This window comes from Phyllobacterium sp. 628, from assembly GCF_014189505.1.
GTDB lineage: Bacteria > Pseudomonadota > Alphaproteobacteria > Rhizobiales > Rhizobiaceae > Phyllobacterium.
In genome coordinates this window covers 120,311-231,823 of the sequence record NZ_CP050301.1, presented here as the reverse complement: position 1 = coordinate 231,823, position 111,513 = coordinate 120,311, and the positions used below count along the sequence as shown (strand labels likewise).

Genomic DNA, 111,513 nt, shown 5'->3' with positions numbered 1-111,513 from the left:
TCCGCTCGGTGCTATTTTCTTTGGCCATCTCGGTGACAAGCGCGGACGCAAGATCACACTCGTCGGCGCGCTTCTGACCATGGGCATCGCCACATTCCTGATCGGCGTGCTGCCGACATTTGCCATGGCTGGCTGGCTGGCACCGGCGCTGCTGGTGGTGCTGCGTCTGGCGCAGGGTTTTGCGCTCGGCGGCGAGTGGAGCGGCGCGGCGCTAGTGGCAACCGAGAATGCACCGCAGGGAAAGCGCGCGATTTATGGGACATTTCCGCAACTGGGCGCGCCCATTGGTTTCATCATCGCCAATGGCCTGTTCCTGATTATTGCTGCCATGCTGCCATCGGATGATCCATCGCGACCATCGCTCGCGTTTCTCGACTGGGGCTGGCGCATTCCGTTCCTGTTTTCCGCTGTCATGGTCGTTGTCGGCCTGTGGGTCCGGCTCAACCTTGTGGAAAGCACAGCCTTCGAAAAGACTGTGAATACCGGCCAGATCAAAAAAGTGCCGCTGGTTTCCGCATTCCAGACCCATTGGAAACAGCTGGTTCTCGGCACTTTCTACATGCTGGCAACCTATGTCCTGTTCTATCTGATGACCACATTTTCGCTGAGCTATGGCCGCGCTGCGACAGCAGGTCCTGTTGCCGGTCTTGGTTACGACTACACGACCTTTGTTCTGATGATGATCGTCGGCGTGGTGTTCTTTGGTATCTTCACCATGGCATCCGGCCCATGGGCTGACCGTTGGGGCCGCCGCAAGACATTGATCTGGGTCACCCTCGGTATCATCCTGTTCGGCTTGCTGTGGGTTCCGCTGCTGTCGCTCGGCACTGTCGGCGTCATGGCCTGGCTGATCCTCGGCTTTACCCTGATGGGCATGACATTCGGACCGATGGGTGCATTGCTGCCCGAACTGTTTCCGGTCAGTGTTCGGTATACGGGCTCAGGCATTTCCTACAATGTGTCATCGATCCTCGGGGCAGCTGTTGCGCCGTTCATCGCTATCGCATTGTGGCGCGCTGGCGCCGGTAGCCCGTTCTGGGTCGGTGTCTATCTCTCGGTCATGGGCGTTCTGACGTTGATTGCGCTGCTGATCGGCAAGGAAACCAAGGACGTCGATATCGAGGCGTGAGATCGTTTGGGTCTTCGAAATAAAAAGCACGGCCTGTTCAAGACGGGCCGTGCTTTTTTATTGTCTGGCTTTACTGCGCACCACAAAGATGCAGCCTGCGTTTAGTAGTTCGGATCGTAGATCAGGCGGTCATTATAGGCCGGACGGGAGTAGACCGGCGCAGACTGTCTGCGATTCTGGTTAGCCAGCGAGCCGACGATGACAGCACCAAGGGCAAGACCAGCAACGCCAGCAATAATGGCCGTATCACGGTTCTTGTGACGACGTTCCGAATAGTCAGACCGATAATCACGATCGCGATAATAATCCCGGTCACGATAGTAGTCACGATCACGGTAATAACCGTCATCATCATCGTATGAATAGTAGCCGCCAGCCTGGGCCGGAGCCGAGGAAACACTGATTGCGCTGACCGAAATGGCAGCAACCAGAAGAGCAGCGAGTGATTTCTTGATCATGGAAGTCGTCCTTAGCGTTTAAGCGTTGACGACAGTGATAAAGCTTCGCGGCTGAACCGGTGATGAATGCCTTCGTTAACTGCGGTTCACAGGGCGATGGTACGGGCAGTGACATGCTGGGCCCGTCCGGCGCCCCAGCCAAAAACAGCAACACCAAGTCCCAGCAGCACAAATAGAATGGCCGTCGCGGCATAGCTTTCCGTAACGCTGTGGATGAGACCGACAAGCAACGGACCGGTGGCGGCAAGGGTATAGCCGACACATTGCGCCATGCCGGAAAGGTGGGAGGCGACGTGCGAATCGGGGGAGCGCAGCACGATCATCGTCATGGCAATGGCAATGAGGCCACCCTGACCAATGCCCTGAATGATCGCCCATAACCAGACAGTTGAAAGCGGCGCGAATAGAAAGCCAAGCAGGCCAGTAACGGCAATGGCTGCAAGGCCGACATTGATCAGGCGCTGATCCTTGCAGCGAACAGCAATCGACGGCACCAGCAGACAGGTAATAACCTGAGCCATGACCGAGACGGATACAACTGCTCCGGCAGTGGTTCCATCCATGCCGCGATCCCGCAGGATGGGGGCGAGCCAGCCGAAGACGCAATAAGCAAGGGCGGATTGCAGGCCCATGAACAGGGTGACCTGCCATGCCAGACGGTCACGCCAGAGGCCCTGTACCTTGAAACCCGCATGTTTCGTGCGAACCTTGCGGGCAAAAGCCTGCGGCAGCCAGATGACAGCGACCACGATTGCTGGCAAAGCCCAGGCACTCAATGCCAGTGACCACGAGCCGCCGAGGAGACGCTGAACCGGCAAGGTAAATCCGGCGGCACTGGCCGCCCCAGCGCAGAGCGCCATGGTGTAAAGACCCGTCATCATGCCGGTGCGCGTGGCAAAATCGCGCTTGACGAGGCCCGGGAGCAGAACATTGCCGATAGCGATACAGCCACCAGCAAGCGCTGTTCCGATGAAAAGCAGCGGCAATGATTGCAGACCACGCAAGGCGGTGCCAAGGGCGAGTAAAATGAGGACGCCGAAGAGCGCGCGTTCCGCGCCGATACGCTGGGCAAGGCGTGGAGCCAGCGGTGCGAAAAGGCCGAGGCACAGCACGGGCAGGGTGGTCAGGACACCCGCACCAAAAGATGACAGACCCATCTGTGCAGTGATTTCCGGCAAAAGCGCCGATGCACTGGAGAAAACCGGGCGCAGATTAAAGGCAATGAGCACGAGACTGAGACCAAATATTATCTGGGCACCCCGGCTATGAAAATCGGGTACACGCGGCTGCGGAAGACTGTCGGCTTCCGCGTCGATCAGCTGTTCACTGGCGATATCAAGTTTGGTCGGGAGGGTTATTGGGTGTTCCGGGGCGGTATGCTGGTTCATGATGCAAGCAATCGATCGAGTTCGAGCAGAATGGGAGCCATAAAGGTGCGGGTGGTCGAGGCGGCCTTGTCGGCATCGCCGGAGGCGATGGCGTCGATGATAGCGGCGTGGGCGGCCATATCCGGTTCGGGAAGTTCTCCGGTTACTGTCGCGCGAATGATTTCCTGCGTGGAAACCGAGAAAAATTCATAGACTTCCATGAGGGCATGATTACGCGACGCTGCGACGACGGCCTTGTGAAAGGCGAGGTCACGGGCAACGTAATGTTCATGCGTGGCTGGGTTATACTCACCACGTTCGGTCAGTAATTGACGCAGTTCGGCGATGACTTCCGGCGTGTGACGCAAAGCGGCCAGCCGTGCGGCCTCCACTTCAAGGGCACAGCGCGTCTCAACCTGATCACGCAGGCCGGTGCGCCTGATGCGTAAGAGACTTTCATCCGGATTGACGAGCGAACGGACATAGGTTCCCGATCCCTGCTTTGTTTCGAGAAGACCTTGCGCAACGAGTACCCGAACCGCTTCACGCACGGTACCACGGCTGACCGCCAGCATATCGGCAAGTGCCGCCTCATTGGGAATACGATCACCCACCGGCCAGCGGTTGGTGGCGATTTCCGAGCGGATGTTTTCGACAGCGGTCTCGGCAAGATTGGTACGGGCGGCTGGCTGCATACGAAAAGTCCCATAGTCATCAGATGACTTGATAACTATGGGACTAAGGGGCGCCTGTCAAGGCGCCCCTTGTTGGCCGCACAATCGCCTCATCCGGGGGGCATGAGGCGTCTCAGTGTGCAGCCAAACACGCGCATTGCCGATGTCCGGTAGAAATCATCATGCCGGACAAACGACGATGCGGAGCTTAATCGCGATAAACGATCACTGGGCGACGATGGACGATAATCGGCGCAGGGCGTTCGATGATGACGGTCCTTGGCCCGAATGCTTCGAGCGGGAACCAGTAACCGTTATAAAAACGATAACCCGGACGGTAATAGCCGTAACCGCGATGGCCACCGTAGTAATAGCCGCCGTGCCAGCCGTAAAAGCCATGGCGCCAATAAACCGGCTCGGCCTGGGATTGCAGATGATCACCCTGGACCGGGAGAAGCGGCAGGGCGCTGGCGGTTTGTACGCCAGCCAAGGTTCCTGCCGCGACAAAGCCTGCGGTGATAATGCTCAGGATGGTTCTCATGATTACCTCTTCAATGTTGGTTGGTGGTTCAAGTTATGATCAGCCCGTGCAATGACCGATCAATGGGACGGCCGGGAAAGAGCGTCTTCATGGTATGCTCTGTATCCAGACCAAAGGTTTCAGCGGCGATGGCTGTAATCAGCGCATCGAGATCCATGGTGGGTTTGAGGTCGCGGTTTTCGTAAAGCGCATTGGGGCTGAGCCCCGGCCAATCCGTGAGAATGCGGCCGCCTTTGACCGCGCCGCCAAGAACAAGCGCTGTTGTTGCGGTGCCGTGGTCGGTTCCACCGGTGCCATTGGCTGCAGCGGTGCGGCCAAATTCAGTGGCGACCAGAACGGTGGTCTGCGCCCAGATATCGCCCAGACCATCGCGCAAGGCAGCGATCATGCTGTCGAGTGCCTTCAACTGATTGGCGAGGCGATTGTCCTGCCCGCTATGTGTATCCCAGCCGCTGGTTTCGATCATGGCGATGCGTGGTCCATCGGCGCGAACGAGGGCTTCTGCGGCGGTTTTACCGGCCGTTGCCGGGTTCTGGCGGGTTTCCAGATCCTTGAAAAAACCTCGTGCTTCCATCGCCGCGCTCCAGACGGGATGGAACTGCTGATCCTTGTCATAGAGCTGTGCCACGCGCAGCAGCAGATCATCCGGTGCTTCCGGCAGGTTCGACGGGGCGTAGGAGGTAACCTCCGCCGATCCGCGCAGGGCAGCAGGAATGGTCGGGGCAAAGGCGATGGCCTTATCAGCGGATTTCGGCAGCAAAGTCACCAGCCGGTTCAGCCAGCCATCCTTGATCTGGTATGGGCTGAGGCCGCCGGTTTCGAGTACGTTCTGCCCGTCGAAATGCGAACGCTCGCGATAGGGCGAGGCGACCGCGTGAACGAACAGCGCCTGCTGGCTCGTGTAAAGTGAGCCCATATTGGTGAGTGAAGGATGGAGCGCGAAGGTGCCGTCGAGCTTGATGGCATCCGCCGCATCAATCGCGAGCTTGCCGCGCAACTGCGCATAGGCAGGATCTGCATAGGGCACAACGATGTTGAGGCCATCGGCAGCGCCGCGCTGGATGATGAAGACGAAACGGCGGTCTGTAGCCACATTGGCAAACACGATGCGCGGCGCAACAAGCATCGATCCCGCACCGATGGCTGCCAGACGCAAAAAATCACGGCGATTGGTCATGGATTATCTCCGTTGAAAATCGGGTGAAACGAGTAGAAGGGCGATGCCGGTCTGGGCGGTTTCGGCGCGGCTGATTTCCATTGCCGTTGTGCCGGTGAGCGAGCCGGAAAGCAGATTGCTTGCCAATTCCCCCGGCTTCAGCGAACGGTCGGACCGCGCGGCCAGCCGCTGTGCAACTTCAACCCGCCGCACAAGTGCATCGGGGGCAAGCCAGCTGGCGGTAATGTCGTCATATCCTGCCGGGGAACGCGGCAGCCAGACCGGTTGTCCCAACTGATTGAGCAGATTGGAAAAGTTTGCCTTGCCCAGATCCTGATAATCCAGACCGCGCATGGCGGATGTCAGCCATTCCCACGGAGTCTTCATTTTTGCCGGCTCGGCCGACCATGCCTCAGGCGATTGGACGAGTGCTTTATAAACAGCTGGCAGATCGCCACCGGAAACAAGGAACGCTTTGGCAACCCGCTTGACTGCTGCCTGTGGCGGGACGTCGGCCATAAAATGGCGGCACAGTTTTGTCGCTATATGGCGGGCCGTGGCAGGATCGCTGGCAAGATCTTTCAGAACGGCGCCTGCCTGATCCTCCCCGGTCGCACCGTAAACCCTGTGGCGGATCAGCCGGTCCCCCGGCTGATGCAGGCCAGGACGATACTGAAACACCCCAGCCTGACTGGCATCGGCCTTGCCGCCCATGCGTCCTGCAGACCAGCCCGTCAAGGCATAAGCAAACTCCGTGACGTCTTTCTGGCTATAACCGGAGCCAACGCCAACCGTATGCAGTTCCATGATTTCGCGGGCGAGATTCTCATTGATTCCCGGCAGTTTGCCGGCGTTGCGCCTTTGGGCTCTTGTCGCGAGCGGACTGTCTGGACCGGCGGAGCGGACCTGATCGAGATAGATGAGCATGGCCGGATGCTGCTCGACCGCGAAGAGAAGATCGGTGAAGCGACCCATAATGTGCGGCCGGATGGCTTCGCGTTCAAACACACCGGCCAGACTGAGCATGGCCGGATTGTCGGCTGAGACAGCAAAATGATTTGACCAGAAATGCACCAGCGCTTCGGCAAAGGGTGTCGGGGTTTGCAGCGCTGTCAGGCCACGTGCTTCTATCTCGGAGCGGTAGAGAAGCCGCGCTGCCTTATTCAATTCCTTACGCAGCGCAATTTTCTCGTCGCCGTCGACTGCTTGCAGTTTTTCCCGGTCTGCGGCGTAGCTGGACGCTATGTCTCGGGTGGATTGCAGAGATGTGAAGGCTGGAGATTGCGGATTGTACTGCCCTATTTGCTCCAGCAGCCAGTTACGGGGATCAGAGGGGAGAGTTTCGCTTGCCCGCTTTCCCAATCCAAAGCGATTGACCGCAATGGCGGCTGTCGCATCTGTCGTACTGGATACCATTCTCTTCTCCGTTCGCAGCCTGTCTGGCGTTGACAGTCATTGAACGGGGGAGACCGCAAAATCCGTCGCGGTGTTTCATTCTTTTTTGCAGCATCCCGCCGCAGAATGAAATTGCGCTTCTTCAGGCCATCGACCAATGTCTTGCGATCTTCGCGAGAAAGGCCCTCGGCAAAGGCGACGATTGTCTGCTCGATACGGGTGCGCAGGGCAAAATCTGCATCGCGCGCCTTGGTCAATTCCGCGTCGATCGCGGCTTGATCGACCACATCCTGCGCCAACAGCCGGGCGATTTCGGTCCGGCTCGTTCGACCTGCCTCGACCAGTGGCACGCTGTCTTTGCGGACCGCAGAAAGATTTTGCCGCAAGGTCTTTTGCTGCTCAGGCGTCAGATATTCAGCGGCAAAGCGGATGCCGCGCCGGTTTTCGACGGCAGTGGAATGGCTGAATGTCTGCCAGACATAGCCGCCGCCAATAACAGCTCCGGCAATGAAGACATTGACGGCGAGCGATGCGACCAGAAGGATTTTGCGTGATTGTTCGCTCATCTATTCATCCAGTTCGTCAGAAATGTTGAAAGCCGTGACCGCATAAGCCTGATCCTCGTAGCCGCGTGATTCTGCCGATTGAATGACGCCGATAAGCAGGGCTCCGGTAATTGCACCGGCAAGACCGATACCCGCCAGACCCGTGCCCTGCCACCACAGCCGCGCGCGCTTCCAACCGGACGACGCCTTGGCCGAGGCGGCAATGATCCGTTCCCGCAACGCCGCCTCCGGCATGTCGACCTTATAGACCGACAACATGGCATCCAGCTTGGCAGCCTCTTCCAGGGCAGGCTGCGCTACTTCCGGGTGGTCCTTGATGAATGCCGCAGCGGCTGTTTGTGCGGGCGGGGGCCAGCGCCGCATGTCAGCACCATAAATCTCTGTCAGTTCACGAAAGCGTTCCGGTGTCATTTGGCCTTCTCCTGTTCATCCGCCTTTTCCAGGATTGTCCGCAAGTTGCGGCGGGCGCGGGATAACAGGCTTTCCAATGCCTCGATGCTGATATCCATGATTTCCGCCGCCTCGATATTGCTGAGTTCCTGATAATATTGAAGCACGATTGCCTCCCTTTGCCGGTCGGGCAGGGAGGCAAGAGCTTGTTGGACACGCGCACTTTCGTCCTGTGTTGAAAGCGATTGCTCCGGATCCGGTGCCGGATCTGGCCTGTCCGGTGCTTCTGCCACGGGTTGTTCGCGATGCAGCCGCAAACGGTCATAGCAGAGATTGAGCGTGACCCGGTGCAGCCATGTATCGAACGTGGCGCGTCCAGACTGCCATTTTCCGGCCTGGCGCCAGAGTTTTACAAAGGCTTCCTGCGCGACATCTTCGGCTTCATTGCGGTCGCCAAGCATCCGCGCCGCCAGAGCGAGCAGGCGCGGCAGCTTGCGCGTCACCATGGTTCGAACGGCCGCATTGTCATGCCGGCCGATCTCAACCAGCAGTTCTTCATCCGTCTTGCGATTGTCCAAGGCTTTGCACGCTTGCCATTACTCCTGCGAACTGTCTGTTGTGTTCTTCTTCTTGTGCACCGGACGTTCGTCCTTCGACAATTGTCCGTCGGAATTCTTGTCGAGACGATCAAAACGCTTCTTTGAGGCCGCATCCATTTCCGCAGCATCGACGAAACCATCATGATTGGTATCGAAGCGTTTGAACATATCCGTTGGATCGCGGGTGGCATTCTTGGATACCGGCCGTTTCAGCCATTCTTCCAATGACAGCTTGCCGTCGCCATTCGTATCAAATTTGAGCAGGCGTGTCCGCGCGGCAGTCTGATATTCGTCCAGCGAGATCATACCATCGCCGTTTGTATCGGCTTTGGGAGCGGCCATGGCGACGGGCGCAATGAGGGACAGCGGCAATACGGTGAGAACAATGGTTGCGAGTCTCGATTTCATGCGAATTTTCCTTTGCGAAGTCTGTCATCTGTGCACCGTTAAACGGCAGCAGCGAGACAATCCGTCGCTTGCGGGGAAAATAAATTGAAACTGGCAAAGGGGACGCCATTGTCCCCCTTCCAAGTCTGTTAAAACAGACCCGGTGACCGTCGCAATTGAAAGTCTTGAACCTACTGGAATCATTGGCCTTATCCAAATGAAGCCACACGACGCGAAATCCATAGGCGGTTAACTTGATGGTTTTAGAGGGAATTTTGATTCCGGGCCCGGCGCGGCTTATGCACCGGGCGCGCTACAGAAGTGTAACAATACTGTCATATGACTGTTATATTGGTTCTATAGACGGCAGACGACGTCGGAGGCGTCACACAGTTAATCCAACAGGAGCTGCTCCTATGAACAAGCTTATTTCCACCACTGCTCTGATTGCGATCTCGGTGATTGCAACGACAGTTGGCGCATCCGCTCGTGACCAGATTCAGGTCAGCGGTTCATCCACAGTGCTGCCATATGCCAAGATCGTTGCTGAATCCTTTGGCGAAACATTCCCCAAGTTCAAGACACCTGTCGTTGAATCCGGTGGTTCTGGCGCTGGCATCAAGGAATTCTGCAAGGGCGTTGGCGAAAACACCATCGATATTGCCAATTCTTCGCGTCCGATCAAGGACAGCGAGTTGAAGTCCTGCGTTGACGCTGGCGTCAAGGACGTTGAAGAAATCCGCATCGGCTATGATGGCATCGTATTCGCGACAGACATCAAGGGTCAGGATTGGGCCTTGGAGCCTAAGGACATCTATACAGCTCTTGCTGCACAGATCGTTGTTGACGGCAAGCTCGTTGCCAACCCGAACACCAAGTGGAACCAGGTTAACCCGAAGCTGCCAGATTGGGATATCGCTGCTTACATTCCTGGCGAAAAGCACGGCACCCGTGAAGTTTTCGAAGAAAAGTTGATGACCGGCGGCTGCAAGGCAACCGGTGCTGCTGATGCAATCAAGGCTTCGGGCCTTGACGAAAAGGCTGCTGCTGCTGCCTGTATCGCAATCCGCAAGGATGGCAAGGCAATCGACATCGACGGCGATTATCCAGAAACACTGGCACGTATTGATGCCAACAAGACTGGCGTTGGCGTATTCGGTCTCGCATTCTACGAAAACAATGCTGATAAGCTGAAGGTTGCAACCGTCAACGGCATCAAGCCAAGCACGGAAACCATTGCTTCGGGCAAATACCCAGTATCGCGTCCGCTGTTCTTCTACGTCAAGAAGGCACACCTGGGCGTCATTCCTGGCCTGAAAGAATATGTGGACTTCTTCCTTGCTGACCAGATGGTTGGTCCGGAAAGCCCGCTGGTAGAATATGGTCTGGTTGCTGCACCGGATGCAGAGCGCGAAGCTCAGCGCGCTGCATTCGCCGCTGGCAAGACAATGGCTGGCAAATAAGCCAAATAACTGGCGCGGTCAGGATACCCTGTCCGCGCCGGATATTTCTCGGGCCGTATGTTCATGAATTCTGTCTCCACGACTGCATTCGTGAGCCTACGACCTAGTTTGCAGGACAGATCGGGGAAGCGTTGATGTCCACCTTGTTGGTTGTATTGATTGTCATCGCCATTGGCATTGCCGGGTTCTTTCTAGGACGCCAGCGTGCCGTGCGCAGAGATGACAGAAGCATCAAGGCCCATTCCTTGCCGCATTATCACGGCTGGTGGGTTTTTCTGGTTTCCGTATTGCCTGCGGTCATCTTTATCGCCGTATGGGTGGTGGCTTCAGGTTTTTATATTGAGCACCAAGCGGTCGAAAGTTTGCCGGCTCATAACAATGAGAGCGTGATTGCCAGCCAAAGCCTTGAAATCGGCATGGTCGCCGGTATCGCTCGCGGCCTTGATAAGCTGACGGATCAGGAACGCGCAAACCTGCCGACCACGTTTGCTGAATTGCGGCCGATCCTGTCCGACAAGGGCGTTGCCCTTGCCACGGAAGGTCAGGACTTCATGATCCCGATCGCCGTGCAGTGGAACAAGAGTACGGCACGCGCCAAAAATATCGGGGCTGTTGTCGCCATTGCTCTTGCGCTTGCCGGTGCCGTTTTCGGCCTGTCCGGTGTGAATGTTCGTACCCGCGCCCGCAACAATGTCGAGCGGATCATCCTTTGGGGTCTGCTCGCCGCCTCGACAATCGCCATCCTGACAACGGTTGGTATCGTCCTGTCCATGCTTTTCCAGACGATTACCTTCTTCCAGTCGGTAACCCCGTCAACCTTCTTTTTCGGCACCGTGTGGGACCCGCGCTTTGCCGCAGCTGGCGGCGACGCCAGCCAGGGCCAGTTTGGCCTGATCCCCCTTCTTGCCGGAACGCTCTATATCGCGCTGGTCGCCATGCTCTTTGCCGTGCCAGTTGGCCTCTTCGCCGCGATCTACATGGCTGAGTATGCCAGCCGCACAGTGCGGTCCGTGGTCAAGCCGCTGCTGGAAGTGCTCGCGGGTATTCCAACGATTGTCTATGGCTTCTTTGCCCTTGTCACCGTCGGACCCTTCCTGCGTGATCTCAGTGCAGCCATTGCGGGTGGCTATCCGTTCATCATGGCGCAGAGCGTGCTGACAGCCGGCATCGTTATGGGTGTGATGCTCATTCCTTTCGTCTCCTCGCTGTCGGATGATATCATCACTGCCGTACCGGGCTCACTGCGCGATGGCTCGCTCGGTCTTGGATCAACGCGATCCGAAACTATCCGCCGCGTCGTGCTGCCTGCCGCCTTGCCGGGTATTGTCGGCGCGCTGCTGCTGACAGCCTCGCGCGCTATCGGCGAAACCATGATCGTGGTTCTGGCGGCGGGTGTTGCCGCCAACCTCAACATCAATCCGTTCGATGCGATGACGACCATTACCGTCAAGATCGTCAACCAGCTGACGGGCGATCTGGAATTCAACTCACCGCAGACGCTGGTGGCATTCGCCCTTGGCCTCACACTTTTCTTCATCACGTTGGCGATGAACATCTTCGCGCTTTACATCGTGCGTAAGTACCGGGAGCAGTACGAATGACCGACACAACACTCAATCCTGCTGCTATCGCTCCAACGAAAGTGGTCCGGCGCGATATTGGTCTCAAGCGCCGTTACGCAGCCGAGCGCCGGTTCAAGATTTATGGCATCACCGCCATCGCCATCGGTCTGTTCTTTCTGGTTGCATTGCTCTTCTCGGTCATTTCCAATGGCTACACCGCCTTCTGGCAGACCGAGCTTAATCTTGCGGTCAAGCTCGACGAGAAGGTCATTGATCCGACCAACAAGCGCGCGACTGATCCCAACGTGCTGCTCACCGCAAACTATCCGCTGCTGGTCCGCAATGCTCTGGCCGAAAAGCTTGGCATCAGCCTTGATGACAAGCCTGCCATTCGTGAGATGGGCAAGCTCGTCTCCGATGGATCGCGCAATCAGCTGCGTGAACTGGTCGCCGGCAATCCGGCATTGATCGGGACGACACAAAATCTCTGGGTGCTGACCGGCGGCGATATCGATTCAGCCTTCAAGGGTCAGATTGATCTGACTGTCGATCAGGCAAACCGCAAGGTATCCGACCGTCAGGTTGGCTGGATGAATACTCTGGCCAAGGAAGGCGCTATGGCTCAGCGCTTCAACACCGGTTTGTTCACCTACGGCGCATCAAGCCGTCCGGAAACGTCGGGTCTTGGTGTGGCGCTGATCGGTTCGCTCTACATGATGATGATCGTTCTCTGCCTCTCGCTGCCGATAGGCGTGGCCGCTTCGATCTATCTGGAGGAATATGCCAAGAAGAGCCGCCTGACCGATATTATCGAGGTCAACATCAACAACCTCGCAGCGGTTCCGTCGATCGTGTTCGGTCTGCTTGGCCTTGCGGTGTTCATCAATTTCTTTGGTCTGCCGCGCTCGGCCTCCCTGGTTGGCGGTCTCGTTCTGACCCTGATGACATTGCCTACCATTATTATCGCCACCCGCGCTGCCTTGCGCGCTGTGCCGCCATCCATTCGTTCAGCGGCGCTCGGTATCGGCGCTTCGAAGACGCAGATGGTATTTCATCACGTGCTGCCACTGGCTGCACCCGGCATCCTGACCGGTACGATCATCGGCCTTGCCCATGCACTGGGCGAAACTGCGCCGTTGCTGCTGATCGGCATGGTGGCCTTTGTCGCCAATTATCCGGTGACGCCGCTTGATCCATCAACTGCCCTGCCGGTGCAAATCTATATGTGGGCCAATGAAGCGGAACGCGCCTTTGTTGAACGCACATCAGGCGCTATCATCATGCTGCTTCTCTTTCTTGCGGTAATGAACATCACGGCCATCATTTTGCGTCGCCGCTTCGAGCGGCGCTGGTAAACGGGAGCGAATTATGAATCTGATGACAGAACGATCTCTCGAAAAAGCGGTAAATGACAAAATGAGTGCACAGGTCAATATGATCAAAATGCAGGGTAAAGATGTCACCGTTCATTATGGCGACAAGCAGGCCCTGTTCGGTGTCAGCCTCGACGTGCCGGAAAAGATGGTGACAGCGCTGATCGGTCCGTCCGGTTGCGGCAAGTCCACGTTCCTTCGCTCGCTTAACCGCATGAATGATACGATTGAAGGCTGCAAGATCGGCGGCAAGATCACGCTCGATGAAGAGGATATCTACAATCCAAAGATCGACGTGGTTGAACTGCGTGCCCGCGTCGGCATGGTTTTCCAGAAGCCCAATCCATTCCCGAAGTCGATTTTCGAGAACGTCGCCTATGGTCCGCGCATTCACGGCCTTGCCAAGAACCGGCACGAGCTGGAAGAAATCGTTGAGAAGAGCCTGCGCCGCGCCAGTCTGTTCGATGAAGTGAAAGATCGCCTGCACGAAGCTGGTACAGGTCTTTCCGGTGGTCAGCAGCAGCGTCTGTGCATAGCCCGCGCCATTGCGGTCAGTCCGGAAGTTATCCTGATGGATGAACCCTGCTCGGCGCTTGATCCGATTGCCACGGCAAAGGTGGAAGAGCTGATCGATGAATTGCGCCAGAACTACACCATCGTCATCGTGACCCACTCGATGCAGCAGGCTGCCCGCGTTTCCCAGCGCACGGCAATGTTCCACCTCGGCAATCTGGTTGAGGTTGGCGATACGGAACTGATGTTCACCAATCCGACGGAAAAGCGCACGCAGGACTACATTACCGGACGCTTCGGCTAATCACGGGAAACAAGGATAAAGATATGACCGAGTCGCAGCATACCGTCCGTTCCTATGACGACGAACTGAAGTTCCTGACACACAAGATCGCCGAAATGGGCGGTCATGCCGAGCGTATGGTTGAACAGGCCGTCACTGCCATGGTCAATTCCGACAATGCGCTGGCCCAGCGCGTTATTTCGGACGATCTGATCCTTGACGCCGGACAACGCGAAATTGATGAAAAGGCCATCACGATCATTGGCAAGCGCCAGCCAATGGCAATCGATCTGCGCGAAATCATCGGCGCGATCCGTATTTCTTCGGATCTCGAACGCGTCGGCGACCTGGGTAAGAATATCGCCAAGCGCGTCGTTGCCGTCACCGATACCCGTCAGACGCTTTCCGTCTATCGTGGCCTGCAGACGATTGCAGAACTGGCGCTGACCCAGCTGAAAGATGTGCTTGACGCCTATGCAACGCGTTCAGTTCAGCAGGTCAATATTGTGCGCGAGCGCGATGACGAAATCGACGCGCTCTACACCTCGCTGTTCCGGGAACTCCTGACCTACATGATGGAAGATCCGCGCAACATCTCTGCCTGCACACACCTTCTCTTTTGCGCCAAGAATATCGAGCGCATCGGGGATCACGCAACCAACATTGCTGAAACGGTCTATTACATCGTGACCGGTGCCCAGCTTCCGGCTGAACGGCCGAAAGAAGACCAGACGCACAGCATCATCGTTGATGAAGCCAGACAGCCTTAACTAGGAATCTGAGAATGGCGATAGCTCCCAAAATCACTGTTGTGGAGGACGAGGAAGCTCTGAGCGTCCTCCTCCGGTACAATCTTGAAGCCGAAGGCTATATCGTTGAAACAATTGCGCGCGGTGACGAAGCCGAAATCGCATTGCGTGAAAAAGTGCCGGATCTTCTCATCCTCGACTGGATGTTGCCCGGCCTTTCCGGCATCGAATTGTGCCGTCGTCTGCGGGCACGGCGCGAAACGGAAATCCTGCCGATCATCATGCTGACGGCACGCGGTGAAGAGAGCGAACGGGTGCGCGGCCTTGCGACCGGTGCTGACGATTACATGGTCAAGCCGTTCTCGACGCCGGAACTTCTGGCCCGCATCAAAGCCATGCTGCGCCGGGTCAATCCGAGCCTGCTGTCGCACGTGCTGAGTTTCGGTGATCTGAAACTGGACCGTGAACAGCACCGCGTGTTCCGCAAGGAGCGTGAGCTGAAACTTGGACCGACAGAATTTCGCCTGCTGGAATTCCTGATGCAGTCCCCGGGCCGCGTTTTCTCGCGCGGGCAGCTTCTCGACAATGTTTGGGGCGCTGACATTTATGTGGACGACCGCACTGTTGACGTGCATGTCGGACGTTTGCGCAAGGCAATCAATATTGGCCGGTCAATCGACCCAATCCGCACGGTGCGCGGTGCTGGTTACTCATTTGGGTAATGATTGAGATGCAGCAGACTTGGCTGCAGTAGTGGCGGTTCGTGGTTCGACAAGCTCACCATGAGGGAGAGGGATGACTTCAGGGAACCACGTTCTGAAAGACCGTTCAAACTGCAAGGTTTCCGATTGGCCTTGCAGCCGCCATCTCCCTCATGGTGAGCTTGTCGAACCACGCACCACCGCCCCTGCAGCTTGCAAATCAATGCCTGCGTGAGAGTTCGCGCGTCGCGCCTTCGATACCTGCGAGGGTCATCGGATACATGCGGTGCGCGAAAATCTTGCGGATCATCGCCGTCGAGGCGGTATAATCCCAATATTGTTCCTTCGAGGGATTGAGCCACGCGGCATTCTTCCAATGTTCCAGCACGCGGCCCAGCCAAACTGCACCTGCTTCTTCATTCCAGTGCTCGACCGAACCGCCGGGATGTGAGACTTCGTAGGGTGCCATGGCAGCGTCGCCGACGAAAATCACCTTGTAGTCTGACCCATATTTATGAAGCACGTCGAGTGTCGGGATTACTTCGGCATGGCGGCGGCGATTGTCCTTCCACACCCCTTCATAGAGGCAGTTGTGGAAGTAGAAATATTCCATGTGCTTGAATTCCGAGCGCACGGCCGAAAACAGTTCTTCGGCAATCTTGATATGCTCGTCCATGGAGCCGCCGACATCGAAGAACATCAGCAGTTTCACATGATTGCGCCGTTCCGGACGGGTCTGCACGTCGAGATAACCGTGTTCTGCGGTGGATTTGATCGTGCCTGAAAGATCGAGTTCGTCATCAGCGCCTTCGCGTACCCAGCGGCGCAAGCGTTTCAACGCTACTTTAATGTTGCGGGTACCAAGCTCGACGCTGTCATCAAAATTCTTGAACTCCCGCTTGTCCCACACCTTGACCGCACGGCCATGGCGGCCCTCATCCTGACCGATGCGCACGCCTTCGGGATTATAGCCATAGGCACCAAACGGGGACGTTCCGGCTGTGCCGATCCATTTCGACCCGCCCTGGTGCCGACCCTTTTGTTCTTCCAGCCGTTGGCGCAATGTTTCCATCAGTTTGTCAAAGCCGCCGAGCGCCTCGACCAGTTTCTTTTCTTCGTCCGTCAGGTGCTTTTCAGCGAGCCGCCGCAACCATTCCTCAGGAAGATTGGCGACGTCAATGCCGACATCGCCGCCAAGCAGTTCCAGCCCTTTGAACACGTGGCCAAAGACCTGATCAAACCGGTCCATATGCCGCTCGTCTTTCACCAGAGCCGCGCGGGCGAGATAATAAAAGCCTTCGACATCATAGGTCACCAATCCCGCATCGAGCCCCTCGAGCAGCGTCAAATATTCCCGCAGGGAAATCGGAATCTTTGCTGCTTTCAGTTCAAGAAAGAAGGGAAGGAACATCGCTAGACCCGCTTGTTATATTCAATGAAAGGGGTCAATTCCCCGATCCGGTCATAAAGTTTGCGGGCGTTCGTATTGTCGTGCGCCGTTGACCAATAGACATATTTCGATCCGGCTTTTGTGGCTTCGGCATGCACAGCTTCGATCAATGCCCGGCCGATGCCCTGACCGCGTACATCCGGATCAGCGAAGAGGTCCTGAAGATAACAGGTATCGGCGATGGTCCAGCAATGGCGATGAAACAGATAATGCGCCAGCCCGACCGGCTTGCCGTCCAGTTCGGCGATGAACCCGCGATATTCATGCTCGCTGCCAGACAGGAGCCGGGCAAACGTGGTCTGATAGACTTCTTCCGGCACTGTTGTTTCGTAAAAGGTCAGATATCCGGTCCATAGCCGGCGCCATTCGGGCTCATCAGTTTTTTGAATGGGACGAATGGTGAGGGTCATTGCGGTATCCGATCGAGTAGTTGGTTCATACCGTAGCCGAGCTTAGCGTTTGCTTCGCCAAGCTTCATCCAGAAAAAGCGGAAAAGAATGGGTGCTTCACCGCTATCAGGAAAATTTTCGTAGTGCTTCCACGTTTCCGCCAAGGGTGGGTTGAGCGGCGCATGAAAGAAGCTGCGGCGATGGTGATGTATTCCGTCGCTCTTGTGAAACTCATAGAGGACAGTTGCCAGCAGGTTCATTTGATCGGGGCAGGGCAGGCCCGTCTCTTCACAAAACTCCCGCTGGGCAGCGGTCAGAATATCCTCACCGGGATCAACGGTGCCGCCCGGAACCTGCACCTCGACGTCAGGAAAATCCGGTTCATCAAAAACCAGTAGCCTTTTGCCGCATGTCGCGTAGATCAGAACCTTCTGACGTTCGGGCAAAGGCATGGAACTACCCCTGCCGCCTCGCCATGAATGCCAGGCGCTCGAAAAGATGCACGTCCTGTTCGTTTTTCAGCAGTGCCCCATGCAGCTTTGGCAAGGCGTTTTTCGGATCGGCGCGCAAATCTTCCGGGGCGATGTCGTCAGAAACCAGCAGGCGAATCCAGTCCAGCGCTTCCGACGTGGAAGGTTTTTTCTTCAGGCCCGGAACATCGCGGATTTCATAGAATTGGGTGAGGGCGGCACGCACAAGATTCTGCTTGATGTTGGGATAATGCACCTCGACGATCTTGGTCAGCGTCTCGACGTCCGGGAAGCGGATATAGTGAAAGAAACAACGGCGCAGAAAAGCATCCGGCAATTCCTTTTCATTGTTGGAGGTGATGATGACGATCGGCCGGTGGATGGCTCGGATGGTCTCTCCGGTTTCGTAGACGTGGAATTCGTTGCGGTCGAGTTCCTGCAGCAGATCATTGGGAAATTCGATATCGGCCTTGTCGATCTCGTCAATAAGCAGCACCACTTTCTTGTCCGTAGTGAAAGCATTCCAAAGTTTGCCCGGCTTGATGTAGTTGGCAATGTCATTGAAGCGTGCGTCGCCAAGTTGCGAATCGCGGAGGCGGCTGACCGCATCATATTCGTAGAGACCCTGCTGTGCCTTGGTGGTGGATTTGACGTTCCACTCAATCAGTTCCAGATCAAGGGCTGCAGCGATTTGGCGTGCCAGTTCGGTCTTGCCGGTGCCGGGTTCGCCCTTGACCAGAAGCGGCCGCTCAAGCGCAATTGCCGCGTTGACCGCAATCATCAAATCCTTGTCAGCCACATAGGCTGCTGTTCCTTCAAACCGCATCGATATCCCTTTCATGCTGGGCAAAGATTAGGGGCGCAACAAGGCGAGGGCAAGATGCAACAGCCAGGCTTCTGTTCCTAGCGGGCGAGTGCGTTGGTATAGGCCGGCGGGCCTTCAAAATCCTGCTTGCCTAGGGGGACGCCGGCAATCCGCAGGATTGCGTAGCTGATGGTCAGGTGGAAATAAAAGTTCGGCAGTACATAATCGCGCAGAAAGGGCAGGCCGCGAAAGTGCCTTGTCGTGCCGCGCCAGGTCACCTCTATCGGCGAATTTTCGGTTCCGTCAATGTCTTTTGGCTCGACCGAATGCAGATAGTCGAGCGCATCTTTGACGTAGGCGGTCAGGGCAGGGAAGGTTTTCTCCGATTCGTGAAAATCCTGATGATAGCCCCGATTGAACACGGCAAACCGGGACGCATCGGGTTCCGGCAATGCATGTCCAGCGAGCCGGGCGATACAGCCGCGCGCACCGTCGGCCACGATCTGCACCTGAATCGCCAGTGGAAACATATCCGGAGCCAATCTTTGTTCGAGCAGGCGCCGGGGGTCGATGCTTCTGGCCATCGCATGGGCTTCGGCTTTCTGCAGAATACCGGCACTGTTTGTCAGCAAACGCTTAAAAACCGGCACGGATGCCTGATACATGGACATCGTCATGATGTGCGTCTCCCCCGCGACTCAAAGCAACCGTAGCCTGTGAAACGTCCATCAACAACCGGGCCGCTGACAACGTTGTGTCAGGAGACGAAAATCGTTAGCCGCGCACTGGTGCAATGCATCCATCCATCCTATATTCGGATCGGCGTTCTGCGCTTCTCGACAGGAGAGACATATTCCCCGGGGCCTTAATGATCCCTTAGGGAGCTGTCCCTGAGGAGGCCCGTGGGCTTCTTCACACGGCACCCACCTACTTTGTAGGTTCCCGGGATCGACTTCTCCATCGGTTGTGTGGACGCCACTCTTATTTTTACTGCCCCTGATCCATCCCGAGCCGGCCTGTCAGCTGGCGCCTCATGAAATCAAGACCGTGCAGCACCTCTCCCCTATCAAAGAGCTGAAGAAAAAACTTCGACTGGAAGCATTGGGCCGCCGTGATGCGCTGGTGCCGGAGTTTCGCATTGAAGCCTCCATGCGTATTGCGGATTTCGGGCTGGCGGCAATCTCGCTTGAACCGGGGGCAATTGTCTCGGGTTTTTGGCCGATCCGCTCGGAAGTCGATTTGCGTCCGCTGCTGTTCGGCTTGCGTGAGCGCGGCGCCCGCCTCTGTCTTCCCGCGATTATCGACAAACAAACGATCCTGTTTCGCGAACTGGTGCGTGGTGCGCCGATGATCGATACGGGTTTTGGTACAGTTGGACCGCCGGTTGAGGCACCTGTACTTGACCCGACATTGATGCTCGTTCCGCTGGCTGCCTTTGATGTGCGTGGTCATCGCATTGGTTATGGTGCGGGTTACTACGACCGGGCTATTGCGCATCTGCAGATCAAAGGTGTGAACCCGCGCCTGATTGGCGTGGCATTCGACTGCCAGCAGGTTGAAACCGTACCGGATGAGCCGCATGATGTGCCGCTGGAGGCAATCCTGACGGAAAGCGGGTTGCGCCACTTCAGCTAGACGGATAAAGCCAATCGATCATTTCAGGCTCTGGCAGGGATCAGAGCTCACTTTCAGGATATGCGTGTGAGATTACTCTTTCTTGGTGACATGGTGGGGCGTTCGGGCCGGACAGCGGTCTATGAGCAATTGCCGGGATTGATATCCGATCTGAAGCTGGATTTTGTCATCGTCAACGGTGAGAACGCCGCGGGCGGTTTTGGCATCACGGAAGAGATTTTCCACGATACGATCAATGCCGGTGCCGATGTTGTCACCACTGGCAACCACGTCTGGGACCAGCGCGAAGCACTGATCTTTGCTGAGCGCGAACAGCGCTTTTTGCGCCCGGCCAATTTTCCGCTTGGCACGGCCGGTAAAGGCTCCGGTGTCTATATCGCCAAGAATGGCGCGCGCGTCCTCGTTTCCAACATCATGGGCCGCGTTTTCATGCATCCGGACTTGCATGACCCCTTCACCACCGGCGAGGAAATTCTGGCAGCATGCCCGCTCGGGGAACAGGCCGATGCGGTTGTCTTTGACTTCCATGCGGAAGCCACCAGTGAAAAACAGTGTTTTGGCCATTTTGTCGATGGCCGCGCCAGCCTTGTTGTCGGCACGCATACCCATGTTCCCACGGCCGATGCGCAAATCCTCAATGGCGGCACCGCCTATATGTCGGATGCTGGCATGTGCGGCGATTATGATTCATCGCTGGGCATGGACAAGGAAGAGCCATTGAACCGCTTTCTGTCGAAAGTGGCCAAAGGCCGGTTTGAAGCTGCCAGCGGCAAGGCGACAATCTGCGGCGTTGGTGTCGAGATATCCGACCGCACCGGCCTCGCCGAAAAGATTTCACCGTTGCGGATCGGTCCGCGGCTGGAGGAAACCATACCCGCATTCTGGAAATAAATTACCATCCGGTCTCTAACACGTCAGGAACGACCCCATGGAAAGCTTTATCTCGCATTTCGATTTCATCTATCAGCCATCCGGTCTCATCGCTCTGGTCACGCTTGTGGTCATGGAGATCGTGCTGGGCATCGATAATCTGATCTTCATTTCAATCCTGACCAATAAGCTTCCGAAAGAGCAGCAGGCCCGCGCCCGCCGCATTGGTATCGGTGCTGCGCTCATCCTGCGTCTGCTGCTGCTGTTCACGATCTCGATCATCGTCAAGCTGACCGCACCGGTTTTCGAAGCTTTCGGGCACGGTTTCTCCTGGCGCGATCTGATCCTGATCGCCGGTGGTCTCTTCCTTGTTTGGAAGGCGACCAAGGAAATCCACCACACGGTCGATCACGAGGATGCCAAGGAAGATGTAATCGGCAAGGCGGTGACACTCACCATGGGTGCAGCCGTCTTCCAGATTTTGGTGCTCGATCTGGTATTCTCGGTCGATTCCATCATCACCGCTGTTGGCATGACTGACGAGATCGCCATTATGGTGATTGCTGTTCTTGCTGCCGTAACAGTCATGCTGCTCGCCGCCGAACCATTGTCGAAGTTCATTGCCGCCAACCCGACCATTGTCATGCTGGCGCTGGGCTTCCTCCTGATGATCGGTATGACGCTGATTGCCGACGGCTTCGGCTTCCATGTGCCGAAAGGCTACATTTATGCGGCTATGGGCTTCTCGGCGCTGGTTGAAGCGCTTAACATGCTGGCACGCAAGACCAAGAAAAAGCGCTGATCCTGATCACGCCCTCTCCTATCACACTCGCTTGAGGATATGACTTCGATGACCCAGATGACACTCTCCAACGCTTTCGTCCCGCTGAAGCTGGCAGACCGCTCCATTGCCTGGAAGGCATTTGCGGTTGTTATCGGCACAGCGTTCCTAGCCGTCAGCTCGTGGATTTCGGTGCCGATGTTTCCGGTTCCTGTGACCATGCAGACATTTGCCGTCACCATGATCGGCGCTCTCTATGGCTGGCGCCTTGGCGGTCTTACCGTTCTCGCCTGGCTCGGCGAAGCGATGATCGGTATGCCGGTATTGTCTGGTGGCGCAGGTGGCTTTATCCAGTTTGTCGGTCCGACTGCCGGTTACCTCGCAGCCTTCCCAGTTGTGGCTGCCGTTGTTGGTTTCCTTGCCGAGCGCGGACTGACTCGCAATCCATTTGTTTCAGCCGCAGTCATGTTGTTTGGCAACCTGCTTTGCCTCGTGCTCGGTGCGTCATGGCTGGTGCATCTGTTTGGTCTTGAAACCGCATGGACAGCCGGTGTTCTGCCATTCCTGATCGGCGCTGTGCTGAAATCCGGTCTTGCTGCAGCAGTGATTGAAATGCTGCGCCGCTCGGGCATCATGGTGCGCAAGCCTTGACCATCAAACTGCGTGCGCACCATCTTCTGTGCATGCTGACCTATGTCGGTAAAGGCTATAGTCCGGCCTTTACCGGCAATTACGATAAAATCATCGCACGGCTTGCCGCCGGTGAGGATATTCTTATCCAGGAGGGGCCGGACGATATCTGCCAGCCCCTGCTGGGCGAGGAAGACCCGCACTGTTTTTGGGACAGTGTGGTGGAGCGCGATGCCAAGGCTGCGCATGATGTCGGGCTGCTGCTCGGCAAAACCATCACATCAGGCGATATTCTCGTGCTCGACCGGAAAATGGTCGAAAGCTTCCGCGCCGCGTTCAAGCAGGGCGCAACCCGCAAAGCGTGTGGTGGATGCGAATGGTTTGATCTCTGCTCCAGCGTATCGAAAGCCGGCTATGCCGATACGCGGCTCGCATTTCCCTGAATTGATCAAAATGTATGATGATCCGGGTGCTGGACGAGACGCCGCTTTTTACCTATAAGGGCGCCATTCCAGACGCATGTTTCCGCCTGAACAGCCTGCAGCCTTGGTTCGCAGGCTTCCGTGAGGAAACGGCAGAACCAGATCAAAGCACGCAGGGGTGCCATGGCAGGCCATTCACAGTTTAAAAACATCATGCATCGCAAAGGGCGTCAGGACGCCGTGCGGTCGAAGATTTTCTCCAAGCTTGGGCGCGAAATCACCGTTGCCGCCAAGCAGGGTCTGCCCGACCCGCTGATGAACCCGCGCTTGCGCCTTGCCGTGCAGAATGCGCGCGCGCAGTCCATGCCAAAAGACAATATCGAACGCGCCATCAAGAAGGCCGCGGGCGGTGACAGCGATAATTACGAAGAAGTACGCTACGAAGGATATGGCCCGGGCGGCGTTGCCGTTATCGTTGAAGCCTTGACCGACAACCGCAACCGTACAGCGTCGAATGTCCGTGCAGCCTTCACCAAATCCGGTGGTGCGTTGGGCGAAACCGGCTCGGTCGGTTTCATGTTCAGCCGCGTGGGTGAAATCACCTACAAGCCGGAAGCCGGCGGCGCCGACAAGATCATGGATGCAGCCATTGAGGCTGGTGCCGAAGATGCTCAAAGCGATGAGGACGGCCATATCATTCTTTGCGCTTTCGAGGACATTGGCGATGTATCCAAGGCGCTGGAAAGCGCTCTTGGCGAAGCCGAATCCATCAAGGCGATCTGGAAGCCGCAGACCACGGCTCCGGTTGATGAAGAGCGGGCGCAGTCAGTTCTGCGGCTGATTTCGACCCTCGATGATGATGATGACGTGCAGAACGTCTATGCGAACTTCGAAGTCAGCGACGAAGTTCTGGCCAAGCTCAGCGCAGCTTAAGCCCAACCGTTTTTTAAAAAGCCCGCTGGTTTCGCACTGGCGGGCTTTTGTTTGTTGATGGCTGCAAGAGTTATGGCACGTGGTTCGACAAGCTCACCATGAAGGAGAGTGGTGCGTTACAAGGTGCCAAGGTTTGCAACGCTGACGATCATCATTGCAATCCTCCATCCCCCTCATGGTGAGCTTGTCGAACCACGTACAATGGCAATGCAGGCTTGCCTAGTTCACCGGTCCATCACCGCCCAGCGCTTCCATATCCGGTTCAGCCGGTGCAACACCCGTAGCGCGATTGACCAGAACGGTGACAATCCAGAGCAAGACCCCCACGCCTATAAGAACACCGGCGATCTTGTATTGCACTGGATCACGGCCCGTCCATGGACCGGCAAAGAAGGCGCAGGAAATTGCGCCAAGTACGGGCAAAAATGTCGGCGTACGGAAATGCTCGTGCGCGACCTTTTCACGCCGCAGAATCAGCACAGCAATGTTGACGACAGTGAAGACGAACAACAGCAACAGAGCCGTTGTGCCGCCGAGGGCCGGAACCTCTCCGACAAAGGTGATGAGGGCAAAAGCCAGCAATGTGGTGAAGCCAATGGCAATATAGGGTGTGCGGCGGCCCGCATGCACCTTGCCAAGCAGCGGCGGCAGCACGCGCTCACGGCTCATGCCATAGACGAGGCGGCTGGCCATCAGCATGTTGATCAGAGCGCTGTTGGCGACAGCAAACATGGTGATGAAGCCGAAAATCCATAAGGGGAAATTTGGCGCACCGGCCTGCACGACTTTCAGCAGCGGTGTTTCACCGACACCAAGCTCTTCCGGTGAAACCAATGTGATCGCTGAAATTGAAACGAGCACATAAATCCCGCCCGTTATAAACAGACCGATCAGCAAAACCTTTGGAAAGATCTTCGAAGGGTCTTTGCATTCCTCCGCCATATTAACCGAATCTTCGAAGCCGACCATGGCGAAAAAGGCCAGTGTCGTTGCTGCCATGATCGACCAGAAGATGCTGGAATCCGGTGACGTCGCGAATTGGGTGATGCGCGATACGTCGCCCTGTCCGCCGACGATGGCCCAAAGGCCGATGAAGATAATGATCAACAGACCGGTCAGTTCAACCACAGTCAGCACCACATTGGCCTTGACGCTTTCGCCCACGCCGCGAAAATTGACGATAGCGACAATCGCCATGAAGGCGAGGGCGACAAGGGTGATGCCGATGCCGGTTTCAAGGTTGAGCTGAAAGGCTCCGGACAGATTGGCGGCAAAGGCGCGCGATGCCGTTGATGCCGAGGTAATACCCGAGCACATCACCGTAAAGGCCACGATGAATGTGATGAAATGGATGCCAAAAGCCTTGTGGGTGTAAAGGGCCGCCCCCGCAGCCTTTGGATATTTGGTTACCAGTTCGAGATAACTCATGGCAGTGACAACCGCGACGATGAAGGCAACCAGAAAAGGCAGCCAGACAACACCGCCGACCTGCTTTGCCACCTGACCGGTAAGCGCATAAATACCGGTGCCAAGAATATCGCCAACGATGAAGAGAAGAAGAAGCCAAGGGCCCATCACCCTGTGAAGACTTGGCTCGATTGGCGCTGTAACAGCGCTGTTGCTACCTGTGGTCACGTCGGTCATTGGGTTTCCCTCTCCCTTGCACGCAGATAAGCTATGGAAAAGCTATGGACGTCGTCGTGACTTGTCAAACGGCTGCCTGATTTACTTGCTCCTCATTCATACAACCTGACACACTGTGGCTTGGTTGCGTCACGCGACCAATTTTTGCGGCGGCCCCTCTTTTCGCTGTGTCTTCTGCGTTATGACTTGTGGCAGCGACAGCAAGAGGAACGATCATGAAGAAACTGTTGGTGGTTGCAGCTTTCACTTTGAGTGCGGTTCACCCATGGCCGGTGATGGCGGCGGAACAGGCCGCCGAGGACCGAATCGAGCAATCCACCTATCAGTGCGAACGCGGCGTCATTGTTGACGCCACCTATATCAACACCAAGGATGGTTCATCCTTCGCCGTGATCAATGTCGAAAACAAGCTGGTGCCGATGCGGACCTCACAGAGCGGGTCTGGAGCGCTCTATATCGCCATCGACAAGGCGGATAGCTATCGCTGGCACACCAAGGGCGATGCGGCGATTCTTTCTTATCTCGACGCGGCACCGGGCTCGGCGGAAAAGACGCTGCTGTCCGATTGCAAGGCGAGTGACGCTGAAGAATAGATATCAGGCAGCTTTGGCGACAGGCTTGCTCATATACAACGAAAAGCCGCCCATGAAGGGTTCTTCCCGGTCGATCCGGTAGCCGAGTTTGAGATACAGCGCGACATTTTCAGCGAACTGTTTGTTGGTGAAGAGACGCAACGCGTCAAATCCGAGGGAAGCAGCTAGTTGTTCCGCATGGGCCATCAAGCGTTTGCCATAGCCACGGCCTTGAAACGGGGGTGCGACAGCAATGTTCTCGATCAGGAGATGGTCGCTTTCTGCGATAGTCTCGATAAGGGCGGCGAGTTCGTCTCCGGCATAGAGAAGATCGACACGATGATGTTCAACCGCATGGTCATAATCCGCAACCATAGGCTTGGGTTCGCGGCCAATCACAGGAATCCACTTGGCATAAGCTGAGCGGACGAGCGCACGCACAGCGGCTGCATCGTCCGTTGTTGCTCGCACCAGTTTCACAGCTCCGTCCTGCATGGTTTCCTCCGTGTCAAATGATGGAAGCAAGGAATATGAATTCGTGGGCGGGTGCAAGCACGTGAGACGGGAGTAGAGTTGAGTTTACAAAGCAAAGGCGAGGCAGACGGCATGATGCAGGACGACATTTACACAAACCGTGATCTGACCGCGCTTTATGATGCGCTCAATCCGGCGCGCGATGACACGGAATTCTATCTTCACATTGCGGGACCAGCAAAGCGCATACTCGACCTTGGCTGCGGCACCGGCTTGCTGGCGTGCATGCTGTCAGCGCGAGGGCATAACGTCACCGGCGTTGAGCCTGCGGGCGAAATGCTCGACATAGCGCGGCACAGGAAAGGCGGCGGAGGTGTTACGTGGATCGAGGGCGATGCACGTTTACTGAAGTTGGAGCAGAGCTTTGACCTCGTCATCATGACCGGCCATGTGTTTCAGGTGTTTTTAACCGATGACGACGTGCGTGCTGTCTTCAAGACGGCCTTTGAGCATCTTGGCAAGGGCGGGCGGCTGATCTTCGAAAGCCGCAATCCGCTTGCCAAGGCGTGGGAGGACTGGACGCCGGAACGAACTGGAAAGACAATCTCTGTTGAAGGGGTGGGCGAGGTTACCGTGCAGCACCGGCTGATATCGGTGGATGCTGATCTGGTGTCGTTCGCGACCGATCATACATTCCATCGAACCGGCAAAACCATCGTCAATGGCAGCACGCTAAGGTTTCTGTTGCAAACCGAGATAGAGCAGCGTTTGTATGCTGCTGGGTTCAGTAAAACCATATGGTATGGCGATTGGCACCAGGGCCCGGTGCAGACAACGAGCCAAGAGTTGATTGTCGTCGCAGAACGCAATTGATCATCAGGATTGCAGGCAAAGAAAAACGGCCCCGAATGAACGGAGCCGTTTTTAAAATCCGGTATGCCGAAGGGATTAAATACCCAGATTGGCGAAGCGGCTCTTGAACTTCGAAACGCGGCCGCCACGGTCTGTGAGCTGCTGCGAACCACCGGTCCAAGCTGGATGTGTGGACGGATCGATATCGAGGTTCATCGTATCGCCTTCCTTGCCCCATGTGGAACGGGTCGTGTATTCGGTGCCGTCTGTCATCACAACCTTGATGTTGTGGTAGTCTGGATGAATATTGGCTCTCATCTGTCTTAATCCTGAACTTAAGGGGCACAAAACTGGAGCCACATGCGATGTGGAAAGCCGGTTCGGAGCCGATTGGTAGAGATGAAGCCAAACGTCACACGGACATGGGCTTCCAAAACTGTTGGCGAGCCTATACATCAGCCTTAAAGCAATAACAAGGCCATCTGGCCGCAAAGTCGCAATGCGATATAGGAAGACTTGAAAAGAATGGCCGACACGGCTTTTGCAGAAGCGGAAAAGAAACGGCGCTCGTTGAAACCGCTGCAGCGCATCTTCCCCTATATGGCCCGTTACAAGGGTATGGTGATCGGTGCATTGATCTCGCTGTGCATTGCTGCTGTGACAACATTGGTGCTGCCGCTCGCCGTTCGCCGGATGATTGATCATGGCTTTACCGGCTCGAATGGCGTCTTCATCGACAATTATTTCGGCATGCTGGTTGTGCTGGCCGCTGCACTGGCTGTTGCCTCGGGCGGGCGGTATTATTTTGTCATCACGCTGGGCGAGCGCATCGTTTCCGACCTGCGCCGCGATGTTTTTGCCCATCTCACGAAATTGTCACCGGCTTTCTTTGACAGCACCCAGTCGGGCGAGATTGTCTCGCGGCTGACGGCGGATACAACACAGATCAAGTCGGCTGTTGGCGCAACAGCATCCATCGCCCTGCGCAATCTGATCCTTGCCTTTGGCGCCATCGTGATGATGATTATTACCAGCGCCAAGCTCTCCGGTCTGGTGATTGCCGCCATTCCGCTCATCATCATACCGCTGGTTGCCTTCGGGCGCTCGGTGCGCCGCCGCTCGCGCAATGCCCAGGACACATTGGCGACTGCGACCGCTTATGCCAGCGAATCCATCATTTCCGTACGGACCTTGCAGGCCTTCACCAACGAGAAGCTGGCGACAGGCCGCTTCGGTGCTTCCGTAGAGAATGCTTTCACTGCTGCCCGTTCCTCGGTGAAGGCGCGCGCCGTGCTGACGGCCTTTGCCATTTTCATGATCTTTTCCAGCGTGGTCGCCGTGCTCTGGTTCGGCTCGCGCGATGTGCTGGCGGGTACGATTTCGCCGGGTACGCTTGGCCAGTTCCTGCTTTATGCGGTGTTTGCTGCCGGGGCGCTCGGTGCGCTTTCGGAAGTCTGGGGTGAGCTGTCACAGGCATCGGGCGCTGCCGAGCGTTTGATGGAAATCATGGCGGAAAAACCCGCTATTGCTGCGCCTGCAAAGCCGGTGGCCCTGCCGGAGCCCGCAATTGGCTCAGTCACGTTTAACGACGTACGTTTCAACTATCCGTCACGCCCTGACGCGCCTGCGCTGCGTGGTCTCGATTTCGACGTCAAGCCGGGCGAGACGGTCGCCATTGTCGGTCCGTCCGGAGCGGGCAAGAGCACGGTGTTCTCGCTGCTGCTGCGCTATTACGATCCTGTCTCGGGCAGCATTCGTGTGGACGGTGTTGATCTGCGCGACGCGGATCCTTTTGCCCTGCGCTCGCGCATCGCCATTGTGCCGCAGGATACAACGATCTTTGCCGCGACCGCCCGCGAAAATATTGGTTTCGGCCGGCCGGGCGCCAGCAATGCGGAGATCGAAGCGGCAGCCAAGGCAGCCCTGGCGCATGACTTTATCACGGCGCTGGACCATGGTTATGAAACCCAGGTGGGTGAGCGCGGTGTGATGCTTTCAGGCGGTCAGCGCCAGCGTATCGCTATCGCCCGGGCGATCCTGCGCGATGCGCCGATTCTGCTCTTGGACGAGGCAACTTCGGCGCTCGATGCCGAAAGTGAAATTCTGGTGCAGAAGGGTCTTGAGCACCTGATGCAGGGACGCACCACACTGGTGATCGCACACCGTCTGGCGACCGTGCTCAAGGCGGATCGCATTCTCGTCATGGACGACGGCCGCATTGTCGAGGAAGGCACACATCAGAGCCTCGTCAAGAAGAACGGGATCTATGCCAACCTCGCCAAGCTGCAGTTTGAAGCGGGTGCCGATGCATTCCGCGGTGCCGCCGAGTAGCTTATCCCTTGCCTGCTGCAGCCCGTCCTGCGGCCCTGCCCGAGAAGATGCAGCCGCCAAGGAATGTGCCCTCGAGCGCGTTATAGCCGTGATAGCCGCCGCCACCGAAGCCGGCGGCTTCACCTGCTGCATAGAGGCCCGGTATGGGCGCTCCGGCAGCGTCGAGCACCTGTGACTTCAAATTGGTATGCAATCCGCCCAGCGTCTTGCGGGTGAGGATATTGAGCCGCACGGCAATCAATGGCCCCGCCTTGGGATCAAGTATCCGGTGCGGCTTGGCGATACGGGTCAGACGATCACCGATATAGTTCTGTGCGCCGCGCATGGCGGTGACCTGCGCATCTTTCGAGTACTTGTTGTTGATTTCGCGGTCGCGCGCCTCGATCTGGCTTTTGAGATGATCATGGTCGATCAGGTTGCCGCCGGTCAGGGCATTCATCGCCTTGACCAGTTCCTGCAGATTGTCGCGAACGATGAAATCCTCGCCATGCTGTTTGAAAGCTTCGACCGGCGGCGGAGCGCTTTTGCCGAGACGGTTTTTCAGGAGCAGTTTCCAGTCCTTGCCGGTCATGTCAGGGTTTTGTTCGGAACCCGACAGGGCAAATTCTTTTTCGATGATTTTCTGGGTCAGAACGAACCAGGAGTAATCGCATCCGGTCGAAAGGATATGCTTCAGCGTGCCCAGCGTATCGAAACCCGGCAGGAACGGCGCAGGGAATCGATTGCCCTTTGCGTCGAACCACAGAGATGAAGGGCCGGGAAGAATGCGAATCCCATGGTTTGGCCAGATGGGGTTCCAGTTTTTCAAACCTTCGGTGTAGTGCCACATACGATCGGCATTGATGACGGCACCACCAGCTTTGGCGGTAATATCGATCATGCGGCCATCGACATGGTGCGGAACACCGACAACCACATTCTCGGGTGGATTGCCCAGCCGGTCGCGCGGCCAGTTGCGCTTGACCAGTTCAGGATTACCACCGATTCCGCCGGAGGTGACAATCACGCTCGCAGCTGAAAGCTCGAAACTGCCGGAGATCTCGCGGCCGGATTGCTGGCCGCGATCCACTTTCGATGCCTCCAATATGTCGCCGCTGACGCCGGTGACCGCGCCGTTGGTGGTGGTCAGGGCATTGACGCGGTGGCGGCATTTGAGCGTGATCAAGCCCTTGTCGATGGCTTCGCGCACCAAGCGTTCAAATGGCGCAACAACACCCGGGCCTGTGCCCCAGGTCAGATGAAAACGCGGCACCGAATTGCCGTGGCCGCTGGCCAGCGCCCCGCCGCGTTCTGCCCAACCGACGACCGGGAACCAGCGCATGCCGAGCGAATGCAGCCAGCTGCGCTTCTCGCCGGCGGCAAACTGCAGATAGGCGTCCGCCCATTGCTTCGGCCAGTGGTCTTCGGCGCGGTCGAATTGTGCGGATCCCAGCCAATCCTGTTTCGCCAGTTCGAAGGAATCCTTGATGCCGAGCCGCCGCTGCTCGGGGCTGTCGATGAAGAACAGGCCGCCCAGCGACCAGAAGGCTTGCCCGCCGACGGAATTCTCGCCCTCCTGTTCGAGCAGAATGACTTTTTTACCCGCCTGCGCCAGCTCGTTTGCGGCCACAAGGCCGGACAATCCAGCTCCGACGATGATTGCATCGGCATCCATTGCCATTCACACCTCCCAATGCTTTGTTCTACTTATGATTGCGCGGCTAAGGTTGCCATGCAAGGGGATAACAGGTCACCAAGGGGTGAAAAGGGGACATCATGGTTGCGAATATTCTCATCGGGCTGGTGGCCCTGCTGCATGTCTATTTCATGTATTTGGAAATGCTGGTGTGGGATAAGCCGCAGGGGCTGAAGACTTTCCGGCTGACGCAGGAATTTGCTTCCGCGTCAAAGGCGTTGGCGCTCAATCAGGGGCTTTATAACGGATTTCTCGTCGCCGGGCTCGTCTGGGGCTTGTGGCTTGGCGAAGCGGGCTTTGCCATCAAGGTGTTTTTTCTCGGCTGTGTGATCGTCGCCGGTATTGTCGGCGGTTTGAGCGTCAACCGGCGCATCTTCCTTGTGCAGGGCGTGCCAGCAATTCTTGCACTGGCCGCGCTGATTTTCCTTTAGCGCTCGGTCAGCTTGAGCTCGATGCGGCGGTTACGGGCGCGCACCTCCGGTGTGTCGCCCGGCTCAAGCGGCTGAAACTCACCAAAACCCGCCGCTACCAGACGGTTGGCGGAAACGCCGTTGGCGATGAGGAACTTGACCACCGAAATAGCGCGGGCCGACGAGAGTTCCCAATTGTCTTTGAACTGGCCCGTGCCTGACAGCGCAACATTATCCGTGTGACCATCGACCCGCAGCACCCAGTTGATCTCATCAGGGATTTCCTTTTGCAGATCGATGAGGGCGAGGGCCAGTTTCTTCATTTCTTCGGAGCCTGCTTCGTTCAGCACGGCCGCGCCTGAAGGAAACAGCACTTCGGACTGGAAGACAAAGCGGTCGCCGACAATGCGTATGTTTTCGCGGTCGGAGAGAATTTCACGCAGCCGGCCGAAGAAATCGGAGCGATAGCGGTTGAGTTCCTGCACGCGTTGCGCCAGCGCAACGTTCAACCGTTTACCGAGATCGGCAATTTTGGTGTTGGATTCCTTATCGCGCGTCTCGGAGGCATTCAGGGCGTCTTCCAGTGCGCCGATCTGTTTGCGCAATGCCAGAATCTGCTGATTGAGAATTTCAACCTGCGACAGGGCTCGGGCGCTCAACTGCTTTTCGTTTTCCAGTCCGGCGGTCAATTCGCTGATCTTGCCATCGGCCGCTGCGCCAACGCCTGCACCTTGCGAGAGTGCCGATTGCAACCGGGACTGCTCGTTTTGCGCCTTGGTCAGGGACGCTTGCAGATTGGCGATTGTGTCTTCCAGATCCTGCTTGTTGCCCTGTTCAAGCGACAGCATCTGGGTTAGTTCATTGATCTGGGAATTCAGCCGGTTGAGCACCGCATCCTTGCCGGTGATTTCCTGGCTGAGGAGAAACTGTGCCAGAACGAACACGGACAGGAGAAACATGATCGCCAGCAGAAGCGTCGACAACGCGTCGACGAAGCCCGGCCAATAATCCACATGGCGAATAGCGCGGCGGTTGCGACCGAGCGCCATATTCAAGCGTCCTTGTTGCGGGTGACAGACTCGCTGAGCTTGGCCAGTGTCTCTCGCATGGATTTCTGTTCTTCAGCCTGCTTTTCCACCCAGTCACGCATCATTTGCTGTTCGGAGCGCATATTTTTGACCAGCCCCTGAATGCCTTCGGCAAGGCTTGCCAAAGCGGCAGTGGTGCGTTGGCTGGAACCGCCCGTCTCTTGAATGTTCTGCAAGCGCTCAGAGAGTGAACGCAACTCATCGGTGGTGCCACTGTTGAGAACATCCATGGCGTGCAGGTCCGATCCAAGATCCGTCACGCTCGACAGCCAGTTTTCCAGTTCCGTGTAAAAGCGATTCTGAGCGCGGCCCGCCTGCAGATCAAGAAAGCCGAGAACGAGGGAGCCGGACAAACCAAACAGCGAGGATGAGAACGCTGTGCCCATGCCCTTGAGCGGCGATTGCAGGCCTGCCTTCAACGCATCGAGAACGCCATTGGCGTCACCGGCGCGCGGATCCAGCGATTGGATCGTCGTACCGATAGATCCGATGGTTTCCAGCAGGCCCCAGAAGGTGCCGAGGAGACCGAGAAACACCAGCAGTCCGATCAGATAGCGCGATACATCGCGTGTTTCATCGAGGCGAGTGGCGATGGAGTCGAGCATGGAGCGCATGGCGTTGGTCGACAGCGCCATCGATTGCCGCCGTCCAATAAGGGCGCGCATCGGCGCCAGCATGACCGGCTTGGAGTTCGGGTCGGAATTGCCCTCACGGAAGGAGTTAACCCAGCGCACTTCGGGGAAAAGGCGAACGACCTGACCGAAGGCAAGCAGGATACCAACAATGAGAACGCCAATGATCAGGCCGTTCAAACCGGGATTGGTGGTGAAGAAGCCGGAAATCTGGCGAAAAAGAATGGCGGCAAGAAAGGCGACAATGGCAAGAAAGATTGCCATGGATAACATGACAAGCCGGGGGCTGGAGAGCCGGTATGGATCGAAGTCATCACCGTCCATAACCCGACGGGTCGAACTGAAATCAGCCATTACATCGTCTCCGCATTAGCCACGCGCCAAGCAACCTCGTTCGTGTCATGGAACGAACGGAAATCGCACAAACCCAAATCGGTTTGTGCGACCCTAACCGAAATTAAGGTGAAAATGGAAGGTGGAATGCGGTAACAGCTGAATTTGTTCTGATTTTAGTCAAACTCAGCTGTTCTGGCCAAATCGATGGTCAGATCGGCTTCTTCAGTGTTTTCAAAAGCGCGCGCTGGATGGCTTCGTTGCCCGCAACAATGGCTTTGCTTTCGATAACATCCTGACTGCCATCGAGATCGGTGATGAACCCGCCTGCTTCGCGTACCATGATGATGCCTGCGCCGATATCCCAAGGCGAAAGACCGTCTTCCCAGAAGCCATCAAAGCGGCCTGCTGCCACGGCAGCCAGATCGAGTGCTGCAGCGCCCATGCGGCGAATGCCGGAGACTTCGCCCATGACATTGCGCAGTTGCAAGAGGTAGTCACCATGCTGACCACGGCCCAGATGCGGAACGCCGGTGCCAATGACGGAATCAACCAGCTTGATACGACCGGAGACACGCAGACGGCGATCATTGAGGAAGGCGCCGCCGCCACGCTCAGCCGTGTAAAGTTCATCCATGGCCGGGTTGAAAATAACGCCCGCAACAATCTGGCCCTGACGTTCAAGCGCGATGGAAACGGCGAACATCGGAATGCCATGCAGGAAGTTTGTCGTGCCGTCGAGCGGGTCGATGAGCCAGCGGTGCTGGCCGTCCGTGCCTTCGACTGTGCCGGTTTCTTCCATCAGGAAGCTGTAGTCCGGCCGGGCACGGCGCAATTCTGTATAGATGATTTCTTCAGCGCGGCGGTCAGCCTCGCTGACATAGTCGCCGGGGCCCTTGAGCGAAACCTGCAGATTCTGCACTTCGCCAAAATCGCGCGCGAGGGAGCGGCCAGCTTTCATAGCAGCCTGCACCATTACATTGAGGATCGCTGAACGCGCCATTTCAGATCATTCTCCGTCTGAATTCGTTGATGCGGGCGCCATTCTTAAGCGGCGCCCGATAATGCCTGCTTAGTCAGCGCGGCGGACGTAGGTCAATTCGTTGGTATCAACGATGATGCGTTCGCCCGACGAGATGAACGGCGGAACCAGAACGCGAATGCCGTTTTCGAGTACAGCCGGCTTGTAGGACGAAGCCGCAGTCTGGCCTTTGACGACCGGATCTGCCTCAGTGATGGCGAGCGTCACATAATCCGGCAGGGAAATGCCGATCGGACGTTCGTCGTAAAGTTCGACAGTAACCATCATTCCGTCCTGCAGGAATGCAGCGCGATCGCCGACGAAATCCTTCTGCAGTTCGAGCTGTTCGTAGCTGGTGGTGTCCATGAAAATCAGCGCTTCGCCCTGCTCGTAGAGGAAGGAGAAATCCTTCTGCTCAAGACGGACCTTTTCAACGGTTTCAGCGGCGCGGAAACGTTCGTTCAGCTTGGTACCGTTGAGCAGGTTCTTCAGTTCGACCTGATTGTAGGCGCCGCCCTTGCCGGGCTTGACTGCATTGGTCCGTACGGCGACCCAGAGGCTGCCGTCATGTTCGATCACATTGCCAGGACGGATTTCATTACCGTTGATTTTCATTTGTTTATCCGGATTGGTGTTGGGAACCGGGCGCCGACATGCCGGCGGCAGCCGATATTGGCGCCTCCAAGACCACAAATTCGCGCGATAGGCAGAGAAAGCGCAAAAAGAGCCGGTTACAGCTCTTTTTGCGGCTAAGCCTGCGCCATCATGCTGCGAGCGCAGTTTCGGCGACGGAAACCCAGTAGCTGATGCCGTAGGGTATGGCATCATCATTGAAATCATAGGCCGAATTGTGCAGCGCTGCAGTGTCGCCATTGCCGATGAAGATGAACGCGCCGGGACGCTTTTCCAGCATGTAGGAAAAATCTTCCGCGCCCATAACAGGGGGCATGTTGCTGTTGACTGCATTGTCACCGGCAATGAGCTGGGCAACACCGGTGGCGAAATCGGTTTCGCGGTCATGATTGAACGTGACCGGATAGCCCTGATCATACTGCACTTCTGCCTCTGCACCGAAAACAGCGGCTGTGGCTTCGGCGACTTCAGTCACGCGTTTGCGGGCGAATTCGCGGATTTCCGGCGCCAGGGTACGAACGGTGCCTGACAGGGTGACCGTGTTCGGGATGACGTTGGTTGCATCGCCGCCGTGAATCATCGCCACTGAAATGACCAGGGATTTCAGCGGGTCGAGTTCGCGCGATACCAGCGATTGCAGGGCGAGAACCGTATGAGCGGCGGCGACAACCGGATCAATTGTCGTATGCGGTTTGGCGGCATGGCCACCGCGCCCGATCACCTTGATCTCGAACTCGTCTGTCGCTGCCATGATCGAGCCCTTGCGCAGGGCGAACTGGCCAACTGGCAAACCCGGTGCGTTGTGCATGCCATAGACTTCCTTGATCGAGAAACGGTCCATCAATCCGTCATTGATCATGGCGAGCGCACCCGCGCCGCCTTCTTCGGCAGGCTGGAAGATTACAGCCACCGAGCCTTTGAAATTGCGGGTTTCGGCCAGATATTGTGCTGCGCCGAGCAGCATGGCGGTGTGGCCGTCGTGACCGCAGGCATGCATCTTGCCGGATGTTTTCGATGCCCACGGCTTGCCACTGGATTCGAGAATGGGTAGCGCATCCATATCGGCGCGCATGCCAATGACCGGACCCTCACCATGGCGGCCATGAATGATGCCGACCACGCCCGTCCGTCCAATACCGGTTTCCACCGTGTTGCAGCCGAAGGATCGGAGCTTTTCCGCAACAAACTGCGAGGTCTCGTGCACATCGTAGAGAATTTCCGGATTTTCATGCAGATGCCGACGCCATTCAGCGACATCTGGTTGCATTTCATGCGCACGATTGATCAACGGCATTTTTCAGTTCCCATTTCGATTGGTATTGCAGCACCAGATCAACGCAACTTGTTGGCTTCCGTCAATGCGGCTTTCATCTGATCGTCGTCGAGACCGTCCAAGAAGGAATCAAGTTCGTGGTCGCTGAGCCCGGCGCGGCGCGCAATGATATACCAGGCCGCGGCCTTGATCGGATCGCCTTCCACACCGAGGCCCTGATAATAAAGCTTGGCAAGCTGGGCCTGTGCGGCGACATTGCCGCCGGCCGCTGCTCGCAGCGTCCAGCCAAACCCGGACGTATAATCCCGGGGACCGCCGCGCCCTTCGACAAACCAGCGGCCAAGATCAAGCTGAGCCGTATCATAACCCTTCTTTGCCGCCTTGATCAGAAATTCGCGCGCTTTCGTGTCATCACGGGGAATCGTAAGGGTGCCATTCGCCAGAATCTGGCTGAGGGCATATTCGCCATCCGCCAAGCCCTGTCCCGCAGCTTTCTCAAACCACGGATAAGCGCTGTCGATGCCGACCGCGCCGGGATGTTCCTGCATCAGTATCTGGGCATAGTTGAATTGGGCCATGGCATTGCCGGAATCAGCTGCGGCTTTCATGAGGACCTTGGCCTTCTGTGGGTCGCGCGGCGCATATTTGCCTTGCAGCAGAATCGTGCCGTAGCGGAACTGCGCTTCGGGAACACCCTGTTCTGCAGCCTTGCCGTACCATTTGGCTGAGTCTGCGAGGTTGACCGGAATGCCGAGGCCCCGTGCCTGCATATCGGCAATTAACACCTGCGCCGCGCCATCACCAGCTTCGGCGCGCGGCAGCGCCAGATTATAGGCAGTTATGTAAAGGCCGCGCTGATAGGCGCCAAACGCGTCGTCAATCGCACCTTTGCCAAAGCGCGTCGGATTGACGATGTCGGCGGCGGGATCACTGGCCAGCTTCGGTTTGTCTTGTTTAGGGGTGGTTTGCGGCGTTTCGAGCTGTTGCGGTGCATCGGTGGGTGCCGCCGTTAGAGCTGGAGCGTGATTGACAACAGGCGCTTCAGGCGCCGCGGCGGCTGGTACGGGCGCCGCTGGAGAAGGAGTTTCCGTTGCAGCCGGGGGTGTCTGGGCCGAGGCTTCCCATGTCAAAACCGGGAAGGCTGCCAGCACGGCCGCGACGGTGCAAAGAAGTTTTCCGGATTTTGCTCCCATGGTTCTATTCCTCGAAACGTGGCGCATGTTCGTCAAGCAGGCGATTGGCTTCCTTGACGGCTTCTGCCGGTGCGCCATTGCCGAAGACAGCTGCACCCAACGCAATAAACTCCGCGCCAGTTGCGGCCGCATCCGTAATGCTTTCCAGGGTATTGCCAGCCTGAACGATGCAGGGAATTTCGATCATCGACGCCCACCAGTCAGCCAATTCGACATTGCGCGGGTGCGCCTCAGGGGTGGTATCCGCCCCGATCTTGCCAAAAAGGACATAGTCAGGCTGTGCCTCGCCGATTTCGAGCGCCGTGTGGCGGTTCTTGATATTACCGGTCCCGACGATCAGTTTGGGCGAGAAGCGCTCGACATTGGCTGCCAGCTCACCGGCAGGACCTTCCAGATGCAGGCCATCGGCCTTGACGCGTCCGGCAATCTGCGTGTTGCCAACGATAATGGCGGCAGCACCGGCATTCTGAATGATGGGCACGACGCTTTCGGCCATGGTCTGAAACAGGGTTTCGTCCGTTTCATAGGCCGGCAGAAGCACGGAGGCGACATCGCCGCCAGACAGGGCGTCTGTGAGTTTTTTTGCCAACTCGTCAGCGGTCGCAGCCGGAGGCGCGATCAGAACGATACGGCAGCGTTGAGGTGTCTGTTCATTGTTCATTGGCTGCAACCTTACAATCGTTCTCTATAGAATGGGCAATCATGATGGAATTCGGGCATAGAGGAAGCCTGCTTGTTTGAACAGTCTTTTCCCTGAACCTGAACTCGCTGTTTGTTGCATATTAGTCTTACAGCCTAGGTCGTACACTCATAAATCTGATTGAAATCGACCATATCCTTTGGACGCCGAAACGGCTGCAAGCTGCAGTGTCGAGCCGCTCAGCCGGGGGAAAGGCCCCGCCCTTCGCGCCTCTCCTCGCATCTTCTTGCCGTTTCAGGCGCCATTTCAGTCAGATTTATGAGTTTACGACCTATTACTTAGTATTAAATCAGGACGTTTCGCCAAAAAGCATTTTTCAATTGCGGCTTTCATCGGTTAAGGATGGGGTCCCTCCTTCCGGATTTTCACCATGCATGATCTCCTGTTGAACCCCTGGTTCTATGCTGTTGCCGTGCCTGCCACGATTTTGATCGGTATGTCGAAGGGTGGTCTCGGCGGTGCCATGGGGCAGGTGGGCGTGCCGCTGATGGCGCTGGTCATGCCGCCGGTACAGGCAGCGGCGATAATGCTGCCGATCCTGATCATTATGGACGTGGCCAGTCTGTGGAGTTGGCGCGGGTATCGTGACACCAAGGCGTTGAAGCTGATGCTGCCAGGCGGATTGCTTGGCGTCGGCATCGGCTGGCTGACGGCTTCGGTGGTGACCGATGATATGGTGAAGCTCATTGTTGGCGCGGTGGCGATCATCTTTTTCGCCCGCTATATGCTTGCCAGCGCTGCCAAACGCGCCGCTGCCCAACCCCATAATGCGGCAGCGGCAACGTTCTGGTCAACGATTGCCGGTTTTACCAGCTTTGTCGCCCATGCAGGTGGTCCGCCCTATCAGGTGTATGCGCTGCCACTCCGGCAGGACCCAAAGATTTATAACGGCACCAGCGTGATCTTTTTCGCCGTTATCAACGCGGTCAAGGTCATCCCGTATTTTGCCCTCGGCCAATTTGATGCTGAAAACCTCAAGGCGGCGGCGGTGTTGATGCCGATTGCACCCTTGGCGACTTTTGCCGGTGCGTGGGTGGTCAAACGTATGCGGCCAGAAGTGTTTTACCCCTTCATGTATGTGATGATCCTGCTGATGGGTCTGAAGCTTTCCTATGACGGGCTGGTCGCGCTGTTCTAACTGCGGGGCGGCTTGGACGTTGGAGGAATTGTCGGACGGACAATGCCCCAGCCGATTGGTTCCACGTGATTGCCCGGATGCTCCTCGCCAGGTCCCCAAAGGGCCTGATAGGTGTCAATGGCTCTGCGTTGCTTCTGCAGAACGCAGAATGCAATCACCAATGCGATCCACCAGAGACCAATCACCAGCCACATCCAGTGTGGTGCATTGGTGATGTAGAGGCCCGTCACGATGGCAGCCGCAGCAAGCAGAATGGCGACATAGCCCGCCGACTTGTGGAACCGCTCAAAGATGCGCCGCCGCAGCGTCATGTCGTAATGATCGCCATGAAACGAGCCGTCGGGTGCCGGTTCGGCGGGGCCGCCGGTTGTGCCGCGAAACCAGATCGAGGCGAATTGCATCAACGCCAGTGCAAGGCAGGACCAGCCAAGTACCCTGTGAAAAAGGCTGTAGGGGCGGTCATCCGACGCGGTCACTATGAGGATCAGCGCGGCGATAACAACCACACCTGCGCTGTACTGGATGATCCGGTGACCGTTCCACCACGTCCGGTTATCGACGTGTCTTGGCCAGTCCTGCCTCGGCATCACCTTGAAGAAACGCGCGACGATAATTCCCAGCGGAAACAGGATTGCCCAACCCAGGACCATGAGCCGGGCATGCCAGGACACGGCAAAGATCACATGGTGAATGCGGGAAGGATCAAGCGGAGAGAGCAGCCATTCGAACATGAGATCTCATCAAAACGGTAATAAACGATAATAAATGTTGATAGCGTATATGGGAACATCATGTTGCCATGACCGGACTTCTGTCAATCGCCCACGCAACAGGCGTTTCACGGCAAACAACGTCCCGTTGTTCTTCGGTTAGGTCCAAAGAATTGTGTCGATGTCATAATTATGAACGAAAGTTGATCGACCGAATCGCAACTTTCGGACTATGTAAACATTATCAAACGCAACCGTCAGATTAACCGCTCCCATACGAGGCCGGGGGTGCTGTGATTGAATCTTGCATGACAGGAATTGGTGAATGCTATGACACAGACACAGCTCAAGCAGCGCGATACGCGCATTGACGTCTTCCGGGCTCTGGCACTTCTGACCATCTTCATCAACCATGTGCCGGGTACCGTATTCGAACATCTGACCCATAAGAATTTCGGGTTTTCAGATTCCGCCGAAGCCTTTGTGCTGATCTCGGGCATTGCTGTCGGTTTGGCCTACGGGTCGAAATTCGATTCGGGCAATCGCTTTTTGATGACGTTGAAGGCATGGCGCCGCGCGGCGACGCTGTACAGCGCACATATCCTGACGACTGTCGCAACGCTGGCGATCTTCTGTGCTGCCGGAATTTATCTGAGGCGGCCGGAATTCATGTCTTTCATCAATATAGGCCCGCTGATGGACGAGCCAGCCAAGGCTCTGATCGGTTTGGCGACGATGGGTCATCAGCTCGGTTACAACAACATCCTGTCGATGTATGGCGTGCTTCTTCTGATGCTGCCGCTGTTTCTGCTGCTCGCCAATATCAGCCTCTCGACGATGGTCGGTGCGTCAGGTCTGTTGTGGCTGGTCTCGGGCGTTTATCAGATCGCGCCGCCGAACTATCCGACGGACGGGGTGTGGTTCCTCAATCCCTTATCATGGCAGTTCCTGTTTGTGATCGGCATTGCCGGTGTCATGCACGTGCGTCGCGGCGGACATATTCCGTTCAACAAATATCTTTTCGGCCTGTCCGTGGGTTATATCCTGCTGGCACTGGTCTGGGTGCGGGTACCGCTCTGGGGTATCGATACCTCGATGGGCCTGCCGATGGTGGTGACCGGTTTCGACAAGACGTTCCTTTCGCTGACCCGTCTCGCCCATGTGCTGGCATTTGCCTACATCATCGTTTCGGTGCCAGCCATATCCAATCTGGCACGCACGGCGGAGGATCATCCGCTGGCAATTCTCGGCAAACATTCGCTGCCGGTGTTCATTGCCGGTACGATCCTGGCCATGGTTGCCCAGATCGTGAAAGTGATGAACCCGGGTGATGTTTTGGACGATACGCTGCTGATCGCCAGCGGAATCATGGCGCAGTTTGCACTGGCGCATTATCTCGAATGGCTGCCGAGCATTGGCTGGGGCAAACGCCCGGTACAACAGGCACCTGCGGCGAAATCCAAACTGGTTGTTGCTGGCAAGCCGGTCAGCCCGGCTATGAAGTCGGGTAATACCAAGGTGGTGATGTCCCGTTAGTCAAATCGGTTTCAAGACCACGGCCCGCTCTGGATTCCAGAGCGGGCCTTTGTTTGAGCCGATGGAAAAAGCGATAGCCATTATTTGTCGCGTTGGTCTAAGCTTCACAACGTAAAGCGTTGGGAGGCGTAGCGCATGGATGGAATTTTCGATCGTGATCTTGAGCGCAATGCGGCGAACCACCAGCCGCTGACGCCGCTAACCTATCTGGAGCGGGCAGCGCGGGTTTACCCTTCAAGAGTAGCGATCATTCACGGCGCACAGGAGTATGACTACGGCCTGTTCTATCAGCGGACGCGCCAGCTCGCTTCGGCGCTGTCCCGGCTTGGTATTGGCAAGGGTGATACGGTAACGGTCATGTTGTCGAATACGCCGCCCATGCTGGAAGCGCATTTCGGTGTTCCGATGGTCAAGGCTGTGCTGCATTCGGTCAACACAAGGCTGGATGCCGCCGTCATTGCCTTTCAGCTTGATCATGCGGAAACCAAGGTAGCCATTGTCGATACGGAGTTTTCTGCGGTTTTTCAGGAAGCTCTGTCGCTGGCGAAGGTCAAGCCGCGCGTTGTTCACTTTGTCGATACGCAATATCCCGATGATGCACCCTATCCGCAGGGCGAGCCATTTGGCGAGATCGACTATGAGGCGTTCGTGGCCAGCGGCGACCCCGATTATGACTGGTCTATGCCGGATGACGAATGGGATTCCATCACGCTCAATTATACATCCGGCACCACGGGTGATCCAAAAGGTGTTGTCTATCACCATCGCGGCGCGGCGCTGATGGGTTATGGCAATGTCGTGGCTTCGGGCATGGGCCGGTATCCGGTCTATCTGTGGACTCTGCCGATGTTTCACTGCAATGGCTGGTGCTTTCCGTGGACGCTGGCCCTGCAGTTCGGCACGCATGTCTGCCTGCGCTGGGTCAGGGCCAAGCCAATCTATGATGCCATCGCGGATCATGGCGTGACGCATCTGTGTGGCGCGCCCATCGTCATGTCCGTGCTGATCAATGCGGCGGATGAGGACAAGCGCGACTTTCCGCAAGTTGTTACTTTCAATACCGCAGCGGCACCGCCGCCGGAATCGGTGCTGGCAGGGATGGCCGATGCGGGATTTGCGGTGACGCATCTCTACGGGCTGACAGAAACCTACGGCCCGGCTGTCGTCAATGAATGGCAGGATGAATGGGACGTTCTGGAAGCTCCGGTGCGCACCGCCAAGAAAGCGCGGCAGGGCGTACGCTATGCGGCGCTGGAAGACCTTGCCGTGCTGGATCCTGAAACCATGCAGCCGGTGCCTGCCGATGGCGAGACAATCGGCGAGGTGATGTTTCGCGGCAATATCGTCATGAAAGGTTATCTAAAGAACCGGGCTGCCAGCGATGCGGCCTTTGCCGGCGGCTGGTTCCATTCCGGCGATCTCGGCGTCATGTATCCTGATGGCTATATCCAGCTGAAGGACCGTTCCAAGGACATCATCATTTCGGGTGGAGAAAATATCTCGTCAATCGAAGTCGAGGATGCCCTATACAAGTTTCCGGCGGTGGGAGCCTGTGCGGTTGTGGCCCGCCCGGATGACAAGTGGGGCGAGACGCCGCTTGCCTTCGTTGAGCTGAAACCCGGAAAAACTGCAACCGAGGAAGAACTGATCGCCCATTGCCGCACGTTGCTGGCGCGATTCAAAGTGCCCCGGCATGTGCTGTTTGAGGATATTCCCAAGACGTCTACTGGCAAAATTCAGAAGTTCGAACTGCGAAAACGCGCCAAAGCCATGGGGAATTGAAGGCTTCCTGTAATCTTTCCATCTGATGTGGTTGCAACTCTAACGTCGGCGTTAACCACTCGTTAAGCATTACAAGTTATAAATTGATCATCCAGTTTTCTGGATTCTTACCAAGTGGTTTGGCCACTTTGTTTGACGCCTCCCTGTTAGACTCCTGAGAGCCGCCACGTTTTGCGGCTCTTTTTTTATGTTCATATCTATTCCGCGACCCTGACGTTAACCCTTTATTAAGGATAAACTTGCGCTCATGTGGGCATGCGGGCAGGTTGATGGGGAATACTGCCCGTTGACCGTTGTAGTGACCCGCTTGCTGTCCCAGTAAGAGAGCGCTGCTTTGAGAATCAGCGGATTTTTAATGACAGGGCATGACATGGTTGAACAGGAATTCCACGCTGACAATACAATCCGGCTCGCGGACCGCATGGTCCGGTCGGAAACGTTCAATCATATCTATGATGAAGGCATGAGTCTGGTCGAAGAAGCCGCAGCCTATCTGGATGGCGAGGGCCGTACGGAAGCCAGACGGTTGAGCCGCGTTGCTGCCACGCTCTATGCCGCCGAATCCATGCGCCTGACGACCCGGCTGATGCAGGTGGCTTCGTGGCTGCTTTTGCAAAGGGCGTCGCGCAGCGGGGAAATGACCCAGGAACAGGTGCTTTCCGAAAAAGCGAAGGTTCGCCTCGATACGGATTCAGCGCCGGAGACTGTGGCAGGATGGGATGAGATTCCCTTTGGCTATTGTGATCTTGTTCACCGTTCCCTGCGCCTGCAGGCGCGCGTTCGCCAGATGGACGACGAGATTTACAACGACGGCGCAAGCGCCGGACACCGGCGCAGCCTGACGACCAATCCTGTCTCTGATCAGATCAGCCTGCTGGCAACGGCCTTTGCGCATCGCTGAAAGTGCGTTTCTCCTGGGATAATCGTGCATAACGCAGCAATCTGTTTCTCTTTTGTTCACTTTTGTGCTGTCAAGTTCTCTGACAGCTCGATAAGGTTTGCACATGAAAGAAGCGATTCGCATCATTGGAATTGATCCTGGCCTGCGGCGGACAGGATGGGGCATTATCGAAACGCTTGGTAATTCCCTGCGCTTCGTCGCAGCAGGCACGGTCCTATCCGATGCCAAGCTTGATCTTGCTTCACGTCTTTGCCAATTGCACGACGGGCTGGCTGGTATCATTCACGGCCAGATGCCGCATGAGGCGGCTGTCGAACACACATTCGTCAACAAAGACGCCACGGCAACGCTGAAGCTGGGTCAGGCGCGGGGCATTGCATTGCTCGTACCGGCGCTCGCCGGGTTGCCTGTGGCCGAATATGCTCCCAACGCAGTCAAGAAGGCAGTGATTGGTGTCGGGCACGGTGAGAAGAAGCAAATCCATATGATGGTGAAAGTGCTGATGCCCAAGGCAACGTTCGATACGGACGATGCGGCGGATGCGCTGGCGGTTGCCATTTGCCATGCCCATCACCGGCAGAGCGCCATCGGCCGGATTGCTATTGAACAGAAACTGGCGGCGCAATTATGATCGGAAAACTCAAAGGCACTGTCGATGAAATCGCCGAAGATCATGTGATCATCGATGTGCATGGTGTCGGTTACGTCGCTTATTGTTCGGCGCGCACACTGTCGAACATGCCGGCAGCCGGCGAGGCTGCGGTGCTTTTGATCGAGACATATGTACGTGAAGACCTGATCCGTCTCTTCGGTTTCGGTACAGCGCTGGAACGCGAATGGTTCCGCCTGCTGCAGAGCGTGCAGGGAATTGGTGCCAAGGTGGCGCTGAGTGTCCTTGGAACCTTGTCGCCCTCCGATCTCGCCAATGCGATTGCACTGCGCGATATTGCCATGGTCAGCCGTGCGCCGGGTGTCGGCAAGAAGGTGGCCGAGCGCATCGTCATCGAGCTGAAGAACAAGGCGCCCGCCTTTGCCGGTGAGGCGATAGGCACCATCGGGCTCAAGCAGGAACTGGGCGAGGGCGTTGCGCCCGCGCCGGTGGCCGATGCGGTCTCGGCGCTGACCAATCTCGGCTATTCCCGCGACCAAGCCGCCAATGCCATCGCCGCTGCGCTGCGCGATGCGGGCGAAGATGCGGATTCAGCCAAGCTGATCCGTCTGGGTTTGAAGGAACTTTCCCGGTGATGTGGTTGCCTGACGCAGCGCACTGTGCGAGGACGGGCACATGAGTGATGTCAGCCGATTGATAACCCCCGACAAGCGCGGCGAAGATGCGGATACATCGCTGCGCCCGCAGACCCTGAACGATTTTGTCGGGCAGGCGGCGGCGCGTGCCAATCTGAAAGTTTTCATCGAGGCGGCCAAATCGCGCGGCGAGGCGCTGGATCATGTGCTGTTCGTCGGTCCGCCCGGTCTCGGCAAGACAACACTCGCGCAGATTATGGCCAAGGAACTCGGGGTCAATTTTCGCTCAACGTCCGGCCCTGTCATTGCCAAGGCGGGTGATCTGGCTGCGCTTTTGACCAATCTTGAAGAGAACGACGTTCTTTTCATTGATGAGATTCATCGTCTCAATCCGGCAGTGGAGGAAATCCTCTATCCAGCCATGGAAGACTATCAGCTTGATCTGATCATCGGCGAGGGGCCTGCAGCCCGTTCGGTCAAGATCGATCTGGCAAAATTCACGCTGGTGGCGGCGACGACCCGCCTCGGCTTGCTGACGACGCCGCTGCGCGATCGTTTCGGGATTCCGGTCCGGCTCAATTTCTATACGGTTGCCGAGCTTGAGCACATTGTCCGGCGCGGTGCCCGGATCATGGGTATTGGCATGACCGATGACGGGGCGCTGGAAGTGGCACGCCGGGCACGCGGCACACCGCGTATTGCCGGACGGCTTTTGCGCCGCGTGCGGGATTTCGCCATCGTCGATGGCAAGGATTCCATTGATCGGGAGACTGCCGACTCGGCTTTGTTGCGCCTTGAAGTCGATGCGCTGGGGCTGGATCAGCTTGACCGGCGCTACCTTTCGATGATTGCCCATAATTTTGGCGGTGGTCCCGTTGGTATTGAAACGATTGCAGCCGGGCTTTCCGAACCGCGCGATGCGATCGAGGACATTATCGAGCCCTATCTGATCCAGCAGGGATTCATCCAGCGCACGCCGCGCGGCCGTGTCCTGACGGCGAACGCCTGGAAACATCTTGGGTTGAATGCGCCAGCTGAACTCACCCAGCAGCAGATCAGCCTGTTTCAGGAAGGCGAGGATTAGGGCAGGGTTACACACCTATAATGGCTCTGGACAAAATGCCCGTTGTAGCGGCAAAAGGTGGGATCATGAGTGAAACCAGTCCTTCTATCCCGCCTGATGGTGGCCTTGCCGGTGAACTGACACGCTTCGGCCATCAGCTGTTGGCTCGCGTCTATTATGCGGACACGGATTTCTCCGGCATTGTTTATCACGGACGTTATCTGGAATTTCTTGAGCGTGGCCGCACGGACTATCTGCGCCTGCTCGGTGTGCACCATTCGGAACTTGCCGATGGCAAGCATGGCGAAAGTATTGTCTGGGTCGTGCGGCGTATGGAAATCGATTTCAAGGGCGCGGCGCGGATTGATGACGTGCTGACGATTGAAACCCGCACGGCTGATATCTCCGGTGCCCGGGTAAGGATGGCCCAGACGATTAAACGCGGTAACGATCTGTTGATCGCAGCAACTGTCGAGGCGGCGCTGATCAACAGCGCGGGGCGGCCACGCCGCTTTCCGGCCGAATGGATCAAGCTTTTTCAGCCGGAAAACGGCATTCAGCCCGCATAAAGTGTGCGATGCGGCTGAATCATAACTGATCCTTAACCATAACAAACCATGAATAAGGCAATGAAACGGGGCGTTTCGCGTTAACGCCTTCGTTTTACCAAAATTAACCGTGAGAAGCCGCGGTATGAATACTGGAAAATATCCGGTCTTTGAACGTGGCTCTCGGAATTTAGTCAGCAGAAGTGGATGCCGGTCAGGCGTTCGGCCGGGTTCCAAAGAAATAAATTGGCGCGTGGCCGTATTGCCGAACCACTTATACTTCGGTCGACCATGCACGGGTATGAGAGACGATTGCAGCCCGGTTGAAATACCGGGTTTTCGGATTCGAGGGTAGTGGATATGGAAAATTTAGCGGTTGCTGTTCAGACATCGGACGTTTCCCTCTGGGGATTGTTCTGGCAGGCCGGATTTATCGTCAAGCTTGTCATGATAGGCCTCCTGGGTGCCTCCATCTGGACCTGGGCGATCATCATCGACAAAGTGCTCGGTTATGGCCGCGCCAAGCGGGCTTTTGATCGTTTTGAGCAAATCTTCTGGTCCGGCCAGTCGCTGGAAGAGCTTTACCGCAACCTTGGCGACAAGCGCACAACCGGCATGGGTTCGATTTTCATCGCTGCGATGCGCGAATGGAAAAAGTCCTTTGAGAAGGGCGCCCGCTCTCCCATCGCCCTGCAGATGCGTATCGACAAGGCCATGGACGTCGCCCTGTCGCGCGAAAGTGACATTCTGGCGGCCCGTCTCGGGTTTCTGGCAACCATTGGTTCGGCTGGTCCCTTCATCGGCCTATTCGGTACGGTCATCGGTATCATGACTTCGTTCATGGGTATTGCCGGTTCCAAATCCACCAGCCTTGCAGTTGTCGCTCCCGGTATTGCCGAGGCGCTTCTGGCAACGGCCATTGGTCTGGTTGCCGCTATCCCTGCCGTTATCGCCTACAACAAACTGTCAAGTGATGCAGGCAAACTGACGGCACGCATGGAAGGTTTTGCGGACGAGTTCTCCGCCATACTCTCGCGGCAAATCGATGAGAAGCTGGCGCCGCGTGCTTAAGCAACTGATTTTAAAAGTGCAGGATTAAGTGCCATGGGCATGTCTGTTGGTAACAAAGGTTCAGGTGGGCGCGGCCGTCGCGGGCGCAACAGCAAGGCGTTGATGAGTGAAATCAACGTGACGCCGCTGGTCGACGTGATGCTCGTGCTGCTGATCATTTTCATGGTGACTGCGCCGATGATGACGGTTGGCGTGCCTATTACAATGCCGGACTCACAGGCAAAATCGTTAAACAGCGAAACCAATCCGATTTACATAACGATCAACCCGAAGGGACAGGTCTTCCTGCAGGAAACCGAGATTCCGATTGAGGAAATCGTTCCAAAACTCCAGGCAATTGCCAAGACCGGCTATGAAGAGCGCATCTTTGTCAAAGGCGACAAGAATGCCGATTATGGTACGATCATGAAGGTCATGGGCCGCATCTCCGGCTCCGGTTTCAAGAATATCGGCCTTGTCAGTTTGCCAGAGGGTAACTGATCGATTATGCGGGCCAGCGTTACATCCTCCGCCATTATCCATGCCGTTTTGCTCGGCTGGGGGCTGTTGACCTTTTCTTCGCCAACGCCAATGGACTTGGCGAATTCTGAATCGTTGCCGATTGAGATTGTTTCTGACACAAGCCAGATGGTTCAGGGTGATAAGAAAGCACCAAAGTCGGAGAAACCAGCACCTAAGCCCACGGAAAAGCCGCAGACCAAGCCAGATGCCGTGAATATTGGTGACGCTGAAACTGACGTCGAATCAAAACCCATACCCGCAACAAAACCTAAGATTGTAGAAGCGGCGGAAGCGCCAAAGCAATCAGAAATTCCTGTTACCAAGCCAGATCCAAAACCAGAGATTCAACCGGAAACAAAACCCGTTCCGACCCCTGCGACGGAAATTGCGCCGGAAGCAAAACCGAAACAGGAAGTGAAACCGGATCCGATCATGACGGCTATCAATAATGATTCCAAGCCTGCGCCCACACCCGACGCCCCAAAGGTAGAGCCAACACCGCAGGCGGAAAAACCAGCCGAGGAAGCGTTCAAGTTGCCGCAGAATGTCGCAAAGCCCGAGGACAAACCGAAACCCGCTCCAGCTCAGACTGCGACGACCCCAGAGCGCAAGGAATCCAAGGAAACGCCGAAACCAACGAAGACCGCTCCAACTCCCTCAAAAGAGAAGAACGGTATTGCTGAAGAAGCCCAAGCCTTGCTCAATCGAGAAAAAGCTTCCGGTGGCGGTCAAAAGCGCTCAACTGACCAAACATCTCTTGGAGCAAAAACGACGACTGGCGCTGGAAAGCTCAGTCAGAGCGAAATGGATGCCCTGCGCGGGCAAATATCTAAATTCTACAACCCGCCAGTTGGCATCGAAGATATAGCCAATCCAATCGTAACAATTGTCATGAAACTCAACCAGTCAGGCATGATTGTCGGTGATCCCGTGATCGAGGCGAGTGCCGGAGGTTCTGGTGTTGGTCGTGTGTTAACCGAAGCTGCCCGGCGTGCGATCCTAAGGGCGCAACCCTTTAATCTGCCTGCTGATAAGTATGATGGAAGCGACGGTTGGAATGAAGTTAGAATGAATTTTGATCCGAGAGATCTGTGATGATCTTGATCGCCCAGCCAAATGAGGGCCAAAAACCAATGATGAAAATGCTCCGAAACTTCTTCGCCACTTTTGCGGCGCTGATAGCCATAGTAGCACTAGCAACTGTTCCTGCTCGAGCGCTTATCACGCTCGATATTAACAAGGGCAATGTGGAACCTCTTCCGATCGCTATCACGGATTTCCTTTCGGGAGATCAACTTGGTGCAAACATTAGCAGTGTGATAGCAGCCGACCTTGAGCGGTCCGGTCTTTTTGCGCCTATCGACAAAGGTGCGTTCATCGAAAAGATTTCCAATCCAGACGCTGCCCCGCGGTTTGAAGACTGGAAGGTCATCAATGCGCAGGCTCTTGTCACAGGGCGTGTCACCAAGCAGCCGGATGGCCGTTTGAAGGCTGAGTTCCGCTTGTGGGATACATTTGCCGGTCAGCAGCTGGATGGTCAGCAATTCTTTACGTCGCCTGAAAGCTGGCGCCGCGTTGCCCACATTATTGCCGACTCGATTTATCAGCGCCTGACTGGTGAAAAAGGCTACTTCGACACCCGCGTGGTGTTTGTTGATGAATCCGGATCGCGGGAAAAACGCATCAAGCGGCTTGCGATCATGGATCAGGATGGTGCCAACCTGCGTTATCTGACCGATGGCAAATACATCGTGCTGACCCCGCGGTTTTCGCCGAACAAGCAGGAAGTCACCTACATGTCGTTTGAGGGAAACAAGCCGCAGGTTTATCTGCTGCAGCTTGAAACCGGTCAGCGTGAACTGGTGGGCAATTTCCCCAACATGACGATTGCGCCACGCTTCTCGGCTGACGGGCAAAAGGTGGTTATGAGCCTGCTGCAGGAAGATGGCAGCGCGAATATCTACACGATGGATCTGCGCAGCCGCACCACCACGCGTCTGACCAGCACAAGCGCGATTGATACTGGCGCTTCCTATTCGCCCGATGGCAGTCAGGTTGTGTTTGAATCGGATCGCGGCGGACGTCCGCAGGTCTACAAGATGGGTGCTGATGGCTCCAACCCGCAGCGTATTTCGTTTGGTGATGGTTCCTACTCAACGCCGGTTTGGTCGCCGCGCGGCGATCTTGTCGCCTTTACCAAACAATCCGGCGGTCAGTTTTCCATTGGCGTGATGAAGACGGATGGCTCGGGCGAACGCATCCTGACCAGTGGCTATCATGATGAAGGCCCGACTTGGGCGCCCAATGGCCGCGTGCTGATGTTCTATCGCTTCCCCCCCCGGCTCCAACAGCCCGCATCTGTTCACGATTGACCTGACTGGCCGCAACCTGCGCCAGATCCAGACGCCGAACCTGGCATCCGATCCGGCCTGGTCACCACTTCTTGAATGATCAAATCCTGATTGATTGCTGATTTATGCCCATTCGCGGCGGTGTTACCCCAACACCGCCGCGAATGCCGTTTTTCCGCCGCATTGTTTGCATTAAGGATGCAGGACATTCGCATTTTCGCTGTTAATCCTGGTGTTAAGAGTGGATTAACCCTGTTTCTTGAACTCGCCTTAACCTCGATATGGTTACTGCTTGTTCACCGAAACAATTCAATTCTTAAGGAGTCCAGGCTATGCGCCGCTTCGAAATGATCGCTCGCAGTCCAGTTGTCGTCGCACTCTTCATGGCTCTCGCTATTGCGGGCTGCGCGAAGAAACCTATCAACAGTGCCGGTGATCTTGGCCTGAATGGTGCCGGCAGTGCCCGCCCAGGTTCGACACAGGATTTCACTGTAAATGTTGGCGATCGTATTTTCTTCGACGTTGACTCCTCCGTTATCCGTGCTGATGCCCAGCAGACGCTTGGCAAGCAGGCTCAGTGGTTGCAGCGTTATCCTAACTACGCCATCACTGTTGAAGGCCATGCGGACGAACGCGGTACACGCGAATACAATCTGGCCCTCGGCCAGCGCCGTGCCGCTGCCACCCGCAACTTCCTCGCTTCGCGCGGTCTTCCGGCTTCCCGCATCAAGACCATCTCCTATGGTAACGAGCGTCCGGTTGCAGTCTGCGACGCTGATTCCTGCTGGTCGCAGAACCGCCGTGCAGTCACCGTTCTTGGTGGTGCTGGCAGCTAAGCTCCCAGAGCTTGAAAGACTTCGGAAAAGCGGCCTTCGGGCCGCTTTTTTTGTCTTATTCGGCATCGCAACAAAATTTGGCCGAAGTCGCGTTGCTCGTGGTAGATAGATTTGCCGCAAATCATTGCGGTGTTTAAATTCCCATATCAGGGGCGGTAAAGGAATGAACAAACGACTGAAGAGAATGGTTGTGGCTATGGCGGTGCTGCCTTTTCTGGCGACCGGCGTTAGCCATGCCTCAAACTTTGATGGCAGCTTTTTCCCGTCTGCGCCAAAGGCAAGCGTTGGAAATGGTGATGCGCCCATCCAGATGGCACAGGCAGGCGATCCGCGTGTCAGTCAGCTGGAAGAGCAGATCAGACAGCTGACCGGCAAGATCGAAGACCTTAACTTCCAGTTGCTGCAAATGCAGGAGCAGATGCGCAAGGTTCAAGAAGACAACGAGTTCCGTTTTCAGGAACTGGAAAAGAAGGGCAGCGGCAAGAAGACCGATGCAGGCGGCAAGGGTGATCGTACCATTGCCGATGCTGCGCCATCGCGGCCAACAACAGCGGAGGCATCGTCAGATGCCTCCCCTTACCCGCCAATGCCGCCGCAGACATCTCCCGACAGCACCGATTCCGCTGCTTTTGACCCTCAGGCCCACGCTCCCGCTAACACGCGCACCGGTGAACCGCCGCGCGAACTCGGGCAGATCGAGTTTGATGCCAATGGCAACGTAATCGGTGGGTCGAAGAATGACAGCCCGGCACCGGCGGCCAATCCCAACCTTGCATCGCTGCCGCAAACGGATGATCCGAATGTGCTGTACAGCCAGGCCTATCAGCTGTTTCTCTCGGGCGATTATCGTAATGCCGAAGCGGCCTTTCGCAGCCATATCGAGCGCTTCCCGAAAGACCCTTCAAGTCCGGACGCGCGGTACTGGCTGGGTGAATCGCTCTATGGGCAGGAGCGCTATCAGGACGCAGCGTCCGTCTTTATCGATAATCACAAGCAATTTCCCGATTCCAAGAAGAGTCCTGAAAATCTGTTGAAGCTCGGCATGACATTGGCAAAAATGCAGGACCATGATGTGGCCTGCGCGACCTTTGCAACGGTGGGCACACGCTATCCCAATCTATCGACCGCCCTTAAAGAGCGGGTAAAGAATGAACGTGCTGTCAATAAATGCTGATCGTAATATCGATCCTGCCCAGCTTTTCGGTTCAATCAATTTCGATGGGCTGACGGGCATTATTGCTGCCGTTTCGGGCGGTAGTGATTCCCTTGCATTGCTGTATCTTCTGGAAGATCTGCGCCGGAAGAGCCTGTCTTTTCCGCGTATCATCGCCGTGACAATCGATCATCAGCTACGGCCAGAATCAGGTGAGGAAGCTTCCTATGTGGCGGCGCTGTGCAAAGCGGCAGGGCTGGAACACCGGATTTTGAGCTGGAGGGGACCAAAGCCCATGTCCGGCACTTCCGCCAAGGCCCGGGATGTGCGGTATGAACTGCTGCGTCAGGCTGCGCGCGAGGCGGGAACCACGATGATCCTGACCGGCCACACGCAGGATGATCAGAACGAAACATTCATGATGCGCGCGGCCCGGGGAGGCGAGCGTGGACTGGCCGTTATGGCGCCTGTAGCGCTGCTGGAGCGGGAAACCTGGCTTGTGCGGCCGCTGCTCGGCGTTCGGCGTGAGCGCCTGCGCCAGTACCTGCGCGGCAGACATGTTGCGTGGCGGGAAGATCCATCCAATACCAATCCCAAATACGAGCGCGTCCGGGTTAGAAATGATCTGCAAACGCAGAGTGGTGATGACATTCAAGCGCTCATTGCCGAAAAAAGCAGCAAAGCGGCGAACGATCAATCAAGAGGCCGCGCAACTTCTAGAAGGCCAGGTCACTGTCTTTGACGGCATTCGTACGGTGATCAATCCGCTCGGCATGGAGGCTTATTCGCAAGATGCCCGGTGTCTGGCAATGGGAGTTCTGCTCGTTGCATTGGGCGGCCAGACTTTTTTGCCGCCCAGTGATGATTGCGATAAGGCTCTGGTCCACATCTGCGGGCAAGGTGCTACGGGGCGCATGAACCTCAGTCGCTGCATTATTCAGCGGAGCACATCAACTGCGATGATTTACCGCGAAATGCGCTCGCTGCCTGATGTAATGGTCGCTGCGGGCGAAGAAATCATCTGGGATGGCCGCTACACCATTGTTAATGGACGGGAAAATGCGATCCGTATTTCGGCATGTGGTGATGATGGCCTATCGGTCTTGCAGAGTGCAGGACTGGAAAATATCCACCGTGCCTCGGTTAAATCCAGCCCGGCTTTGTGGTTGCAGGATGTGATCATAGGTATACCGGCGATCAAGGATCACGCGAAAGTGCCTGCCGGAATTCAGGTGACACGGCATGTTGCGCTGTTCGACCACATCCTTTCGGAGTATGAACAAGTGCTCGCTGCCAGCGTGGCAAAACTATTTGGTTTGCAGGGTTACAAGCGATTTCCTGTAAACCAGATTCACAAGAATTGACCTCAGTTTGATTGCCAGCCTTGGCAAGGCCATGCTTCGAACCTATGTTACGTGTAAATTCCGCGTCCTTGCGGTTGTGATTGATGGGACCCGATAATGAATCCTAACTACCGGAACTTCGCACTGTGGGCGATTATCGCTTTGCTTCTGATTGCGTTGTTCAATCTTTTCCAAAGCCCTTCCCAGCGCTCGGCATCGAGTGATGTTCCCTATTCGACGTTCATCAGTGACGTGAATAGCGGTCGCGTGAAATCGGTGACGATCGCCGGTAACCGCATCACCGGTACCTATGCCGACAACAATACCAGTTTCCAGACCTACTCGCCCGGCGATGTCGGTCTGGTCAGCCGTCTTGAGGCCAAGAATGTTCAGATCGCTGCGCGGCCTGAATCCGATGGCTCGACGTCGATTGTAGGAATGCTGATTTCCTGGCTGCCAATGATCCTTATTCTGGGTGTGTGGATTTTCTTCATGCGCCAGATGCAAGGCGGTTCGCGCGGCGCCATGGGCTTTGGTAAATCCAAGGCCAAGCTTCTGACGGAAGCGCATGGCCGTGTGACATTCCAGGACGTCGCCGGTGTTGACGAAGCCAAGGAAGATCTTGAAGAAATCGTTGAGTTCCTGCGCGATGCGCAGAAATTCCAGCGCCTCGGTGGACGTATTCCGCGCGGTGTGCTGCTCGTCGGTCCTCCCGGTACCGGTAAGACGCTGCTTGCACGTGCTATTGCCGGCGAAGCCAATGTACCATTCTTCACCATCTCCGGTTCTGATTTCGTGGAAATGTTTGTGGGTGTGGGCGCTTCCCGTGTTCGTGACATGTTCGAACAGGCGAAGAAAAATGCGCCCTGCATTATTTTCATCGACGAAATTGATGCGGTTGGCCGTCATCGTGGCGCCGGTCTCGGCGGTGGTAACGACGAACGCGAGCAGACCCTCAACCAGTTGCTGGTCGAAATGGACGGCTTTGAAGCCAATGAAGGCGTGATCCTGATTGCCGCTACCAACCGTCCTGATGTGCTTGATCCTGCTCTGCTACGTCCGGGTCGTTTCGACCGTCAGGTTGTCGTGCCAAATCCGGATGTTTCCGGCCGCGAGAAGATCCTGAAGGTTCATGCCCGCAATGTTCCGCTCGCACCGAATGTCGATCTGAAAGTTCTGGCTCGCGGTACGCCCGGTTTCTCCGGTGCGGACCTGATGAACCTTGTCAACGAAGCCGCCCTGATGGCAGCGCGCCGCAACAAGCGCCTTGTCACGATGCTGGAATTCGAAGACGCCAAGGACAAGATCATGATGGGTGCCGAGCGCCGCTCGACAGCCATGACGCAGGCAGAAAAAGAACTGACTGCGTATCATGAAGCGGGGCATGCGATCGTTGCACTGAATGTTGCAATGGCCGATCCTCTGCACAAGGCAACCATTATTCCGCGCGGCCGTGCACTTGGCATGGTTATGCAGTTGCCGGAAGGCGACCGTTATTCCATGAGTTACAAGTGGATGATCTCGCGCCTTGCAATCATGATGGGCGGGCGTATCGCCGAAGAGCTGAAGTTCGGCAAGGAGAACATCACCTCCGGTGCGTCGTCCGATATCGAACAGGCGACCAAGCTTGCGCGTGCAATGGTTACGCGTTGGGGCTTCTCGGACAAACTCGGTCAGGTGGCTTATGGCGAGAATCAGGAAGAAGTTTTCCTTGGTCACTCCGTCGCCCGTACCCAGAATGTGTCCGAAGAAACAGCGCAACTGATTGATGCGGAAGTGCGCAAGTTGATTGACGATGCTTACACCCATGCGCGTTCCATTCTGACGAAAAAGAAGAAGGAATGGATCGCAATCGCGGAAGGCTTGCTCGAATACGAGACGCTGACCGGCGAAGAGATCAAGGCGCTGATGATCGGCAACAAGCCTGCCCGCGACCTTGGCGATGACACGCCTCCGTCACGCGGTTCGGCCGTACCGAAGGCCGGATCCGCCAAGAAGCGCAAGGGCGATGAGCCGGACAAGGGCCTTGAGCCACAGCCGCAGTCGTAATTGAAGCTCGATATGCAAAGCAACGGCCGGTAATCACCGGCCGTTTTTGCACCAATTGTTCATGCATTGAATGATAGTATAATTCCCACATAATTTGTGAGATGCGCAATTTAAGGTCTTCTGCAATAAGCGTGAAGATCAAGCACAAGCAAAGCAGGGCCGAAGTCTGATATGGTCAGGCACGAGCGGCCGGAAGAACCTGGATAGAATAATATGGCTCGAAAATATTTCGGCACAGATGGTATTCGCGGCAAAGCCAATGCTTACCCGATGACCCCTGACATTACGATGAAGGTCGGTATGGCTGTCGGTCTTGCCTTCAAACGTGGCAATCACCGCAACCGTGTTGTGATCGGCAAGGATACGCGCCTTTCCGGCTATATGATTGAGAACGCACTGGTCGCCGGATTCACCTCAACCGGTATGGATGTCTTCCTGCTTGGACCAATTCCCACGCCAGCTGTCGCCATGCTCTGCCGGTCGCTGCGCGCTGACATTGGCGTAATGATATCGGCATCGCACAATCCTTATCATGACAATGGTATCAAGCTTTTCGGCCCGGATGGTTTCAAGCTTTCCGACGATCTCGAGCTTGAGATCGAGAAAATGATGGACGAGGACCTATCCGGCCGTTTGTCCACCTCCGAGGATCTCGGACGGGCAAAGCGCGTTGATGGCGATATTTATCGCTATATCGAGTTTGCCAAGCGGACAATGCCGAAAAACATCTCTCTTTCAGGGCTGCGGATCGTTGTCGATTGCGCCAATGGTGCGGCTTATAAGGTTGCGCCGGCAGCTCTTTGGGAACTGGGCGCCGATGTCATTACGATCAATGACAAACCAAACGGCACAAATATCAATGAGGATTGCGGCTCCACCCATCCGTTGAGCCTGATTAAAAAGGTTCATGAGGTTCGGGCCGATATCGGCATTGCGCTGGACGGTGATGCCGACCGCGTGTTGATTGTCGATGAAAAGGGCTCGATCATTGACGGTGATCAACTCATGGCCGTGATCGCTCAGTCTTGGCAGGAATCGGACCGGCTTGTGGGTGGCGGCGTCGTTGCGACTGTTATGTCCAACCTTGGTTTCGAACGGTTTCTCGGGGATCGCGGACTGACTTTGGCCCGCACCAATGTTGGTGACCGTTACGTCGTTGAACATATGCGCAATTACGGTTTCAACATTGGTGGCGAGCAGTCCGGTCACATCGTGCTGTCGGATTATTCCACGACCGGTGACGGGCTGGTGTCTGCGCTGCAGATTTTGGCTGTCGTGCAGGAGCAGGGGAAGCCCGTGAGCGAGGTCTGCCGCAAGTTTGAACCAGTACCGCAGGTTCTCAAGAACATCCGCACCACAGGCGGTGAACCGCTTGAGGACACGAAAGTCAAAACGGCGATTGATGATGCGCGTGGCCGCCTTGGCAAATCCGGACGGCTAGTCATTCGTCCTTCGGGGACGGAACCCTTGATCCGTGTCATGGCCGAGGGTGACGATAGCCAGTTGGTCGATACGGTGGTCAATGATATTATCTCAGTGATTTCGTCGGTCAAATCAGCCGCGTAATAATCCAACGCACCGTTTGAATTGAATGGGCCCTTTTGGGCCCATTTGCATTTCTGCAACACAAGCGGCGATTCCGAATCCATTAACGTTAATAGGTATGGTGAACAAACACGGTTAAGCGGGATTTAACTTTTTCCCTCCATATTCCCAGCCAGAACTTTAGTAGCAACCGCTGCGTTTCGATTTTTGGGCCTGACGAGGGATATGAAATGGGCATTTTCAACAAATATGCTGCGCTGAGTGCAGCTCTACTGTGCCTGGGGGCAGTCCCGGTTCACGCCGCAGATCTTCAGGAAGCACCAGTCGTAGAAGTCCAGCAGTTTGGCGGATGGTATCTGCGCGGCGATATCGGCATGAGCAATCAGCGCCTCGATAAGCTGGATTATTTTGATTTCGCTACACCAGAGGTTTTTGGATGGCACGACAAGGGTGATTTCGACTCGGGTATCACCGGCCAGATCGGTATTGGTTATCAGTTCAACGATTGGCTGCGTGCAGACGTGACCGGCCAGTACCGCGGTAAGACAGAATTCAGCGCGCTCGACTACTATTCCAATCCGAGCAATCCAAGTAACGGATCAGGTACAAACGAGTACCATGCCAAGAAGTCGGAATGGTTGTTCCTTGCCAACGCTTATGCCGATCTTGGTACCTTTAGCGGTATCACACCTTATCTCGGCGCTGGTATTGGCGCGTCGCGCAACACCATTTCAAATTTCACCGATGACAACGTTCTCAACAATGGCGGCGGCTATGCCGGCAGTGCGTCAAAATGGAATCTGGCTTGGGCGTTGCATGCCGGTGTCGGTATCAAGGCGACTGACCGCATGACGATCGATCTCGGGTACAGCTATGTCGATCTTGGTGACGCTGAAACAGGTCCCGCTTACAATTTGAACGGCACAACGCGCAATCAGCCGTTCAAATTCAAAGACATCACGTCGCATGATTTCAAGGTCGGCGTTCGCTACGCCTTCTAATTGAAATATCGTGGTTTTCTGGAACGGCGGGAGCAAGGCTTCCGCCGTTTTTGTTTGGGTATAATCCCGACAACGCCACAGATTTCATGTCGCGCTCAAACAAATTTCTTGACTGTGAACGACATTTCTCCTAGTTCCCGGAGTGGGCCACCTCTCCCCAACGAGAGGCGTGCTATCTGTGAGGATAGGAGAAAACATGACGACGCTATTGAAGCCGGCGCAGCGCCCGGCTAACCCGAATTTTTCATCAGGTCCCTGTGCCAAACGCCCCGGATGGTCGCTTCAAGCGCTTTCCGATGCATCGCTTGGCCGTTCGCATCGTGCCAAGGTTGGCAAGACGAAGCTGAAACAGGCGATTGATCTTACCCGTGAAATTCTGCAAGTCCCTGCCGATTATCGCATCGGTATCGTACCTGCATCCGATACTGGCGCCGTCGAAATGGCCCTGTGGTCACTGCTCGGCGAGCGCGGTGTCGATATGGTTGCCTGGGAAAGCTTTGGCTCTGGCTGGGTCACCGATGTGATCAAGCAGCTGAAGCTGAGCGATGCACGGACCATCGAAGCCGGTTATGGCGAACTGCCTGATCTTTCCAAGGTCGATTTCGACCGTGATGTTGTCTTCACCTGGAATGGTACAACCTCCGGCGTGCGTGTTCCCAACGGTGATTTTATTCCGGCTGACCGCAAGGGTCTGACCATTTGCGATGCAACGTCTGCCGCATTCGCGCAGTGGCTCGATTTCGACAAGCTGGATGTGGTGACCTTTTCTTGGCAGAAAGTGCTGGGCGGCGAGGGTGCCCATGGCATGCTGATCCTCAGCCCGCGTGCTGTTGAGCGGCTCGAAACCTATAAGCCAGCCTGGCCTTTGCCGAAGATTTTCCGCCTGACTTCTGGCGGCAAGCTGATTGAGGGCATCTTCTCCGGTGAAACGATCAACACGCCATCGATGCTTTGCGTCGAGGATTACATTGATGCGCTGAACTGGGCAAAATCGCTCGGCGGTCTTGATGGCCTTGTTGGCCGCGCCGACAGCAATTTTGCTGCGCTGAATGCCTTTGTCGAACGCACGCCATGGATCGGCAACTTGGCAAAGGTGGCGGAAACCCGCTCCAATACGTCGGTATGCCTGACCATTGTTGATCCGGATATCACAGCGCTCGACAAGAATGCGCAGGCCGATTTTGCCAAGAACCTTGTGGCTGTGCTGGAAAAAGAAGGCGTTGCCTATGATATCGGCGCCTACCGCGACGCACCGTCGGGTCTTCGCATCTGGGCCGGTGCTACGGTTGAAACCGCTGATCTGGAAGCGTTGACGCTCTGGCTTGATTGGGCATTCCAGTCGCAAAAGGCTGCCCTGAAACAGGCTGCCTGATTTCTTCGGCCAAATGTGACCGCAACCGATGCGGTCACCCCCATTCAAATTCTTTCTGATTCAACGATGGAGGCCATGATGGCACCGCGCGTACTCGTATCTGATAAACTTTCCCCCACAGCCGTGCAGATCTTCAAAGATCGCGGCGTCGAAGTTGATTATTTGCCTGATCTTGGCAAGGACAAGGACAAGCTTCTTGAAGTCATCGGCCAGTATGACGGTCTGGCAATCCGCTCGGCCACGAAGGTGACGGAAAAGCTGATTGCGGCGGCCACGAACCTGAAAGTCATTGGCCGCGCTGGTATCGGTGTCGATAACGTGGATATTCCGGCTGCGTCGCGTCGCGGTATCATCGTCATGAACACGCCTTTCGGCAACTCCATCACCACTGCTGAACATGCAGTCGCGCTGATGTTTGCCGTTGCCCGTGAATTGCCGGAAGCCGATGCATCGACCCGTGCTGGCAAGTGGGAAAAGAACCGCTTCATGGGTGTCGAAATCACCGGCAAGACACTCGGCGTCATCGGTTGCGGCAATATCGGCTCCATTGTTGCCACGCGTGGTGTTGGTCTCAAGATGCATGTCATCGCGTTCGATCCGTTCCTGTCGGAAGGCCGAGCCGAAGAGCTGGGCGTTGAGAAGGTTGAACTGGACGAACTTCTGGCGCGTGCTGATTTCATCAGCCTGCACACGCCAATGACCGACAAGACCCGTGGTATCATCAACGCCGAAGCCATTGCCAAGATGAAGGACGGAGTGCGTATTATCAACTGCGCTCGTGGCGGCCTGATTGTCGAAAAGGATTTGGTTGCCGGTCTCAAGTCCGGCAAGGTTGCCGGTGCTGGCATCGATGTGTTCGAGGTTGAACCTGCAACAGAAAACGAACTCTTCGGCATGCCGAATGTTGTTTGCACGCCGCATTTGGGCGCATCCACCAGCGAAGCGCAGGAAAACGTTGCGCTGCAGGTCGCTGAACAGATGGCGGATTATCTGATCAAGGGTGCCGTTTCCAACGCCATCAACATGCCTTCCATCACTGCGGAAGAGGCGCCCCGCTTGCGGCCATTCGTCAAGCTCGCAGAAGTGCTGGGCGCATTTGTCGGTCAGGTTACCGATGAGCCTATTCAGGAAGTGGAAGTGCTGTTTGACGGTTCCACTGCCGGGATGAACACGCGTGCGCTCGTCAGTGCCGCCTTGGCCGGACTGATCCGCCCGCAGGTGGCCGACGTGAACATGGTTTCCGCACCTGTCATGGTGAAGGAGCGCGGCATCATTCTTTCCGAAGTGCGCCGTGATAAATCGGGCGTTTTCGACGGCTATATCAAGCTGACGGTGAAGTCCGAATCGTTGACACGCTCTATTGCCGGAACCTGTTTCTCCGATGGCAAGCCGCGCTTTATCCAGATCAAGGGCATCAATCTTGACGCCGAAGTTGGTCAGCACATGCTGTACACGACCAACAATGATACGCCGGGAATGATCGGCATGCTCGGAACGATCTGTGGCGAGAACGGCGTCAACATCGCAAACTTCTCGCTGGGTCGTGACAATCCCGGCGGCAATGCAATCGCCATGCTCTATCTGGACGAGCGGATTCCGGATCACGTTCTGGAAAAGCTGCGTGTGAACAAGGCAATTGTTTCTGCCAAGCCGCTGGAATTTGACGTCGGCTGATTGTACGGATGTCGCATGACGACATCCGCAACACATACACTGAACTGGCGATTGATGGAGGCGGGAGATCTTGCCTCTGTCATAGCCATGGCAGCCGTCATCCATACGGATTTCTTCGAAGATGACGCGATCTATCTCGAACGCATGCGCCTCTACGGCAAAGGCTGCTTCGTTCTTGAAGGCGAGAATGGCGTGCTGTTCGGCTATGCGATTACGCATCCATGGCAGCTTTATACGACACCCGCACTGAATAGCCTTTTGGGCCAGATACCGCAGCAGCCCAGCACTTATTACCTTCACGACATTGCCCTGATGCCCGCGTCACGCGGAAGCGGGGCTGCGCCGCGTATTGTCGCCATTTTGGCTGAGCAGGCGGAATGGGAAGGTTTGGAAACCATGTCGCTGGTGTCGGTCAATAATTCCATCGGCTTCTGGCAAAAGCAGGGTTTCGAAGTGGTTCACCGGGCAGAACTTGATGCCAAGCTCAAATCCTATTCGGACGATGCCTGTTTTATGGTCCGCAATCTTCGGTAAGGCCGAAGCGGCCTCGTTGGGGCTATAACGCTCTCTTTCTTCACTCACGCGATTGGCCACCGCGATTATCCGGCAGATGACGAATGCGTGTCCTTTTAAGACACAGGTCTGATTGCAATCCATTTTGTAACAATATATCGTTACGAAATTGCATAGGACCAAGGTGCCTTTTGAGTATGAATGACCACGATCCCCTTTTGTCGTCGCTGATGGCGCGTACATCGCTTAATCGCCTCCTCATCGTGTCATGCATCCTCGTCTGCCTTTGGCTTATGATCGTCTGGGCGGTTTCTTTGCCATGAGCATCGCCGCCCTTCGTTTTGCTGATGTGACAGTGGCGTATGATCGCCATCCCGCCGTTCATCACGTCTCCGGCTCGTTTGAACCGGGAAGTTTGACCGCCATTGCCGGCCCGAATGGCGCTGGCAAATCGACCTTGCTCAAAGCTCTGATGGGTGAACTTTCTCTGGCGGAAGGCTCCATTGATCTTGGCGGCATGTCGATCCGCGATTTTGGATACCTGCCACAGGCGGCGGAGATCGACCGGCATTTTCCATTAACGGTAGCCGACACGGTCGTGCTTGGTGCCTGGCGGGAGACAGGTGCCTTTGGCGGTGTCACGCGTGCGGTGGCTGCGAAGGTACGTCAGGCGCTGTCTGCCGTTGGCCTTGAGGGTTTTGAACGCCGTCAGATTGGCTCGCTATCAGCCGGTCAGTTTCAGCGCGTGCTTTTCGCGCGGCTTTTACTGCAAGACGCCAAGGTCATTGTTCTCGATGAGCCATTCACCGCAATTGATGCGCGCACCACGCGGGATCTTCTGGAGATTGTTCAACGCTGGCATACGGAACGCCGCACGGTGATCGCGGTTCTGCATGATTTCGAGCAGGTTCGCGCGCATTTCCCTACGACCCTGTTGCTCGCCCGCGAAGCTGTTGTCTGGGGCCCGACCGATATTGCGCTGGCGCCGGAGAATTTGCTGCGTGCCCGTGCCATGGCCGAAAACTGGGATGAGGGTGCGCCGGTTTGTGATGTGAAAAAGCGGGCACGGGCGTGACGATCTATTCAATCTTTATCGGCCCATTCGTTGAATACGGTTTCATGCGCCGCGCACTGGTTGCGTCGATTGCGCTTGGACTGGGTTCGGGACCTATCGGCGTCCTGCTTATGCTGAGGCGTATGAGCCTCGTTGGCGATGCCATGAGCCATGCCGTTCTGCCAGGGGCCGCTATCGGCTTCCTGATTGCCGGCGGCTTGTCTTTGCCTGCCATGGGATTGGGTGGACTGATCGCCGGTCTCAGCGTCGCAGTTTTATCCGGCATTGTCAGCCGCACCACAGCGTTGAAGGAAGATGCCAGCTTTGCCAGCTTCTATCTGGCGTCGCTGGCGCTGGGCGTGCTGATCGTTTCGCTGCGCGGCTCCAATATTGATCTGCTGCATGTCCTGTTCGGCACCATTCTGGCGATTGATGCGGAAGCGCTTTATCTTGTCGGTGGTATCGCCTCGTTAACGCTTGCCATTCTGGCAGTGGTCTACCGGCCGCTCGTTGCGGAGTGCTTTGACCCGGGCTTTCTGCGCGCCGTCGGAGGGCGTGGCCCGCTTTATCACGTGCTGTTTCTCTTCCTCGTCGTCATCAATCTGGTTGCCGGTTTCCAGGCGCTGGGCACATTGATGGCGGTCGGCATGATGATGCTGCCCGCCGTGATTGCCCAACTCTGGGCGCGCACGCTGCCGGTCATGGTCCTGATTGCCGCCACATCGGCCGGGTTTTCCGGACTTGCCGGACTCATCATCTCTTTTCACCTTGGTTTTGCCTCTGGGCCGACGATCATTCTGACCGCCAGCCTGATCTACGGCGTCTCATTGCTCATCGCCCCATCGGGAGCGTTACGACGCCTTTTCCCCCGCCCCCACCTCAGGGGTTAACATGACAGGAGAATACCCGATGAAATCAACGCGTTTATTGTTTGCACTGGCTGGATCAGTCGCTTTGACCTTTGGAATGGCTGCATCTGCATCGGCAAAAACCATCGATGTTGTTGCCAGCTTTACCGTCCTCGCAGATGTGGTGAAAAATGTTGGCGGTGACCATGTCCACGTCAAAAGCCTCGTGCCGGCAAATGGCGACCCCCACGAATTCGAACCATCCCCGGATGATGCCAAGGCGGTGAAAGGCGCAGCGGTTACTTTTGTCAGCGGTGAAGGCCTCGAGAGCTGGTTCGAACGTCTTACCAAGGCTTCCGGTGCGACAGAGAAGCCGGTGGTTGTTTCGACCGGTATCAAGACCCACACATTTGAAGATGATGGCAAGAAAGTCACAGACCCGCATGTCTGGAACAGTGTTCCCAATGTGCTGATCTGGGTTTCGAACATCGAGAAGAGCCTCGCCAAGGCCGACCCGGAAGATGCCGCTGACTTTAAAGCCAATGCGGCGCGTTACACGAAACAGCTGGAAGAACTGAATGCCAGCGTTCATGCCAAGCTCGATGCTGTGGCGAAGGACAAGCGCAAAGTGCTGACCAGCCACGATGCCTTCGGTTACTATGGCAAAGAATATGGTGTGACTTTCCTGTCGCCGCTTGGCGTTTCGACCGAGACTGAAGCCTCTGCCGGTGATGTGGCAAAGCTGATCGAGCAGATCAAAAAGGAAAAGGTGAGGGTCTACTTCTTCGAGAACTCGAATGATCCACGCCTGATCAAGCAGATCGCCGACGCAACGGGCGCGCAGCCCGGTGGCGAGCTTTATCCCGAAGCGCTCTCTGCTGCAGATGGACCGGCTTCGACCTACGCGAAGCTCATCAGCTACAACACGGACCAGATCGTCAAGGCGATCGCCAGATAAACAATCAATTCAAGGGGGCGTCGTCAACGGCGCCCCTTCTGTTTCCCATAAAGCTCAATAAACTCCGGTTCCCGGTACGGGTTTGACGCGGCATGTGGACGATGATCCGGCGTCTGGATATTTTCCCGCCAGCATAGCGCGTTTATTCGTTTGATAATGGCAAATTGGTCTTGCTTAGGCCGAAAGAATTGTCGCGCTTTTATGAACCAGCCTGTATAGAAGCACCGCATTTATCAAAAAATGCGTGGCGAGGTTGTGACTCGAGGAGTTTTGAATGGCAAATGTTGTGGTGATCGGCTCCCAGTGGGGCGATGAGGGCAAGGGCAAGATTGTTGATTGGCTTTCCGAACGGGCCGATATCATTGTCCGCTTTCAGGGTGGGCATAATGCCGGCCATACGCTGGTTGTTGATGGCGTCACCTACAAATTGTCGCTGCTCCCATCGGGTGTCGTGCGCAAGGGCAAACTTTCGATCATCGGTAACGGTGTTGTTTTCGACCCGCATGCATTTATTGCCGAAAAGAAAAGGCTCGAGAGTCAAGGCGTTGTCATCACGCCTGAGACACTGAAGATCGCTGAAAACACCACACTGATCCTGTCTATCCATGGCGAGCTTGACCGTCGCCGCGAAGCGTCGAATTCCGGCACCAAGATTGGTACGACCGGCCGTGGTATCGGCCCGGCCTATGAAGACAAGGTCGGCCGCCGCGCGATCCACGTGCTTGATCTCGCTGACCCGGACACACTCCCCGCCAAGATTGAACGGTTGCTGGCGCATCACAACCCGCTGCGTCGTGGTCTTGGTATCGAGGAAGTTGACGGTTCCAAGCTGCTGGCCGAATTGCTTGAAGCTGCGCCGCACATCCTGCCGTTCATGGACCGCGTCTGGTATGTACTGGATCAGAAGAAGCGGGCAGGTGAGCGCATTCTTTTTGAAGGTGCACAGGGCACGCTGCTCGATATCGATCATGGCACCTATCCGTTTGTGACGTCGTCGAACACCGTGGCAGGTCAGGCTTCTGCCGGTTCCGGCATTGGACCGGGATCGCTGCACTACGTTCTCGGTATCACCAAAGCTTACACGACGCGTGTTGGCGAAGGACCTTTCCCGACCGAACAGCAGAATGAAGTGGGCGAGTTCCTTGGTCAGCGCGGCCACGAATTTGGTGTTGTTACAGGACGCAAGCGCCGTTGCGGCTGGTTCGACGCTGTTCTCGTGCGTCAGGCCGTTGCCAACAATGGCATCAGCGGCATTGCGCTGACGAAGCTCGATGTTCTGGATGGCCTGGATGAGATCAAGGTCTGCACCAGTTATGAGCTTGATGGGGAGGTCATTGACTACCTTCCGGCAAGCCAGGGCGCACAGGCTCGCGTCAAGCCGATCTACGTAACGCTGGAAGGCTGGAAAGAGACCACCGCCGGAGCGCGCAGCTGGAGTGAATTGCCGGCGCAGGCAATCAAATATGTGCGCTATGTGGAAGAACTGATTGGTGCGCCGATCGCACTTCTTTCAACCAGCCCGGAGCGTGACGATACAATACTTGTTACTGACCCGTTTCATGATTAGAGTCGCAAACAGGTTCAGAGGTTAATCTCACAGCAAAACCATAGGTTTGGGTGAATGGCAGATTTCGTTGCAGTATTGAGAAAGACAATTGACGGGCTCGCGGATCCAACTCCCGAGCTCCGCCAACGTGTGTATGCAAAAGCTCGCGCAACGATTGAGCAGAAGCTTGCGACGCTGAATGCGCCGGAAGCCGTGGCGGTTCGTCAGAAGCAGGCATTGGAAGACGCGATCGTTGAGGTTGAGTCCGGTTTCAAGCCAGTGCTTGACGATATCGCACCAAAGCCTGAGCCTATTCCGGTTGCGCCGTCTATTCCAGCGCCTGCGCCCGTGGTTCCGGCACCGGTCGTGCCAGCACCAGCCGTTGCCGCGCCTCCCGTATTTGCGGCGCAGCCCAAGCCGGTTGCACCACCCGCACCCGCATCCGTTCCAACGCCATCCTTCACCAAGCCGATTGCGCAGTCCGATGCACTTGAGGATTTTCTGACGACCCATGGCTCAAGCGGTGCGAAGCCGATTGAGCCAAAGGAGGAAAGTTTCCGCGCCGAGCGTCCGTTGTCGGGCTCATTCCCGCCGCTCGAAAACAGTCTCAACGCCGGACGGGGTCCGGAAGAAGAACTTGATGACACGGATTCCGGCTTCACGACAGAAGATCGCAGCGCCGGTGACTACGGTGTTTATACACGCGGCCCACTGAAGCAGCCAAAACCGAAGCGTTCGCTGGTGCCGTTGCTGAGTTTGCTTGGCCTGCTGCTGATTATAGCGGGCGGTGCCTATGCGGGCTGGACCTATAAGGACCAGATTTCTGCGCGAACCGCTTCAATAAAGACTTATCTGGCCAGCCTGACCGGAAGTGGCGATACGCCACCGGCCAAACCGGCAGAGACTGCGAGCAATCAGCCTGCGACACCGCCCGTGAAGACCGAGCAGCCTGCACAAACAGCGCCGCAAACGGCACAGCCGACACCTGCAAAACCAGCAGCGACGGATACGGGGGAGCCAAAGGCAGAACCCAAACTGACACAACGCTTGCTGCCGGACGGCCAGGAAATCAATCCGGGTCCCGCCAACGATACGCCTTCGCTGGGCGAGGGCACATCGGTGGCGGCAACGTCGCCTGATCAACAGCCAGCACAACAGCCGCCTGCTGCACAGGGGCAACAGCCTGCTGCGCCTACAAATCAGACACAGCCGCCAGCTGCAGCGCTGCCGATTGGCCAGAAAGCGTTTTTCTATGAGGAACGCTCCGGTCAGGATGCAGGTACAGCCGATGCGGGCGGTGTCGTATGGTCGGTCGTTCAGGAATCACCCGGCAATGATCTGCCCCCCGAAGCAGCCATCCGTGCCGAGGTTACTATCCCGGATCGTGGCATCAAACTGCGTATGGTTATCCGGCGCAATGGCGACAAGACACTCCCGGCCAGCCATCTGGTTGAAATGATCTTTACGGTTCCGGACGGATTTCCCGGTGGTTCCATCGACGCTGTATCGCGTATGACGTTGAAGGATACGGAACAGGCGCCGGGTAGCCCGCTTGTGGGCATTCCGGCCAAGATCGCCGACAATTTCTTCATTGTCGCGATGAACGATGCCAAGACGGCTGTGGATACAAATATGTCCTTGCTCCGCCGTCAGTCATGGATCGATATTCCGATTGCCTACAAGACCGGCCGCCGCGCGCTTCTGACCCTTGAAAAAGGCCTGCCCGGCGAAAAGGTGTTCGACGATGTGCTGAAAGCCTGGGCTGCAAAAGCAGGCGGTTAGTTTCGGCATAATTCAAAAGTAAAAAGAAGGCTCCGTTTTCCGGAGCCTTCTTTTTATGGCAATTGTTTTTCCATTGGTTGTCCGGCCAATGGGCCCCACATTTCGATCGGGCCGCTATCGCGATAACCGCACGCCTCGTAGAAGCGGTGGGCAGTCAGTGTGCTGGTGAGGTTGCTCCGGGTTTTTCCCTGTTCTTTCAGATAGGCTTCAAGCCCTGTGAGAATGGCTTTGCTGATGCCAAGAAACCGGGCGTCAGGCGAGACATAATTGAGTATGATTTCGCCGGAAGCCGTGACCGATCCAACACCGAGTATATGGGAGCCATCCACGGCTACGAGCATTCGCTGATTGGGCATGTTGATCCATACCAGCACATTCTCCGGCGTTTTGTTCGCAAGCCAGTCAGCAATGATCGCAGTGCTGGCTCCGTGGTCGGAAACGCATAACTCCTCAATGGAGCGGCGCAGCACGTTGCATATCTGATCACTGTCGCCTGCAATTGCTGTTCTAATTTTCACCCGCTACTCCCTGCGTCGCGGTTTGAGGCTGGCGCTCATAAAACACGTCCCATTCATCTTCGCCGGTTTCGATAAAGCCATGCCGGGCATAGAAGCGCCCAGCATCGCTTTGCTGCAGGACGCTCAGGCGCACCGGCAGTCCGGCACGATCTGCCTCCTCAAGCAGTTTGGATAAGACCCTGCTGCCAAGACCTTGCGCCTGCAGCTCCGGAAAAATGTAGAAATGTTCAAGCAGGAGGTGATCATCAACCGGTCCCATGGCGACACACCCTGCCAGAGTGCCCTCGGGATTGATAATCAGGCGGGTATAATGAGGCCGGTAGGAATTGCGAAACCGGTCATAGGCCCGCCATTCATCGAAGCGGCCGATACGTTCGAGACTTTCGCGCATTGTCCGGAGGCGCAATTGCAGGAGACGGTCAAAATCATCGATGGATGCGGATTGAAATGTAAACATGTGTGGCTGCCTGCGAATATCGGGTGTTGCAGGCTGATTTTATCAGCAATCTTTGTCAATATGACTTTGGCGTACAGGTCCGGGTCTTCGCGAGGAAACAGGCATGATCGGTTATACAATGGTGGGGACGAACAACCTGGCCAAGGCGCGTCAGTTTTATGACCCTATCATGAGCGGGATGGGTCTTGATGAATGCTGGTGTGATGAACAGTTGGCTTCCTGGGGCAAGCGCGAAGATCCCAACTACCCACGATTTTTCGTTGGCCATCCTTTCGATGGCGGAGTGGCGACAATCGGCAACGGAGTCATGACCGCTTTCAGATTTGATGATGCCGAAATTATCGATCGTCTTTATAAACTGGCAATGCAGAATGGCGGCAGCGATGAAGGTGCGCCGGGCTCACGGCCCCAGTACGGCTCTGGTTTTTATGGCGCCTATGTGCGTGATCCCGATGGCAACAAGCTTGCCTTCGTTTGCTACGACGCCAAGGTTCAGGAATAATTTCACTGTAGCGATTTTGTTTCAAAAAGAAAAAGGCCCCGGATGTCCGGAGCCTTTCGCGTATTTGTGTAGCGGCGGTTTATCGCGCCTCGCCACCTGTTGAAACAAGCGCCTTCTGCTGTTTCATGGCGGCGGCCTTCACGGCATCCTGCACTTTTTCAAAGGCACGGACTTCGATCTGGCGGACCCGTTCACGGCTGATACCGAATTCGGTCGACAGATCCTCGAGGGTTACCGGATCATCGGCCAGACGGCGCGCCTGGAAGATGCGCCGTTCGCGCTCGTTGAGCGATGACATGGCGCCGGAAAGCATTTCGCGGCGGTTTTCCAGCTCATCCTGCTCGATCAGCATGGTTTCCTGGCTGTCATGGTCATCCACCAGCCAATCCTGCCAATCGCCGCCGGCTTCGCCATCAGCGGAACGAATCGGAGCATTGAGCGATGCATCGCCGGAAAGCCGGCGGTTCATCGATACAACTTCATCCTCGGAAACACTGAGGCGGGTCGCGATTTCCTTGACCTGTTCAGGGTTGAGATCGCCATCATCCAGCGCCTGAATCTTGCTCTTCACCTTGCGCAGGTTGAAGAACAGACGCTTCTGGTTGGCGGTCGTGCCCATCTTGACCAAGCTCCATGAACGCAGGACATATTCCTGAATCGAAGCCTTGATCCACCACATGGCATAGGTTGCCAGACGGAAACCCCGTTCCGGTTCGAAACGTTTGACTGCCTGCATCAAGCCGACATTGCCTTCGGAAATAACTTCCCCGATCGGCAGGCCGTAGCCGCGATAACCCATCGCAATCTTGGCAACGAGACGCAGATGGCTGGTTACGAGCCTATGAGCCGCTTTCGGATCCGCATGCTCCAGATACCGCTTGGCGAGCATGTACTCTTCCTGCGGTTCGAGCATGGGAAAGCGACGAATTTCTTCGAGATAACGGGTAAGACCGCCGTCACCGGCAACTAGACTTGGAAGATTTTGGGCCACTGAGCACCCCTCCTCATTGTGAAATGAACCCCCATTTCCGGCAGGTTCGCAGCAACCGGGCGCCCGCTTTTCGCGGCACACCCAGATTCATGCTATCCATATATAGGTAGCATTTTGTCAAAAACACGATGCATTAAGAGTCGAAACAATTTGTCACATAAACGTGAACAATAGAGTCAAGATTTCCATCCGCGTTCTATAACGTACGGTATGAAATAAAGTTCCGCAAGTATTTTAATTGGATTCTGTGCAGTGCAGCTAAAGCGGCGTCGTGCGAAACGCCTCTATCAGTTCAGCCATGTCTGCCGGCACGTCCGCTACAAAGCGAAGAACCTCTCCCGTGGAAGGATGTTCAAAAGCCAGAATCTGCGCATGCAGCGCCTGTCTCGAAAAGCCTTTGACCACGCTTTGCAATGGCTCTGCCAGCTTATTGGCCTTGGTCTTGTAGGCGCTGCCATATTCCACATCGCCAACCAGGGGATGGCCAATATGGGCCATATGGACGCGAATCTGATGGGTCCTGCCAGTTTCGAGACGGCATTCAACCAGCGCGGCAACGGCGGTGGAATCCTCCTTCGCCCCGAATCGTTCCTGAATATCGAAATGCGTGATCGCGTGGCGTGCGTCGTCGCGCTCTTCATGCACAACCGCCTGTTTGGTGCGGTCGCGATGCGAACGGCCCAGCGGCGCATCAATCGTACCGGTCTTGCGATCCGGTGTGCCCCAGACCAGAGCGAGATAGGCCCGTTCCAGATCGCCGGTACGGCCATGGTCGGCAAATTGCGCGCTGAGATGCCGGTGGGCCAGATCATTCTTGGCAATGACCATCACGCCGCTGGTTTCCTTGTCGATACGATGGACAATGCCGGGGCGCTTTACGCCGCCGACGCCGGACAGCGTATCGCCGCAATGATAGATCAGTGCGTTGACCAGGGTGCCGGTCCAATTGCCATTGCCGGGGTGAACGACAAGTCCGGCAGGTTTGTTGATCACGATCAGATCGGCGTCCTCATAGAGAATATCGAGGTCGATCTTTTCTCCGAGGGGCGTCGCATCTTCCGGCTCGGGAATTTCAACAGTGATGCTGATCCCTTCGCGTAGCTTGTGTTTGGTCTCGCGAACAACCTTGCCGTCCACACTTACCTGACCGTCGCTGATGAGCGCCTGGATGCGGTTGCGTGACAGATCTGGTGCCAGTTGAGCGGAAAGCCAAGCATCAAGCCGCTTGCCTGCTGCCTCAATATCGGTAATTAGCTCTTTCAAAGACCTCGTCCCTTCGTTACAGAGGCTTGGTTTCGAAACCTCGGAGAATGCCATTCATGGCCAATATCAATGCTGACACGGAAACGGAAGAGCAGCCGCTCGATCCAGCAATGGAACGGGTGCGCCGCAAGATGATCCGGCTTCTGGCTGTTTCCATCGGCATTATGGTGATTGGTCTTATGGCGGTGCTTGCAGCCATTGTCTACAAGATTAACCAGCCGACGAGTGGTGCGCCAAAGCCAGCCGCCGTTCATCCGGAGATTCCGGGGCAGCCTATCGGTGATGCGCTGGTTGGTGAAGCGATCACACTTGATCCCGGCACACGTGTCCTGTCGCACAATCTTTCCGGCTCCATGCTGTCGCTGGAGACGCGTCTGGCGAATGGTACCCGGCAAATTCTGGTTTATGACGTGGCTACCAAGCGCGTTGTCGCACGTATCTCGGAAGCTGCGAACTAGGTCGCATACCATTTCAATCAGATTTATGAGCGTTCGACCTAGCTTGAACAATTCTGCAATGGTCATTGTCCATAATTGACCATTGCACTTTCCGGTCTGCTTGATTATACCCGCCCAATCGACTGCGCGCCCATCGTCTAGCGGTCAGGACACCGCCCTCTCACGGCGGGAACAGGGGTTCGATTCCCCTTGGGCGTACCAAATTCCCTACCGATGATGTTTTCTCCAAAACAACAGGATGGCTTTCGCCTGCTATTGATCTCAGGCGCGCTTTTTCTTGACTTCGGCCATGCGCGGCTTGGTCTCCAGGCCGCTTTTGTAGAGATTGTTACGGTCAAGGTTCCTGACATCGCGTTCGCCGCAGAGCGCCATGGTAATATCGAGCTCGTTACGGATAATTTCCAAAGCCTCGGTGACGCCCTGCTTGCCGCCTGCACCAAGTCCATAAAGGAATGCACGCCCGATGAACGTACCCTTGGCGCCAATGGCGAGGGCTTTCAATACATCCTGACCGGAACGAATGCCGCCATCAAACAGCACTTCGATCTTGTCGCCGACTGCATCGACGATATCGGCGAGAACGGAAATGGACGACGGCGCACCATCGAGCTGACGGCCGCCGTGGTTCGACACGATAATGGCGTCCGCGCCTGTTGAAGCCGCCATGCGGGCATCTTCGACATCAAGAATACCCTTGATGATCAGCTTGCCGCCCCAGCGTTCCTTGATCCAGGCAACATCGTTCCAGGATAGGCGGGGGTCGAACTGTTCATGAGTCCAATTGCCAAGGGATGAGATATCGCCAACGCCTTTGGCATGCCCCACAATGTTCCTGAACGTGCGGCGATTGGTTCTCGCCATGCCAAGACACCATTGTGGTCGTATCGCCATCTGCCAGATATGTTTCAGCGTGAATTTTGGCGGGGCGGACAGCCCATTGCGAACGTCCTTGTGGCGCTGGCCAAGGATTTGCAAATCCAGTGTGAGAACCAGTGCCGAGCATTTGGCCGCCTTGGCGCGATCAATCAGATTGTTGACGAAGTCGCGGTCGCGCATGACGTAAAGCTGGAACCAGAACGGCTTTTTCGTTACCGAAGCAACATCCTCGATGGAGCAGATGCTCATGGTCGAGAGCGTGAACGGTACGCCAAATTCTTCCGCGGCTTGTGCTGCCAGCATCTCGCCATCGGCGTGCTGCATACCGGTCAGACCCGTCGGCGCAAGCGCAACAGGCATCGAGACTGTTTGTCCCGCCATCGTGCTTTCGAGTGTGCGGTTTGTCATATCGACGGCAACACGCTGGCGCAGTTGAATCCTGCGGAAATCTTCCTCGTTGGCGCGGTAGGTGCTTTCCGTCCACGCGCCGGAATCGGCATAGTCGAAGAACATCTTTGGCACCCGGCGCTGGGCAATCCGTTTCAAATCGGCAATTTCAACTGTCTTGGGCATCGTTTCCGTCCGGAGTTTTTTGTGTTTGTTTGTGACAATAGCAAGGTTGAAGAGACAAGCACCTAAATTGTCACAATTTGCTAAAAAGTCATATACGATGATTGTCTTTACAGATAAATTTATATCTGACATTTGGCATAAGACCGACAGTTTGGTTATGGTTAGGTCTATCGCATCAAAATCCCAAAGGATCGCTTTCATGACAAAACAACCGGTTCTCGTGCTTGGACCGCTCATGCCCTATTTGCTGACCGAGCTGGAAAAGCGCTACGCGGTTGAAAAGCTTTACGAAGAGAAGGATGCGCTGAAATTTCTGCTGGACAATGCCGGGCGGTTCCGCGCCGTGGTCACCAGTACGTTTACCGGCATCAAAGCGGATATGATTGATCTTCTGCCTGCTACCGAAATCATCTCTTCCTTCGGTGTGGGTACGGATTCGCTTGATGTCTCCTATGCCAACGCCAGAGGCATCAAGGTTGCAAATACCCCTGACGTACTGAATGAAGACACGGCCAATATGGCGATTGTGCTGTTGTTGGCTGCAACACGCGATCTCGTGGCGAATGACCGTTTCGTTCGGGAGGGACGCTGGGCCAAGGGAGAGAATGCACCGCTGGCGCAGGGCATTGAAGGCAAGCGTGTCGGGCTGGTCGGTCTGGGGCGTATCGGCAGTGTCATTGCAGAAAAGCTTTTGGCCTTTGGCTGTGACGTGGCTTACCACACGCGCAACAGGAAGCCTGACGCGCCATACACCTATTATGACAATCTGATTGAGCTGGCGCGGGACAGTGCAGCGCTGATTGCTATCCTGCCGGGCGGCGACGCGACGCAGGGCGTCATTTCACGCGATGTTCTGAAAGCGCTGGGCCCGGATGGAACGTTCATCAATGTGGCGCGGGGAACAGTTGTCGACGAGGTAGCGCTTGTTGAATTGTTGCAGTCCGGCGAATTGGGCAAGGCGGGGCTCGATGTGTTTGCCGACGAGCCAAATGTGCCGGAAGCCCTGTTCAAACTCGACAATGTCGTGTTGCAGCCGCATATGGGCAGTGCGACGGTGGAAACCCGCCGGGCGATGGCAGACCGTGTCGTAACCAATCTGGAAGCCTATTTCGCCGAAAAGCCGTAGCCGCAGATATTGGAGCTTGCCGGATCAGGGTGCGGCAAGCTCATTTCGTGAAAGATTATCCGAAGACCACCGTCTTGTGGCCATTGAGCATGACGCGGGATTCAAGGTGCTTCTTGACCGCCCGGGCCAGAACCCGGCTTTCAATATCCCGGCCGGTGGCAACGAAGTCTTCCGCGCTCATTGCATGGCTGACCCGCTCGGTCTCCTGCTCGATGATCGGACCTTCATCGAGATCGGGCGTCACATAATGCGCCGTCGCCCCGATCAGCTTCACGCCGCGCTCGAATGCCTGATGGTAGGGTTTTGCACCCTTGAAGCTTGGCAGGAACGAGTGATGGATGTTGATCACCTTGCCGAACAGTCGCTTGGAAATCGTGTCCGACAAAACCTGCATGTAGCGGGCAAGGATGACGAGATCAGCGCCGGTATCCTTGACGATCTTCAGAAGTGCTTCTTCCTGCTCCTTCTTGTTGTCTTTCGACACAGGCAGGACATGATAGGCAATGCCTTCATGCTCGGCAAAGCGGCGGCTGTCCTCATGGTTGGAGACGATGGCGGCGACTTCCGCATCGAGCCAGCCAACCTTGATCTGATAAATCAGGTGCAACAGCGCATGGTCGAACCTGGAGACCATGATGACGATCTTCGGCTTCTTGGCCTGATCGATCAGGGTTGTTTTCATGCTGAAGCGCTCGACCGCAGGTTTCAGGGCGCGCTCAACATCATCCTTGGAGGTTGCATCCGAGGCGGCAAAGGCAATGCGCATGAAGAAACGGTTGGTCTGGCGATCCCAGAACTGGTTGCTCTCGGCAATATTGGCATCGATGGCTGCAAGCTCCGTCGTCACCGACGCGACAATACCCGGCTTGTCTTCGCACGACAGCGTGAGGATGTAGTTCTTGTTTGGCATGAGAAACTCCCGGGATACAGATCGATAATTAACGGCGATCATAGTGAGGGCGGCTGGAGCGCGTCGATACAAATGCGAAGCGCTCAGTCCTTTTTCCGGCATTGGCCCGCATGGTCAAATGATCTTTGGTCAATGGATCATGAGAAAACAGCTAGCCGGTCGGCTTTGTCCCGTACCAGCGCGGTGTATAGACCCATTTGCCGCCGTCAATCCGGTCAAAGCTCTGGGTGAGGGACGAGCCAACAAGAATGACCGTACGCATATCCACCTGTTCGGGCGTCAGTTCCGCCAAGGTGATGACACGCAGGGTTTCAGCCGGGCGGCCAATATCACGGCCAAGCACGATAGGCGTTTCCGGTGCCCGGTACTGGCGCAAAATCTCGATAGCACGGGGCAATTGCCAAGGCCGGGGTTTGGAAATCGGATTGTAGAAGGCCATGGCGAAATCCGCCTCGGCGGCGAGCGCGATACGCTTCTCGATAATATCCCATGGCTTCAGATTGTCGGAAAGCGACAGAATGCAGAAGTCATGGCCGAGCGGAGCGCCGCTACGGCTGGCCGCAGCCATGGCTGCTGAAACACCGGGAAGAATCTGCAGGTCAACACTGTGCCAGGCTGGATCAGCGGATTCATGCAACGCTTCGACCACAGCAGCTCCCATAGCGAACACGCCGGGATCGCCGGAAGAAATCATCACCACGGAACGGCCGGAGGCGGCAAGCGCGAAAGCGTGGCGCGCGCGCTGCATCTCCTCGCGGTTGTCGGTCATGTGAATGGTCTGGTCAGAGCGGAAAGAACCAGCCATCCGCACATATGTCTCATAGCCGAGGATATCTTCGGCATGCTGCAATTCCTGTTTGACCGCCGGTATCATAAAGTTCGGGTCACCCGGTCCAAGGCCGATGACAGCAAGGCGGCCGCGTTTGTGCCCCACCAGAATTATATCCCCAGGCGTTGCCGCGATGGCAATCGCAAGACTGTCGTCACCAGTCAGATTGACCGGCTTTTCGATGAACGCTGACACGAGGCTCTTTGCTGTGGCGTGATCTGTGGCGACAATACGCAAGGGGGCGCCAAGATCAGCGGCGATCTGGGGGAAATACGGTTTCGCGCTCTCCGCTTCAGTAATCGCGACGCAAGCCACTGAAGAGTGCGCGATGTTCATGGCGGCAAGCGCGTTTCGCACATCCTCGGTTCTGGCTTCGCCCGTCAAGCCGATAACCACTGTCTTTGGATGGAAAATCAATTCGTTGGATTGCGGTGCTAGGTCTAACGGCGTGATGCGGATGTGCATAGGACCATCTGCGTCCACGGGAAGACGTGCTTCCTCCAGCCATGGTGCGACGCCTTCAATATGCACTTTTTTGCCCGCCAAAAGGTCAGCAATGAAACGCTTGCCGTCAGCAGGGTTTTTGAGGTGAAATTCGGCAGGCGGATTGAGCAGGCAGGTACCGAAGCGCAATTCACCTGAGGTGGTTATGGCGGGTAATACATCGAGGATTTTGGATAATTGCCGCGCCAATACATTGACGCCGGTTGTCCCGCCCAATAGCGGAACGACGGCGCTGCCATCATCGGCTATGGCCAGAACCGGTGGCTCCGCGCCCTTGTTATCAAGAACAGTGGCCAATGCGCGGATGGTAATGCCCGCCGAACATAGCGCCGCGATGGGATTGCCGTTCCCGTACTGTTGGCGAAGTGTTTCGCCGAAATTGCTGAACATCTGATCCGCACCTTGGACGCGTCCTTCGAGACCGTGGATGACCGCGTCCGGATAACCCGACCTGATGCGCAGGGCTGTTTCCATACCTTGCGCGCTCAGAACCATCAGAACAAGCGGAGCACTCATTCGCTGCCGCCCTGCCATTTCTCGCCCGGCACAAGGATCAGGGAGAAATAGGGCGAGGCATCAGGATCGACCTCATTCAACGGGATGATGCGCTGTGCATCCATCGTTGCACGTTCGACATAGAGCGCCCGGTCCAGCAAGCCGAGTTCGGCAATCACATCCCGCACCTTGGCCAAATTCTTGCCGAGCTTCATGATAGCGGCGGCTTCGGTCGCAGCAAGACGGGTCTTCAGCTCATTGGCCGGCAGAACACCGGATAAAACCGTCAGCGTCTGGTTGCGGTAAACCAGCGGCGCACCGAGCACCGCTGCTCCCCCGAGAATGGAACACACACCCGGCACGACTTCTGTTTCATATTCTTCAGCGAGGCGGTCATGGATATACATGAAGGAGCCGTAGAAGAATGGATCACCTTCAGCGATGACAGCGACATCCTTGCCCGCATCCAGATGGCCGCGCAGCACTTGGGTGATTTCGCTGTAGAAGTCGCTGACAATGACTTCGTAGTTCATATGGGCGGGCAGTTTTTCCGTGGTGACCGGGTAGACAAGCGGCACAAGCAACTGGTTCTCGTTGAGATAGGTCTCAACGATGGTCAGCGCATTGCCCTTCTTGCCTTTGGCTGCGTGGTAGGCAACCACAGGCGCTGCCTGCAGCAGCCGTAAGGCTTTCAAAGTGATGAGTTCCGGATCGCCGGGGCCGACGCCCAGCCCGAAAAGCCGTCCTGGCTGCGGCATTATTCTTTCTCCGAAGCAAGTGCATTGATTGCCGCTGCGGCCATGGCGCTACCGCCACGCCGCCCATGCACGACGACAAAGGGAACGCCGCGGCTATTTTCAGCCAATGCAGCTTTCGATTCCATCGCGCCGACAAATCCAACCGGAAATCCGAGGATCAGCGCGGGTTTTGGTGCGCCTTCATCGAGCATTTCCAACAACCGGAACAGGGCGGTCGGCGCGTTGCCGAAGGCCACAACGGCACCGGCCAGATGCGGGCGCCAAAGCTCAAGTGCCGCTGCGGAACGTGTGTTGCCTGTGTCGCGGGCAAGCGCTGCAACGGACGGATCAGAAAGGGTGCAGATCACCTCATTGTTGTTGGGCAGGCGTGCACGGGTGACGCCTTCCAGCACCATGCGGGCATCGCACAGAATCGGTGCGCCCTTGGCAAGTGCAGCAACACCGGCGGCGCCTGCACCTTCAGAAAATGCGAGGTCCTGAATGACATCCACCATGCCGCAGGCATGGGCGACACGCACGGCAAGCTTTTCCAGATCGGCAGGAATGCGGCTGAGATCAGCTTCGGAGCGGATAATGGCGAAGGAGCGATCATAGATCGCCTGTCCGTCGCGGATATAATCAAGCATGCGTTGGCCCCCCAGAGCCGGAATTGAACGGCCTGGTGGTCGAGGGCCGGGAATTCAACGGAAGGTTGCCGATCCTTTCGGCAGCTTCCTCGATAGTTACATGTGCAGCCAATAGCTTGCCAAAACGCGACGGTCCATTGGTCGCACGCAGAAATATGTCATAAAAACCTGGTTCGGTTGCAACCAGTGTCACGGGCTTCGCCGATGGCGAGGCGCAAGATTTGGCGCAACCGGTCATGTGCACTGCCAGTTGTTCTGCCAATCCGGGGGCTTTTCTTTGCAACAATGCGCCAAGCTTCAATCCATCCGCCTGCGTTGCCGCGAGTGCCGATCCGCAGCCTGCGGAACCGGAGCAACTGATCATCGTGGAAAACGGATTGCCGGAATGTGCAGAAAATCCAAGGTCATCAAGGTGTTTCAGCGTGCTTTCAGCCCGTGCTGGAATGACTTCAGGTAAAATTACACTCTGCCATGGCGTCATGCGCAACTTGCCGTGACCGTCTTTCTCGGCAAGTGCGGCGAGTACGTTCAGTTTGTCAGGATCGAGCCGGCCAAGCGGAGGCATAGCGCCAACAAGGGCATCATTACCCACGCTCTCCGGCAGAATGCCGAGGTGACCATTTGGGCGGGGCACGGCTCTGCGCCAAGAAGCGATTGCGTCGTGATGGATCGGAAAGTCGAGATGGCTTTCCAATTTTGCGATGAAGGCGTCAGTTCCGATTGCCGCGATCATATGCCGAAGCCGGGAGGCAGCAGGATTAGCATCATTCCACGCAATGAATTGATCGAGTATTGCCGTGACGAGATTCAGAGCGCTGGAGGCGTGGACAATGCCAAGAGCCGGAGAATCATTCAGTTGCGTTGGTGGTACACCGGCAACGCCAAAGTGGACACTATCATCAGCCATGCTCAGCCAAATATCATGGGGGTGATCCACCATCGCGACGCTTTCACCGCCATCAATAAGCACCGAGAATTTTGGCGACAGGGTTTGATAAGATGGATTGGTCTGCAGGATTTCCAGCAAGCGCAATGCCAGTGGCCTTACATCAGGCTTGTCTGACCCGATACCTGCGATAGGGCTGATCATGACGTTGCGAACATCATCGCCCTTGTCCGTCAGCGGGCCTAGGCCTGCGTCGAGAAGTGCTGCGATCAGCTGGTTTTCCGTTTCGGGCCGCACACCCCGAATCTGCAGATTGGCACGGTTTGTAATTTCGATAATGCCATTGCCGAAACGGCGCGATGCGTCAGCGATGCGGCGCGCCTGTTCAGCGCCTATATTGCCGAAAGTCAGTTTGACGCGGCAGATCGAGCCGTCGAGCGCCTTGGCCATGCGAAACAGGCCCGGGCAGGCAGACCGCCGGTCTTCGATGCGTGTCGCCATTGGCGCTATGTTTAACTGGCTCATTGAGTGCGGTTTTACAGGATGGCCGGTGCAGAGGGAAGAAATATGATCTCAAAATCCATTTTCCCACCGATGTGCCGCTTCGTTGACCCGTCGGATGGTTTCGGGCATGCATAGCCTCTGCAATCAATGGATCACAATATGACGCCGTGGCTTACGATTATCGGTATTGGTGAGGATGGTTATGGCGGTCTGGGTGAGAACGCCCGCGATGCGCTTAGCCGGGCAACAACGGTGTTCGGCGGTAAACGGCATCTTGAACTGTTGCCGGAATCCGTCAAGGCAAAGCGTATTGCCTGGCCATCCCCGTTTTCCGATGTTTATCCGACACTGAAAGCATTGCGCGGCGAGAATGTTGTGGTGCTCGCCAGTGGCGATCCGATGCATTTCGGCATGGGTGCAACCTTGACCCGTTTCTTTGACCGCAGCGAAATGCATGTGCTGCCTGCTCCGGCCTCGTTCTCACTGGCGGCAGCGGCCATGGGTTGGCCGATCCAGCATCTGCACTTATTGAGTGTGCATGGTCGTCCGGTCGAGACATTGTTCAAGTCATTCACTCCAGGTGCCAAACTGCTCATTCTCAGCAATGATGGTGCCACGCCTGCGCAAGTGGCGCGCATGTTGACTGAGAGCGGCTTTGGTGCGGCACGGCTTACGGTGCTGGAGCATATGGGCGGTGAAGCCGAACATCGGGTTGATGGCGTCGCGCAGGATTGGGATCATCCGCGCAGTGCCGACCTCAATGTACTCACCGTTGATTGCGGGCCCGCAACGCCGGACGCACGGTCCTATTCGACGCTCGCCGGTTTGCCGGATGAGGCATTCGAGAATGACGGCCAATTGACCAAGCGGGATGTCCGGGCCGTGACGCTGGCGTGGCTCGGCCCACGGGCGGGTGAATTGCTCTGGGACGTTGGCGCCGGATGCGGGTCAATCGGTATTGAGTGGATGCGGGCGCACCCATCCTGTCGTGCAATGGCCATCGAAGCCAATGCAAAGCGGCAGGGTTTTATCGAGCGCAATAGCAAGTCCTTGGGCGTTCCTGATTTGGTGCTTGTGCAGGGCGAAGCGCCGCCCGCGCTGCTGGGGCTTGCAGAGCCCGATGCAATTTTTATTGGCGGAGGCGTGACCGACGCTGGCGTTATGGATGCATGCTGGAAAGCCTTGAAACCGGGCGGACGCCTCGTTGCCAACGCCGTGACCATCCAGAGTGAGATTGCACTCATTGATTGGCGTAACAGGTTTGGTGGTCATCTGACCAAACTGAATGTTTCGCAGGCGCTACCACTTGGATCATTTGATGCGTGGCGTGCCGCTTTGCCGGTCGTCATTTATTCTGTTCATAAACCGGTGTGATCAGGCAGCTGATTCATACCGCGACAGGATAGAGACAGGATTGTGCAGTCTAAGGTGAGCCGGGTGATTGCTATTTGGCGCGAATTCCTGTTGAAACGGTAGATAAAGCTCGATCATTCGATCGTTGAAGCCGTTTTGATTTCCCGCCCTGAAGCAATCTGGGAGACTCTAGCAGGAATTAAGTATGGCAACTTATAAGTATTTCACCTGGCCGTTTATCTTTACTGTTTTTGGGCTGGCACTTGGGACGTGGATAGGCTTCGTCTATTCCGGTACCGTAGAAGGTGCGCTTTCAGTTCTCTTCATCTGCGCGGTTCTGGGCATCCTCGAAATTTCGCTTTCATTCGATAATGCGATCGTCAATGCCAAGATTCTGCGTGATATGACTCCGGTGTGGCAACGCCGGTTTTTGACATGGGGCATTATCGTTGCCGTGTTCGGTATGCGGATTATTTTTCCGCTGGCCATTGTCGCCATCGCGGCGTGGATTGATCCTATCTCGGCGCTCAAACTCGCAATCTCGAATCCCGAAGAATATGCGCGCATCATGAAGGATGCGCATGTGGGCATTTCAGCTTTTGGCGGCACGTTTCTGCTAATGGTCGGTCTCAAATTCTTCTTCGATCACGAGAAAGATGTGCACTGGATTCGCGTTATCGAAAGCCGTGCCTCACGTTTTGCTTCGATTCAGGGCATCGAGGTTGGTGTCGTTCTGGCGCTGATCATCTTTTTCTCCAAGCAATTGGAGGGTGCAGAATCGGTCACGTTCCTGACTTCGGCCATTTACGGCCTCATGACCTTTCTTGTTGTCGAGGGATTGGGCGAACTTCTCGACGCCACCCAGGAACAGATGGACAGTGTACATAAGGGCGGGCTGGGTGCATTCCTTTATCTGGAAGTGCTTGACGCCAGCTTTTCCTTTGATGGTGTTATCGGGGCCTTTGCGCTTTCGACGAACCTGTTCGTTATCGCCATCGGTCTCGGCATCGGTGCCTTCTATGTACGTGCGCTGACCATTATGATGGTGGAAAAGGAAACGCTCGGGCAATACCGTTATCTCGAACACGGTGCGTTCTATGCGATCCTCGTTCTGGCCGTTATCATGTATTGCCAGACGCTGTTTCATATTCCCGAAGTCATCACTGGGCTCATCGGTGCGATTCTGATCATTTTCTCGCTCTGGTCATCGATTCGCTACCGTCGCCGTCATCCCGAAGAGGCAGGACACGCCTGACCATTTGGCGTGAAGCAGTCAATAAAAAGCCATCCGGGATTCCAGATGGCTTTTTTTATGCGTTGAGCTGTGCTCAGAGCTTGGCGGCCAAGGCTGCGAGCTGGTCCGTGCAGATGCCCCAACCTTCGTGAAAGCCCATTTTCTCATGCGCTTCACGGTCGGCCTCAGTCCAATGACGGACCAAAGCGGTGTATTTGGTTTTGCCGCCGAGATCTTCCAGCGTGATGATCACAGTCATGAACGGCTTTTCTGACGGCTGCCAATCCTTTGTGTAGGCATCGGTGAACACCAGACGCTCGTTCTTGACCACTTCAAGATAGACGCCCTGATTGGGATACTCCGTGCCATCCGGGCTGCGCATTGTAATGACGTTGGAGCCGCCAGCGCGGACATCGAGTTCAGCGTGTGGTGTCGTATAGGGCAGCGGCGCGAACCACTGCTTCAAGAGATCAGCCTCGGTCCAAGCACGAAAGATATTCTTGCGCGGTGCGTCGATAATGCGGGTCAGAACGAGATCGCGGTTTGCTGTCTGGTTGGTTTCGGCGGTGGTGGTCATTTTATTCTCCGGTGTTTGGTTTCCTGATCCAAGGACGAACCAGCATTGATCGATCCGACACCGCGCGAGAATCTTTTATTATTTTGTTTGGCTCACGGCGCTCAAGCCGTCGAGATGCATGCGGATATGGGCAGCTTCAGCCGGGGTATTGGCGAGAGCGATCGCGCGGTCAAAGGCTATGCGGGCCTCTTCCTTGCGTCCGAGTTGCATGAGCAGACCTCCCTTGACGCCAAAGAAGTGGAAATAACCGGAAAGGCGGTCTTCCAACGGGGCGATCAGGGTCAGTGCCTCTTCCGGTCCGCGAATCTTCGCTACAGCTACGGAACGATTGAGCGTGATGACCGGCGAAGGCGTGATCCGTTCTAGCGCGGCATACAGCAGGTCAATTTCGCTCCAGTCCGTATCTTCCGGCCGTTTGGCCCGCGCATGCAGCGCTGCGATAGCGGCCTGGACCTGATAGGGTCCCACTTGCCGGTGGCGCATGGCCTTGTCGATCAAGGCGAGGCCCTCCGCAATCATCTGCTGGTTCCAGAGGCTGCGGTCCTGGTTGTCAAGCAAGATGACGGCACCATCTGCGTCAAACCGGGCTTTTGCACGGGCGTTCTGCAACAGGAGCAGCGCTGTCAGCCCCATCATTTCCGGTTCTGTGGGGAATATCCGGAGCAGCAGCCTTGCCAGCCTGATCGCTTCATCGCAGAGCGGAAACCGCGCTTCGACTTCGGTACTGCCGGCTGAATAGCCCTCATTGAAAATCAGATAGACCATTGCACTGACAACGGCGAGTCGCTCCGCCCGTTCGATTGCATCGGGCGTTTCGAATGGAATTTCACCGGAGGAAACCCGGCCTTTTGCACGGGTGATGCGCTGCTCCATCGCGCTTTCGCCAACAAGAAATGCCCGGGCAATCTGCCGGACCGACAGACCTGAAACGATACGCAAGGCAAGCGCAATCTGTTGGGTAGCGGGAAGATCAGGATGGCAACAGATGAAAAGCAAGCGGAGGATGTCGTCGCGATAATCGGCACTGTCGATCTTCTCGACAATCGTTGCTTCAGCGTCTTCGAGATCGGACAGAAGTTCTTCCGGCGGCAAGGGCTGCTGCTTCGTCTGACGCCGAACAGTGTCGATGGCACTGTTGCGGCCAACAAAGATGAGCCATGCGGCTGGATCGCGCGGCGGGCCATTCTTCGGCCAATTCTTAAGGGCGCGAAGGCAGGCCTCCTGAAACGCTTCTTCGGCAATATCGAGATTGCGAAAGTAGCGTAGCAGTGCGCCGACGGCTTGCGGCCGGGCGGCTGTCAATGCGGCGTCGATCCAGTTGGGGTCTGTCATTGGAAGTTCGATCCCGGTCTAAACAGCGCGAGCGGCCGTATTTCATAAGAGCCCTGGCCGGGATTGGCCTCGGCGAGGTCGCGGGTAATATCGAGAACTTCGTCCAGCGATGCACAATCGACAACGTAAAAGCCGAGAAACTGCTCCTTGGTTTCGGCAAACGGGCCGTCAATGATCAATGGTTCGTCGCGGGATTTGCGCAGCGTTGTTGCGGCAGTGGTCGGCAGCAAACGGGCGACAGGCCCAAGTTTGCCGGCTTTGGCAAGCTTTTCCTGCACAGCGCCAAGCCGTTCCATGACAAGATCATCTTCCTCCTTCGACCATGAGCCGACGACGTCTTCCATGTTGTAGCAAAGTATGGCGTAAAGCATCCGGGTATACTCCTTCTCCCTAAAGACGAACCACTATGGCTGATCCCGACATGACGTCGAGAAAAATTTATCGGCGCAGCAATGGGCATGCGCGTGACGTGGTTTATGGGGAATACGGTAGAATAAGATCAGCAGAAAATTGCTAATGCGGATGGGACGCTTTCAGATTTTTCACCGTTGCGCGCACGGCATAGCGTGCGCGGCCAAGCGTATTGCTGCGCAGCCGCCGCAGCTTCCAGTAGAAGGCCGAATCGGTTTTGATGCTTTTTGAATCGTAACTCATCTTCATTGCAGATTCGTCCCGCGCCCGCTTTACCGGATCAGCGTAGAATTCGCGGATTTTTCCGGCATGCATACCCGGTGTCTTGAACCAGCGCGGTACATGGACATTGCAAAGACGATCGACATCCGTCAGCGCTTTTTCTATTCCAGTCCCGGTGATCGGGCAGACGACGCAAAAAGCATCGCCGACCAGAACCATGCCGTCCTGCTCGTAATTGTGGACCCGCACCAGTTCGATCGGCCGGGCAATGACCGGGCCCGTTACCGTCATATCGCCGAACATGTCTTCAAGCCCCGGCATGACATCGCGCATGCTTTGTTCCGGATGGTCTCGAAACGTTTTGGTCCATTCCTCTGAAAAGCTGCGATACAGGAAGAAATTCGCCCTGATCTTCTCTCCGATCGGGAAGAGCGTCAGATAGGATACGCGGTCGTTGAAGTGTTCGCCGTTCCAGACAAGTGAGGGAAAGGGAAACTCACTGCGTGGCCTTGCAAGGTCGAAGCCGCAACAGAGTGAATGCGCGGGGCTCAAGACTTCCCGTTCGACGCCAAGTTTCTTGCGGACGGCATCGCCCAGACCCGTGGCGACCACAAGCAGACGGCCGCTGAAGCGGCGGCCGTCGGAAAGAATAACCTCCTGCCGCTCCGGTCCGGTTTGGATGTCCGACACACGGCCAATGATCGTATGAACCTGTGGAGGCAAAGCGCGGCGCAGCGTATTGACGAGATCGGAATAGTCGCTGCTGTATTCGCGCGTGGTGCTGCGCTCGACAATGCGGCCAAAGCGCTGCACCCATACGCCGTCAAACGCTGTTGTATGAGCGCGGGCAACATCGCCCAGACCAATACGTTCAAACAAGTTCATTTGCGATTCGGCAATCTTTTCAGCGCGAAAGTCCGGAGGATGACGATCATGCGTGCTGATCAGCGTTACCTCAAATCCATTGCGGGTAAGGGCTGTTGCCGCGCTGATACCGGCCAATCCGCCACCGATAATGATGATATCGGTTGTTTCAGGTTGTATGTCGATCAGTCCGATGGGCAATTCTGTTTCAGCCATACAAGCTCCGGTCACCGCTATGCGGCTGGGTTTCTCTATGAGAAGCCAAATAATACAGCGTAAATAAGATGTGTGCTAAACAATATATTCTGTGGTTACCGACGTCAGGAAGCCGGGATATCTCAAAAAGGTAAGTGCGTGTGATTTCAGAGTTTACTATCCAGGTTTTTGACCATCCGGACCAGCTATCAGCGGAATGGCCGGAAGCGGGAATCAAGTCGGACACAAGGCACACTGTCTTTCAGACGACGACTTTTCTGCGAACCTGGCTCGCATCCTATGGCGCTGTTTCAAATGGCCGCCTTTGCCTGGTTGAAGTTCGAAGTGCCGCAGGAATACCCGTATGTTTCCTGCCTTTCGTGATCGTCTCACGCAATGGCGGACGTATGCTGAGCTTTGTCGATGATGGGGTATCCGACTACAATGCGCCCATCCTTTTTGCAGGCGCTCCTGAATGGACCCGGGATCTGTCTCAGCAATTCTGGAACGAGGTGGTTGCAGCTCTGCCGCCTTTCGATCTGGCAATCCTCGACAAGATGCCGGAATATGTTGAAGATCAAAAAAATCCGCTGTTTCTGTTGACTGATGAGGCCAATGGAGAGTCCTGTCATCTTACAAATCTCAAACGCAGTTGGGCGGATATTGATCAGGCACAACCGGGCTCAAAGAATCTGCGCAACCGGCACCGCGCACTGGGACGACTTGGTGAATGCCAGTTGCTCATCGCGCAGACGGCGCAGGAACGCGCATTTATCCTGGAGACATTGCTAGCGCAGAAGCAGCGGCGTTTTGAGGAAACCCAGGTCCCAGGTTTTGACAAGGAGCCTGAAAAGAAGGCCTTTTTTGAACTTGGCACGGATAATTTTGCCGCAGCAGGCGCTTTGCATCTTTCGGCGCTCGTTGTTAACGGACAGATCATTGCGGCCATGTGGGGGCTGATCGAAGCCAAACATTATTATGGGCTGGTGTTCACGTTCGAGTCGGGGGAATGGTCCAAATATTCGCCGGGGCGTGTCCTGCATTATCTTTTGCTGCAACATCTGGTTGATCATGGTTTCGATTGTCTGGACCTTGGTATTGGCGACGAGCCTTGGAAATTGAATTGCTGCGACGTTACCATTGATCTGAGGAAAGCGACGTTCATTCGCACCGCGCGTGGCCGCTTGATGGCAGCAAGGCTGCGCTTCATGGTGTGGTTGCGCGCGACATATGTGTGGCAGAAAATCAGACCGCTAAAATGGGTAATACTCCGGGCGCTACGCGCTAAGCCCGTTACATAAACGCTCTCTTTATCTTGGCAGGATTGGCTGATGACTGTTTCGATTATTATGAAAACGCTCAATGAGGAAAAGCGCATTGCTGCGGCTATCGAGAGCGCTTTGAAGGCATTGCCGGGGGAGAGTCCGGAAATCATTGTCGCCGATAGCGGATCAACAGACCGTACGGTTGAGATTGCCATGCAATATCCCGTTACCGTTGCGCAAATCATGAAACCTGCAAGAGCAAGTTGCGGTATCGGCCCACAATTGGGTTTTCAGTACAGCCACAACGATCTCATTTGCCTGATGGATGGGGACATGCTGCTTGATGAAAGTTTCCTCAGCGAAGCGGTCGCATTCCTGAACGCGAATCCCAAAGTTGCAGGGGTTACCGGGCATGTCGTGGAAATGAATGTTGATAATCTTGAGTTTACACGCCGTGTCCGCCGCGTGTCGCCGGAGAACAGAACCGGTTCGATCGATCGCATGAACGGTGGCGGGCTCTATCGGCGCAGCGCGATTGAACAGGCCGGTTATTTCTCCGACCGTAATTTGCACGGCTATGAAGAATTCGATCTCGGGGTGAGACTGCGTGCGTTGGGATGGGAACTCTACCGGATCGACCGGCGGTTCGTTTCGCATTTTGGCCACTCCATCAATGCCTACAAACTGCTCGTCCGGCGCTGGCAGTCCAAGTATCTGCGCGGCGTTGGTGAATTGCTGCGGGCGGCCTTTGGTCAACCGCACTGGAAAAAACTGATCCAGGAATTGCCTGAACTGCGGTTATGGGCCGGGGTTTATCTCTGGTGGCTGGTGATGATTGCCTTGCTGGTCTTTTTGCCGGACAAAATGACGGCACTGGCGATTGATGTGGCTCTGATCGCCTTTGTTGTTGCGGCAATGAGTGTGAAGCAGCGAAGCCTGTCATTGGGTTTCTATGCGGTGGTGGCATGGTGCTTCCATGCGGCGGCTTTGCCGCTTGGTTTTTTTCATTCCCGGCGACAACCGGCTGACTGGATCGAAAGTCAGGTGATTTCGAAGAAACCCTGAAACCAGAGATAAAGGATTGGGCGACCCGATGCGCTTTGCTTTCACCTGCGCTTTTATCTGGAGTTCTCTCGTCTTTGGCGCGCCTGCGGAGGCAAAGGATGTTTGGTCCCCGGTTCGGGAAATATCGCTGGAACTGCAAAGCGGCAGTCCGCTGGATTTCTCCGGGTTTCTTCCCAATCCCCCGATAGATGAGGAAAGCCGCATCGTCGTTAGCGAGGGTGGAAGCCTGGCGCGGGCCAATGCTCCGGGCAGGCCAGTCAGATTCCTGTGCGCCGCACTGGGATGGAGCCCTGCTTCGGGTGGTTTCCCGGACCATGCGAATGCGGATCGTTATGCACTTCAGTTGAAGTTGCACGGCTATAATATCGCCCGTTTTCATTTCTTTGATGCGTCGCTGATGTTTGGCCGCAGCAAGGACTTTGATTTCGATCCGGAGACAATGGACCGGTTTCATTACCTGATGGCCGCGCTCAAGCGGAATGGCATCTACTGGATGATGGATGGTCTTAGTTCCTCGCGCGGTGCCTATGGCGGCTATGATGATCGTTGGGATTTACAGGGCGAACTGAAGATCGAAGTCCAGCTCGACGAGAAGGCCTTTCAACACTGGCTGAGCTTTCAGGAAAAGGTTCTGGCCACCGTCAACCCTTATACGGGTATTGCACCGATCCGGGATCCGGCCTTGGTGGCAATCGTGCCGTTCAACGAAAATAGCATCGAGTTTGACAGCATCCTGCATGAACGGGATGGCCAGCCACATTATTCAAAGCTGCTTCAGCTGGGCTTCAACAAATGGCTGCAAGAGCGTTACGTCACGACATCAGCCCTTGCCGATGCTTGGGGCTGGGTGAAAGCTGGCGAACATCTTGAAGATGCAACGATTTCGCTTCCTCCAAGCCGTTATGAAAAGACGCCGCGTATGCGCGATCTGCAAGCTTTTTTCATTGATGTGGAGACGCGTTCTGCCAAACGGATGACCGCTGCTTTGCGCGATCTCGGCTTTAGAGGCGTTGTCACGCCCTATAATAATTGGCCGACATTGCAGACGGGCGTAACCCGGGCGAGCCAGCAAGGCGTGGCAATGAATACCTATCAGGATTGGGTAGGGTCATATGAGCCCGGTGCCACAATCGGACAAAAAAGCTCGGTCGCGGATGGGGCCGCCTACATGCGTCTGATCGCTGCTGCCCGCTGGCTCGGACGGCCCTTTTTCGTTACGGAACACGATCATCTCTTTTGGAGCCAGTACCGTTACGAGTCGGGTATTGTCATGCCTGCCTATGCAGCGCTGCAAAACTGGGATGTGCTTTGCCGCCATGGCCATGGGCCTATTGTTCTGGCTTACGGTGAGGATGTTCCCCACAAACGCCAGATGCTGCCCTATGCTATCGCCCTCGATCCCGTTGCCCGTGCGGGTGAAACCCTTGCAGCCCTGTTGTTCAGGCGCGGGGACGTTGCGGGTTCGCCGGTTTCCATTCCTTTTGTGGTTCGAGGCGAAGAGGGTTTGACGCAAAATATTGAAGAGCGCGAGCCGGACAATTTAACCTCGTTGGCATTGCTAGGGGCAATCGGCCTGCAACAGGACGGGGACGCAATACGCTCCGCTGCTGCAAAAGGGCTGGCTGTCGCAGCGGTGCGCAAAGACGCATCGGCTACGGCCATCGCATCCGCCTTGCGTAATGCCGGACTGCTTGATCCGGCGAATGTGAGTGATGCAGCCAAAGGCATTTATGAAAGCAATACGGACCAGATCAGTCTGGATCAGAACAAGCTGCGTATCAGCGTAAAGACGGAGAGGACTGAAGCGATCGCTTTTGCCGCGCTTGCCGACAAGGTCACATTGAACAGCGTGACTGTCGGCAATGCATCGGGCAAAGGGTTGTTTGCGATCTCGTCCCTTGACGATCAGCCGGTCAAAACCAGCCACCGGCTTCTGGTGATTTTCGCAACGGATGCGCAAAACACCGGCATGCGGTTTGCCGATGCCAGCGAGCGTGTGATTGCTGATTTCGGACGTTTGCCAGCGCGGATAAAGGTCGGAAGCGTCGATTTCTCGCTACCGGGGACGGGGCACTGGAGCCTTTCGCCGGTTGGGCTTGATGGCAAGGTTCGTCGTGCAAGTGCGAAGGGCGATGGTGAGTTGAAAGTATCGTTGTCCAATGACGGTCCTGATGGACCGACTACCTACTTCCTCATCGAACGGCAGCCCTGATCCATCAGAAAAAATCGGAGACGAGCCTGCTCCAGGATTCTCCTGCCAGACCACCGATGAATATGTCATTGCGATCAATAGCGGATGTGATGGTGCTGTGCCGCGCCGATACACATACATGCGCGCGGTGTTTGTAAAACATGGCGCGATGGCGTGAGAGTGCATCCAGTTGTCGGGGTTGAACGTGGCCAAGTGCTGCAGCAAATCCAGTCTGCTCCAGATGAACCATCATCTGGCCAATCACTGCATGTTCCTTGCCCTTTGCGGCAAAGATATTGAGGACCTGCGCGATGGAGCCGGGATCGGCGAAATAGACAAAGCAGCCGCAGAGCTCGGCATTCTGATCCCATACGGAGCGGATGTGGAAAGAGCCAAGCCCAGTGTTCAGCCTTGCCATGCGCACGATCCAATCCAGTTCCGGCTGCGACCAGACAGGATGTACCGAATAGGCGTTCAGAAATTCCGGCGCCGTTGATACGAAGAGCTCTTGCGACATGTCTTCGTCATGCATGCCACTTGCAGCGGGAACACGCAAAGCGGGTACTGTCCGTCGCATGACACTATCGATTGGCCGGTCAAGCAGCAGCCGTGCGATGTAACGGAAAAGCGCAGATTTTTTTGCGGCCGATTGCGAGAAATAGCGGGCGGGGCGGAAGATACGGCACCAGTCCAAGCCATTCAGCGGCAGGAGTTTTCCGCCCACAACCGTGAAATGATTGGCACTGACGGGCGAGGCGCTATCGGTAAAGCAAAGGTCCTGATGACGTGGCCGCATTGTCAGAGCGAGTTCAAACGCACCCCGGCAGGACACGTCCGGATCAGTCATGAAAGCGCATAAAAGCCGTGCAGTCATGGGGGTGCCATCGACCATGTATTGCATCGGGATGGCCGATATCGCGCTGCTGATGCGGCCATTATCAGCTTCATGAACGTAGCTTCCATGCTGCGGCTGGTAGAGAGGGCTGCTGAAAAACAGCTCTTTGAAGTAGTCATTGAATGTGTTGGGAGAATCGACGGATTTCTTCCGGAATATTTTGTAAAAGAGCCGTCCCACCTGTGGAATATCTTCCACATTCATCGGACGTATGTGCTCCTTTCCCGCCATTGTTATCCCCGTTTTAGACTTTATCGATATTGCCTCGTTGGTGTGGCCGTACGATCACAGAGATATGCTGACAATACAACCGGGAACCGGATTTTATGCAATTACAGATAGAATAACGGTTATGGGGTGACCGACCGGTTCTGAGCTGCGGCTGCGCTGTTGCGGGCAACATGGAGAAGAACGATCCACGCGGCGATCATAATCCCGATTTCGATAAGATAGACTGAAATGAGTGTCCCTTGCGGTGGGGCGACCCATGTGCCCCAAGCTATCAACCCCGCGCCGAGCGCATTTCCTGTATTGAGGATAGCGGCACGCGGACCGTGATAGCCTGCCGCGCCTAGCGCATCGACTGCAACAGACCATACGGCCACGAAAACAACGGTACCGCTCAGTATCCGGCAGAATGAAACCAGGGATACGTATTCGCGCCCGAACAAGATGGGCAGGAATGGCGAGATCAGGAAAATGGCAAGGGCGGAACCGAAGCCGATTGCCAGCGCCGCCAGCAATATCTTCTTCGTGCGGCCGATGGCGTTGTGAATTCCGTCTATGCTCAATCGTGCCAGTCCGGGATAAACGAGGCGGTTCATGGCATCGATGGAAAGATAGCTGCTGTCGATTATGCGCCGGGCGACACCGTAGCTGCCGACAACTTCAGGATTGGCCATGATACCCAGCATCAGCAGATCGACGTTCTGACGGATAGCGCGGAAAATAAACGGCGTGGCGAATAGAATCCCAAGGCGAATTTCTTCGCGCACGATCCTGTATTGCGGCCGCCCCAGCTTGCGCAACGACCACGCATAAACAATTGCAACCAGCACATGGGCAGAAAACTGCCATATCGCCCAGTCTACCAGACTGGTTACTCCGAAAACGAGGCAAGCAAGCGCTGCAGCCGCTGTACGTGCAAAGGCAAAACCCACGACGGAACGATTAGCTGCCGGAAATTGCGAATGACCGATGAATATCTGTTCAGTCAGCAGGATAAGGCGCACCAGAATGATGTTGGTGATGAGGATCAGGAGAATTGCCAAGGTGTTTTGGGCCGGGTCCGGCGATAGTTTCATCCAGAATGGCAGGACAAGCATACCGATGAGAACAAGAACAACGCCGCTTGTCAGCGTGAGAATCAGATTGTGACCCAGCATGACCGGATAGATGGAATGGTCGCGCGCAACCCGCCGCACCATACATTCCGACGCACCCAATCCGCAGAGATGAACGGCAATGCTGGTGACAGCGGTCACTGAAACAAAGACGCCAAATTCCACTGCACCGAATGAGCGGGCCAAGATTGCGAACGTTACCAATTGGGCGAGATTGGCGATCAACAGGCTGCCACTTGATGCGGCGTATGAGAGAACCATGGGCAAAAGCTGCGGTAGTTTACCGGCGATCTCAGCGACGTTGAACTTCATCTCGCTCTATTACCCGTCCGAAAAACTAGAATTCACATACGTCATTGTATGACTCGACAGTCAGCAATAGCCATTTATTAATCAAAATTTGCAATCTATCGTTTAGATATACATTACTGACAAACCGTTACGGTTTGATTGATGCTTATAGAGTAGTGCTCGATGTACAGACTACGTGATGCGGCAGGCAAATCGCAGCCGGTGGTTCCTACCAAAGGACCTGCCGTCGAGCGCGTTAAGTCTATCGTTGTCGAGCCCACGCCTGCCTATTCTTTCTCGCTCCCGCAAATTGATGTGAGTTTGCTGATCGGCTGGTTTCTTGCCCGCTGGTACTGGGTTCTCATCGCTGCCGTCGTTGGGGCAGTGATCGGCATCGGCTACGGCGTTGGTGTGAAGCCGCGTTACACCGTCTATACGGACATTCTCGTGCCGCCCGCCAATCTGCAGGTATTGCCGAATGATATTTATCCGCAGAATCAGCAAGGCGACACGCAAATACTGGATGTGGAAAGCAAAATGCTGGTGCTGACATCGGGTAATGTGCTCCGCCGTGTTGTCACCGAACTCAACCTTGCCAATGATCCCGAGTTTGTCGGTACGGAAGGGTCTGGTTTTAGCTTGGGCGCTCTGTTCGGCAGCAGCAAGCCTGCGGTCTCCGACAAGACATTGGCAGCGATACGCAGCCTGTCGCAGAGAATCAGCGCCAAACGTCAGGAACGGTCCTACCTGATCACGGTATCGGCCTGGGCCAATACGCCTGACATGGCTGTCCGTATTGCCGATACACTGGCAAAGGCATTTCAGGAAGAAGTTGCGCAGGCCGAAGCCGATGGCGCGGGGCGCGCTGCATCCGCGCTGACAGACCGTTTGGTCGAATTGAAAAAGAGTGCTTCCGACGCTGAAGCAAAGGTGGCGGATTTCAAACGTGACAACGGGCTTCAAACCACGTCCGGTGAATTGATCAGTTCGCAATCGATGGCTCAGATCAATGTCAAGCTGATCGATGCCAATGCCCGGCTGGTCGAAGCGCAGTCGCGCTACAATGAATTGACCGCATCGCGGCCCAATCAGTCAAACCCGTCCGGCACGTTGCAATCGCAGACCCTGACAGGGTTGAGAGCCCAATACGCGACGGTGAAGCAGAGCGTCGACTCCATGTCGATGACCTATGGACCGCGTTATCCCGGATTGATCCGGGCGAGGTCCCAGCTTGGCGGGCTCGAACAGGAAATTTCGCGGGAAACCGGCCGGATTCTCAGAGCGGCACAGGTCGATCTGGAACAAGCCAAGGCGGTTGTTGATGCGCTCAAACAGCAGGCGGCGACCGCACGGTCTTCCGTTTCAATGGATAATGATGCGCAGGTGCGGTTGAATGATCTGGAACGGGATATGACGACCAAGATCGCGATCTATCAGACTTTCCTGACGCGGGCAGGCGAGACGACAGAACGTCAGCAGCTTAACAGCACCAACATCCGGGTCATTTCGACAGCTGTGCCGCCGATGAGCCGCAGCTGGCCGCCACGCACTGCTCTGCTGGCAGCGGGAGGGGGCTTTGCCGGGGCGGGCTTCGGCGCGCTTCTGGCAATCGCGATGGGGTTGCTCGGTGCCGTTCGCAACGAGCGGAAGACATCGAAGGTTTAAGGTATTACTCTCTTCGTACGGGGAGGATTGCCGAAATCGTTGGACGCGCCAAAGCCATTCCCCCAATGGTTGCAATATTCTTCTATTCCGATTGTTATTTGCGTTTTGGATTGGTGCATGTCTGAGATTTTGAACAAGCTGGACTATTGGTCTGACCGTATCACTGACCGAATGATGCGCTGGCTGCCCGCGCAGCTCATTCAAGTGCCGGTGGCAAAGCCTATTGTCTCGTTCACGTTCGATGATGTGCCCGATACCGCACTCACCAATGGCGCGCGCATATTGGAACATCACGGCGTGCGCGGAACGTTTTATATTGCCGGATCGCTCGAGGGACGCCGGGAACCGGGGCGGACGCTGATTTCGCGCGAGGGTTGCCAGTCTTTGGCCGAGCAAGGCCATGAGATCGGCTGTCATACGTTCTCTCATACGAAGGTTTCGCATATGGGAACCAGGACGCTCGAGGCGGATCTGCAGCAAAACAAGGGCTATCTTGATGCAATTGAGATGCAGGACAAGAAGCGAAATTTTGCCTATCCCTATAATGCGGGCTCATTTTGGGCGCGGCGGGTTTTTGCAAACCGCTTTCAGACTTGCCGTGCGGGTGGCGAGCGTATCAATCGCGGCGCGGTCAATCCCGTGTTTCTTTCCGGCGTGGAAATCCGGCAGCCCGAAGCTCATGCACAGGGCCTGACCGCGTGGATCGATACGCTGGTCGCCGAGCCTGGCTGGCTCATCTTTTTTACGCATGATATCGCGCCGCAACCGACAGAGTTTGGTTGTACGGCAGACACATTCGAAAAGCTTGTCAGCTACAGTCTGGCGCAGGGCTGCTCGGTTCTTCCGGTGCGCGATGCGCTTGCAGAGTTTGGGGCGGAGAGGCTTTGATTCTGGAAACCTCAGCCAAACAGAAACGGCTCCTTGCGATCAATAACTATTTTTATCGCCGGGGTGGAGCTGAAGCAATTTTTCTCGAGCAGATGCAGTTGTTTTCGGACATTGGCTGGGACGTGATCCCGTTCGCCATGCAGCACCCGGATAATAACAACTCGCCTTGGTCGGAGTATTTTGTTTCCGAGATCGAATATGGCCGCGAAAGCAGCCTGATGACCAAAGTGGCGCAGGCGGGAAAGATTATCTATTCCTTTGAGGCACAGCGCAGCATCGAGTCACTCATAGAGCAGGCCCGGCCCGATATCGCCCATGCGCATAATGTTTATCATCATCTCTCGCCGTCGGTTTTTGCCACGCTCAAGAAGGCAAATATACCGACAGTCATGACGGTCCATGATCTCAAGCTGGCTTGTCCTGCCTATAAGATGCTGGTCAACGGGCATGTTTGCGAAGAATGTCGCGGTGGCAAAATTTACAACGTGTTGCGTCACCGCTGTATCAAAGGTTCTACCGTATTGAGTGGTCTCGTTTTCCTGGAGACGATCGTGCACCGGGGCCTTGGTCTTTATCGCCACAAGGTGGACAAGTTTGTTGTTCCCAGCCGCTTTTATCGTGAAAAGCTCATTGAGTGGGGCTGGCCAGCGGAGCAGCTGATCTACATACCGAACTTTGTCGATACGCAGGAGTTTACAACCGGCTGGGACGAGGGTGACTACTTTGTTTTTGCCGGACGGCTGGCACCGGAAAAAGGACTGGTGACGCTGATCAAGGCTGCCGCAATGGCCAAGCAGCGGCTGGTTATTGCAGGAACCGGTCCCGATGAAGCAATGCTGAAAGCTCTCGTGCAGGAACTGGGTGCGGACGTTACATTTGCGGGTTATGTCTCGGGCCAGAATCTGACCCGTTTGATCGGTGAATCCAAGGCGCTGGTTCTTCCGTCAGAATGGTATGAAAATGCACCTGTCAGCATCCTGGAAGCCTATGCGCTGGGTAAGCCGGTCATTGGTGCTGCTATTGGCGGAATTCCCGAGATGATCCGCGATGGAGAAACCGGAATGACCGCTATTTCCGGCGATGCTAACGATCTGGCTCGTGTATTGGCTGCCATGGCTGACCTTACGCCCGCTGCCCGGGCCCGAATGGGTGCCGATGGCCGGGACTGGATTTCCCGTGATTTTTCGGCAGCCGCCTTTCGCGACCGTACCGTCGATCTTTACGCGAGCCTTGGCGTATCGTGATGACAGTCTCCGATACGCCCAAGGAACGGCCACGCGTTATGATGCTCGGTCTTCGCGGCATTCCCGATGTACAGGGCGGTGTAGAAAAACATGTGGAAGAGTTGAGCCAGCATTTCGTCGACAAGGGGTGGGATGTCACTATTCTTGGACGCAAGCGCTACTTGCTCACGTCAAAACCTTATGCATGGAAACGGATAAACGTGGTTCCGTTATGGTCACCGGCCTCCATGAAATTCGAAGCGATTGCGCATACCGCGCTCGGCGTCCTGTTTGCAGCATTCCGTCGTCCGGATATTCTCCATATCCACGCGATCGGTCCGGCTTTGATGACACCATTGGCACGGTTGTTCGGCCTGAAGGTCATCGTTACCCATCACGGCTATGATTACGACCGGCAAAAATGGGGTGGCCTTGCCAAGCGTATGCTCAAGCTAGGAGAAGCAGCGGGTATGCGCTTTGCCAGTGGACGCATAGCCGTTTCCAACGATATTGCCCGCACCATGCAAAGCCGTTACGGCACGCCTGTGGAATACCTGCCAAACGGCGTTACGATACGCCGAAGCCATGGGGATAGCGGGATTCTGCATAAGCTTGAGCTGGTGCCGCACCGATACGTGATCATGGTTGCGCGTATTGTTCCGGAAAAGCGCCAGCACGATCTCATAGCGGCATTTGCCAAACTCGCTGATCCATCGTTTAAGCTGGTTCTTGTGGGGGCGGCTGAATATATGGCTGCCTATTCGCAGGAAGTCGAAGCTCTGGCATCAACCGTTCCGGGTGTTGTTCTCGCCGGAATGCAGACTGGTGATGACCTCTCCATTCTTTATGAAAATGCCGGGCTGTTTGTCCTGCCATCGAGTCACGAGGGCATGCCGATTGCCCTGCTTGAGGCGATGGGTTTTGGACTGCCTGTTCTGGCAAGTAATATTACCGCCAATCTCGAAATAGGCCTGCCGCCGGAAGATTATTTCCCGCTGGGCGATACGGATCAATTGGCGGGAGCCATGCGTTCGAAACTCGCTGTACCCTTCGACGCTGACAATGCAGCTGCAAAGGCGGCGCAGGTGGCAAAAGACTATGGCTGGTTGCAGATTTCAGACCGGACATTGAGCATTTACAACAGAGTGCTCAAGCGCTGACAATCTTTGCTGCGGACGGCAAGCAATGGATTTTATGGTGATCCCGACTGGATTCGAACCAGTGGCCTACAGATTAGGAATCTTATTTTGCTGATTTTAAATCAAGCAGTTACGGCCGTATGTTGCGTCTATGTCGCGTTCATTTTAAAAGAGCTAGCTCAGCGGCCGCTAATTCTGCTGCATCATCGTTGCGTGGGAAGAGGTGCCCATAGGTATCCATTGTCAGTGTAATGGACGAGTGGCCGAGCCTTTCCTGGACCATCTTCGGAGGCAGTGATAGCCCTCCATCTTCCCGGCGGTTGATACACCAAGACGCATAGAAATGCCTGATGGCATGAAACCCTGTGTATTTCGATCTCAAGACCGGATTTCCGTCCTTGTCGATCTCGCCGGTATTGGTGGTGACGCCGGCAGAAACTTGTGCTGGAGCGAAACCGATCTGCATGATTTTCGATAGGGACTCGACCTTACCCAGGCTGTTTGGGAATACAAACTGTTCAGGCCGTATCTCTTCGGTGAGATGCTTTCCCTTCGAATCCTTTTGTCCGGTTCGGGGGCGGGGGCATGAAAGCCGCCACGCCTTCAGCGTATTGGCTACTAGGGGCGGAATAGGTATCGTCCTCTCTCCGGCTTCCGATTTCGGCCGGCCGATTTGATTGAACCTGTCAGCGCGTTGCCGTACGTGAATTTCCCGCTTTTCAACATCGACATCGACCCAGCGCAGCCCGCGGATTTCAGAAGCGCGTAGGCCGGTAAATATCGCGGTCAGAAGCAACGGTCTCCATTTGCCCTCCAGAGCGTCTACGATGGCCTTTATCTCTTCCCGTGAGGGAATATCCACCCCAATACGCAACTTGCCCTTCTGGCGCTTCTCTAGGCGCCTGTCCTTGCCCTTTTGACGAGCGCGGCTCTTTTCCCTCGCTGCGTTGCGGATTACCAGACCACGCTCCTGGGCATCAGCCAGAAGTGAACCAAGGCTCACCATCACTTTGCGCACCATGGAAGTGGATCGGCCTTGCTCCATCATGTCATCCTCAAAGGATCTGATCGCCGGCACAGTCAGACGTGAAAGCAATGTCGTCCCGAGGAAATGATTGATATGCAGGTCGAGGTGTTGCCGGTATTGAACGATGGTACCGCGCTCCAGCCCGTTCTTTTCTGCGCGCTTGATCCATAGTTCGCCGGCCTCTTTGACCGTCGCACTAGCACTGTCAGCAACATGGACGCCTTCACGAACTTCAACGCTTGCTGTTGTCGCAAAAACATCGGCCTCTTTCTTCAATCTGAATGTCTTCAGTCGGCGAGTGCCCTTGGTATCGGTATAATCAACCACCCAGGCGGTTTTCTCTTCGCCCTTGGCATTCGTCCATGTGCGCTTGCGGATAGACATGTCCTGCCTTCAAAAAGTGGTTTCATTTCTGTCTGACATTTGAACGGATCACTCTTCGTCAGATTCATTGCGGTGAGCATTTTTAATCTCATCTTCCAAATAGTGTTCATACCGTTCACGAAGTTTGTTCACGGTCGATCCATCGACCCCTTCAACTTTCCCTTTGAGAATGTTCTTTATCAAAAGTTCAATTGAAACAGCGATAAGGTTCACCCTTCGGTCGTCTAGGCCATCTTTCAATACTTCAACAAGGTCAATCATCTCCTGAATTTCCTCATCAAAGCTGATTGGCTCAGGGAATTCTCTCTCTAAAAGGAGCACGATTTCCGTGTTCATGCTACGGCCGCGTTGTTCTGCTCGCGCCTTTATCCGGTCTCGAAGTCCGTCAGGAAGCCTAAGCGGAAATTGATCTGATCCTCTGCCAGGCTTTGCCATTGCGCACCATCCTCATGAAATGAAATCACAGTAATTTATTTGCGCTTGACGCACAATGAAATCGTGGTAATTTAAATCACGGTAATTTATTCAAAGCAAACGAGATCAATAAGCGTGGTTAAGAAAGGATTGAAATGGAACATTATGAGGCTTCCTTAGACTTGGTATGGGGGGTGGATGCGATCGGAAAGTTAATTGGTCGCTCGTATCAGCAAACCTATCACATGATAGCCGGCGGTAAGCTGCCTATGGTTAAGCAAGTGGGCGAGCGTTACGTGGTGAGCCGCTCGAAGCTTATCGCGTTTTTTATGGAAGACGCAGCGTGAAAACCCAAGCAGCAGAAACGAAAAAGCCCGGCCAGGATTGCCGTCCTGCCGAGCCACGGTTCTCAAATTCCCCCGAAAGGAAAATCAAATGAACAATCCAGTTGATATCACATACGCTAGTCGAGGTGCAACCGCCTCCAGATTAGCCGACGCCGTTGAGAAGGTTCATGAAGCCAAATACCTGTCCCAGGCCGTATGGATGGCGGGTGCATCGCTCAACAGAGACGACTGTAATGCTGTCCAAGCAGTTGCCGCAATGACATTGGATGCGTTGGCCGAAGCCTTGGAACTGCTTGATGAGGTGAAGCCATGATCACCGAAGCTCAGATCGACGCTGTCTATGATGTGCTCGAGACCCTCGCCATTTCGAGTGTTGTGTTGGCGGATGGAAGGGTAACGGACAAAACCGCCGGATCTATCGCTTGGCTGCTGGGCAGCATGCAAGCCAAGTTACGCGAAACCATCACCCTATTGGAAGAAGCACTGCGTCAACACCGGGATGCTCAAGGTGGCGAGGTGCGGCCATGAGTGCTCTCTTTTTCAAAGTATCGTGGCCCCACAATGTCGAAAAGTATCGCGGTTTCCAGAAGATCGCAAAACGCCTGGGGCTCAAGCTCATCGTAAAGAATATCAGCCATATGCGCGGCGTTCCCGTATTCATGTTCTATCTCAGGAACAAGGATGGAAGTGACCTGAATTGGTTCCACGACATTGATGACATTGGAGCGACACTTGAGCAGATGGAGAGGAGCGCCACAAATGGCTGACCTCACCCCTCCCGAACACGAGCACAGTGCTATCGTCGAGCAAGCTGCCCGCTGGTACGCCGTTACGCCACGTGACATCAACCAGCCCGTGGTACCCCTGCTGCGCGAGCGTTTCGGGTTGTCACCATTGCAGGCCTGTGAAGCAATCAAGATGGCTCAGTTGATCCGTGCGAGGTCGCTATGAAGAAGCACAATGCCACAGGCCGATCGGTTAACGATGGCCGTTATTTTCAAATGTATGAATGGTTCATGAAATCAACCGCATGGCTCCACGCTTCTGTTTATGAAAAGTCACTCTACTGCGAGTTGAAGCGTAGATTTAACGGCAGCAACAACGGCGACATCCCAATGTCCCATCGCGAAGCCGAAAAATTGCTTCAATGCAGCAACAAACCAGTTGCCGCCGCGTTTGCTGGACTTCAACAGAAGGGCTTCATTAAGGCCACCAAAAAGGGGTCATTTGACTGGAAGGTTCATCAAGAGGGCGAAAGCTTTGGTCGGTCAAGCAGATGGGAGTTGACTGAATTACCGGTGGACCTGCCTGTCAGAGTTTTGTCCGGACCAACCAAAGATTTCATGAAGTGGCAGCCACCCAAGGAAAAATCAGCGGTATGCCCTGAGCACACCAGTGGCACGCTCAAAGCACACCATAATAAAGAATTGGTACGCTCTGAGCATACCATTCAACGGGGAGTGTATGCCTGTGGCACACGATAATCCTTGTTTTGACCACATCATCGTGTGCCCAGAGCATACAGTTATAGTTACCATGTATATCAGCGACTGGAGGATCGACCATGTCCTCGACTGACCTCCCCTTATTCTCATGGCAACAGCCTTGCAAACTTGTATCTTTTCCTCTGAATCGGCGTGTTGGAAAGGTCCGCGACGTTGCGCTCAAGCTGTTGGAAAAGAGCACCGATCGCCACGCCGAGTTCTATCGGAATCAAGTGACAGATGCGTTGCTACGCCAGTTGGAACGCATCGGCGTGAGTGAGACTGATCAAGACGAGCAATTGGGTGCGTTCTGGGAAAGTGTGAGAGAAGAAATGCTTCGCCTCACCTATCGCGGCAGCCGGCCGGGAGGCGCAGCATGAGCGATACTGACATCCTCACCGGCCATAAGGCCATAGCGCGCTTTCTTGGACTCACTCCACGTCAAGCGTCATGGCATGACGAGCAAGGCAATCTTCCAACCTTTAAGTTGGGCCGCTCGGTATGTGCCGACAAGGCCGACCTGGTCCAATGGTTGGAGGAGCGAAAAAGAGCGGGTCAGGAAGATAGGGAGGCCAGGAAGGCTGCCAGGAATAAGAGAGCCTCGCCGCGCAGGGAGATCACTTGAGAGTGGGAATAGTACTCAGATCCGTGTCACGCTCGGCATGCCAAGCATCATATGCGGCCTGCATACGCAGCCAGATAGCAGCGCCGTCACCGAACATCTTGCCCAGACGTGCGGCAACAGTCGGAGACACAGGCTTCTCCTCGCCGAGGATGTCATAGAGCTGCTGACGGGAGATACCGAGCAGGTTAGCAATCTCGGTCTTCGTCTTGCCGGTGGCTTCGATAACGTCGGCCAGCAATGCGCCGGGATGAGACGGGCAGCGGGAGACAGGATGGGTTAGCTCGCGAACATTCATCTTAGCGCTGCACGTATGACAGGATGAATATAACAGCCGGTATGCCGACTATTGCGCAGAGGACGCGGACAAACGACTGTTTTGCAGTCATCGTGCTTTTCTGACCGGTGGGAAGCAACCTGGAGCCAACGCGGCCAGTGCCCTTAAACAGCATAATAAGGAAACCTATAATTATCATCGGAACTCCAATGAGGGCTCCCACGCCTGTAAAGCAAAACAACAGACCAGCAATAATCAGCAGTAAGGCGACAATCATTTAACCGATCCCCCATTTTATCCGGCTGATCAGATCATTGTCAGGTGTAGCGTAAAAGTCGAGAGCAAAATAAAACCCCGGCACGTGGCCGGGGCTTTACATGGTGCGACTATTTGAATTGACGTTAATCGCAATCAACCATGTCGGGTTGATCTACTTCGTGAGTAGGCTCAGCCTTCAGTTGGATGCCAAGAGCTTGAAAGACCTTTAGTAAGGTCGCGAATTCTGGATTACCTCCAACGCCAAGCGAGCGATAAAGGCTCTCGCGTGAAAGGCCTGTGTCCTTCGCAATTTGGGTCATGCCTCTAGCGCGGGCAACGTCACCAACGGCAGCAGAAATTAGAGATGGGTCGCCGTCTTCAAGCGCTGCATTGATATAGGAGAAGATGGCCTCTTCGCTTTCGAGATGTTCAGTGACGTCCCATTTGTTGATTATTACAGCCATGATACATTACTCCTTAATTTCAGACGCCATCTGCTTTGCGGTCTTTATATCTTCGTCTTGTGTGGACTTGTCGCCGCCGCATAGCAGAATAACAACTGTGTTGCCTCGGTTGATGTAGTAGACCCTGTAGCCTGGCCCATAATCTATCTTGAGTTCACTAACGCCTTCTCCAACAGGCTCAACCTTCCCAGGGTTCCCAAGCTCCAGCCGACGTATCCGCACGTTAATCCTTGAACGTGCGTTGTGATCTTTGAGCTTTGCGAACCATGTGGAGTAAACATCGGTCTGTCTGACCTCAACCATGTGTCTTACGTATCCTATGGGCTACACCTTTACAAGGGGTGAATTGTCTCAGGGGGTATCAGACAGTCTCAAACGGTTCAACTGCAAGGGAGCCTATGGCTATGTCACTCAGTGGCGCAACCATACCCGCCCGGCTTGCAGATATTTGCAAAGGGCCGTCAACGCCTGACTGTTACGTCGTTGACCAAGCAGAGACGGTAAGCAATGGCGCTGCGCCAGGTACACTAAGATCAGATTCCTTCTCCCATATCTCCCAACTCGAGATCGGGACTGCAGAAGACGACTGGAATGTATCCATCTTCGATGCAGAAAGATTGAATGTAATTTCCGTGTGGTTGTAATCGTCTGGTGACTGCTTAAACACCGTGAAATATTCCTCGCCAGAAAGAAACAGGCAGCCTGGTGAATCAAAGAACTGTGAGTTCCCAAACCAGCTTTCATCTGAAAGCACGGGGCGAATAACCCAATCCTGACCAAAAGCAATACAACCTTTTTCAGGGTTCAAATCTGCATGGCTCGCATACGGAATGTGTCCAACGGGCTGCAGTAACCCAATCACCTGAACTCTCGGGTCTGTCGCAATCACAATTCCGAATACGGATGTACTGCCCACGAATACCTTGACCAGTTCACCAGGTACTGTTCCTCTAAGTTTCTTGGTCGTCATTGCTGTTGTCGGTTTCATTTCACCCTCCCCTTTATGCCCAACCACAGACAAGCCGGTATGGACTGTGAAATCAAGGTGTCATGCGCCTTTAGTGTCCCGATATGCCCAACGCAAACATCCAATGACCGTTAGAATTTTATTTAGAATTTCCAATAAGATAACAATCAGAAAAACAGCTTGCAGGTCTCTGTAACATTGAATATTTTGTAACATTGCTAAAGCAAAGTTACAGAACGGTGCAAAGAGATGAAGGTTTTCGGTTATGTTCGGGTCTCCACATCGGAGCAGGCAACCAAGGGTGACAGCCTGGAAACCCAGAAAGCAAAGATCGTCGGCTATGCCATGATGCAAGGCTGGACAGTATCGGAAACATTCGTAGAGGCCGGTGTCTCCGGATCTGTTCCGTTGTCCGACAGACCGCAGGGTCAGCAGTTACTTGGCGCCGTCGGCAAGGGTGACATCATCATCACTCCCAAGCTGGACCGTATGTTTCGCAGCGCATCGGATGCCCTCACCACACTTGAGGAACTGAAGGCTCAAAGCACTGGCTTGGTCATGATCGACTTGGGTGGTGACGTCACTGGCAACGGCATCTCCAAGCTGGTCTTCACAATCCTGTCTGCAGTGGCCGAGAATGAGCGCGAGCGCATCCGAGAGAGGATTAGAGAGGTCAAGCGCCACCTTGCGTCACAGGGCGTCTATGGGGGCGGCAAGAAGCCCTTCGGGTATGACGTGGTCGATGGAAGGCTTATCGAGAACACCGAACAGCAGGCCACTATTCGGCAAATGCACCTCGCCAGGGCCAGCGGTGACAGCCTGCGGAAGATTGGTGAAGCGCATGGATTGAAGGCAATGACCATCAAGCGTATCCTTGATCGTAACATTGGTTAGATAAACATAAGCATTTGATAAACGTATAGAAACGGGTTTCTACGTAGAAGACCGTAACAGTGCTATGTACCATTGATCTGCCAACGAAACCCGCGCATTTTGGGTTTTATGAGCACCTTTAACTCACCGATCATCGACACTTCGACCCGCAATCGTTCCGCGATATCCAACGGATCGTGGCTGCTCGATGGCGTAGACAACAGAAGCGCGCTCGGCCGTCGCTACCGCGACCTGTGCATGAGCTTTGCTGATGACCTAGGCGGCGCCGATAAGCTCACCGAACCACAGCGCGCCCTCGTCCGGCAACTCGCTGCTGTGACAGTCGAGAGTGAGAAATTACAATCGTCGATCGTCAGAGGCGAACAGGTTGATCACGAAAGCCTAGTGCGCCTCACCAACCTCCATGCTCGCTTGCTGAAGCAACTGGGCGTTAGAGCCACAGGCAAGAAAACTCGTCGTTCGCAGTCGGATATCTTCAATCGCGGGAAGACTGCTGCATGAAGGCGCTGATCAGCCTCAGAGAAGCTTTGGCAGATGACAATCTGCTGGGCCAAGCCATTACCGGCGAGAGCTGGGCAATCTGGCGTGCCCTCCTCCTTGCCTCACGGGGTGAAGCGCTCACTGTGGAAGAACGAGAACTGTTTCGGCTTGTCACTGATCGGGACCATGAACCCGACGAGCCGGTTGAAGAGTTCTGGGCCATCGCTGGCCGTCGTAGTGGAAAAACGCGAGCAGCGGCGGTTTTGGGAAGCTATCTAGCTACATGTATCGACTGGACAGATTGTTTGGCCCGAGGTGAACGCGCTTCTCTTCCAGTATTGGCGTCGAACACAAGCCAAGCCAGCCGCGTTTTTGAGCACATAATCGGGGTACTTCAGTACTCCCCCAACCTGTCCGAATTGTTGGAAGGTGAACCGACAGCTGAATGCATCAAGTTATCGACTCAAGTTGATATCTCGATCAAACCTGCCAATTTCAGGACCATTCGAGGAGTGACAGCTATAGCCGTAATCGGTGACGAGCTCGCTTTTTGGCAAATTGAGGGGTCTAGAAATCCAGATAAAGAAATTCTCAACGCCGCTCGACCAGCTATGGCTACAACCGGAGGACCGCTGATTGTCATCTCCAGCCCATATGCACGTCGCGGCGAATTGTATGCGACTTTTAAGCTTGATTATGGCCCAAATGGTGACCCTGCTGTCCTAGTAGCCAAGGGTGCGTCCAAAACCTTTAATTCGGAACTATCTCAAAAAACGGTCGATAGAGCATTTCGACGCGACGCCGCTTCGGCAATTGCTGAGTATGGCGGTGAATTTCGCACCGACGTAGAAGTATTTGTAACTCGCGAGATTGTAGACGCTTGCGTCACGCCGGGCCTTTCCGAGCGACCCGCGGTATCAGGCATTAAATACGTCGCCTTTGTCGATCCTTCAGGCGGTTCGGCCGATTCCATGACTTTGGCTATCGCGCACGAGAACGCCAATACTGCTGTTCTTGATGTCGTTTTAGAACAAAAACCGCCGTTCAGTCCCAAGGCTGTCGTTGCGAATTTTGCTGCTGTTTTAAAAGAATACGGCATTACCAGAATTCTTGGGGACCGATATGCCGGAGAATGGCCACGGGAGGTATTTCGCAGTCACGGCATAATTTACGAGCCAGCGGCGCGACCAAAGTCTGATCTCTACCGAGATCTCCTGCCACTACTGAACTCTGGCCGGGTAGAACTGCTTGAAAACGAACGTCTGATTACACAGATCGTCGGTCTTGAACGGCGAACCGGGCGCGGTGGAAAAGATTCAATTGATCACGCTCCGGGTGCTCACGATGATTTGGTGAACTCAGTTTCAGGTGCACTCATCGAGTGCGTTCCTACGTTCTTTGGCGCCGGGTCAGGTCTCTTTGAACTTATGCGCCAGGAAGCTGAAGCCCAGCAAAAACTCGAACCAACGAAACCAGACCTGCCGGAATATGCTCCCGGGTCTGTCGAATACGCCAGCGGTCAGCGGCGGATGTTGCCGACTCTCGCCTCAAATCCAGAAGGATATAATTCATGACAATGCGTCTTATTCCCCCAAGCAATGGCCTGCACAATCCAATCACCGTGAATGGTCGCCGGTATTCATGTGCCGCCAACTCCACAGTTGATGTTCCTGATTTTGATGGATTGATCATGATCGCAAATGGATGGGTATCTACAGCGTCTAACGGGTCCGGCACGACCGCCCAACGCCCCCTCAGCCCTCCGATAGGCACACAGTTCCACGACACCACATTGAACAAATTGATCATTTTTGACGGCAAGACCTGGCGCGATCCGGTCTCCGGCGCTGCAATTTGATCCGGAGGAAACTATGACAACTGCCGCAATTAAACCAAAAGAAGCTGTCGAGGTTCAGTCCTCACATAAGGACAAGCTTTCCGAGCTCTACGACCGCCGGCGCGCCTTGGCAGACGAAATTCAGAGCGTGGTTTCAACTCTTCACAAGATTGAAAATACGCCCCGAGAAGAAGCAGATATTCGGGCAGAGATTGGGAGCCTTGACGCCAAGGAACGCGCCGCTGCTCAAGTTTGGGCCGAACAGGGTGCCAATGGTGAACCACCTGCTGTTGACGTGAAAGGACGCGCCGCCCTCAACACAAAGCTTGCCGGCGCCGTTGCCAAGAGCGCCGCCAGCGAAGCGGCGGTCGATGCGCTGCGAAACAAGCAGATTCAGCTCTCAACCTCTTTAAGTGCTTTGAATTTACCTATTTCAACCGCAGCAAACCACGTTTTGATCGACATGCTTGAAGCGGAGGTAAATGAGGCAAAGGGGCTTATTCATAGGCTTGTGCCACTTATGGCATCGATCGACGCCGGACGTCTGGTGATAGTCGAAGAAAATCATAGAATTACGGCTCTGGGCCAAGGCCACGGTGCTCAAGATTTATTCCGGCGGCTCGAGACAATTACGGGTACGGCCGACATGATGCGTGGCGATCCTGCCCCTAACCTGTTTGGCGAATGGACGCAGGTCCTCGAAGAACTGAAAGCGGGGGAATGATCATGTCAAACAATTGCCCGCCGGTATTGGATGACATGCGGCAGCTAAGGGATGAGTTAATCAAATCCCTAGCTTCAATGCCTCTTGCCAAAGGTACGAGCAGAACTCTCGCAGCTGAATCGCTGCAATTTGCCAATCAAACTATCAGTCTGATCGAGAACGTCGATAAGATTCATAGCGATTTGGCCAGACTTAAAGAGGGAGTGGCTAAATTGAACTCCGATATTGACCGCATCGAAATTTGGGAAAAAGCCCGCCTTCAAACAACCACGGTGAGGCAATGATGGCCGAGCTGATCGATGCCCACACGATGGCTGTGTCAGACGTAAGTGACGTGAGTTTTACTGATACGGCTGGACTCATCGTGCCAGGACAGTATTGGGCGCTCGCCTACAAGTATGGCGCAAATCTTAAAATTGAAACCCAATTAGCGGAAGCCGTCGATACGACGGACTTGCAATAGGAGTCATCCCTTGGATCGCCATATCGTTTATCCGGGTTCAATCCCGCTCGAAACAGACCAGTTGAATGCTGCAAAAGACGCCTATTATGGCGTTGGCTGGCTTTCACAGTCAGCAATTGGCGTCAACACTCAGGTCGTGGGTCTTGCTGTCACGCCGACGTCTCCAGCGTCGTTGCAGGTCAATGTTGCGCCGGGTGCAATTTACTCGTTCCAGACCGTCGATAGCATCCCTTACGGTTCGCTTGGTACTGATGCCAATCAGTTTACGGCGCAGGGTATCAGCAAATCCACCACAACGCTGACTATCACGCCTCCCGGGACTGTTGGCCAGTCCATCAATTACCTCGTGCAGGTCGCTTTTTCAGAGCCTGACGGAACACCGGTTATTCTGCCGTACTACAATGCGAGCAATCCAAGCGTTGCGTGGTCCGGTCCAAACAATACGGGCATTGCGCAAAACACGGTTCGACAGAACACATGCGTCGTCGGACTGAAGGCGGGTTCTCCCGCCGCTACGGGTTCACAGACCACACCTGCACCAGATGCTGGTTATACCGGGATTTACGTGGTGACTGTCGCGCAGGGTCAGACGACCATTACTGGTGGAAATATCACTGCGCTCAGCACTGCTCCCTATTTCCCAACGCTCCCGCAGATACCGTTGGCGGTGCAGGCCAGCCAATGGACGTATTCACCGAATTTTGGAACTGCCAACGCATATTTGGTCAGTTTAGGCCCGGCTCCAACGGTTGTTAATACGGGTTTCAGGTTCCAGACCAAGGCAAATGCGGTCAATACGGGCGCAATGACCGTGAACGTGAATTTTCTATTGGTTTATCCTGTTGTGAATGGCGACGGCTCGCCGGTAGCACCTGGAGCGGTCACGGCCGGGCAAATGCTCGATCTGATTTATGACGGAACGTCGTTCAGAATTACCAATACGTCGGTTCGTCAAAGATTGACCGGTCCGCTGAACCTCTATGTCGCCACTACCGGGTCAGATAGTAACAACGGTTTGACATCTGGAACTGCGTTTCTCACCACGCAGCGCGCTTGGAACTATATTCAGAACAATCTCGATCTGAATGGTTTTGTTGTGACTGTTAACGTTGCGACCGGTGCAGGCTATGCCGGAATGATCGGTTCGGGTTTTTGTACTGGGCAAACTTCGGCATCGTCCATTGTTTTCCTCGGCAATCCAACCACTCCAACAAATGTGACGATCAACGCCACAAATGCTTGCTGTTTCAGTGCCGTAAATGGCGCTTACTTCACTGTTGCCGGCTTTCAATTGGGCGCGACAGGCGGCGGTCTCAACCAAGGAATTGGTCTTAACGCGGCTCAATCCTCGCAGATTGTTAGCCAAAATATGAGCTTCGGAGGCTGCGCCGTATCCCACA

At 55.5% G+C, this 111,513-nt stretch carries 120 protein-coding genes, 1 tRNA gene, 1 other RNA gene and 1 pseudogene (2 of these 123 only partly in view); 74 read left to right on the top strand and 49 right to left on the bottom strand.

What is annotated here, in order from left to right:
* A protein-coding gene (locus HB779_RS02665; protein WP_188344277.1) for an MFS transporter crosses the window boundary here: on the top strand, positions 1–1,129 show its 3' portion. The gene continues 212 nt to the left of window position 1, outside the view; the window shows 1,129 of its 1,341 coding nt (coding positions 213–1,341); its start codon lies beyond the left edge, outside the window; it ends in the stop codon at positions 1,127–1,129.
* A 101-nt stretch (positions 1,130–1,230) separates the two neighbouring features.
* Here HB779_RS02665 and HB779_RS02660 read toward each other — a convergent pair whose 3' ends face one another.
* The 10 genes from HB779_RS02660 to HB779_RS02615 form a co-directional block, all read right to left on the bottom strand.
* A complete protein-coding gene (locus HB779_RS02660) occupies positions 1,231–1,587 on the bottom strand; it encodes a hypothetical protein (protein ID WP_188344276.1) in 357 nt (118 codons plus the stop codon).
* Between the two features lie 86 nt (positions 1,588–1,673).
* Entirely contained in the window at positions 1,674–2,975 is a 1,302-nt protein-coding gene (locus tag HB779_RS02655) for an MFS transporter (protein WP_188344275.1), read from the bottom strand.
* A complete protein-coding gene (locus tag HB779_RS02650; protein WP_188344274.1) occupies positions 2,972–3,649 on the bottom strand; it encodes a FadR/GntR family transcriptional regulator in 678 nt (225 codons plus the stop codon). Before HB779_RS02650 ends, HB779_RS02655 begins: the two co-directional genes overlap by 4 nt.
* Before the next feature lie 187 nt (positions 3,650–3,836).
* Entirely contained in the window at positions 3,837–4,169 is a 333-nt protein-coding gene (locus tag HB779_RS25685; RefSeq protein WP_371823883.1) for a hypothetical protein, read from the bottom strand.
* Between the two features lie 28 nt (positions 4,170–4,197).
* A complete protein-coding gene (locus HB779_RS02640) occupies positions 4,198–5,346 on the bottom strand; it encodes a DUF1501 domain-containing protein (protein WP_188344273.1) in 1,149 nt (382 codons plus the stop codon).
* A 3-nt stretch (positions 5,347–5,349) separates the two neighbouring features.
* Positions 5,350–6,741 carry a DUF1800 family protein gene (locus HB779_RS02635; RefSeq protein ID WP_188344272.1) on the bottom strand — a complete coding sequence of 464 codons (1,392 nt, stop codon included), beginning with the start codon at positions 6,739–6,741 and terminating at the stop codon, positions 5,350–5,352.
* Positions 6,624–7,286: a periplasmic heavy metal sensor gene (locus HB779_RS02630; RefSeq protein ID WP_188344271.1), complete on the bottom strand. Its 663-nt coding sequence runs from the start codon at positions 7,284–7,286 to the stop codon at positions 6,624–6,626. Before HB779_RS02630 ends, HB779_RS02635 begins: the two co-directional genes overlap by 118 nt.
* Positions 7,287–7,697 (bottom strand): hypothetical protein, encoded by a 411-nt coding sequence (locus HB779_RS02625; protein ID WP_188344270.1) that lies wholly within the window; start codon positions 7,695–7,697, stop codon positions 7,287–7,289. It lies immediately after the preceding gene.
* Positions 7,694–8,254 (bottom strand): RNA polymerase sigma factor, encoded by a 561-nt coding sequence (locus tag HB779_RS02620; protein WP_188344269.1) that lies wholly within the window; start codon positions 8,252–8,254, stop codon positions 7,694–7,696. Before HB779_RS02620 ends, HB779_RS02625 begins: the two co-directional genes overlap by 4 nt.
* An 18-nt stretch (positions 8,255–8,272) precedes the next feature.
* The gene (locus tag HB779_RS02615) at positions 8,273–8,683 is read right to left on the bottom strand and encodes an EF-hand domain-containing protein (RefSeq protein ID WP_188344268.1); all 411 of its coding nucleotides are present in this window, start codon (positions 8,681–8,683) and stop codon (positions 8,273–8,275) included.
* A 395-nt stretch (positions 8,684–9,078) separates the two neighbouring features.
* Here HB779_RS02615 and HB779_RS02610 point away from each other — a divergent pair, with 395 nt between their 5' ends.
* The 6 genes from HB779_RS02610 (at position 9,079) to phoB (ending at position 15,327) form a co-directional block, all read left to right on the top strand.
* Positions 9,079–10,125, top strand: coding sequence for a substrate-binding domain-containing protein (locus tag HB779_RS02610; RefSeq protein WP_188344267.1), 1,047 nt, complete (start codon positions 9,079–9,081; stop codon positions 10,123–10,125).
* A 134-nt stretch (positions 10,126–10,259) separates the two neighbouring features.
* Entirely contained in the window at positions 10,260–11,726 is a 1,467-nt protein-coding gene (gene pstC / locus HB779_RS02605) for a phosphate ABC transporter permease subunit PstC (RefSeq protein ID WP_188344266.1), read from the top strand.
* On the top strand, positions 11,723–13,042 hold the full coding sequence (gene pstA / locus HB779_RS02600; RefSeq protein ID WP_188344265.1) for a phosphate ABC transporter permease PstA: 1,320 nt from the start codon (positions 11,723–11,725) through the stop codon (positions 13,040–13,042). Before pstC ends, pstA begins: the two co-directional genes overlap by 4 nt.
* 61 nt (positions 13,043–13,103) lie before the next feature.
* Complete coding sequence (gene pstB / locus HB779_RS02595) at positions 13,104–13,877, top strand: phosphate ABC transporter ATP-binding protein PstB (protein WP_244642534.1); 774 nt, start codon at positions 13,104–13,106, stop codon at positions 13,875–13,877.
* A gap of 23 nt (positions 13,878–13,900) precedes the next feature.
* The gene (phoU, locus tag HB779_RS02590) at positions 13,901–14,626 is read left to right on the top strand and encodes a phosphate signaling complex protein PhoU (protein ID WP_105734424.1); all 726 of its coding nucleotides are present in this window, start codon (positions 13,901–13,903) and stop codon (positions 14,624–14,626) included.
* A 14-nt stretch (positions 14,627–14,640) separates the two neighbouring features.
* Entirely contained in the window at positions 14,641–15,327 is a 687-nt protein-coding gene (gene phoB / locus HB779_RS02585; RefSeq protein ID WP_188344263.1) for a phosphate regulon transcriptional regulator PhoB, read from the top strand.
* Between the two features lie 199 nt (positions 15,328–15,526).
* Here phoB and HB779_RS02580 read toward each other — a convergent pair whose 3' ends face one another.
* The 5 genes from HB779_RS02580 to HB779_RS02560 all read right to left on the bottom strand — a co-directional run bounded on the left by HB779_RS02580 (position 15,527) and on the right by HB779_RS02560 (position 19,097).
* Positions 15,527–16,717, bottom strand: coding sequence for a VWA domain-containing protein (locus HB779_RS02580; RefSeq protein WP_188344262.1), 1,191 nt, complete (start codon positions 16,715–16,717; stop codon positions 15,527–15,529).
* A gap of 2 nt (positions 16,718–16,719) precedes the next feature.
* Positions 16,720–17,166, bottom strand: a complete 447-nt coding sequence (locus HB779_RS02575; RefSeq protein WP_188344261.1) for a GNAT family N-acetyltransferase — start codon at positions 17,164–17,166, stop codon at positions 16,720–16,722.
* The gene (locus HB779_RS02570) at positions 17,163–17,597 is read right to left on the bottom strand and encodes an NUDIX domain-containing protein (RefSeq protein WP_188344260.1); all 435 of its coding nucleotides are present in this window, start codon (positions 17,595–17,597) and stop codon (positions 17,163–17,165) included. The genes HB779_RS02575 and HB779_RS02570 overlap by 4 nt, the downstream gene beginning before the upstream one ends.
* A gap of 4 nt (positions 17,598–17,601) precedes the next feature.
* Positions 17,602–18,441, bottom strand: a complete 840-nt coding sequence (locus HB779_RS02565) for a MoxR family ATPase (protein ID WP_188344259.1) — start codon at positions 18,439–18,441, stop codon at positions 17,602–17,604.
* A 77-nt stretch (positions 18,442–18,518) separates the two neighbouring features.
* Positions 18,519–19,097, bottom strand: coding sequence for a DUF1993 family protein (locus HB779_RS02560; protein ID WP_188344258.1), 579 nt, complete (start codon positions 19,095–19,097; stop codon positions 18,519–18,521).
* 144 nt (positions 19,098–19,241) lie between these two features.
* Between HB779_RS02560 and ssrS the strand changes: the two genes are divergently transcribed.
* From ssrS to HB779_RS02525, 7 genes are all read left to right on the top strand, one after another.
* Positions 19,242–19,398: non-coding RNA, 6S RNA (ssrS, locus tag HB779_RS02555), on the top strand.
* A 69-nt stretch (positions 19,399–19,467) separates the two neighbouring features.
* Entirely contained in the window at positions 19,468–20,055 is a 588-nt protein-coding gene (locus HB779_RS02550; RefSeq protein WP_188344257.1) for a 5-formyltetrahydrofolate cyclo-ligase, read from the top strand.
* A gap of 66 nt (positions 20,056–20,121) precedes the next feature.
* Positions 20,122–20,946: a TIGR00282 family metallophosphoesterase gene (locus HB779_RS02545; RefSeq protein WP_188344256.1), complete on the top strand. Its 825-nt coding sequence runs from the start codon at positions 20,122–20,124 to the stop codon at positions 20,944–20,946.
* Positions 20,947–20,983: 37 nt separating this feature from the next.
* The gene (locus tag HB779_RS02540) at positions 20,984–21,727 is read left to right on the top strand and encodes a TerC family protein (protein ID WP_188344255.1); all 744 of its coding nucleotides are present in this window, start codon (positions 20,984–20,986) and stop codon (positions 21,725–21,727) included.
* A 48-nt stretch (positions 21,728–21,775) separates the two neighbouring features.
* Positions 21,776–22,357 carry a biotin transporter BioY gene (locus tag HB779_RS02535; protein WP_188344254.1) on the top strand — a complete coding sequence of 194 codons (582 nt, stop codon included), beginning with the start codon at positions 21,776–21,778 and terminating at the stop codon, positions 22,355–22,357.
* Positions 22,354–22,779, top strand: a complete 426-nt coding sequence (locus tag HB779_RS02530) for a DUF1284 domain-containing protein (RefSeq protein ID WP_188344253.1) — start codon at positions 22,354–22,356, stop codon at positions 22,777–22,779. The genes HB779_RS02535 and HB779_RS02530 overlap by 4 nt, the downstream gene beginning before the upstream one ends.
* Positions 22,780–22,941: 162 nt before the next feature.
* Positions 22,942–23,691 carry a YebC/PmpR family DNA-binding transcriptional regulator gene (locus HB779_RS02525; protein ID WP_188344252.1) on the top strand — a complete coding sequence of 250 codons (750 nt, stop codon included), beginning with the start codon at positions 22,942–22,944 and terminating at the stop codon, positions 23,689–23,691.
* 219 nt (positions 23,692–23,910) lie between these two features.
* On the opposite strand, the gene HB779_RS02520 is transcribed toward HB779_RS02525, so the two are convergent.
* Complete coding sequence (locus HB779_RS02520) at positions 23,911–25,335, bottom strand: APC family permease (RefSeq protein ID WP_188344251.1); 1,425 nt, start codon at positions 25,333–25,335, stop codon at positions 23,911–23,913.
* Between the two features lie 215 nt (positions 25,336–25,550).
* Between HB779_RS02520 and HB779_RS02515 the strand changes: the two genes are divergently transcribed.
* The gene (locus HB779_RS02515) at positions 25,551–25,928 is read left to right on the top strand and encodes an MliC family protein (RefSeq protein ID WP_188344250.1); all 378 of its coding nucleotides are present in this window, start codon (positions 25,551–25,553) and stop codon (positions 25,926–25,928) included.
* Between the two features lie 3 nt (positions 25,929–25,931).
* On the opposite strand, the gene HB779_RS02510 is transcribed toward HB779_RS02515, so the two are convergent.
* Positions 25,932–26,402, bottom strand: coding sequence for a GNAT family N-acetyltransferase (locus HB779_RS02510; protein ID WP_188344249.1), 471 nt, complete (start codon positions 26,400–26,402; stop codon positions 25,932–25,934).
* A 78-nt stretch (positions 26,403–26,480) separates the two neighbouring features.
* Between HB779_RS02510 and HB779_RS02505 the strand changes: the two genes are divergently transcribed.
* The gene (locus HB779_RS02505) at positions 26,481–27,254 is read left to right on the top strand and encodes a bifunctional 2-polyprenyl-6-hydroxyphenol methylase/3-demethylubiquinol 3-O-methyltransferase UbiG (RefSeq protein WP_210302601.1); all 774 of its coding nucleotides are present in this window, start codon (positions 26,481–26,483) and stop codon (positions 27,252–27,254) included.
* A gap of 75 nt (positions 27,255–27,329) precedes the next feature.
* Here HB779_RS02505 and rpmE read toward each other — a convergent pair whose 3' ends face one another.
* Positions 27,330–27,551 carry a 50S ribosomal protein L31 gene (gene rpmE, locus HB779_RS02500; protein WP_091879845.1) on the bottom strand — a complete coding sequence of 74 codons (222 nt, stop codon included), beginning with the start codon at positions 27,549–27,551 and terminating at the stop codon, positions 27,330–27,332.
* Between the two features lie 207 nt (positions 27,552–27,758).
* Here rpmE and HB779_RS02495 point away from each other — a divergent pair, with 207 nt between their 5' ends.
* Entirely contained in the window at positions 27,759–29,564 is a 1,806-nt protein-coding gene (locus tag HB779_RS02495) for an ABC transporter transmembrane domain-containing protein (RefSeq protein ID WP_188344248.1), read from the top strand.
* Between the two features lies 1 nt (position 29,565).
* Here HB779_RS02495 and HB779_RS02490 read toward each other — a convergent pair whose 3' ends face one another.
* Positions 29,566–31,224, bottom strand: coding sequence for an FAD-binding dehydrogenase (locus HB779_RS02490; protein ID WP_188344247.1), 1,659 nt, complete (start codon positions 31,222–31,224; stop codon positions 29,566–29,568).
* A gap of 95 nt (positions 31,225–31,319) precedes the next feature.
* Here HB779_RS02490 and HB779_RS02485 point away from each other — a divergent pair, with 95 nt between their 5' ends.
* Positions 31,320–31,670 (top strand): DUF1304 domain-containing protein, encoded by a 351-nt coding sequence (locus tag HB779_RS02485; RefSeq protein WP_188344246.1) that lies wholly within the window; start codon positions 31,320–31,322, stop codon positions 31,668–31,670.
* Here the strand turns inward: HB779_RS02485 and HB779_RS02480 are convergent.
* The 7 genes from HB779_RS02480 to HB779_RS02450 all read right to left on the bottom strand — a co-directional run bounded on the left by HB779_RS02480 (position 31,667) and on the right by HB779_RS02450 (position 38,483).
* A complete protein-coding gene (locus HB779_RS02480) occupies positions 31,667–32,698 on the bottom strand; it encodes a peptidoglycan -binding protein (RefSeq protein WP_188344245.1) in 1,032 nt (343 codons plus the stop codon). The two genes, HB779_RS02485 and HB779_RS02480, sit on opposite strands and share 4 nt — an antisense overlap.
* A gap of 2 nt (positions 32,699–32,700) precedes the next feature.
* On the bottom strand, positions 32,701–33,723 hold the full coding sequence (locus tag HB779_RS02475) for a MotA/TolQ/ExbB proton channel family protein (protein ID WP_188344244.1): 1,023 nt from the start codon (positions 33,721–33,723) through the stop codon (positions 32,701–32,703).
* A gap of 190 nt (positions 33,724–33,913) precedes the next feature.
* Complete coding sequence (locus tag HB779_RS02470; protein ID WP_188344243.1) at positions 33,914–34,705, bottom strand: inositol monophosphatase family protein; 792 nt, start codon at positions 34,703–34,705, stop codon at positions 33,914–33,916.
* A 69-nt stretch (positions 34,706–34,774) separates the two neighbouring features.
* Positions 34,775–35,338, bottom strand: coding sequence for an elongation factor P (gene efp, locus HB779_RS02465; protein ID WP_182548798.1), 564 nt, complete (start codon positions 35,336–35,338; stop codon positions 34,775–34,777).
* A gap of 148 nt (positions 35,339–35,486) precedes the next feature.
* Positions 35,487–36,650 carry a M20 aminoacylase family protein gene (locus HB779_RS02460; protein WP_188344242.1) on the bottom strand — a complete coding sequence of 388 codons (1,164 nt, stop codon included), beginning with the start codon at positions 36,648–36,650 and terminating at the stop codon, positions 35,487–35,489.
* 38 nt (positions 36,651–36,688) lie between these two features.
* Positions 36,689–37,822 (bottom strand): tetratricopeptide repeat protein, encoded by a 1,134-nt coding sequence (locus HB779_RS02455; RefSeq protein ID WP_188344241.1) that lies wholly within the window; start codon positions 37,820–37,822, stop codon positions 36,689–36,691.
* A gap of 4 nt (positions 37,823–37,826) precedes the next feature.
* Entirely contained in the window at positions 37,827–38,483 is a 657-nt protein-coding gene (locus HB779_RS02450; protein WP_188344240.1) for a thiamine phosphate synthase, read from the bottom strand.
* A 409-nt stretch (positions 38,484–38,892) separates the two neighbouring features.
* On the opposite strand from HB779_RS02450, the gene HB779_RS02445 reads away from it, so the two are divergent.
* Positions 38,893–39,660 carry a sulfite exporter TauE/SafE family protein gene (locus HB779_RS02445; protein ID WP_188344239.1) on the top strand — a complete coding sequence of 256 codons (768 nt, stop codon included), beginning with the start codon at positions 38,893–38,895 and terminating at the stop codon, positions 39,658–39,660.
* On the opposite strand, the gene HB779_RS02440 is transcribed toward HB779_RS02445, so the two are convergent.
* A complete protein-coding gene (locus HB779_RS02440) occupies positions 39,657–40,391 on the bottom strand; it encodes a cytochrome b561 domain-containing protein (RefSeq protein WP_188344238.1) in 735 nt (244 codons plus the stop codon). The two genes, HB779_RS02445 and HB779_RS02440, sit on opposite strands and share 4 nt — an antisense overlap.
* Positions 40,392–40,700: 309 nt before the next feature.
* On the opposite strand from HB779_RS02440, the gene HB779_RS02435 reads away from it, so the two are divergent.
* From HB779_RS02435 to HB779_RS25680, 26 genes and pseudogenes are all read left to right on the top strand, one after another.
* Complete coding sequence (locus HB779_RS02435) at positions 40,701–41,906, top strand: OpgC family protein (protein WP_188344237.1); 1,206 nt, start codon at positions 40,701–40,703, stop codon at positions 41,904–41,906.
* Between the two features lie 135 nt (positions 41,907–42,041).
* Positions 42,042–43,688: an acyl-CoA synthetase gene (locus tag HB779_RS02430; RefSeq protein ID WP_188344236.1), complete on the top strand. Its 1,647-nt coding sequence runs from the start codon at positions 42,042–42,044 to the stop codon at positions 43,686–43,688.
* 355 nt (positions 43,689–44,043) lie between these two features.
* Entirely contained in the window at positions 44,044–44,589 is a 546-nt protein-coding gene (locus tag HB779_RS02425) for a DUF1465 family protein (protein ID WP_244642446.1), read from the top strand.
* A gap of 103 nt (positions 44,590–44,692) precedes the next feature.
* Positions 44,693–45,220, top strand: a complete 528-nt coding sequence (ruvC, locus tag HB779_RS02420) for a crossover junction endodeoxyribonuclease RuvC (protein ID WP_188344235.1) — start codon at positions 44,693–44,695, stop codon at positions 45,218–45,220.
* The gene (gene ruvA, locus HB779_RS02415) at positions 45,217–45,834 is read left to right on the top strand and encodes a Holliday junction branch migration protein RuvA (RefSeq protein ID WP_188344234.1); all 618 of its coding nucleotides are present in this window, start codon (positions 45,217–45,219) and stop codon (positions 45,832–45,834) included. The genes ruvC and ruvA overlap by 4 nt, the downstream gene beginning before the upstream one ends.
* A gap of 40 nt (positions 45,835–45,874) precedes the next feature.
* Positions 45,875–46,918, top strand: coding sequence for a Holliday junction branch migration DNA helicase RuvB (gene ruvB / locus HB779_RS02410; protein WP_188344233.1), 1,044 nt, complete (start codon positions 45,875–45,877; stop codon positions 46,916–46,918).
* 65 nt (positions 46,919–46,983) lie between these two features.
* Entirely contained in the window at positions 46,984–47,466 is a 483-nt protein-coding gene (gene ybgC, locus HB779_RS02405) for a tol-pal system-associated acyl-CoA thioesterase (protein ID WP_188344232.1), read from the top strand.
* Positions 47,467–47,805: 339 nt separating this feature from the next.
* A complete protein-coding gene (tolQ, locus tag HB779_RS02400; RefSeq protein WP_188344231.1) occupies positions 47,806–48,516 on the top strand; it encodes a protein TolQ in 711 nt (236 codons plus the stop codon).
* A gap of 33 nt (positions 48,517–48,549) precedes the next feature.
* Positions 48,550–48,996 (top strand): protein TolR, encoded by a 447-nt coding sequence (tolR, locus tag HB779_RS02395; protein WP_188344230.1) that lies wholly within the window; start codon positions 48,550–48,552, stop codon positions 48,994–48,996.
* A gap of 6 nt (positions 48,997–49,002) precedes the next feature.
* Complete coding sequence (locus HB779_RS02390) at positions 49,003–50,112, top strand: cell envelope integrity protein TolA (RefSeq protein WP_188344229.1); 1,110 nt, start codon at positions 49,003–49,005, stop codon at positions 50,110–50,112.
* Between the two features lie 41 nt (positions 50,113–50,153).
* A pseudogene (gene tolB, locus HB779_RS02385) lies at positions 50,154–51,468 on the top strand (Tol-Pal system beta propeller repeat protein TolB).
* A gap of 232 nt (positions 51,469–51,700) precedes the next feature.
* Complete coding sequence (pal, locus tag HB779_RS02380) at positions 51,701–52,204, top strand: peptidoglycan-associated lipoprotein Pal (RefSeq protein WP_188344228.1); 504 nt, start codon at positions 51,701–51,703, stop codon at positions 52,202–52,204.
* A gap of 163 nt (positions 52,205–52,367) precedes the next feature.
* Positions 52,368–53,378, top strand: coding sequence for a tol-pal system protein YbgF (gene ybgF, locus HB779_RS02375; protein WP_188344227.1), 1,011 nt, complete (start codon positions 52,368–52,370; stop codon positions 53,376–53,378).
* Positions 53,353–54,099, top strand: a complete 747-nt coding sequence (gene tilS, locus HB779_RS02370) for a tRNA lysidine(34) synthetase TilS (protein WP_188344226.1) — start codon at positions 53,353–53,355, stop codon at positions 54,097–54,099. Before ybgF ends, tilS begins: the two co-directional genes overlap by 26 nt.
* The gene (locus HB779_RS02365) at positions 54,002–54,721 is read left to right on the top strand and encodes a hypothetical protein (protein ID WP_188344225.1); all 720 of its coding nucleotides are present in this window, start codon (positions 54,002–54,004) and stop codon (positions 54,719–54,721) included. The genes tilS and HB779_RS02365 overlap by 98 nt, the downstream gene beginning before the upstream one ends.
* A 96-nt stretch (positions 54,722–54,817) precedes the next feature.
* Positions 54,818–56,749, top strand: a complete 1,932-nt coding sequence (gene ftsH, locus HB779_RS02360) for an ATP-dependent zinc metalloprotease FtsH (RefSeq protein ID WP_188344224.1) — start codon at positions 54,818–54,820, stop codon at positions 56,747–56,749.
* 213 nt (positions 56,750–56,962) lie between these two features.
* Positions 56,963–58,315, top strand: a complete 1,353-nt coding sequence (gene glmM / locus HB779_RS02355; protein ID WP_188344223.1) for a phosphoglucosamine mutase — start codon at positions 56,963–56,965, stop codon at positions 58,313–58,315.
* A gap of 209 nt (positions 58,316–58,524) precedes the next feature.
* A complete protein-coding gene (locus tag HB779_RS02350; protein WP_188344222.1) occupies positions 58,525–59,295 on the top strand; it encodes an outer membrane protein in 771 nt (256 codons plus the stop codon).
* A gap of 196 nt (positions 59,296–59,491) precedes the next feature.
* Positions 59,492–60,667: a phosphoserine transaminase gene (locus HB779_RS02345; RefSeq protein ID WP_188344221.1), complete on the top strand. Its 1,176-nt coding sequence runs from the start codon at positions 59,492–59,494 to the stop codon at positions 60,665–60,667.
* A gap of 78 nt (positions 60,668–60,745) precedes the next feature.
* Positions 60,746–62,341: a phosphoglycerate dehydrogenase gene (gene serA, locus HB779_RS02340; RefSeq protein ID WP_188344220.1), complete on the top strand. Its 1,596-nt coding sequence runs from the start codon at positions 60,746–60,748 to the stop codon at positions 62,339–62,341.
* 15 nt (positions 62,342–62,356) lie between these two features.
* Complete coding sequence (locus tag HB779_RS02335; protein ID WP_244642445.1) at positions 62,357–62,875, top strand: GNAT family N-acetyltransferase; 519 nt, start codon at positions 62,357–62,359, stop codon at positions 62,873–62,875.
* Between the two features lie 298 nt (positions 62,876–63,173).
* Positions 63,174–63,929, top strand: coding sequence for a metal ABC transporter ATP-binding protein (locus tag HB779_RS02330; RefSeq protein WP_188344219.1), 756 nt, complete (start codon positions 63,174–63,176; stop codon positions 63,927–63,929).
* Positions 63,930–63,973: 44 nt separating this feature from the next.
* Positions 63,974–64,798: a metal ABC transporter permease gene (locus tag HB779_RS02325; protein WP_371823906.1), complete on the top strand. Its 825-nt coding sequence runs from the start codon at positions 63,974–63,976 to the stop codon at positions 64,796–64,798.
* A gap of 19 nt (positions 64,799–64,817) precedes the next feature.
* Positions 64,818–65,714, top strand: a complete 897-nt coding sequence (locus tag HB779_RS02320) for a metal ABC transporter solute-binding protein, Zn/Mn family (RefSeq protein WP_188344217.1) — start codon at positions 64,818–64,820, stop codon at positions 65,712–65,714.
* Between the two features lie 274 nt (positions 65,715–65,988).
* Positions 65,989–67,281: an adenylosuccinate synthase gene (locus tag HB779_RS02315; RefSeq protein WP_188344216.1), complete on the top strand. Its 1,293-nt coding sequence runs from the start codon at positions 65,989–65,991 to the stop codon at positions 67,279–67,281.
* Between the two features lie 129 nt (positions 67,282–67,410).
* Positions 67,411–69,042: a hypothetical protein gene (locus tag HB779_RS25680; RefSeq protein WP_371823882.1), complete on the top strand. Its 1,632-nt coding sequence runs from the start codon at positions 67,411–67,413 to the stop codon at positions 69,040–69,042.
* Between the two features lie 53 nt (positions 69,043–69,095).
* On the opposite strand, the gene HB779_RS02305 is transcribed toward HB779_RS25680, so the two are convergent.
* Both HB779_RS02305 and HB779_RS02300 read right to left on the bottom strand, forming a co-directional pair.
* A complete protein-coding gene (locus HB779_RS02305; protein WP_188344214.1) occupies positions 69,096–69,560 on the bottom strand; it encodes a GNAT family N-acetyltransferase in 465 nt (154 codons plus the stop codon).
* Complete coding sequence (locus tag HB779_RS02300) at positions 69,550–70,017, bottom strand: GNAT family N-acetyltransferase (RefSeq protein ID WP_188344213.1); 468 nt, start codon at positions 70,015–70,017, stop codon at positions 69,550–69,552. Before HB779_RS02300 ends, HB779_RS02305 begins: the two co-directional genes overlap by 11 nt.
* A 103-nt stretch (positions 70,018–70,120) precedes the next feature.
* On the opposite strand from HB779_RS02300, the gene HB779_RS02295 reads away from it, so the two are divergent.
* A complete protein-coding gene (locus tag HB779_RS02295) occupies positions 70,121–70,519 on the top strand; it encodes a VOC family protein (protein ID WP_188344212.1) in 399 nt (132 codons plus the stop codon).
* 79 nt (positions 70,520–70,598) lie between these two features.
* Here the strand turns inward: HB779_RS02295 and rpoH are convergent, their stop codons facing one another.
* On the bottom strand, positions 70,599–71,510 hold the full coding sequence (gene rpoH, locus HB779_RS02290; RefSeq protein WP_188344211.1) for an RNA polymerase sigma factor RpoH: 912 nt from the start codon (positions 71,508–71,510) through the stop codon (positions 70,599–70,601).
* 258 nt (positions 71,511–71,768) lie between these two features.
* Positions 71,769–72,827, bottom strand: coding sequence for an RluA family pseudouridine synthase (locus HB779_RS02285; protein ID WP_188344210.1), 1,059 nt, complete (start codon positions 72,825–72,827; stop codon positions 71,769–71,771).
* 2 nt (positions 72,828–72,829) lie between these two features.
* On the opposite strand from HB779_RS02285, the gene HB779_RS02280 reads away from it, so the two are divergent.
* Positions 72,830–73,231 carry a fimbrial protein gene (locus HB779_RS02280; RefSeq protein ID WP_188344209.1) on the top strand — a complete coding sequence of 134 codons (402 nt, stop codon included), beginning with the start codon at positions 72,830–72,832 and terminating at the stop codon, positions 73,229–73,231.
* A 126-nt stretch (positions 73,232–73,357) separates the two neighbouring features.
* A tRNA-Glu gene (locus tag HB779_RS02275) sits at positions 73,358–73,432 on the top strand.
* A 60-nt stretch (positions 73,433–73,492) separates the two neighbouring features.
* Here the strand turns inward: HB779_RS02275 and HB779_RS02270 are convergent.
* A complete protein-coding gene (locus HB779_RS02270) occupies positions 73,493–74,680 on the bottom strand; it encodes an alpha-hydroxy acid oxidase (protein ID WP_188344208.1) in 1,188 nt (395 codons plus the stop codon).
* A 199-nt stretch (positions 74,681–74,879) separates the two neighbouring features.
* Here HB779_RS02270 and HB779_RS02265 point away from each other — a divergent pair, with 199 nt between their 5' ends.
* A complete protein-coding gene (locus tag HB779_RS02265; RefSeq protein WP_188344207.1) occupies positions 74,880–75,806 on the top strand; it encodes a 2-hydroxyacid dehydrogenase in 927 nt (308 codons plus the stop codon).
* Between the two features lie 55 nt (positions 75,807–75,861).
* Here the strand turns inward: HB779_RS02265 and purU are convergent, their stop codons facing one another.
* The 5 genes from purU to cobG form a co-directional block, all read right to left on the bottom strand.
* The gene (gene purU / locus HB779_RS02260) at positions 75,862–76,716 is read right to left on the bottom strand and encodes a formyltetrahydrofolate deformylase (protein ID WP_188344206.1); all 855 of its coding nucleotides are present in this window, start codon (positions 76,714–76,716) and stop codon (positions 75,862–75,864) included.
* A gap of 151 nt (positions 76,717–76,867) precedes the next feature.
* Complete coding sequence (cobJ, locus tag HB779_RS02255) at positions 76,868–78,565, bottom strand: precorrin-3B C(17)-methyltransferase (RefSeq protein ID WP_188344205.1); 1,698 nt, start codon at positions 78,563–78,565, stop codon at positions 76,868–76,870.
* A complete protein-coding gene (locus HB779_RS02250) occupies positions 78,562–79,302 on the bottom strand; it encodes a precorrin-2 C(20)-methyltransferase (protein WP_188344204.1) in 741 nt (246 codons plus the stop codon). Before HB779_RS02250 ends, cobJ begins: the two co-directional genes overlap by 4 nt.
* Positions 79,302–79,928, bottom strand: coding sequence for a precorrin-8X methylmutase (locus HB779_RS02245; RefSeq protein WP_188344203.1), 627 nt, complete (start codon positions 79,926–79,928; stop codon positions 79,302–79,304). The genes HB779_RS02250 and HB779_RS02245 overlap by 1 nt, the downstream gene beginning before the upstream one ends.
* Positions 79,921–81,315: a precorrin-3B synthase gene (cobG, locus tag HB779_RS02240; RefSeq protein ID WP_188344202.1), complete on the bottom strand. Its 1,395-nt coding sequence runs from the start codon at positions 81,313–81,315 to the stop codon at positions 79,921–79,923. Before cobG ends, HB779_RS02245 begins: the two co-directional genes overlap by 8 nt.
* 162 nt (positions 81,316–81,477) lie before the next feature.
* On the opposite strand from cobG, the gene cbiE reads away from it, so the two are divergent.
* Positions 81,478–82,692 (top strand): precorrin-6y C5,15-methyltransferase (decarboxylating) subunit CbiE, encoded by a 1,215-nt coding sequence (gene cbiE, locus HB779_RS02235; protein ID WP_188344201.1) that lies wholly within the window; start codon positions 81,478–81,480, stop codon positions 82,690–82,692.
* Between the two features lie 184 nt (positions 82,693–82,876).
* Positions 82,877–83,926 (top strand): DUF475 domain-containing protein, encoded by a 1,050-nt coding sequence (locus tag HB779_RS02230; protein WP_188344200.1) that lies wholly within the window; start codon positions 82,877–82,879, stop codon positions 83,924–83,926.
* Positions 83,927–83,999: 73 nt separating this feature from the next.
* Here the strand turns inward: HB779_RS02230 and HB779_RS02225 are convergent, their stop codons facing one another.
* The 4 genes from HB779_RS02225 to HB779_RS02210 all read right to left on the bottom strand — a co-directional run bounded on the left by HB779_RS02225 (position 84,000) and on the right by HB779_RS02210 (position 87,527).
* Positions 84,000–84,482 (bottom strand): SRPBCC family protein, encoded by a 483-nt coding sequence (locus HB779_RS02225; protein WP_188344199.1) that lies wholly within the window; start codon positions 84,480–84,482, stop codon positions 84,000–84,002.
* Between the two features lie 78 nt (positions 84,483–84,560).
* The gene (locus HB779_RS02220) at positions 84,561–85,814 is read right to left on the bottom strand and encodes an RNA polymerase sigma factor (RefSeq protein ID WP_188344198.1); all 1,254 of its coding nucleotides are present in this window, start codon (positions 85,812–85,814) and stop codon (positions 84,561–84,563) included.
* Complete coding sequence (locus HB779_RS02215; protein WP_188344197.1) at positions 85,811–86,185, bottom strand: YciI family protein; 375 nt, start codon at positions 86,183–86,185, stop codon at positions 85,811–85,813. Before HB779_RS02215 ends, HB779_RS02220 begins: the two co-directional genes overlap by 4 nt.
* Before the next feature lie 142 nt (positions 86,186–86,327).
* Positions 86,328–87,527 (bottom strand): NAD(P)/FAD-dependent oxidoreductase, encoded by a 1,200-nt coding sequence (locus tag HB779_RS02210; RefSeq protein WP_188344196.1) that lies wholly within the window; start codon positions 87,525–87,527, stop codon positions 86,328–86,330.
* Positions 87,528–87,667: 140 nt separating this feature from the next.
* Between HB779_RS02210 and HB779_RS02205 the strand changes: the two genes are divergently transcribed.
* The 3 genes from HB779_RS02205 to HB779_RS02195 are packed head-to-tail and all read left to right on the top strand — an operon-like array spanning position 87,668 to position 92,048.
* On the top strand, positions 87,668–88,807 hold the full coding sequence (locus HB779_RS02205) for a GNAT family N-acetyltransferase (RefSeq protein WP_188344195.1): 1,140 nt from the start codon (positions 87,668–87,670) through the stop codon (positions 88,805–88,807).
* A gap of 30 nt (positions 88,808–88,837) precedes the next feature.
* Positions 88,838–89,836: a glycosyltransferase family 2 protein gene (locus HB779_RS02200; RefSeq protein ID WP_188344194.1), complete on the top strand. Its 999-nt coding sequence runs from the start codon at positions 88,838–88,840 to the stop codon at positions 89,834–89,836.
* A gap of 28 nt (positions 89,837–89,864) precedes the next feature.
* Positions 89,865–92,048 carry a glycoside hydrolase gene (locus tag HB779_RS02195; protein ID WP_188344193.1) on the top strand — a complete coding sequence of 728 codons (2,184 nt, stop codon included), beginning with the start codon at positions 89,865–89,867 and terminating at the stop codon, positions 92,046–92,048.
* A gap of 4 nt (positions 92,049–92,052) precedes the next feature.
* Here HB779_RS02195 and HB779_RS02190 read toward each other — a convergent pair whose 3' ends face one another.
* Together HB779_RS02190 and HB779_RS02185 are read right to left on the bottom strand one after the other, a co-directional pair.
* Entirely contained in the window at positions 92,053–93,153 is a 1,101-nt protein-coding gene (locus HB779_RS02190) for a GNAT family N-acetyltransferase (RefSeq protein ID WP_188344192.1), read from the bottom strand.
* 119 nt (positions 93,154–93,272) lie between these two features.
* The gene (locus tag HB779_RS02185; protein WP_188344191.1) at positions 93,273–94,577 is read right to left on the bottom strand and encodes a lipopolysaccharide biosynthesis protein; all 1,305 of its coding nucleotides are present in this window, start codon (positions 94,575–94,577) and stop codon (positions 93,273–93,275) included.
* Between the two features lie 162 nt (positions 94,578–94,739).
* On the opposite strand from HB779_RS02185, the gene HB779_RS02180 reads away from it, so the two are divergent.
* The 4 genes from HB779_RS02180 to HB779_RS02165 all read left to right on the top strand — a co-directional run bounded on the left by HB779_RS02180 (position 94,740) and on the right by HB779_RS02165 (position 99,492).
* Positions 94,740–96,221 (top strand): GumC family protein, encoded by a 1,482-nt coding sequence (locus tag HB779_RS02180; RefSeq protein WP_188344190.1) that lies wholly within the window; start codon positions 94,740–94,742, stop codon positions 96,219–96,221.
* A gap of 117 nt (positions 96,222–96,338) precedes the next feature.
* On the top strand, positions 96,339–97,109 hold the full coding sequence (locus HB779_RS02175) for a polysaccharide deacetylase family protein (protein WP_188344189.1): 771 nt from the start codon (positions 96,339–96,341) through the stop codon (positions 97,107–97,109).
* Positions 97,109–98,353, top strand: a complete 1,245-nt coding sequence (locus tag HB779_RS02170; RefSeq protein WP_244642532.1) for a glycosyltransferase family 4 protein — start codon at positions 97,109–97,111, stop codon at positions 98,351–98,353. Before HB779_RS02175 ends, HB779_RS02170 begins: the two co-directional genes overlap by 1 nt.
* Positions 98,353–99,492 (top strand): glycosyltransferase family 4 protein, encoded by a 1,140-nt coding sequence (locus HB779_RS02165; protein ID WP_188344188.1) that lies wholly within the window; start codon positions 98,353–98,355, stop codon positions 99,490–99,492. The genes HB779_RS02170 and HB779_RS02165 overlap by 1 nt, the downstream gene beginning before the upstream one ends.
* A 139-nt stretch (positions 99,493–99,631) precedes the next feature.
* Here HB779_RS02165 and HB779_RS02160 read toward each other — a convergent pair whose 3' ends face one another.
* Entirely contained in the window at positions 99,632–100,882 is a 1,251-nt protein-coding gene (locus HB779_RS02160; protein WP_188344187.1) for a site-specific integrase, read from the bottom strand.
* Between the two features lie 48 nt (positions 100,883–100,930).
* Complete coding sequence (locus HB779_RS02155; RefSeq protein ID WP_188344186.1) at positions 100,931–101,317, bottom strand: Arc family DNA-binding protein; 387 nt, start codon at positions 101,315–101,317, stop codon at positions 100,931–100,933.
* Positions 101,318–101,451: 134 nt separating this feature from the next.
* On the opposite strand from HB779_RS02155, the gene HB779_RS02150 reads away from it, so the two are divergent.
* The 8 genes from HB779_RS02150 to HB779_RS02115 all read left to right on the top strand — a co-directional run bounded on the left by HB779_RS02150 (position 101,452) and on the right by HB779_RS02115 (position 103,752).
* Positions 101,452–101,643 (top strand): hypothetical protein, encoded by a 192-nt coding sequence (locus HB779_RS02150; RefSeq protein WP_188344185.1) that lies wholly within the window; start codon positions 101,452–101,454, stop codon positions 101,641–101,643.
* An 88-nt stretch (positions 101,644–101,731) separates the two neighbouring features.
* A complete protein-coding gene (locus tag HB779_RS02145; RefSeq protein WP_188344184.1) occupies positions 101,732–101,956 on the top strand; it encodes a hypothetical protein in 225 nt (74 codons plus the stop codon).
* Complete coding sequence (locus HB779_RS02140) at positions 101,953–102,171, top strand: hypothetical protein (protein WP_188344183.1); 219 nt, start codon at positions 101,953–101,955, stop codon at positions 102,169–102,171. Before HB779_RS02145 ends, HB779_RS02140 begins: the two co-directional genes overlap by 4 nt.
* Positions 102,168–102,410, top strand: a complete 243-nt coding sequence (locus tag HB779_RS02135) for a hypothetical protein (RefSeq protein ID WP_188344182.1) — start codon at positions 102,168–102,170, stop codon at positions 102,408–102,410. Before HB779_RS02140 ends, HB779_RS02135 begins: the two co-directional genes overlap by 4 nt.
* On the top strand, positions 102,403–102,594 hold the full coding sequence (locus HB779_RS02130; RefSeq protein WP_188344181.1) for a hypothetical protein: 192 nt from the start codon (positions 102,403–102,405) through the stop codon (positions 102,592–102,594). Before HB779_RS02135 ends, HB779_RS02130 begins: the two co-directional genes overlap by 8 nt.
* A complete protein-coding gene (locus tag HB779_RS02125; RefSeq protein ID WP_188344180.1) occupies positions 102,591–103,127 on the top strand; it encodes a hypothetical protein in 537 nt (178 codons plus the stop codon). Before HB779_RS02130 ends, HB779_RS02125 begins: the two co-directional genes overlap by 4 nt.
* 80 nt (positions 103,128–103,207) lie before the next feature.
* Entirely contained in the window at positions 103,208–103,507 is a 300-nt protein-coding gene (locus HB779_RS02120; protein WP_188344179.1) for a DUF6074 family protein, read from the top strand.
* A complete protein-coding gene (locus tag HB779_RS02115; protein ID WP_188344178.1) occupies positions 103,504–103,752 on the top strand; it encodes a DNA-binding protein in 249 nt (82 codons plus the stop codon). The genes HB779_RS02120 and HB779_RS02115 overlap by 4 nt, the downstream gene beginning before the upstream one ends.
* Here HB779_RS02115 and HB779_RS02110 read toward each other — a convergent pair.
* The 4 genes from HB779_RS02110 to HB779_RS02095 all read right to left on the bottom strand — a co-directional run bounded on the left by HB779_RS02110 (position 103,745) and on the right by HB779_RS02095 (position 105,736).
* The gene (locus HB779_RS02110; protein WP_188344177.1) at positions 103,745–104,047 is read right to left on the bottom strand and encodes a HigA family addiction module antitoxin; all 303 of its coding nucleotides are present in this window, start codon (positions 104,045–104,047) and stop codon (positions 103,745–103,747) included. The two genes, HB779_RS02115 and HB779_RS02110, sit on opposite strands and share 8 nt — an antisense overlap.
* A 380-nt stretch (positions 104,048–104,427) precedes the next feature.
* Positions 104,428–104,748, bottom strand: a complete 321-nt coding sequence (locus HB779_RS02105; RefSeq protein WP_188344176.1) for an addiction module antidote protein — start codon at positions 104,746–104,748, stop codon at positions 104,428–104,430.
* Between the two features lie 6 nt (positions 104,749–104,754).
* Positions 104,755–105,051 (bottom strand): type II toxin-antitoxin system RelE/ParE family toxin, encoded by a 297-nt coding sequence (locus HB779_RS02100; protein WP_188344175.1) that lies wholly within the window; start codon positions 105,049–105,051, stop codon positions 104,755–104,757.
* A gap of 172 nt (positions 105,052–105,223) precedes the next feature.
* A complete protein-coding gene (locus tag HB779_RS02095; RefSeq protein ID WP_188344174.1) occupies positions 105,224–105,736 on the bottom strand; it encodes a hypothetical protein in 513 nt (170 codons plus the stop codon).
* A gap of 228 nt (positions 105,737–105,964) precedes the next feature.
* On the opposite strand from HB779_RS02095, the gene HB779_RS02090 reads away from it, so the two are divergent.
* The 8 genes from HB779_RS02090 to HB779_RS02055 all read left to right on the top strand — a co-directional run.
* Entirely contained in the window at positions 105,965–106,609 is a 645-nt protein-coding gene (locus tag HB779_RS02090; RefSeq protein ID WP_188344173.1) for a recombinase family protein, read from the top strand.
* A 108-nt stretch (positions 106,610–106,717) separates the two neighbouring features.
* Entirely contained in the window at positions 106,718–107,110 is a 393-nt protein-coding gene (locus HB779_RS02085; protein WP_188344172.1) for a hypothetical protein, read from the top strand.
* Positions 107,107–108,663, top strand: a complete 1,557-nt coding sequence (locus HB779_RS02080; RefSeq protein ID WP_188344171.1) for a hypothetical protein — start codon at positions 107,107–107,109, stop codon at positions 108,661–108,663. Before HB779_RS02085 ends, HB779_RS02080 begins: the two co-directional genes overlap by 4 nt.
* Positions 108,660–108,947, top strand: a complete 288-nt coding sequence (locus tag HB779_RS02075; protein ID WP_188344170.1) for a hypothetical protein — start codon at positions 108,660–108,662, stop codon at positions 108,945–108,947. Before HB779_RS02080 ends, HB779_RS02075 begins: the two co-directional genes overlap by 4 nt.
* A 13-nt stretch (positions 108,948–108,960) precedes the next feature.
* Complete coding sequence (locus tag HB779_RS02070) at positions 108,961–109,650, top strand: hypothetical protein (protein ID WP_188344169.1); 690 nt, start codon at positions 108,961–108,963, stop codon at positions 109,648–109,650.
* Between the two features lie 2 nt (positions 109,651–109,652).
* The gene (locus HB779_RS02065) at positions 109,653–109,934 is read left to right on the top strand and encodes a hypothetical protein (protein ID WP_188344168.1); all 282 of its coding nucleotides are present in this window, start codon (positions 109,653–109,655) and stop codon (positions 109,932–109,934) included.
* Positions 109,934–110,113: a hypothetical protein gene (locus tag HB779_RS02060; protein ID WP_188344167.1), complete on the top strand. Its 180-nt coding sequence runs from the start codon at positions 109,934–109,936 to the stop codon at positions 110,111–110,113. Before HB779_RS02065 ends, HB779_RS02060 begins: the two co-directional genes overlap by 1 nt.
* Before the next feature lie 10 nt (positions 110,114–110,123).
* Positions 110,124–111,513, top strand: partial view of a hypothetical protein gene (locus tag HB779_RS02055; protein WP_188344166.1) — the 5' portion only. 329 nt of this gene lie beyond the right edge of the window; 1,390 of the gene's 1,719 nt are visible here — the first part of the coding sequence; the start codon lies at positions 110,124–110,126; the stop codon falls past the right edge of the window.

Coding starts and splice junctions, on each gene's coding strand:
- HB779_RS02660 (WP_188344276.1), bottom strand. CDS start 1,587: ATGATCAAGAAATCACTCGCTGCTCTTCTGGTTGCTGCCATTTCGGTC.
- HB779_RS02655 (WP_188344275.1), bottom strand. CDS start 2,975: ATGAACCAGCATACCGCCCCGGAACACCCAATAACCCTCCCGACCAAA.
- HB779_RS02650 (WP_188344274.1), bottom strand. CDS start 3,649: ATGCAGCCAGCCGCCCGTACCAATCTTGCCGAGACCGCTGTCGAAAAC.
- HB779_RS25685 (WP_371823883.1), bottom strand. CDS start 4,169: ATGAGAACCATCCTGAGCATTATCACCGCAGGCTTTGTCGCGGCAGGA.
- HB779_RS02640 (WP_188344273.1), bottom strand. CDS start 5,346: ATGACCAATCGCCGTGATTTTTTGCGTCTGGCAGCCATCGGTGCGGGA.
- HB779_RS02635 (WP_188344272.1), bottom strand. CDS start 6,741: ATGGTATCCAGTACGACAGATGCGACAGCCGCCATTGCGGTCAATCGC.
- HB779_RS02630 (WP_188344271.1), bottom strand. CDS start 7,286: ATGAGCGAACAATCACGCAAAATCCTTCTGGTCGCATCGCTCGCCGTC.
- HB779_RS02625 (WP_188344270.1), bottom strand. CDS start 7,697: ATGACACCGGAACGCTTTCGTGAACTGACAGAGATTTATGGTGCTGAC.
- HB779_RS02615 (WP_188344268.1), bottom strand. CDS start 8,683: ATGAAATCGAGACTCGCAACCATTGTTCTCACCGTATTGCCGCTGTCC.
- HB779_RS02610 (WP_188344267.1), top strand. CDS start 9,079: ATGAACAAGCTTATTTCCACCACTGCTCTGATTGCGATCTCGGTGATT.
- pstC (WP_188344266.1), top strand. CDS start 10,260: ATGTCCACCTTGTTGGTTGTATTGATTGTCATCGCCATTGGCATTGCC.
- pstA (WP_188344265.1), top strand. CDS start 11,723: ATGACCGACACAACACTCAATCCTGCTGCTATCGCTCCAACGAAAGTG.
- pstB (WP_244642534.1), top strand. CDS start 13,104: ATGAGTGCACAGGTCAATATGATCAAAATGCAGGGTAAAGATGTCACC.
- phoU (WP_105734424.1), top strand. CDS start 13,901: ATGACCGAGTCGCAGCATACCGTCCGTTCCTATGACGACGAACTGAAG.
- phoB (WP_188344263.1), top strand. CDS start 14,641: ATGGCGATAGCTCCCAAAATCACTGTTGTGGAGGACGAGGAAGCTCTG.
- HB779_RS02580 (WP_188344262.1), bottom strand. CDS start 16,717: ATGTTCCTTCCCTTCTTTCTTGAACTGAAAGCAGCAAAGATTCCGATT.
- HB779_RS02575 (WP_188344261.1), bottom strand. CDS start 17,166: ATGACCCTCACCATTCGTCCCATTCAAAAAACTGATGAGCCCGAATGG.
- HB779_RS02570 (WP_188344260.1), bottom strand. CDS start 17,597: ATGCCTTTGCCCGAACGTCAGAAGGTTCTGATCTACGCGACATGCGGC.
- HB779_RS02565 (WP_188344259.1), bottom strand. CDS start 18,441: ATGCGGTTTGAAGGAACAGCAGCCTATGTGGCTGACAAGGATTTGATG.
- HB779_RS02560 (WP_188344258.1), bottom strand. CDS start 19,097: ATGACGATGTCCATGTATCAGGCATCCGTGCCGGTTTTTAAGCGTTTG.
- HB779_RS02540 (WP_188344255.1), top strand. CDS start 20,984: ATGGAAAGCTTTATCTCGCATTTCGATTTCATCTATCAGCCATCCGGT.
- HB779_RS02535 (WP_188344254.1), top strand. CDS start 21,776: ATGACCCAGATGACACTCTCCAACGCTTTCGTCCCGCTGAAGCTGGCA.
- HB779_RS02525 (WP_188344252.1), top strand. CDS start 22,942: ATGGCAGGCCATTCACAGTTTAAAAACATCATGCATCGCAAAGGGCGT.
- HB779_RS02520 (WP_188344251.1), bottom strand. CDS start 25,335: ATGACCGACGTGACCACAGGTAGCAACAGCGCTGTTACAGCGCCAATC.
- HB779_RS02515 (WP_188344250.1), top strand. CDS start 25,551: ATGAAGAAACTGTTGGTGGTTGCAGCTTTCACTTTGAGTGCGGTTCAC.
- HB779_RS02510 (WP_188344249.1), bottom strand. CDS start 26,402: ATGCAGGACGGAGCTGTGAAACTGGTGCGAGCAACAACGGACGATGCA.
- rpmE (WP_091879845.1), bottom strand. CDS start 27,551: ATGAGAGCCAATATTCATCCAGACTACCACAACATCAAGGTTGTGATG.
- HB779_RS02495 (WP_188344248.1), top strand. CDS start 27,759: ATGGCCGACACGGCTTTTGCAGAAGCGGAAAAGAAACGGCGCTCGTTG.
- HB779_RS02490 (WP_188344247.1), bottom strand. CDS start 31,224: ATGGCAATGGATGCCGATGCAATCATCGTCGGAGCTGGATTGTCCGGC.
- HB779_RS02485 (WP_188344246.1), top strand. CDS start 31,320: ATGGTTGCGAATATTCTCATCGGGCTGGTGGCCCTGCTGCATGTCTAT.
- HB779_RS02480 (WP_188344245.1), bottom strand. CDS start 32,698: ATGGCGCTCGGTCGCAACCGCCGCGCTATTCGCCATGTGGATTATTGG.
- HB779_RS02475 (WP_188344244.1), bottom strand. CDS start 33,723: ATGGCTGATTTCAGTTCGACCCGTCGGGTTATGGACGGTGATGACTTC.
- HB779_RS02470 (WP_188344243.1), bottom strand. CDS start 34,705: ATGGCGCGTTCAGCGATCCTCAATGTAATGGTGCAGGCTGCTATGAAA.
- efp (WP_182548798.1), bottom strand. CDS start 35,338: ATGAAAATCAACGGTAATGAAATCCGTCCTGGCAATGTGATCGAACAT.
- HB779_RS02460 (WP_188344242.1), bottom strand. CDS start 36,650: ATGCCGTTGATCAATCGTGCGCATGAAATGCAACCAGATGTCGCTGAA.
- HB779_RS02455 (WP_188344241.1), bottom strand. CDS start 37,822: ATGGGAGCAAAATCCGGAAAACTTCTTTGCACCGTCGCGGCCGTGCTG.
- HB779_RS02450 (WP_188344240.1), bottom strand. CDS start 38,483: ATGAACAATGAACAGACACCTCAACGCTGCCGTATCGTTCTGATCGCG.
- HB779_RS02445 (WP_188344239.1), top strand. CDS start 38,893: ATGCATGATCTCCTGTTGAACCCCTGGTTCTATGCTGTTGCCGTGCCT.
- HB779_RS02440 (WP_188344238.1), bottom strand. CDS start 40,391: ATGTTCGAATGGCTGCTCTCTCCGCTTGATCCTTCCCGCATTCACCAT.
- HB779_RS02435 (WP_188344237.1), top strand. CDS start 40,701: ATGACACAGACACAGCTCAAGCAGCGCGATACGCGCATTGACGTCTTC.
- HB779_RS02430 (WP_188344236.1), top strand. CDS start 42,042: ATGGATGGAATTTTCGATCGTGATCTTGAGCGCAATGCGGCGAACCAC.
- HB779_RS02425 (WP_244642446.1), top strand. CDS start 44,044: ATGACAGGGCATGACATGGTTGAACAGGAATTCCACGCTGACAATACA.
- ruvC (WP_188344235.1), top strand. CDS start 44,693: ATGAAAGAAGCGATTCGCATCATTGGAATTGATCCTGGCCTGCGGCGG.
- ruvA (WP_188344234.1), top strand. CDS start 45,217: ATGATCGGAAAACTCAAAGGCACTGTCGATGAAATCGCCGAAGATCAT.
- ruvB (WP_188344233.1), top strand. CDS start 45,875: ATGAGTGATGTCAGCCGATTGATAACCCCCGACAAGCGCGGCGAAGAT.
- ybgC (WP_188344232.1), top strand. CDS start 46,984: ATGAGTGAAACCAGTCCTTCTATCCCGCCTGATGGTGGCCTTGCCGGT.
- tolQ (WP_188344231.1), top strand. CDS start 47,806: ATGGAAAATTTAGCGGTTGCTGTTCAGACATCGGACGTTTCCCTCTGG.
- tolR (WP_188344230.1), top strand. CDS start 48,550: ATGGGCATGTCTGTTGGTAACAAAGGTTCAGGTGGGCGCGGCCGTCGC.
- HB779_RS02390 (WP_188344229.1), top strand. CDS start 49,003: ATGCGGGCCAGCGTTACATCCTCCGCCATTATCCATGCCGTTTTGCTC.
- pal (WP_188344228.1), top strand. CDS start 51,701: ATGCGCCGCTTCGAAATGATCGCTCGCAGTCCAGTTGTCGTCGCACTC.
- ybgF (WP_188344227.1), top strand. CDS start 52,368: ATGAACAAACGACTGAAGAGAATGGTTGTGGCTATGGCGGTGCTGCCT.
- tilS (WP_188344226.1), top strand. CDS start 53,353: ATGAACGTGCTGTCAATAAATGCTGATCGTAATATCGATCCTGCCCAG.
- HB779_RS02365 (WP_188344225.1), top strand. CDS start 54,002: ATGACATTCAAGCGCTCATTGCCGAAAAAAGCAGCAAAGCGGCGAACG.
- ftsH (WP_188344224.1), top strand. CDS start 54,818: ATGAATCCTAACTACCGGAACTTCGCACTGTGGGCGATTATCGCTTTG.
- glmM (WP_188344223.1), top strand. CDS start 56,963: ATGGCTCGAAAATATTTCGGCACAGATGGTATTCGCGGCAAAGCCAAT.
- HB779_RS02350 (WP_188344222.1), top strand. CDS start 58,525: ATGGGCATTTTCAACAAATATGCTGCGCTGAGTGCAGCTCTACTGTGC.
- HB779_RS02345 (WP_188344221.1), top strand. CDS start 59,492: ATGACGACGCTATTGAAGCCGGCGCAGCGCCCGGCTAACCCGAATTTT.
- serA (WP_188344220.1), top strand. CDS start 60,746: ATGGCACCGCGCGTACTCGTATCTGATAAACTTTCCCCCACAGCCGTG.
- HB779_RS02335 (WP_244642445.1), top strand. CDS start 62,357: ATGACGACATCCGCAACACATACACTGAACTGGCGATTGATGGAGGCG.
- HB779_RS02330 (WP_188344219.1), top strand. CDS start 63,174: ATGAGCATCGCCGCCCTTCGTTTTGCTGATGTGACAGTGGCGTATGAT.
- HB779_RS02325 (WP_371823906.1), top strand. CDS start 63,974: ATGCGCCGCGCACTGGTTGCGTCGATTGCGCTTGGACTGGGTTCGGGA.
- HB779_RS02320 (WP_188344217.1), top strand. CDS start 64,818: ATGAAATCAACGCGTTTATTGTTTGCACTGGCTGGATCAGTCGCTTTG.
- HB779_RS02315 (WP_188344216.1), top strand. CDS start 65,989: ATGGCAAATGTTGTGGTGATCGGCTCCCAGTGGGGCGATGAGGGCAAG.
- HB779_RS02300 (WP_188344213.1), bottom strand. CDS start 70,017: ATGTTTACATTTCAATCCGCATCCATCGATGATTTTGACCGTCTCCTG.
- HB779_RS02295 (WP_188344212.1), top strand. CDS start 70,121: ATGATCGGTTATACAATGGTGGGGACGAACAACCTGGCCAAGGCGCGT.
- HB779_RS02285 (WP_188344210.1), bottom strand. CDS start 72,827: ATGGCATTCTCCGAGGTTTCGAAACCAAGCCTCTGTAACGAAGGGACG.
- HB779_RS02280 (WP_188344209.1), top strand. CDS start 72,830: ATGGCCAATATCAATGCTGACACGGAAACGGAAGAGCAGCCGCTCGAT.
- HB779_RS02270 (WP_188344208.1), bottom strand. CDS start 74,680: ATGCCCAAGACAGTTGAAATTGCCGATTTGAAACGGATTGCCCAGCGC.
- HB779_RS02265 (WP_188344207.1), top strand. CDS start 74,880: ATGACAAAACAACCGGTTCTCGTGCTTGGACCGCTCATGCCCTATTTG.
- purU (WP_188344206.1), bottom strand. CDS start 76,716: ATGCCAAACAAGAACTACATCCTCACGCTGTCGTGCGAAGACAAGCCG.
- cobJ (WP_188344205.1), bottom strand. CDS start 78,565: ATGAGTGCTCCGCTTGTTCTGATGGTTCTGAGCGCGCAAGGTATGGAA.
- HB779_RS02250 (WP_188344204.1), bottom strand. CDS start 79,302: ATGCCGCAGCCAGGACGGCTTTTCGGGCTGGGCGTCGGCCCCGGCGAT.
- HB779_RS02245 (WP_188344203.1), bottom strand. CDS start 79,928: ATGCTTGATTATATCCGCGACGGACAGGCGATCTATGATCGCTCCTTC.
- cobG (WP_188344202.1), bottom strand. CDS start 81,315: ATGGCGACACGCATCGAAGACCGGCGGTCTGCCTGCCCGGGCCTGTTT.
- cbiE (WP_188344201.1), top strand. CDS start 81,478: ATGACGCCGTGGCTTACGATTATCGGTATTGGTGAGGATGGTTATGGC.
- HB779_RS02230 (WP_188344200.1), top strand. CDS start 82,877: ATGGCAACTTATAAGTATTTCACCTGGCCGTTTATCTTTACTGTTTTT.
- HB779_RS02225 (WP_188344199.1), bottom strand. CDS start 84,482: ATGACCACCACCGCCGAAACCAACCAGACAGCAAACCGCGATCTCGTT.
- HB779_RS02220 (WP_188344198.1), bottom strand. CDS start 85,814: ATGACAGACCCCAACTGGATCGACGCCGCATTGACAGCCGCCCGGCCG.
- HB779_RS02215 (WP_188344197.1), bottom strand. CDS start 86,185: ATGCTTTACGCCATACTTTGCTACAACATGGAAGACGTCGTCGGCTCA.
- HB779_RS02210 (WP_188344196.1), bottom strand. CDS start 87,527: ATGGCTGAAACAGAATTGCCCATCGGACTGATCGACATACAACCTGAA.
- HB779_RS02200 (WP_188344194.1), top strand. CDS start 88,838: ATGACTGTTTCGATTATTATGAAAACGCTCAATGAGGAAAAGCGCATT.
- HB779_RS02195 (WP_188344193.1), top strand. CDS start 89,865: ATGCGCTTTGCTTTCACCTGCGCTTTTATCTGGAGTTCTCTCGTCTTT.
- HB779_RS02190 (WP_188344192.1), bottom strand. CDS start 93,153: ATGGCGGGAAAGGAGCACATACGTCCGATGAATGTGGAAGATATTCCA.
- HB779_RS02185 (WP_188344191.1), bottom strand. CDS start 94,577: ATGAAGTTCAACGTCGCTGAGATCGCCGGTAAACTACCGCAGCTTTTG.
- HB779_RS02180 (WP_188344190.1), top strand. CDS start 94,740: ATGTACAGACTACGTGATGCGGCAGGCAAATCGCAGCCGGTGGTTCCT.
- HB779_RS02175 (WP_188344189.1), top strand. CDS start 96,339: ATGTCTGAGATTTTGAACAAGCTGGACTATTGGTCTGACCGTATCACT.
- HB779_RS02165 (WP_188344188.1), top strand. CDS start 98,353: ATGACAGTCTCCGATACGCCCAAGGAACGGCCACGCGTTATGATGCTC.
- HB779_RS02160 (WP_188344187.1), bottom strand. CDS start 100,882: ATGTCTATCCGCAAGCGCACATGGACGAATGCCAAGGGCGAAGAGAAA.
- HB779_RS02155 (WP_188344186.1), bottom strand. CDS start 101,317: ATGGCAAAGCCTGGCAGAGGATCAGATCAATTTCCGCTTAGGCTTCCT.
- HB779_RS02150 (WP_188344185.1), top strand. CDS start 101,452: ATGGAACATTATGAGGCTTCCTTAGACTTGGTATGGGGGGTGGATGCG.
- HB779_RS02145 (WP_188344184.1), top strand. CDS start 101,732: ATGAACAATCCAGTTGATATCACATACGCTAGTCGAGGTGCAACCGCC.
- HB779_RS02140 (WP_188344183.1), top strand. CDS start 101,953: ATGATCACCGAAGCTCAGATCGACGCTGTCTATGATGTGCTCGAGACC.
- HB779_RS02135 (WP_188344182.1), top strand. CDS start 102,168: ATGAGTGCTCTCTTTTTCAAAGTATCGTGGCCCCACAATGTCGAAAAG.
- HB779_RS02130 (WP_188344181.1), top strand. CDS start 102,403: ATGGCTGACCTCACCCCTCCCGAACACGAGCACAGTGCTATCGTCGAG.
- HB779_RS02125 (WP_188344180.1), top strand. CDS start 102,591: ATGAAGAAGCACAATGCCACAGGCCGATCGGTTAACGATGGCCGTTAT.
- HB779_RS02120 (WP_188344179.1), top strand. CDS start 103,208: ATGTCCTCGACTGACCTCCCCTTATTCTCATGGCAACAGCCTTGCAAA.
- HB779_RS02115 (WP_188344178.1), top strand. CDS start 103,504: ATGAGCGATACTGACATCCTCACCGGCCATAAGGCCATAGCGCGCTTT.
- HB779_RS02110 (WP_188344177.1), bottom strand. CDS start 104,047: ATGAATGTTCGCGAGCTAACCCATCCTGTCTCCCGCTGCCCGTCTCAT.
- HB779_RS02105 (WP_188344176.1), bottom strand. CDS start 104,748: ATGGCTGTAATAATCAACAAATGGGACGTCACTGAACATCTCGAAAGC.
- HB779_RS02100 (WP_188344175.1), bottom strand. CDS start 105,051: ATGGTTGAGGTCAGACAGACCGATGTTTACTCCACATGGTTCGCAAAG.
- HB779_RS02095 (WP_188344174.1), bottom strand. CDS start 105,736: ATGAAACCGACAACAGCAATGACGACCAAGAAACTTAGAGGAACAGTA.
- HB779_RS02090 (WP_188344173.1), top strand. CDS start 105,965: ATGAAGGTTTTCGGTTATGTTCGGGTCTCCACATCGGAGCAGGCAACC.
- HB779_RS02085 (WP_188344172.1), top strand. CDS start 106,718: ATGAGCACCTTTAACTCACCGATCATCGACACTTCGACCCGCAATCGT.
- HB779_RS02080 (WP_188344171.1), top strand. CDS start 107,107: ATGAAGGCGCTGATCAGCCTCAGAGAAGCTTTGGCAGATGACAATCTG.
- HB779_RS02075 (WP_188344170.1), top strand. CDS start 108,660: ATGACAATGCGTCTTATTCCCCCAAGCAATGGCCTGCACAATCCAATC.
- HB779_RS02070 (WP_188344169.1), top strand. CDS start 108,961: ATGACAACTGCCGCAATTAAACCAAAAGAAGCTGTCGAGGTTCAGTCC.
- HB779_RS02065 (WP_188344168.1), top strand. CDS start 109,653: ATGTCAAACAATTGCCCGCCGGTATTGGATGACATGCGGCAGCTAAGG.
- HB779_RS02060 (WP_188344167.1), top strand. CDS start 109,934: ATGGCCGAGCTGATCGATGCCCACACGATGGCTGTGTCAGACGTAAGT.